Origin of the sequence: Rhodoferax sp. (genome assembly GCF_044236835.1) — a bacterium.
Taxonomy (GTDB): Bacteria; Pseudomonadota; Gammaproteobacteria; order Burkholderiales; family Burkholderiaceae_C; genus Allorhodoferax.
On record NZ_JBIIGC010000010.1, the window covers coordinates 1 to 108,110 of the forward strand.

The following is a 108,110-nucleotide window of genomic DNA, read 5'->3' on the forward strand; positions in this document are numbered from 1 at the left end:
AACCGCCAAACTTGGCCGCCAGCACCGTGGTGATGGCCGCAGTCAGCGTGGTCTTGCCGTGGTCCACGTGGCCAATCGTGCCTACGTTGACGTGCGGCTTGGTGCGTGTGAATTTTTCTTTACCCATAGTCGAACTCCGAGCAGTAGTGAGATAAAAACATCAATAAAGCACCGCAGCCAGAGTTTCCGGGGGCACGGAAAAGCGGCCAAGGAACTGGTGCCCTTTGCGGGAATCGGACCCGCGACCTCTCCCTTACCAAGGGAGTGCTCTACCACTGAGCCAAAAGGGCGATATTCAACACCAACGCGATGTGCATGCTGTGGAGCGGGGTAGGAGAATCGAACTCCTCGCTTTAGCTTGGAAGGCTAAGGTATTACCACTATACGAACCCCGCAATCACGGGTGCGCAATCAAACAGCATCTACATCACTGGTGGAGAGGGCTGGATTCGAACCAGCGTACTCGCAAGAGGGCAGATTTACAGTCTGCTGCCATTAACCACTCGGCCACCTCTCCTTAGGTGAACCCCAAATTATGCCATGAAGTTTTTACGGCGGGCATGCTGCCAGACGAGGGCTTTCGAAAAATGGCGGCTCCCAACGAAAGGAATCGGCGGGCGCAGTGCCGACAGCGGCGACGGGTGGTTGGCCTCCAACACGAGGTGTCGGGATCCGTCCACCAGCGCACGCTTGGATTGCGCATGGGCGCCCCAGAGCATGAACACCACCGGTTGCGCCGAGGCCGATACCGCACGGATCACAGCGTCAGTCAGCACCTCCCAGCCACGGCCGGCATGGCTCGCCGGACGCCCCTCCTCTACCGTGAGGCAGGTGTTGAGCAGCAAAACCCCCTGGGCGGCCCAAGGCAGCAAACTTCCTCGGGTCACCGGAAACTGCGACGAGGCAGGCCCAAGGTCGCGTTCGACCTCTTTGAAGATGTTGCGCAACGACGGCGGCGGCCGAACCCCCGCCGCCACCGAAAACGCGAGACCCTCGGCCTGACCGGCGCCGTGGTAGGGGTCCTGGCCTACGATGACCGTGTGCACGGCACCAGGGGGCGTCAGTTCCAACGCGCGCAAAGGTTGCGGGGGATAGATGCGCGCACCCGCTGCGAGCCTGCACGCAAGAAATTCTTTCAGATCGCGCCCTGCAGATGACTGAAAGAAACCATCCACGATAGACTGCCAACCGGCTGCAACAGGCCCGTTAAGCGCGTCGCCTGGCTGCAAGCAATCGGTGCGCGCGCCAAAAAAATCAGCGGTCTGGTCCACGCCCACTACCTGCACCATGCGCTCGCCCTCAAGCGAACAGCGCGGCCAGCGCCTCGCCTGGCTCCGGGGCGCGCATGAACGCCTCTCCCACCAAGAATGCGTTGACGCCCGCAGCGCCCATACGCAGCACATCCTCGCGGCTGTGGATGCCGCTTTCAGTCACCAGCACCCGGTCAGACGGCACCTGGGCGCGCAATGACAATGTGGTCTCGAGCGAAACATCGAAGGTCTTGAGATTGCGGTTGTTGATGCCGATCAACGGGGTCTTGAGGCGCAATGCGCGCTCCAGTTCCTCAACATCGTGCACCTCCACCAACACTGCCATGTCCAGATCAATGGCAATGGCCTCAAACTCGCTGAGCTGGGCGTCATCTAGGCAGGCGGCGATGAGTAACACGGCGTCGGCCCCCATGCAACGCGACTCGTAAACCTGGTACTCATCGACCATGAAGTCCTTGCGCAGCACCGGCAGCGGGCACGACGCGCGCGCCTGCTTGAGGTAATCCACACTGCCTTGAAAAAACTGCACATCGGTCAGCACCGACAGGCAGGCCGCACCGTACTCCGCGTAGCTTTGGGCGATGTCGGCGGAGACAAAATCTTCGCGCAGCACGCCTTTGGACGGGCTGGCCTTTTTGACCTCGGCAATCACTGCGGGCTTGCCCGCTGCGATCTTGGCGCGCAGTGCGCCCACAAAGTCCCGTGTCAGCACCCGCGAATGCGCATCGGCGCGCACTAGGTCCAAAGCCTTGCGCGACTTAGCTGCTACCACTTCTTGGCGCTTGACCGCCACGATCTTGTCCAAAATGTCGCTCATGAGGGCCTACTGTGTGAGTGTGTTGGACAGCGCCACCAAGGCGTCGAGTTTGGCCTTGGCAGCGCCCGAAGCGATGGCCGCTTGCGCCAGCGCCACACCGGCTTGCATGGTTGGCGCCACATTGGCGGCGTAGAGCGCCACACCCGCATTGAGTGCCACGATGTCTTTGGCGGGTCCGCTTTGGTTGTTCAAGACACCCAACAGCATCGCCATCGACTCTTGCGCGTTCTCCACCTTGAGCGCGCGGCTGCTGGCCATGGTCATGCCGAAGTCTTCGGGGTGAACTTCGTACTCCTGTACTTCGCCGTCTTTCAATTCGCCGACCAAGGTGGCCGCGCCCAGACTGACTTCGTCCATGCCGTCGCGGCCGTACACCACCACCGCGTGCTGGGCGCCCAAGCGCTGCAAAGCACGCACCTGAATACCCACCAGGTCAGCATGAAACACGCCCATCAGGATGTTGGGCGCACCTGCGGGGTTGGTCAGTGGGCCAAGCAAATTGAATATCGTTTTGATGCCCATTTCCCGGCGCACCGGCGCCACGTTCTTCATGGCCGGGTGGTGGTTGGGCGCGAACATAAAGCCCACGCCTTGCTCAGAGATGCAGCGAGCGATCTGAGCTGGCGACAGGTTGATGTTGAGCCCCAAGGCTTCGAGCACATCGGCGCTGCCACTTTTGCTGCTGACACTGCGCCCCCCGTGCTTACTGACCTTGGCACCTGCTGCTGCTGCCACAAACATGGAGCACGTGGAGATGTTGAAGGTGTGCGAACCGTCGCCGCCGGTGCCCACAATATCGACCAGCGCCGATGTGTCAACCACCTCCACCTTGGTGGAAAACTCACGCATGATCTGCGCCGCTGCGGTGATCTCGCCAATGGTTTCCTTCTTCACCCGCAGCCCAACGGTGATGGCTGCCACCATCACTGGCGAGACCTCGCCCGACATGATCTGGCGCATCAGGTGCAGCATCTCATCGTGAAAGATTTCGCGGTGTTCTATGGTGCGCTGCAAGGCAGCTTGCGGGGTGATTTTCAAGGTGGAGTCAGGCATCACGAATTCCTCAAGAAGTAGGTGCGTGGGTCAGGGCCAGTCTGGCGCCAAACGCGATGAACAAGGTACCCGCAATGCGGTCCATCCAATGCATGCCACGCTGCACCGCATCCACGCGCTTGGCGACCCACGCAGACAGCAGCGCATAAGCACAATTGATGGGCAGGGCGTTGAGATTGAACAACACGCCCAGCGCAATAAAAGCCAGGGTGGCGTTGGGCGCGCCGGGTACGATGAACTGCGGCACAAAGGCCAAAAAGAAAATCGCCACTTTGGGGTTGAGCACGTTGGTCCAAAACCCGGTCAAAAACACCTTGCGGTACACCAGGCCCGCAGGTTCAACCAGCGCAGCTGTTGCCGGCGCATCCAAATGCCAGGCTTTGGGCGCGCCCGAGCGCCACAGCCGCACACCCATCCAGACCAGGTAGGCAGCGCCAGCCCACTTCAACACCGTGAACGCGGTAGCCGACACTGCCAGCAACGCGCCCACGCCCAGCGCCGCAGCAAACACATGGACAAAGCAACCTGCGGTGATGCCCAGCGCTGCCACTAAACCTGCGCGCGCGCCCTGGCGCAAGCCGTTGGTGACGATGTACAGCACATCGGGGCCCGGGGTGAGATTGAGCAGCCAACCGGCCAACACAAACCATCCGAGATGGTGAACTTGGTCCATGGGAGTGTCTTTCGGTGCCCGCTTTACGCGCCAAAAAAGCTGCGCACCGCAGCTACCGCGTGGGCCACACCATCAGCATCCACATCCAGGTGGGTGACCATGCGCAAGCGGTACAAGCCCGTTGCCAGCACACCCTGGCTCTTCAGGTGATCGAGCAACTGCGCCGAGCGCGCACGCGCTGCGCCCTCCAGATCGACGAACACGATGTTGGTCTGCGGCGGCTCTACCACCAGGCCTTCGATACCCGCGAGCCCATCAGCCAGCGTCTGCGCCAGTGCGTGGTCCTGGGCCAGCCGCATCACATGGTGGTCTAGCGCATGTGAGGCGCCGGCCGCCAGCAAGCCGGCTTGCCGCATGCCACCGCCCGCCATTTTCCGGATGCGGTGCGCGCGCGCCATCAGCGCCTTGCTGCCACACAGCGCAGAGCCCACGGGCGCACCCAGGCCTTTGCTGAAGCACACCGACACGCTGTCAAAACACTGCGCGATCTCGCGTGCTTCGGCATACGGGTCACTACCTCGCTGAGCCGACTGCGCCACCGCCGCGTTGAACAAGCGGGCCCCATCCAAGTGACGGCCCAGCCCTCTGGATTGGGCCAGCGCGGTGGCGGCCTGCACATAGGCAAGGGGCAGCAACTTGCCGCCCCAGGTGTTCTCCAAGGTGAGCAAGCGGGTGCGGGCAAAGTGCGCGTCGTCGGGCTTGATGGCGGCTTCAATGTCGGCCAAGGCCAGGGTGCCATCGCCCTGGTGCGTCAATGGCTGCGGCTGCACGCTACCCAGCACCGCAGCGCCACCACCCTCCCAGCGGTAGGTGTGGGCAAACTGGCCCACGATGTACTCGTCGCCACGCTGGCAATGTGCCAAGATGCCACACAAATTACTCTGCGTCCCCGTAGGCATGAACAGCGCGGCCTCGAAACCCAGCAGCGCTGCAATCTTGTCTTGCAAGGCGTTGACGCTGGGGTCGTCGGCAAACACATCGTCGCCTAAGGGCGCGGCAAACATCGCCGCGCGCATGGCCTCGGTGGGCTGGGTAACGGTGTCGCTGCGCAGATCAACAGTGCGGGCCATGGTGCTCAATCCAAAAAGTTCTTGAGCATGGCGTGGCCGTGCTCGGTGAGGATGCTCTCCGGGTGGAACTGCACGCCTTCCATGCGCACCGCAAATGGCAAGCCAGTGTGGCGTACACCCATGATTTCGCCGTCGTCTGTCCATGCGGTCACAGCCAATTCAGGTGGGCAGCTGCTGCGCTCAATCGCCAGCGAGTGGTAACGGTTGACGGTGAATTGCCTTGGCAAGTCAGTAAACACACCTTCCTGCGTGGTAGTGATGACACTGGTTTTCCCATGCATCAACTCCTTGGCGCGAACGATAGTGCCGCCCAGCGCCGCGCCAATGCTTTGGTGCCCAAGGCACACACCCAGCACCGGCAACTTGCCCATGAAAAACTGGATCGCCTCCACCGAAATGCCCGCCTCTTTGGGCGAGCACGGCCCGGGGGAAACCACCAGCCGGTCAGGACTGCGTGCGACGATGCCTTCGACAGTGATTTCGTCGTTGCGAAACACCTCCACCTCGGCACCCAGTTCGCCAAAGTACTGCACGATGTTGTAGGTGAAGCTGTCGTAGTTGTCGATCATCAAGAGTTTCATAGCATCCCCTCTTCCACCACCTCGCTGGCGCGCAGCAGCGCGCGGGCCTTGGCCTCGGTTTCTCTCCACTCTAGTTCGGGCACGCTGTCGGCCACCACACCTGCCGCGGCCTGCACGTACAGCACCTGGTCTTTGATGATGCCGGTGCGAATTGCGATGGCCACGTCCATGTCACCGGCATAGCTCAGGTAGCCACAGGCGCCGCCGTAAATGCCGCGCTTGGTCGGCTCCAGCTGGTCGATCAACTCCATAGCGTGCACCTTGGGCGCACCAGTCAAGGTGCCTGCGGGGAAGGTGGCCTTGAGCACATCCATGCTCGCCATGCCTCGCTGCAAAGTGCCCTCCACATTGCTGACGATGTGCATCACGTGGCTGTAGCGCTCTACGCAAAACGCGTCGGTGACTTTCACACTACCGGTGGTGGCAATGCGGCCAATGTCGTTGCGCGCCAGGTCGATCAGCATCACATGCTCGGCGCGCTCCTTCGGGTCGTTGATCAGCTCATGCTCGGCCGCTTTGTCCAGCTCCGGGGTGGCGCCCCGCGGGCGTGTGCCGGCCAAGGGGCGAATCGTGACTTTGGTCTGCGCTGCGCCATCCACCACTACCTGCTCTTGGCGCACCAAGATTTCGGGCGATGCGCCCACCACATGGAAGCCGGTAGGCGAACCCTCCATGGCGCCGAAGTGGTAGTAGTACATGTAGGGGCTGGGGTTAAGTGAGCGCAAAGCGCGGTACAAACTCAAGGGCGATTGGGTATACCGCTTGTGGATGCGCTGGCCCACTTGCACCTGCATGAAATCGCCACCCGCAATCAGCGCTTTGGCGCGCTCGACGGCGGCAAGGTAATCGGCTTTATCAAAGCTGCGCTGGGCGGCGTGGGCTTGCGTGGGTCGCACCTCGGGCACCGCAACCGCGCTGGATAGCAGGCCCTTGAGTTGCGCCAGCCGCTCGAGCGCGCCAGCGTAAGCGCGTGGCTTGGCAGGGTCGGCGTACACAATCAGGTACAGCTTGCCAGACAGGTTGTCGATGACGGCCAACTCCTCGCACTGCAGCAGCAAGATGTCGGGGCAACCCAGGCTGTCGGGTGAGCAACTGAATTCGAGTTTCTTCTCGATGTAGCGCACCGCGTCGTAGCCAAAGTAGCCGGCCAGCCCGCCACAAAAACGCGGCAGGCCGCTTTGGAGCGCCACTTTGAAGCGCTGCTGGTACGCAGCGATGAAGTCCAAGGGGTTGTCGCTTGAGGTTTCCACCACCTGGCCATCGGTCACCACCTCAGTGCGCGCCGCTACGCCAAACCCACTGGCGCGCAAGTAGGTGCGGGCGGGCAACCCGATAAAGCTGTAACGCCCAAAGCGCTCACCGCCCACGACCGACTCCAACAAGAAGCTGTTGGCTGCCGGTTCGGCATTCGCGTCGCCGCTGGGGCGGGTCAGCTTGAGGTACAGGGACAAGGGAGTTTCCAGGTCAGCGAAGGCCTGGGCTGACAAGGCGATGCGGTTATAGCCTTGGTCAGCGAGGGATTGGAATTCAGACTCTGTCATCACGCGCAAGCGCCTTATGAAAATGAGAACAAGGCGGCACAAACGAGGGGGTGGTTGCGGACGAACCGCGTTGCATCACCGTGCGCTTGGCCAGACCAGCCTGAGAACCACCAGCGCACACCGCACGCGCGGCGCGACCAGCGAAGGGTCAGGCAAACATAAGGCAGTGACGCCAGGGCCAGGCTCCCCGGTCACTGCGACCTGTCACGCTGATGCGGTGAATGAACATCGGAACAGTGTAGCAAACCGCAGGGCGTGCACCGCAGCACGTATTTCGCCAAATTATTCGGCGCGCAGCGTGGGCACGGGCTCGAAGTTCGTCTATAACCTAGGCTGTCACAAGCGCACGCACTGGGATAACAGGTTGGGGCCGAGGCCAACCTGCTCGTTGCGGCCAACACGAAAAGAAAGAAGGTTTCAAGATGAAGCTTCGTAGCCAGGTTTTGGGTTTGGGTTTGGTCGGCATTGTTGCTGCCGTTTTGGTCGGCGGTGCCGCCTTCTTCAGCGAATCGCAGTTGGTCGATACCTTCGACAAGTCGGTGGCAACAGGCCAAGCACTGCAAAAAAGCCAAGATGCCGACATGATGCACGACGCCATCCGGGGTGATGTGCTGCTGGCTTTGTTAAGTGCGCAAACCAACCAGCCCGAAGGTCTGGCCGAAGCGCAGAAAGACTTGGCTGCACACGCCGACACTTTCACCAAGGCGCTGGCCGAAATGCAAGCCCTGCCAATTTCCGCGGATGCCAAAGCCAGCATGGCCAGCATCGACAGCGCGCTCAAAGCGTATGTAACTTCGGCCAAGCAAACCCAGGCGCTGGCCGCCACTGACCCAGTCGCTGCCATCGTCGCCTACCCCGAGTTCCAAAAAGCGTTTGAGGTGCTGGAAGTCGCCCTGGAAAAGCAAAGCGACATCATCGCCAGCGATGTCGCGTCTTACGCGAAGGCGGTTGAAAAAACAGAGGCAAACTCTCGCCTCACAGTCGGGTTGATCTTGGCTTTTGCGGTGGCACTGGCCATGGGCTCGGCGCTGTGGCTGGCACGGCATGTGTCGCACGCCATGGCCCACGCGGTCGAGGTGGCGGACCACCTGGCCCAGGGTGATTTGACCAACACCATCCGCCCCGCAGGCAATGACGAAACGGTGCAGCTCCTCAACGCCATGGCACGTATGCAGTCCAGCTTCGTGGGCATTGTGCGTGGCGTCAAGAGCGGGGCGGAAAGTGTGGCCATGTCCAGCAGCGAAATTGCCCAGGGCAACCACGACCTTTCCAGCCGCACCGAAGGCCAAGCCAGCGCGCTGGAGCAAACCGCAGCATCGATGGAAGAGCTGGGCTCCCAGGTCAAGCAAAACGCCGACTCGGCCCGCCAGGCCAACCAGTTGGCCATGAGCGCCTCTACTGTGGCCATCCAGGGCGGCGAGGTGGTGGGCCAGGTGGTGCAGACCATGAAGGGCATCAACGATTCCTCGCGCAAGATTGCCGACATCATCAGCGTGATCGACGGCATTGCCTTCCAAACCAACATCCTCGCACTCAACGCTGCGGTCGAAGCGGCCCGCGCCGGTGAACAGGGCCGCGGCTTTGCGGTGGTGGCCTCCGAGGTGCGCTCGCTGGCGGGACGCAGCGCCGACGCTGCCAAGGAGATCAAGAGCCTGATCAGCGCCAGCGTCGAGCGGGTCGAACAAGGCACGGCACTGGTGGACAAGGCCGGCGAAACCATGACCGAAGTGGTGGGCGCGATCCGGCGCGTGACCGATTTGGTGGGCGAAATCAGCGCCGCCAGCAACGAGCAAGCCGCTGGGGTTGCCCAGGTAGGCGAGGCCGTCACTCAGATGGACCAGTCCACCCAGCAGAATGCGGCGCTGGTCGAGCAGATGGCTGCGGCGGCCAGCGGCCTCAAGAGCCAGGCGAGCGAGTTGGTGCAGGCCGTGGCGGTATTCAAACTTGGCGCCATGGAGTTGGCGCACCAAGCCCCCAAACCCACCTTGCGGGCTGCACAACCCAAAGGGGTGGCTTTCCAAGGCACCGAGCGCAGGGCCGACGCGCCCAAGATCAGCGCGCCCGCTGCCAAGAAACCCGCTGCGCCCAAAGCCGCCCCGCCCAAACTCAGCGCCCGCGCACCCTCGCTGCCGCAACCAGCAGCACCGGCGCCTGCCAAGACCGCCAAGGCCCCCGTCAGCGCGGGGCGGGACGACGAGTGGGAGACCTTCTAATCGCGCCAGCGCAGATCGGCCAGGCTGTGGGTGAAGGCGTCGGCGTCCACCGCAAAAATGTCTTGGCCGTGGTTGTAGCCGTAGGTCACTAAGAGCACCGGGCAAGCCGCAGCCCGGGCCGCTTGGGCGTCGTTGCTGGAGTCACCCACCATCAGGCTGCGTTGCGGTGCCACGCCCAAATGGGCGCATGCCATGTGCAGCGGCATCGGGTCGGGCTTCTTGCGCTCGGTGGCGTCTCCGCCCACGACCAACGCGAAGAATCCATCCAACCCAAAGTGCGCCAGCAAGTCCTGGGCAGGCGCCGTGGGCTTGTTGGTGACGCAAGCCAAGCGCCAACCCAAGTTATGCAGTTGCGCCAGCCCCTCGCGGGCCCCGGGGTACAGCTGTGCGCGCTTGCCGTTGACATCGCGATAGTGCGCCAGGTAACGCTCCAACGCATGGGCGCGAAGGGCCTCGGTGGCGCTGCTGTGCTGGGTAGCGTCAATCAGCGCGAGTAAGCGCCGTACCAGGTTGTCCGCGCCCTTGCCCACCAAAAGCTCCAGGGCGTGACGGTGGGTGCGGTGGTGGCAGTAGGGTGCAGGCAGGTCCTGCAGCATGCGTTGCACCGCCTCCACAAAATCGTCCAGGGTGTCCACCAGCGTGCCGTCCAGGTCGACCAAGGCGGCGTCCAGGTCCTGCCGAGCCCAGGGCAAGGCAATGGCGGGGTTTGCAGGCAACGGTGGTGACATCGGTGCGCGCATTACCCTAGAAGGCAGCGTGCTTGGGACCGCACGGCAACGCGGTAGCGAGATGAAGTGGCTGGCACCGCGCCTAGGCCGCCAAAGCCGAGCGCATCGCATCCACCACCGCCTTGTAGTCGCGCTGGCCAAAGATGGCGCTGCCCGCAACAAAGGTATCGGCACCCGCGTCGGCTACGCGGCGGATGTTGTCGATCTTGATACCGCCATCCACCTCCAGGCGGATGTCTTTGCCGCACGCGGTGATGCGGCGGCGCACGTCTTCGATTTTGCGCAGCGCGGAGTCAATAAAACTCTGGCCGCCAAAACCGGGGTTGACGCTCATGATGAGCACCAGGTCGATGTCGTCAATCACCCAGTCCAGCACATCCAGCGGCTCCGCTGGGTTGAACACCAAACCCACCTGAACCCCGGTGCTTTTGATGGCCTGGATGCTGCGGTGCACATGGGTGGACGCGTCCGGGTGAAAGCTGATCAGGTCGGCGCCAGCCTGCGCAAAATGCGCCGCCAACGCATCGACGGGCGAGACCATCAGGTGCACATCGATCGGCACCGCCACCCCGGCGGCGGTTTTGGCGTGGGGCTTGAGGGCGCTGCAGACCATGGGGCCGAAGGTCAGGTTGGGCACATAGTGGTTGTCCATCACATCGAAGTGAATCCAATCCGCACCCGCGGCCACCACGTTCGTGATCTCCTCGCCCAGGCGGGCGAAGTCAGCAGAAAGAATCGAGGGGGCGATGCGGTAGGTCATATCAGCGGGGGATCGAGGGTGGTTTTATGTGGCCGCCATTTTCGCAGTTAGCATCGGCCCCATGGCAAAGTACGAATTCACGGTGGAAGTATCCCCGCAATACCTGCACGACCAGTCGAACCCCGACGAAGGCCTGTATGTATTCGCCTATACCATCACCATCACCAACACCGGTGAGGCGGTGGCGCAGCTGATTTCGCGCACCTGGAATGTGAACGATGCCAACGGCCACACCGAAAAGGTCAAGGGCCTGGGCGTGGTCGGGCAGCAGCCATTGCTCAAACCGGGGCAGGCTTTTGAGTACACCAGCGGCACCCGCCTGCGCACGCCCACCGGCACCATGCACGGCAGCTTCTTTTGCGTGGCCGAGGACGGCGAAAAGTTCGACGCCCTGGTGCCCATGTTTGTGCTGGACGCCCTCAGCGGCGACCACGGACTGGGCAACACGCGCACCCTTCACTAACGCGCGCTGCCCCACCCCGCGCGCGCAAGCAGACCCCACGATCAACCGCAGCATTTAGGCCAACGTGGGTGAGTTTGAACTGATCCAACGCTATTTCAATCGGCCCCTTGTTGCAGAAGCTGGGGGTGCGGTGGGTTGGCCCGGCACGGCAGATACCAGCGGCATCAGCTTGGGCGTGGGCGACGACTGCGCTTTGATCAGCCCCGCAGCCGGCATGCATTTGGCGGTGTCCAGCGACATGCTGGTCTGTGGTCGGCATTTCTTTGCCGATGCCGACCCGCGCTTGCTGGGCCACAAGGCGCTGGCGGTCAACCTCAGCGACCTCGCAGCCTGCGGCGCCAAGCCCCTGGCCTTCACCCTGGCGCTGGCACTGCCACATGCAGACGACGCCTGGCTTGCCCCGTTTTCTGAAGGCCTGTGGGCGCTGGCCGATGCGCACGGCTGCCACCTGGTGGGTGGCGACACCACGCAGGGACCCTTGAACCTCTGCATCACTGTCTGGGGCGAGGTACCACCCGGACAAGCCCTGCTGCGCAGCGGCGCGCAAGCGGGCGACGACATTTTTGTGAGCGGCAACTTGGGTGAAGCGCGCTTGGCGCTGGAGGCGCGCCGACACAACTTGGCGCTGCCGCCCGACCTGCTGGCGCGCGCCTGCCAACGCATGGATGCACCCACACCGCGCGTTGCGCTGGGACTGGCTTTGCGCGGCATCGCCAGCGCGGCAGCCGACGTCAGCGACGGCCTGATGGGCGACCTGGGCCACATCCTGAAGCGCTCCGGCGTGGGCGCCACGGTGTACACCGGGCTGGCCGAAACCTTGCTGCCCGCTCCGTACTACAGCAGCCTCCAGCCTGACGCACTACCCGGAGAACGCACCCACGCACGACCCGAAGCGCCACCCGGCGAGCTGCCCAGCGCACTGCCCGATGTTCTGCCCTACGTACTCGCTGGTGGCGACGACTACGAGCTGGTGTTTACCGTGCCCCCCGCCCTGCGCGCTGCGGCCCACGCGGCTGCGCGCGCCAGTGACACACCCATCACCCGCATTGGCCAGATTGAGGCCACCCCCGGTCTGCGCTTGGTCGATGCCCATGGCAACGCGGTGGCCAACCGCTTTGCATCGTTCGATCACTTCAAAGGCGGCGAGAGCGCTTCGAAAGCACCGTTGGCCGACAGGTAAACCCCGCCGGACAGCGCGCTCCACAGCGGCGTGCCCTGCAGCCGGTCTTGCACCGGGCCTTTGAGTTCGGCCAGGTGCAGCCGAATCTGGCGCAGGCCCAGGTCGCGGTGCATGTCGGTGAGGGCTTCGAGGGCGGTCACATCGATGCGGTTGACCGCGCTCATGATCAACACCAGATCGTGCACCGCCGGTGCTGCCTCCAGCTCGGCGCCCAGCCGCTCTTCGATGGCGCGCAGGTTGCCAAAAAACATGCTCTCGTCCACCCGCACAAACAAGGCGCTTGGCAGCGTCTGCACGCCGTGGCGCGCAACATTGCGAAAGTGCTCGGTGCCCGGTATGCGCCCCACCACGGCAATGTGCGGTTGGCTGGCCCGAAACAAGAGCGTGGCCAAGGACAGGCCGATGCCAATGCCTATGCCCGCCTCCAGCCCCACCACCAACACGCCGGTGGCCGTACCTAACAGGGCCAAGGCATCCGCGCGGTCGTAGCGCCAGGCGCGACGCAGGGCAGCCACATCGATCATGCTCAAAGCCGCCACCACAATGCTGGCCGCGAGCACCGCCAAGGGCAAGCGGGTGAAGGCCTCGGTGCCAAACAGCACCACCAGCAGCATTGCCGACGCAGCGACCAGGCTCGCCAGCGGCGTCTGCGCACCCGCCGCCACATAAACCGCCGTGCGCGACACCCCGCCGCCCACTGGCATGCCACCTGAAAACGCCGCCACCACGTTGGAGGCCCCCAGGCCGATCAGCTCTTGGTTGGCATCGATGCGCTCGCGCCGCTTGACCGCCAGCGCTTGCGCCATGGCAATGTTTTGCACCGTGCCCACAAAGGCGATGATGAGCGCGGGCAAGGCCAGCAAGCCCAGGTCGGAAGCGCTGGGCACAAAGCCCTGCAACGGCGGCAGCCCAGGAACAATGGCGCCCACCACCGCCACGCCGTGCGCGGTGTCCAGGTCCCAGGCCACCACAGCCAAGGTGGCCACCACCACCACCACCAAGGGCATCACCCGCACCACCGCCTGTGCCCGCGCGGGCTTCACGCCCAGGCCTTGCAGCGTGGGTGCCAACGCGTGGCGGCACAGCAGCAACACCACCAAGCCCGCCAACCCCATCACTGCAGTGGCCGGCTTGAGCTGCGGCAGTTGGGCCACCGTGGCCGCCAGCAGATGCCAACTGTCGGCGCCTTGCGCCTCCACGCCCACCAGCAAGCGCAACTGGCTGATCACAATCAGCACCGCCGAGCCTGAGATAAAGCCGCTGACCACCGGGCGGCTGAGCAAGTCCGACAAAAAGCCCAGCTTGAGCACGCCAAACGCCACCACCAGCAGGCCCGACATCAGCGCCAGGCTGGCCGCCAGCGCGACGTACTCTGCAGTGCCCGGAGTGGCCAGCGGACTGAGCACCGAAAACGTCATGATGGCCGTCACCGCCACCGGGCCGACCGCCTGCGTCATGCTGCTACCCAAGAGCGCATACGCCACCACCGGGAAGATGCTGACCACCAACCCAGCCTGTGGCGGCAGGCCCGCCAAGAGCGCATAGGCCAGGCTTTGCGGCAGCACCAGCACCGTGGTCACCACGCCGGCCAGCACATCGGTGCCCAAGTGGTGGCGCGGGTAGTTGCGCATCCACGCGGGCAGGAATCGGGCGAGTTGCAGCATGGCCGCAACGATATCGCATTGTGTTGCCGCCGCCGATAATCCGCCCATGCAAGACCCCCAGCAGCTGCAGCCGGATGGGACCACCCACCACCCTGCCCTTTTTGACCGCGCGACTCCGCCGAGCGATGCCCCACCCCATGATGCGCTGCAGTACCTTGCACCCATGGCGCGTCCCACGGTGCGCTTCATGCGCTCGCACCCGGCGCACTGGATCGCGCTGGGCTTTGGCTCCGGCCTGTCGCGCATCGCGCCGGGCACCGTAGGCACGCTGTGGGCTTGGGTCACGTTTGCGGTGCTGTCGCAGTGGCTGGGCGAGTTCGGCTGGGGCGTGGTGATTGCACTTTCGCTGCCGCTGGGCTGGTGGGCCTGCACCGTCACGGCGCGCAATATGCGCGTGGTGGACCCTGGCCACATCGTGTGGGACGAAATTGTGGCCTTCTGGTTGGTGCTCTGGCTGGTGACGCCGGCCGGGCTGCTGGAGCAGGCGGTGGCATTTGGCTTGTTCCGGTTTTTTGACGCGGTCAAACCCGGCCCGGTAGGCTGGGCCGATCGACTGTTCCACCACGCGCCGCCCAGCACATCACCCTTGGCCTCGCCCTCCACCTCTCCGAGCTCCACCGCCGCGACTGACGCCGCTGCTTGGCGCAAAGCGGGCTTCGCCATCCTGTTCGACGACCTGGTCGCGGCGTTCTGCACCCTGCTAGTGATTGCGGTGTGGAGGTTTGCCTGATGCCCTCCCACAGCCTGCACGCGGTTTGCGTGGCGCTGGCAGACCTCCTACAGCAAAAGCGCTGGATGCTGGCCACGGCAGAGAGTTGCACCGGCGGCATGGTGGCCGCTGCTTGCACCGACCTGGCTGGCTCCAGCGCATGGTTCGAGCGCGGCCTGGTGTGCTACTCCAACGCAGCCAAAACCGAGCTGCTGGGCGTGGACCCCGCGCTCATCGCACAGCACGGCGCGGTGAGCGAGGCCGTGGCCCGCGCCATGGCGCAGGGCGTGCTGCAGCGAACGCCAGCCCAGGTGGCGCTAGCAGTTACCGGCGTTGCCGGACCCGGCGGCGGCAGCGAGGCCAAGCCGGTGGGCACCGTCTGGTTTGGCTGGGCGCTGCCAGGCCACACCTGGACAGAGCAACACCACTTCCCAGGCGACCGCGCGGCGGTGCGCCACGCGGCCACCTTGCACGCACTCACCCTCCTTGAACAGCGCTTGCGCGCCTTGCTATGAGTCTTGATTTCTTTACCGGCATGGCCACCGGCCTGGCCTTGATCGTCGCCATCGGATCGCAAAACGCGTTTGTGCTGCGCCAGGGCGTGCGGCGTGAACATGTGCTGCCCATCGTGGCCTTTTGCGCTATTTCAGACGCACTGCTCATCCTGGCCGGTGTGGCGGGTGCAGGGGCATTCATTCGGGGCAACCAGGTGCTGCTGGACATCACCCGCTTTGGAGGCGCGGCGTTTTTGGGCGCCTACGGCTTGCTGGCTGCGCGCCGCGCCTGGATGGGCGGCCAGATGCGCATTGAGCGCTCGCAAGGCAGCACACTGGGCGCGGCCATGGCGGCGTGCTTTGGCTTTACCTTTCTCAACCCGCATGTGTACCTGGACACGGTGGTGCTGCTGGGTTCGGTGGCCGCGCAGCGCGGCGACCCGGGGCGCTGGGTGTTTGGCAGCGGCGCGGCGGTGGGCAGCTTGCTGTGGTTTAGCGCGCTGGGATTTGGTGCACGGCTCTTGGCGCCGTGGTTTGAGAAAGACATCTCGTGGCGCGTGCTCGACAGCGTGATCGCGCTGGTGATGGGCGCGCTGTGTGTGGGTTTGTTGCTGGGCTGAGCGGCGTCAGCTCAGGACCACCACGGCGCGAACGCGCGCGGCGCCTTAACCAAAATACTTTTTGGTAAACCGATTGACCACTTTTTCGACGATGTCTGGATTGACATGGCGCGAATAGCCATCGGCCAGACCAAACGTCGGGAAATGCGTGTGCATCGCCAACTGCCGGAAGGCCTCGAACGAGGGGAAGTAAATCACCAAGCTGTCGGACGCGCAGATTTCGTCAATCGCCGCGCGCAACTTGGCTTTGGACGCAGCGTCCGAAACATAGGGGTTACCGCCATGCAGCAAGGTCCCTGCCAGCGGCACCGGTGAAACCGTCACAAATATCTTTCTAAAACCAGATGCTTTGACGATGCCGAAGATCTCGGCCAACTGCGCCTTGATCTCTTCGACCGTCGGGTTATCAAACGCTGCACCTTTTTGCAACTTGTCGATGGGCGCGCCAGTAGCAGCGTCAATCAGCGAGAACGCGCAGCCAAGCGTGAGGACCAAGACGTCTGATTGAAGAAAGTTCTCTCGGATGCTTGCAATCTCGTTGTTCTTGAGAAGCTTTTGGGAGGTCAGCAAACCGGAGGCTTGCTGGGTTGCAAAGTACCTGAACAGGTCCACGTTGTTGCGCGGCGAGTTGATGTTTTCGGCAATCACCGCGGTGCTGACGGTCGCACCAATTTTTTGCAAGTAGTAAGCGACATTGGTAGCAAAACAGGAGCCGATGCAAAAGATCTTCGCATCCTGAATCGATAGGAGTTCGCCCGTGTTTTCCGGCCCAAAGACGGCATCCAGCGCCGCGTCCATTTCGTCGGGCGTTTGAATCGACAAATTCTCCGGATACCTGCCCAAGGGAAAACTGTGCTCTTCTGCGACGATGTTGATCGTTGCTGCACGGACCACCTCTTGCCACTCCGCATCGGTGATGGTGAGCCCAAAACGGTTAGTCACCTCAACCCGAAAAGGCGCTGAGTCCTTGACCAGCAATCCAAACTGAACGTTCTTGAATGAGAACTGAATCAGCGCATCCATTAACTCTTTGCGCGTGCAGGTTCCGCTGGGGAACTGCGCCTTGAACATCTCGATGAACCGGTCAATGATTTCCATATGGGCCGAGTGTATTCGGGAAGCTTGTGGACCTCAGCTTTGCAGGCAGCGTGATCGGTCTGGTGATGGGCGCGCTGTGTATAGGTTTGTTGCTGGGCTAAGCAGCGTTACCTCAATCCAGCCGCGAACCAAAGTGGAAGGTCGCACTTTGGATGTGGCCCTGGTCCACTAGGTAAACGCATACCAACTCCACCGTCCCTGGCCCGTCGGCAAAAGTACGCGTCAGCGCTTCGTGGTCCACAACGACCTGGCCCATGACCACCCGCTGCAACAACCGGGCATGCAAATCGGGTTCGGCAAACCGTTGCTGCGCGCGTGCGGCAATCGCCTCGCGGCCCTCGGCTAGCACAGTGCCCCCCAACGCAAACTGCTTGGCATCTGGTGCATAGGTCGCGACCCATGCTGGTAGGTCCTTCGCGTTGTAGGCGTCGAGTTGGCGCTGTACGACGGCTTCGGGTGGTTGAAAGTTGGACATAGAAGAATTGGTTAACGGTGTATGCAAGTCATCGCGCCATGGTGTGCGGCGCTTGGCTATCGAGCTCGCGCCGAAGAAGCGCACGCAGCGCGGCTATCGGTTGGCATCAGGGCAAGGATTTGAGCGGCAACCAGCTGCGCCCATGCGCGGTACTGGAGTTTGCCCGGGTGGAACTTGTCTGCCGCCATGTCTCTGGCTTGGGCCCAGGCCAGTGACACGAACTTGGTGTTGCTGGTTTGGAAAACCAAGTCGCTCAGCGCATGGTTCAGGCGCTGAGCGCACTGCCCCAAGTACCAGCGCAAAGGCTGTGGGGCGGCGGGAAGCACGTGCAAGGGGGGCAGACCCGACACCACGGCCGCCCTGGCACCGGTGCGTTGCGCGACCATTTCCAGCAGGGCGCGGTAGTCGGCAACAAAGCGCTTGGCACTGTGTTGCGCGGTCACATCGTTGACGCCGAGTGCGGCAACCACTACGTCCGCTGGGCCTGGGGCATGCGCCGTCACCAGCCCCAGCGCCTCGCAGGTGGTAACGCCCGATTTGGCAATCAACTCCCACTCCACGGAGCGCATTGACGCGCTCGCGACCATCTCCGCCGTCTGGTACGCGAGCGCCTCGTGCTGCCAATCGACCCCCACGCCTGCCGCCGATGAATCGCCGACGAAAAGAAGGCGCAAGGCGGGTTCATTGACGCCGGCAAACCGACCACGCCTGGGGCCCGCAGCTTCGGGCAAACGCAGTGCGGTTTTGCGCAGTTGCCGGGCTTGAAACAATAGTGCGGGGGCGAGGATAGTCTTGTAGACGGGGAGCATGGGTGGAGGCGGCGGGGGGCGTGCGGTGGTGGGGGATGATGCGGTGAGATAGCCCCCGTACTTCCGGTTACCAAGTGGCAGGCGTTGCACATCAAACTTGAATCCACCCTGATATTTGCGGCAAACTATGGGCATGATCAGTATTCACCTATTTCAGAATAGGTGCCATTGTACGGGCTTGTGTCGGTCGTCTTTTTTTAATCACGTTAGAAACTCCGAGTAACCGCCACTTTCAATATTACACAAACTAAACATGACTGATACTCAGCACATACTAAAGGGCGAAATCCTAGAAAACGACAAGGTCATCGAAAGTGGGCAGTTGTCAATCTTCACGACGGAGCATGGTATCTCAGCGAGGAAATATACCGATCGAATGTTTTGTGGAAACGAACTTCACTTATCACCATTTTCCCCTAGAATGTTTTGGGGAACAGCCGTTAATGAAGGCTTTCAAATCGCCATGGAAGGCAACAAACTGGGAATGTACTCAAATGGCCCACTTGGCCACCCAGGTGATGGAGAGTACGAAATTTATTTGATACTCCAAGCATCCATCCTCGGAAAGTACTGTAAGGACGGATTGGAAATACATATAAAGGTGAAAACTGGCAGAGGAAAAGATGTATGTTATTTCGCGAATCAGGAATCAGCAGAAAAGCATGAAGCACGTTCAGTGACCGTGAAGTTCCATGTTCCCAAGGAAAAGCTAATCGCCTTTCTCGGGTTTCCAGACGATAGTCCAATTTTTTGGGAAATGTTTAATGCTGCCGTTTAATAGCCCAACTTTAGGTGCAAGCCACAGGCCCAAAGTGCTTCAGGAGCATGCACAATACGTAAACGCAATGTTTTCGCGCTTCAACGCCACAGCGAACGATTGGCTCGCCGAAATCAACATATTGGCCTCTTTTCTGCTTGCAAATCGGAGGGGGTTCCAGCTTAGTTGGGCGCCGCCGATAGCATGTCTTGCGTCACGCTCATCTTCACTGTGCATGAGGAGCTTGGACTCGCCAATGCGAATGAACTAGTCGCCATCCTGCATATATTGCAGCCGGAGGTGATCTTCTTGGAGGTTCCAGTCTCGGCGTTTGACGACTACTATGTCAGCCACACGCGACGCAACCTTGAGTCAGAAGCAGTGTGCCTCTTCCTTGAATCACATCCATGCACCAAGCTGGTACCAGTAGACATGCCAACCCCGGCCCGAGAGTTCTTCGAAGATCATGAACAGCTCTTCATGCGGGTTCGACAGACGAGTCGGGTATACCGTCAACTGGCGCGGGTGGACCGGGAACGCCAGAGGATGTATGGGTTTGCCTATCTGAATAGTAGCTACTGCGAACAGCACTGGGCCGAGATGCGTAAGGAGGAACTGCGTGTGCTAGCGCAAGTTGGCGATCCTGGGTTGACCGGAATTCAAGCAGTTTGGGAGAGAACTAACGAGCTTCGCGAGTTGGAGATGCTGACAAACATCAGGCAATGGTGCCTGGAGCACCGCTTCGAGAGAGGGGCACTCCTGGTAGGTGCCGCGCATCGGCACAGTCTCACGGAGAAGTTACAAGCCCAAACCCTGATCAACTGGTCGCTGTTGGAGTGACGCGGTGATAAACCAATCCAAATGATTGAACGACCTTCAATCACAAGCAGGGAACGTTCCCTCACCACCCCCATGCCCTGGTTCCCCCACTTCGACACCCGCAACTTTGACCTGCCCCAACCGCACGGCGAAACCATTCGCATCCACGCGCGGGTATCGCAAGGCTTGCCGGATGGGCGACCTGCACTGTTATTGCTGCACGGCTTTCCGCAAAGCCATGTGATGTGGAACCGCGTCGCGGCGCTGCTGGAGCGGGACTTTTTTCTGGTGATGCCCGACCTGCGCGGCTATGGGGATTCGTCCAAGCCTGCGGGGCTGGCCGACCACAGCAACTACAGCAAGCGCAGCCTTGCCAACGACATGGTGGCGGTCATGGATGCGCTGGGCATTGCGCACTTTGGTGTCTGCGGCCACGACCGTGGCGGCCGGGTCGCGCACCGCCTTGCTGTGGACCACGCGCCACGGGTGCAGGGGCTGTGCGTGATCGACATTGCGCCTACGCTGGACATGTACGCAGCCACCGACTTCGCGTTTGCCAAAGCCTACTACCACTGGTTCCATCTGATTCAACCCGCGCCGCTGCCTGAGACGATGATTGGCGGCAACCCGCTGGCCTACCTGCACGCCAAGTTGGGCGGATGGGGTGCGGGTGGCTTGGGCCACATCGAGCCGGCGGCGCTGGCCGAGTACGAGCGCTGTTTTGCGCAGGCCGACACTATCCACGCCATGTGCGAGGACTACCGGGCCAGCGCCAGCATCGACTTGGAGCACGACCGCAGCAGCCGCGCGCTGGGTGAAAAAGTTGCCTGCGACCTGCTGGTGCTGTGGGGCGCGCGCGGCGTGGTGCAGCGGCTGTTTGATCCGATGGCGCTGTGGCAGGCGCAGTGCGCTGGCACGGTGTCGGGCCAGGCACTGGACGCCGGCCACTTCATCCCCGAGGAGTTGCCCGCCGATACCGCTGCGCACCTGTGCACCTTTTTTGCGGCGCAAGCGCTACTGCCTACGCCATCGACCGACATCAGCAACGCGCGGAACGTGCAATGAGCAGCAGCTTTCCAGTCGGAGGCCTCGCCGTGGTGGTGGGTGCCAGCGGCGGTATTGGCGCGGCGCTCTTGGCACAACTGCAAAGCGATGCGGGCTTTGCGCAGGTGCTGGCCCTGTCACGCCGCAGCCAGCCCGCGTTAAATTTGCAAGACGAGGCCAGCATTGCCGCCTGCGCGCACGCCGTGGCGCAAATGCAGATGCCCTTGCGTTTGCTGATGGACGCCACGGGCAGCTTGCATGGCGAGAACATGCAGCCCGAAAAAAGCTGGCAGCAGATCGACGCCGCCGCCATGGCGCAGTCCTTTGCCATCAACGCGATCGGCCCGGCGCTCTTGATGAAGCATTTTTTGCCGCTGCTGCCGCGCGAAGGCAAGTCGGTGTTTGCCACGCTGTCAGCCAAGGTAGGCAGCATTGGCGACAACCGCCTGGGCGGCTGGTACAGCTACCGCGCCAGCAAAGCAGCACTCAACCAGTTGGTGCGCACCGCATCTATCGAGCTGCGCCGCCGCCATCCGCATGCGCTGTGCGTGGCGCTGCACCCGGGCACGGTGGCCACCGCGCTGTCCGCGCCATTTGCCAAAGCGGGGCTGGACGTGCGCTCGCCGCAAGAGGCAGCGCAGCGCTTGCTGGCGGTGTTAGAACAGCTAGACGCTGCAGACTCAGGCGGGTTCTTTAACCACGACGGAACCGCGTTGCCTTGGTGACGCCACGTGGTGTGGCGCGGCGTTGGTCCTCGTCAGCGCGCCTCACGCCCCGTGGCACTTTTTGAACTTCTTGCCGCTACCGCAAAAGCATGCGTCGTTGCGGCCAAGTGGTGACTCGGTACGCAGCTGCTCCACCCGCGGGCCGATGCTGCGCCAGAGTTCGCGCAAGTCGTACACCGCCCAGACGGCAGTTGCGAAGGCTTGCAGGCGCGGCTCGCTCACGCTGGGTGGGCCGTCTTCTTCAAACACAGCGATGGTCGGCGGGTCGGTGTCGTCTTCGCTGAGGGCGACGATGGCGTCCAGCGCTTCGTCGAGCCACTGGTGCGCCTCTTTCTCACCGCGCGGGGCGACCCACTCTTGCGGCCAGCTCTCCACCGCGTACATAAAGCCCACGGCCCACACCTGCGCGAACGAAGGCAGGTTCTGGCTTGCCATGGCCTCGCGCTCGGTCTCAGGCAAGGCCGCCACCGCGCCGCGCAGGTCCAGCACCTCGGGGTGGAAGGCGCGCGGGTCGTCCAGGCTTTCGATGTCGGCATCCAGGCTGTGTGCGATGGCATTCCAGCGGCGCATCCACAAGGTCATGAACTGCGCGGCCTGCGCGGGGCTGGAAAACGCGGCGTGGCTTTGCAAAGCGCCACCAGGCACTTGCGCCCCCCCGACATCTTGCGCGCCGTCACCACCAAAAGTATCCAGCAAGACCGGCAGGTACTCGGACGGCGCAATGGGGCGGCGGCACACGATGAGCGCGGCCATGAAGCCCTCGCAAAACTCCCACTGCGGGGTTTCATCTGAGCGGCTGCGCAGGTCGTCAAGAATGGCTTCGAGGGCGTCAAAGTCGTCGGCTGACAGTGCGTCTGTGGCCGGCATGGCGGCATCGGTGGGAGGCTGTGGCGTCTGCATAGTTTGGGTCCCGGTCTGGGCAAAGCGGTGCGTGGCTGGTATTGTCGCGCCCCAGGAGCGTGCACATGTTTGATTACCTCGACAAGATTTTCCCCATCCGTTACACCGTGTTTGGCCTGAGCTGCTTTGGTTTACTCCTGAGCCTGTTTAGCCTGCTGGTATTTGGCGAGGGCTTTGCGGGGCTGCTGCTGTGCGGCACGCTGGTGGCCATCGGCGTGTCCGACATGCGCCAGGCCAAGCGCTCTATTCTGCGCAACTACCCCATCATCGGCCACCTGCGTTTTGCGCTCGAATTCATACGCCCCGAGATTCGCCAGTACTTCATTGAAGACGACAACGAGGCCACACCCTTCTCGCGCGCGCAGCGCTCACTGGTGTACCAGCGCGCCAAGGGCGACCCGGACAAGCGCCCCTTTGGCACGCAAATGGATGTGCACGCCGAGGGCTACGAGTGGATGAACCATTCGGTGTCGCCCTCCAAGATTACGTCGCACGATTTTCGGGTGCTCATTGGCGCGCACCGCGCCCAGCCCTACAGCTGCAGCGTGTTCAACATCTCGGCCATGAGCTTTGGCGCGCTCAGCGCCAATGCCATCCTGGCACTCAACGCCGGTGCCAAGCGCGGCGGCTTTGCGCACGACACCGGCGAAGGCAGCATCTCGGTGCACCACCGGGTGCATGGTGGTGACCTGATTTGGGAAATTGCCTCGGGCTACTTTGGCTGCCGCAACGACGACGGCAGTTTCAACGCCGAGAAGTTTGCCGCCAACGCTGCCGACCCGCAGGTCAAGATGATCGAGCTCAAGCTCAGCCAAGGCGCCAAGCCCGGCCACGGCGGCATGCTGCCCGGCGCCAAAGTAACCTCAGAAATCGCCGCAGCACGCGGCGTGCCGGTGGGCGTGGACTGTGTTTCGCCGGCCTCGCACAGCGCGTTTTCCACGCCGGTGGAGATGATGCAGTTCATCGAAACCCTGCGCACTTTGTCGGGCGGAAAACCCACCGGCTTCAAGCTGTGCATCGGTCACCCGTGGGAGTGGTTTGCCATGGTCAAGGCCATGCTGGCCACCGGCATCACGCCAGACTTCATCGTGGTTGATGGCGCCGAGGGCGGCACCGGCGCGGCACCGGTGGAGTTCACCGACCATGTGGGCTCGCCCCTGCAGGAAGGTTTAATGCTGGTACACAACACCCTGCGTGGCGTGGGCCTGCGCGACAAAGTCAAGATAGGCGCAGCAGGCAAAGTGGTAAGCGCGTTTGACATTGCGCGCCTGATGGCGCTGGGTGCCGATTGGTGCAACAGCGCGCGCGGCTTCATGTTTGCGCTGGGCTGCCTGCAAGCACAGACCTGCCACACCGGCAACTGCCCCACCGGCGTCACCACCCAAGACCCGATCCGACAAAAATCGCTGGTGGTGGGCGACAAGGCCACGCGGGTGTACAACTTCCACCAACAGACCCTGCACGCACTGCAAGAGCTGGTGCAAGCCGCTGGCATCGATCACCCCAACCAAATCACTGCGCACCACATCGTGCGCCGCGCCACCGACCAAAAGGTGCGCTCGCTGGCGCAGCTGATCTTGACGCAACTGCCCGACCGCGCCCTGCTGGAGAGCGACCTGCAGGCCCTGCCCAGGATTTACCGCCAAACCTGGCCCCGCGCCGTGGCCGACAGCTTTTTGCTGCAGGCCGACGACGCACGCACCATCAGCGTCTGAAAGTCGCCGCTACCGAGCGCGCGGGCTTACTTGCCTGCCTCACACTTCTTCATAAAGGCGGTCTTGGCCGCGCCAGCGAGCGCCTTGCCGTTCTTGTCAATGGCTTTGTCTGCGCAGCTTGGGGCAGCACCCGACTCGGACTCACACTTTTTGACAAACGCCGCCTTGGCAGCGCCGTACAAAGGCTTGCCATCTTTGCTGAGCGCCTTGGCTTCGCAGTCGGAAGCGGCGTGCGCGGCGGGTGCGAGCAGGCACAGCACCGTGAAAAGGCTAGCGAATACGAGGGAAGGCTTGATTTGCATGTTGTTTCCTTGATGAGGTGATGGTTGTCAGTGGGATGGTTAAGCATCCTGACGGCGATTCTGCCAGTGGTCAGAACACGTTCCTGCACTACCTTGAGCTGCCTACGCGGCAGCCTACGCTCGACCAAGCGCCCGGGTGAGTCGGTCAAGGTTTTGCTCATTGGCACTGCCCACGATGGCCTTTACCGCATGGGCGGTTTCAGCATCGTCGAAGGCCTGCTCCCAGGTCAACAGCGTTCCACCCTCTACCGGGCTGAGGCCAACCGTGAGGGTGAAGTACGGCGCACAGTCGTGCCGAATGACGATGCGCACCGCTGGCTCCAGGGCGGCGAAGTAACTCGTGTTCGCGTAGTTCTTCCCGTCGGGCCCGTGCATGGTGAAGAGCCACTTTCCGCCCGGCACGAAGTCAAAGGTGTCGAAGCTGTTGGTGAAGCCATCAGGACCCCACCAAGACGCAAGTACTGAACCCGATGCGAACGCCGCGTAAATGGCCTCGGGCGAGAAGGGCAGCGTTCTGGCGGTGCTTAGGGTGCGGTCGTCTTGCATGGTGCGGCAGGTGTGTGTTGAATGACCCAGCTGTGCGGCTGGTGTGAATCGTGGGGCAAGTTTGGGCTCAACTGCCTCGTGGTTTGGGACCTATCCCCCAAATGACTGGAACACGACCAGCGCCCCAGACTTCGGGCGCACGTGCGACGGTGAGCAATGCATAGACAAAAGCGGTGAGGCCGACATGCGCGGCCATGGTCAAGAGCAAAGCGTTGTCTGAAAGTCCCATCACACCTGCGGCGCAGCCAGCAGCGTAACGACCCGATTGCGGCCCAGCGACTTGGCCTGGTACATCGCGCGGTCGGCGCGTTCGACCAGGGCGTCGACGGATTCGGGTGACACGTGCTCGGTCAGGCCAACGGATACTGTAAACGTCAGTGCTTGGCCAGAGGGTGTGGCCACCACCGCTGCAGCCACGGCGTGGCGCAAGCGCTCCACGCCCTGCGTCGCCTCGTTGGCGGTGCTGCTGGCGAACAGGACGAGAAACTCCTCCCCGCCCCAGCGTCCCAAAGTGTCGGTGCCGCGCATCGCCGCGCCGACGTGCTCGGCAAAGGCACGCAGTACGTTGTCGCCTGTGGCGTGACCGTGGGTGTCGTTGATGTGCTTGAAGTGATCCAGGTCGATGAGCGCCAACGCAAAGCGGTCGCCAGAGCGCTGGCAGGCCAAGCGCTGCTGCGTGAGTAACTCCTGCATATGGCGCCGGTTGAAAAGCCCGGTGAGGTCGTCGCGCAAGGCCGCTTCGGACAAGGCGCGGGTGTTGGCGAGGTTGGCTTCATCGGCCCGGCGCTTTTCCAGAAGGAGTTCTCCCGTGCGCTGGCTCAGCTGGACCGACAAGCGGTGCATCACCAGCCCCATCACCAGCGGGTAGCTCAGGAGAAAGGGCACACACAGCAGCACGGTCAGGAAGTTGGATTCCGGTTGGAACTCTAGCCCCAGAAACACGATGGCAAGGCCTGCGCCCGCAATGTGCGCAACCACGCCCTTGAGAAAAAGTCTGGCTCCGCCAATCGAATAGTTGTTCATCGCCAGCGCGGCGACCAAGAGCACGCTGGGCAGGAGGTTGAAGGCCATGGCCACCGGCCAGATACCGCCAGCGAAGGAATCCACCAGCACGTTTCTGCGTTCGGCCTCAAACGGCGAGGACGCGTTGATACTGATTTGAAATGCGATGTGTGGCCAAGCAGCACAGTAGACCAGCATGAGGCACCAAACCCACAGCGGTGCGTCGGCTTGGTACATACCGGCCCCAGCACACAGCGAACCCAGGGCCAAGCCAACGATGCGCGGCGGGTAGGTCCGGCGGGCCAGCCTGATGCCGCGACGCACACTGTCTGCTCCAGGCGGTGCTGGATCAGCCGCTTCCAAGGTGCCGCTCCAGGAGACGCTCTGCAGCGGGGCGCGCCCCGCCAGGGTTGCGGTTTTCGGCGGCAACGTTCCACGGTGGAGAGGCAGTTTTCTTCATCAACTCAACGCTTGTGTGAAGTGGGACAGCGTGGCTATCGTACCGGTTGGAGTTGACCTTGCAAATAAGGGCTTTGCTCCGCGGGGCTTGGTTGCGCTAGGCAGCCGCCGGTCCCCACTGCCGCCGCACGATCACACCGAGCACCGCCAAGCGCTTGGCCATGCACAACACCGCTTTGTCTTTGCTCAGCAGCACCGCGCGGTGGACCACCGCAAGGTCAATGAACTTTTGGTCGTCAGGGTCTTTGCAGGTCACTTGCGCTTTGCTGGCCACCGGTTGCAGCGCAGCCAAGGCGTCGAACTGCGCCAGCACCGCGGGCGCACTGCGTTGGTGGTGGGCCAAGCGCGCGGCGATGTGGGGATAGGCCAGCACGCGCACCAACTCTTCGCGCATGTCCGCGGTGGCAATCCATTGCAAGGCAGCGCTGTGCAATGCAGCATGCAATTCCTGCGTGGCGGCGTCGGAGAACACCCACAGGTCGAGCACGATGTTGGTGTCCAGCACGGCGGTCGCTTGGGTCATGGCGTGTTGGTTTAGCGCTGGCCGCCCTGAACGTTGATGCTGCTGCTAGCGCCAGCCGGGTTGGGCAGCGCGGCCTTGTCTTTGTCCATGCGCCCGGCGACCAGGTCGAATTTGAAGAGGCGACATTCCAGCGGACCGTTCCACATGGGCACGCGGCGCGATTCTTTGAGGCGCATCTTGCCGGGCAGCTTCAGGTCGGGGGTGAGCATCCATGCGCTCCAGCCGCTGAAGTGCTTTTTCCAGTGGCTGGCCAGCTGGGTGAAGAACGCGCCGCCGTCGTCGGTGTGCGCCAGCTCTCGCGCGCCAAAGCGAGTCTGCGCTGCCGGACCCTGTGCCCCGCTGCGGCCATCGCCGGCCACACCGCCAATGCCGATGCGCTCGCCATACGGCGGGTTGAGCAGCATGACGCCCGCGAGCGCAATCGGCGGCATGCGCTGCAGCGCGTCGCCGCCGCGAAACTCGATGACGTCGGCCACGCCGGCGCGCTGTGCATTGCGCTGGGCAAAGTCGACCATGCGGTGCGACACGTCGCTGCCGTAAATCAGGGCGGTCTGGCCTGGCTCAGGCTTGACGATTTGCGCTGCCGCCTGCGCCTGCATGTCGGACCAAACCTGGCGCTGAAAAAGCACATATTTTTCGAACGCGAAGCGGCGCAGCGAACCGGCGGCGATGTTGCAAGCAATCTGCGCGGCTTCGATGGCGATGGTGCCGCTGCCGCAACAGGGGTCGTACAAGGGCAACAGGTCTTCATCGCCTGCTGCCCAGCCGCTGGCGGCGATCATGGCTGCTGCCAGGGTTTCCTTGAGGGGCGCATCGCCCGTGTCCTCGCGCCAACCGCGTTTGAAAAGCGGCTCGCCCGAGGTGTCGATGTACAGCGCGCAGGTGTCGGTAGTCAGGTGGACGTAGATGCGCACATCGGGGCGCTGGGTGTCCACATTGGGCCGCACGCCGCCTGCGGTGTCACGAAAGCGGTCGCACACCGCGTCCTTGACTTTGAGCGCGGCAAAGTTCAGCGAGGTCAGCGGGCTGTGCTGTGCGGTGACTTCTACTTTGATGCTCTCGCGCGGGGTAAACCAGCGCTCCCACGGCACGGCCAGGGCCGCGCGGTACAAGTCGGCCTCGCTGCGGTACTCGGTGGTGGAGAGCAGCACCAGCACCCGCTGCGCGAGGCGGCAGTGCAAGTTCAGGCGCATTGCATGATCAAACGAACCGCGCACCGCCACGCCGCCGCGTTGCTTGGTGATGCAGCCCGGTGGTAGCGCGGTGATTTGCAAGACTTCGGGCGCGAGATAGTCCTCAACACCCGCGGCGCAGGGCAGGAAAAGGTGCAGTGGGTTCATAGCGCTTTGCGTAAGGTGGCGGGGGCAATCTTGAGGCCCTCGCGGTATTTGGCCACGGTGCGCCGCGCGCATTCGATACCCTGCTCTTTGAGCATGTCGGAGATCTGGCTGTCGCTCAAGGGGCGCTTAGGATTTTCGGCTTGGACGAACTGCTTGATGAGCGCGCGCACCGCGGTACTGGATGCGTTACCACCCGACTCGGTGCCCAGGCCGGAGCCAAAAAAGTACTTCAGCTCGTAGGTACCCAAGGGTGTGGACATGTACTTGGCGGTGGTGACGCGGCTGATGGTGGACTCGTGCAGGCCCAACTCGTCGGCAATCTCTCGCAGCACCAGCGGGCGCATGGCCAGTTCGCCGTGGACGAAAAAACTTTTCTGCCGCTCCACGATGGCAGTACTCACCCGCAAAATGGTGTCAAAGCGCTGCTGGATGTTTTTGATAAACCAGCGCGCCTCCTGCAGGCGCTGCTGCAAGGCGGCATGGCTGGCGCTGTCTTTACCGCCGCGGTGGTTGCGCAGCACGTTGGCGTAAATGTCGTGCACCTTCAGGCGCGGCATGACATCGGGGTTGAGCACCACGCGAAACCGGGGCTGCACTGACTTGGCGCTGGCAGGCAACTGCAGCACCAGCACATCAGGAACCACAATGTTGCGCTCCACATCGACAAAGCGCCGCCCCGGTTTGGGCTCCAAGCGGGCGATGCGGGCGATGGCTTCGCGCACCTGCGCATCGCTTCCCAAGCCTAGTTGTACCAGCCGCTTGATGTCGCGCCGCGCCAGCATCTCCATAGGCTGCTCGCACACGCGCAAGGCCACTTGCAAGACCTCGCACTCGGCAGGGACGGCCTCGACCAGCAGGGCCTTGATTTGCAGGCGCAAGCACTCGCCCAGGTCACGGGCACCCACACCCACGGGCTCCATGCTGTGCAGCAGACCCAAAGCCACCGCAAGATGGTGCAGCAATTGGTCGCGCTGCGCCTCGTCTGGCGGGTTCAGGCTGCGCGCCAAGTCCTCCAAGGACTCTTCCAAATAGCCTTCGTGGTTGAGCGACCCAATCAGGAACAGCAGCGCCGCGCGGTCTTCTGCGCACAGGCGCAGACCCGAGGTCTGCCGCTGCAGATGCGACTGCAAGCTGGTGTGGGCGCGGGCCAACTCGGCAGGATCGGTGTCGTCGTCCGATGTGGCATGGTGGGTGCGCGCGCTGGCCTCGGTGCCCCACTCGCTGTCGTCATGGTGCAACTCGGTGCTGCCGTCGCCATCCCAGTTGGGTGCCTCGTCGACCTCGCGCGCGGTCGGTTCGGCTTCATCGGCGCTGGTCGAGGCGGTGCTGGTATAGGCGGCTTGCTCGAAGGCGAGGTCGGCTGCGTGTACCGGCGTATCACTCTGGGCGATGCCAAACTCCTCGCGCACTGCCTGCTCTTCGCTACGTTCCAGAAACGGGTTTTCGTCGAGCATTTGCTCGATTTCCTGGCCGAGCTCCAACGTGGATATTTGCAAAAGGCGGATCGACTGTTGCAGCTGCGGCGTGAGCGCCAGGTGCTGCGACACCCGCAATGAAAGGCCCTGCTTCATCCCCCCGGCCTACATGCGGAAATGCTCGCCCAGGTACACACGCCGTACCTCGGCGTTGTTGACGATCTCGGTGGGCGTGCCCTGCGCCAGCACCCGGCCCTCGCTGATGATGTAAGCGTGGTCGCAAATGCCTAAGGTCTCGCGCACATTGTGGTCGGTGATCAGCACGCCGATACCCCGGCCTTTAAGAAAGTTGATGATGCGCTGGATCTCAATCACTGCAATCGGGTCGATGCCGGCAAAGGGTTCGTCCAGCAAGATGAAGCGGGGGTTGGTGGCCAAGGCCCGGGCAATCTCCACCCGTCGGCGTTCGCCGCCCGACAGCGCCAGTGCCGACGACCCGCGCAAGTGCTCGACGCGCAGGTCCTGCAAGAGCGCGGTCAAGCGCGACTCAATTTCGGGGCCCGACAGCGGGGCGCCGTTGGCGTCGCGCTGCAACTCCAGCACAGCGCGCACGTTGTCTTGCACATTGAGTTTGCGAAAGATCGATGCCTCTTGCGGCAGGTAACCCAGCCCCAAGCGTGCGCGCCGGTGGATGGGCATGTGCTCGATGGACTTGCCATCCACCGTGATGTCGCCAGCGCTGGCGCGCACCAGGCCCACGATCATGTAGAACGAGGTGGTTTTCCCCGCGCCGTTGGGCCCGAGGAGCCCTACCACTTCGCCGGTGCGCACCGCCAGCGAAACGTCTTTGACGACCTGGCGCTTGCCGTAGGACTTTTGGAGATGGTGTGCTTCGAGGCTGCCGGCGGTTGACTCACTCACTTGGTCGCACCCCCCAGGGTGTCTGACGGTCGCAGGGTGACTGGTGGCACCGACGGGCTGCTGCTGACGGGCTCGGACTTGGGGATGAGGATGGCGCGCACCCGACCGGTGCTTGGCGCAGCAGTACCGCCGACTGCCGGGCTCAGGCTGCCATTGACGGTGAAGCGGTCGCGCAGGTTGTCGTACACGATGATGGCCCCACTCACCTCGTCGCCCAGCGCAGTGCCACGGTAACGGCGCAGCTGCGCCCGCTTGGTGAAGGTCACCGTGTCGGCTTTACCGTCGTAAACGATGGTGTCGGCCTCGCCCTCAATGAACTCGTCAAGCCCTTCGCGTTTTTGGCGAAAGAAGGCCAGTGCATCCGAGCTTCCGGTGATCGTGCCGTACTGGTAGCCTTGGGCGTCTTGCCGAACCTCCAAACGCGCACCGCGCAAGATCAGGCTGCCCTTGGTCAGCACCACGCGGCCGGTGAACACGCTGGTTTGCTTCAGGTCGTCATAACGCAGCGCGTCGGCCTCAATCGACATAGGCCGGTCGCGGTCGGCGTTTTCTGCCCACGCGGACGCGCCTAACACCGCTGCGGCAAGCGCAAAGATGATGGGGCGGGGGTCAAAAATCATAAGGGCACAAAACTTGCTTTGGATGCGCAGGCCATTGTAGCCAGCGCTGCTAGCGCAGTGCCCGCGCGCTTCAACTCGCGGCGTTGATCTTGGCGATCAGCTCCCGCAACACACCGGGTGCGCTGGCGTTGGGAATTTGGCAGGTGCCTGCGTTGTCATGCCCGCCGCCACCGTACTCCAACAACATCGCACCGATGTTGATGGGCGACGAGCGGTTGGTAATCGACTTGCCCACCGCAAAAACGGTGTTCTGTTTTTGCACACCCCACAGCGCATGGATGGAGATGTTGGTGGTGGGAAACAAGGCGTAAATCATGAAGCGGTTGACGGCGTAGATCGTGTCTTCGTCCCGCAGATCGAGCACTGCCACGTTGTGGTGGACAGTGGTGCACAGTTGCAATTGCGCCTTGGCCTTGGCAGCGTGCTCGAAGTACAGTTCGACCCGCTCGATGACATCGGGCAGCTTGAGGATGTCTTCAATTCCGTGGCTTCGGCAGTAGTCGATCAGATCCATCATCAACTGGTAGTTGCTGACGCGGAAATCCCGAAACCGACCCAGACCAGTGCGTGAATCCATCAGGTAGTTGAGCAGCACCCAGCCGTCGGGGTCGAGAATCTCTTCGCGGCTGAATTGGGCTGAGTCGCTCTTGTCCACAGCCGCGAGCATGGCGTCAAAGCGGTTGCCGAAAGTGCGCGCGCCGCCGTAGTGGTTGAACACCACGCGCGCAGCAGAGGGTGCGTCGGGCTGGATGACGTGGTTGGGTTGCGAGTCGTTGCGGATGGACTCAGACACATGGTGGTCAAATGACATGTGAACGCCCGGCACATAAGGCAGGTTGGTGGTGATATCACCGGCGCTGACCTCGATCTTGCCGTCTTGCATGTCCTTGGGGTGGACAAACTTGATATGGTCGATTAGCTCTAATTCCTTGAGCAGCACGGCGCATACCAAGCCATCGAAATCGCTGCGTGTAATTAGTCTGTATTTTGTTTTCGACATAGCTTTCACTCCGCTGACAGATTAGCAAGGATTCTAGACGCCAAGATGGGTCCGAAGAAAGACGGCGCCCGCACCGCAGCGCCGCACTGTCATATTACTTTGCAGTCCGGACCATTCGGAGCAAACCGTCCACCACCTGCAAGGACCGTCCCACGTTGCCGGCCAACGAACCATCGGTATAGAAGCGCCCGTCAACACCCAAGGCCGGCACACCTTCGACCTTGTACGCGTTTTGCAATTGGGCACTGCGGCTGGCTTTGGTGGCCACTGCAAACGAGTTGTAGTGCTCAGTGAACTTGGCCATGTCCACGCCCTGCTTGGCGACCCACTGCGCGATCGCATCACTTCGCGCAAGGGTTTGTTTTTCGTCATGGATGGCGGCAAACACTTTGGAGTGCAGTTTGTCTACCAAGCGCATGGCCTCCAGAGCAAAGTACAGCCGCTGCTGCGGCACGAAATCGTCCCGGAAGGCCACCGGCACCCGCCGCAGAACCACGTCAGCGGGGGCCTTGGCGGCCCAGGTTTTGAGCAGCGGCTCGAACGCGTTGCAATGCGGGCAGCTGTACCAGAAAAACTCGACCACCTCGATCTTGCCCACAGCCGCTTCGACCGGCGCGCGGGGCTTTACCTCCAAATAGTCGGCCCCCTCGCGCAGCCCTTGCGCGAAAGACGCGCCACCCCAGCCTGCAGCTGCGGCGGCAACACTACCAACAGCAACTTGGGAAAACTCTCGTCGTTTCATATGCGCCTCCACATGCACTTGTGTATCTGCAAATCAACTTCAGGACGGCACCGCCCAATGCCCGCTAGCGCTGCACCCGAACCAGCGCAGTCTCCAGCCCCGCCTGGGCGAGCTTTTCTTTGCTGCGCTCACCGTCTTCCTTCTTATCGAACGGGCCGACACGCACCCGGTAGACGGTGCGGCCAGACTGCTCGCGCTCGCTGATCTTTGCCTCAATACCGGAGAGTGAGAGCTTGGCGCGCTGACTCTCAGCGTCCTCAGCGTTGCTGTATGCGCCCAGCTGCACGAAATACACAAAGGGCTCTTGCCCTGGCGCAGGGGGCTGGCTTGGCGCGGTCTTGGCCTTGGCCAAATCACCCAGCGGGTCGGCGGAAGGCGCCGGTTTGGGGTCGGTTTTTTTGTCGGCCGAAGGCGCGCTGGCTGAAGCTGCGGAAGCCACCGCAGCAGGCGCCGAGGCAGCCGCTTGCGGCCCCCCCGGTGTTGCCGCTGCGGCAGGAGGCTTGCCGTACAGCGGTGCGTTGGGGTCCCAATCTTTGTTCTTCTTGGCCTCGGCCTCGTTTTGGTCGGCGTTGCGGGTTTGACCCTTGTTCATGAAAGGCACTGGCACTTTGGTCACGTAGATGGCTACCGCCAAAGCACTGGCCAGCCCGACTACGACGCCGATCACAAAGCCCAGAAAGGCTCCACCGCGCTGCTGCATCATGCAATTGCTCTCACTTAGGGTTTACATTTTGTCCGGGGCACTGACCCCCAGCACACCCAGGCCATTGTGCAGCACCTGCGCAGTGGCCGCGACCAAGGCCAGGCGGGCCATCCGCTGCGCGCTGTCGTCCACCAGGATGCGTTCGGCATCGTAGTAGCTGTGGTAGGAGGCCGCCAACTCGCGCAAGTAGAAGGTGACGTCGTGGGGCGCAAAGTCCAACGCCGCCGCACGCAGCATGTCGGGGTACTTGGCCAGCAGCAGCATCAGCGCCTGCGCTGGCGTGCTGGTAAGGGACGACAGGTCGGCCGCTTGCAATTCGCTGCGGTCGCCACCCCAGGCCGCCAACACCGAGCAGATGCGCGCATGGGCGTACTGCACGTAATACACCGGGTTGTCATTGTTCTTGGCAATCGCCAGGTCGATATCGAAGGTGTACTCGGTGTCGGGCTTGCGCGAGAGCAGAAAGAACCGCACCGCGTCCTTGCTGGTCCACTCAATCAGGTCGCGCAGCGTCACATAGCTGCCGGCGCGCTTGGAAATTTTCACCTCCTGCCCACCGCGCACCACCCGCACCATGGTGTGCAGCACATAGTCGGGATAGCCCACTGGGATGCCGACACCTGCGGCTTGCAGTCCGGCACGCACCCGGGCGATGGTGCCGTGGTGGTCGGTACCTTGGATGTTGACGACCTTGTGGAAGCCACGCTCCCATTTGGCAATGTGGTAGGCCACGTCCGGCACAAAGTAGGTGTAGCTGCCGTCGCCTTTGCGCATCACGCGGTCTTTGTCGTCACCGTAGTCGGTCGACTGGAGCCACAGTGCGCCGTCTTTCTCGTAGGTCTTGCCTGCGGCCTGCAAGCGGGCTACGGTGTCAGCCACCTTGCCGCTGGTGTACAGGCTGCTCTCCAGGTAGTAGTTGTCGAACTTGACCGCGAAGGCCTGCAAGTCGAGGTCTTGCTCGTGGCGCAAGTAGGCGACGGCGAACTGCCGCATGCCGTCAAGGTCGCTCGCATCGCCGCTGGCGGAGAAGGTGCGGTCATCCGCCTGGACGGTCTTGCGCGCCAAAAAATCGTTGGCGATGTCGGCGATGTAGTCACCGTTGTACGCGGCTGCGTTGTCGCCGCTGGGCCATTGCGCATCGCCCGGTTTGAAGCCCTGGGCCCGCAGCTGGGTGCTGTGCGCCAGCGTGGCGATTTGCACACCGGCATCGTTGTAGTAGAACTCGCGGTACACCTCCCAGCCTTGGGTCTGCAGCAACTTGCAGATGGCGTCGCCCAAAGCCGCCTGGCGACCATGCCCCACATGCAACGGCCCGGTGGGATTGGCCGACACAAACTCCACCAGCACGCGCTGCCCGATGGCGGGCTGTACGCCAAATGCCGCGCCCTGGGCCAGCACGTCGCGCACCACCGTCTGCTTGGCAGCGCTTGCCAATCGGATGTTGATAAATCCGGGGCCAGCCACTTCCACCGCTTCCACCCAACGCACAAAGGCAGGTTGTGCGCGCAAAGCAGCGCAGAGGTCTTCCGCCAGTTGGCGCGGATTTTTCTTCAGCGGCTTGGCCAACTGCATGGCTGCGGTGGTGGCCAGATCGCCGTGAGAAGCAACCTTGGGGGACTCAAAAACCGCTTTGGCGGCAGCCCCACTCTGGATCTGTTCAAGGCAAAACGCAAGTGCGTCCAGGAGTTCGGTTTTGACAGAGTGCATCGGTCGATTTTACGGTTCGACCTTGGTGCGCAATTGTTCTAAGCCAGAACAAGCCCCGCTGCGGCACCCTGGGGACATGCTGCAATCGCGGCCCGCTTGTGTTTCACCCGCAGCACCGCTGCTCTAACCCCCAAGGACCGCTATGAAAAAATGGACCGCACTTTTGGCACTGGGCGCATGTTTGGCGTGGGCCCCCGCCCAGGCCGCAACCGAAAAAGAACCCGCCCAGAAAGAACCCACCAAGCAACAGCAAAAAATGAAGACCTGCAACGCCGACGCCAAAGCCAAATCGCTCTCTGGCGACGCACGCAAGCAGTTCATGAAAACCTGCCTGAGCGCCAAGTAAGCACGCAAACGCTACCCACCCGGCATCGGGTCCGCAACATGCTTGCATCGTTGCTGCAAAGTGCCTGCAACGTGCCCCTCACCGGGCCGTTGCACAGACTCAACGCATTCCTAAAGCCACCCCCAAGAACACGGTAAAGCCGAGCCAGTGGTTCAGGCGAAAGGCCTTGAAGCACCCCTCGCGCGAGCGCTGCCAAATCAAGTTGCCGTGCCACGCCACCTGGACGACTGCGCACAGCATGGCCACCGCCCAAATCCATGGGTCCACCAGAGGCAGCAGCAGCGCCGACCAGGCAGCCAGGTACACCGCATAAAAGCCCAGCACCGCTGGTACGTCCCAGCGCCCGAGGGTGATGGCCGAAGTTTTGATACCGATGCGCAGGTCGTCATCGCGGTCCACCATGGCGTACTCGGTGTCGTAGGCCAGCACCCAAAACAGGTTGCCCGCCAACAGCAACCAAGCCAGCAATGACACCGTGCCCTGCACCGCCGCGTAGGCCATGGGCACGCCAAAACTGAAGGCCACACCGAGCACCGCCTGCGGCATCGAAACAAAGCGCTTCGCATAGGGGTACGCCACGGCCACCGCCACGGCGGCGAAAGACCAGGCCACCGCCTCCACCCGGGTGGTCAGCACCAAGCCGAACGCCAGCAACGCAAGCCCCGCACCCAGCCCCAAAGCCTCGCGCACCGAGACCGCACCGCTGGTGACTGGGCGATTGGCGGTGCGCTTGACGTGCTTGTCAAACTCGCGGTCGGCCACATCATTGATGCAGCAGCCCGCGCTGCGCATTAGCACCGTCCCCAAGGTAAACACCAGCAACAAGTGCCAACCCGGAAAACCGCCGGAGGCAATCCAAAGTGCAGACAGGCTGGGCCACAGCAGGAGCAGCCAGCCGGCGGGCCGGTTCCAGCGAATCAAATCGAGGTAGCGCGCCAGACGGGACGCGGCAGGGTAGGTCATGACAGGCGGGTCACGCCTGGCAGCTCGCAGGCGTAAATCGCATTGCGCAGCGCGGCAATCGCTTCGTAGCGGGTGAAGCTGCGCCGCCATGCCAGCACCACGCGGCGCGTTGGCGGTGCGGCACCGGCTTCGGCGTGCACTGGCAGGTAGCGCACCAGCGCGTCGTCTTGGCGTCGCTTCTTTTGCTCCAGCGCCGCACGCGGAACGCTTAGGCGCGGCACTAGCGTGACGCCCATGCCAGCTGCCACCATGTACTTGATGGTCTCCAAGGACGAGCCTTCAAAGCTCTTTCGGATTCCCGCCGCATTGCTGGAAAACCGCGCGAACTCCGGGCACACCTCCAGCACATGGTCACGAAAACAGTGACCGTTGCCAAGCAAAAGCATGGTTTCGCGCTGCAGCTGCTCTGCCGTCACCTGGGTCTGCGCGGCCAATGGGTGGCCCATGGGCACGGCGGCAAAAAATGGCTCGTCATACAGCGGTGCTACCGCCAAGCCCGCGTCAGCAAAGGGTTCGGCCAGCACCGCGCAATCGATCTCGCCGCTGCGAAGTTGCTCCAGCAATTTGGCGGTGAGGTTCTCCTGCACGATCAGAGGCATCTGGGGCGACATGGCAATCGCCTGGCGCATCAGGTCCGGTAGCAGATAGGGCGCGATGGTGTAAATCACCCCCAGCGTGAGTGGCCCGGCCAGCGGGTCTTTGCCGCGCTTGGCAATGTCTTTGATGTGGGCAGCGCGCTCCAAAACGCTTTGGGCCTGGCGCACGATTTCTTCACCCAAGGCGGTCACCGTTACCTCGTTGGCGCTGCGCTCGAACAGCTTGGTGTCCAACTCCTCTTCAAGCTTTTTCACCGCCACCGACAGCGTCGGTTGCGACACAAAACAGGCCTCGGCGGCCTTGCCAAAGTGGCGCTCCTGGGCCACCGCCACAATGTATTTGAGTTCGGTCAGGGTCATGGCCGTATTGTGGCGCGCGCGCTGCGCTTGGGCTCCAACACGACCAGCGCAATACCCAGCACCAGCAGCAGCGCGCCGAACCAAAAGTGAAGTGGCGGCACCTCGGCAAAAAACACCCGACCCAACGCGGGGCTGAACAGCAGCAAGGAAAAGCTGCCCGCCTCGACCGCCGAGGCCTCACCATTGCGGTAGGCGTAGAAATAGGCCAGGTAGATACCAGCGGCGGTCAGGCCAATCACTGGCAACAGCACCCAGCCCGCCTGCGGCACCACCGGCATGGCGAACCCGGTAAACGCGCCAAAAGTGCACCAGCAGGCCAGCTGGCTCCAGGTGAGCACCGCGATCGGATGCTCCCCTTGCGAGTACTTTTTGAGTACCACCCCGAGCATCGCCTCCATGAACGCACCCAGCAAAGCGACCAACGCGGCTGGGTGCAACGTTGCAGCGCCCGGCTGCAAAACAATGAGCACGCCCGAAAAGCCCACCACCACCCCCACCCAGCGCAGCGCATGGGGCGTCTCACCCAGCAGCCACACGCCCAGGGGCAGCATGAAGAGCGCGCCGGCCATCAGGTAGGCACTGGCCTCGGCCAGCGGCAGGTGCGCCACGGCGTAGGCGGCGCACCAAGCCGAGGTCGCAATCAGCCCGGCGCGCAGTAAATGAAAGCGCGGCTGGCGCGTGGCCACCACCCGGCCCCGGGTCCACACCACCAGCGGCAGCAGCATCACCAGCACCACCGTGGCCTGGAGGTACAGCACCTCTTTGGGGGCCATGCCACCCAGCATCAGATGCTTGTTGCAAGCGTCCAGCACCGACCAGCACAACATGGCCAGCACCACCAGCGCAATACCACGGGCGTTGCCCGAGCGCCGCAGCCAAGCACCTCGCAACCTCAGCTGAAAAGGTAGCCGCACCACTAGGCCTTCAAAAATTCTGCTTTGCCGCCCAGCCAGCGCTGCACATGCTGTTGCGCCAGGTGCGGGTGGCGGTCCAGCAGCATGGGTGCCTCCTGGCGGGCCCACTCCAGCAACGCAGCGTCGCGGACCAGGTCGGCAAAGCGCAGCAGGGCCTCGCCGCTTTGGCGCGCGCCCAAGAACTCGCCGGGGCCACGGATCTCCAAATCGCGCCGGGCGATCTCGAAGCCGTCGTTGGTCTCGGCCATGGCGCGCAGGCGCTCGCGCGCGGCCTCGCCCAAACGCGGCCCGTCGCCCGTGGAATACAGCAGCACGCAGGCCGAAGCCGCTGCGCCACGCCCCACGCGGCCACGCAATTGGTGCAGTTGACTCAGGCCAAAGCGCTCGGCGTGCTCGATCACCATCAGCGAGGCGTTGGGCACATCCACACCCACTTCGATCACGGTGGTGCTCACCAGCACCGACACCAGGCCAGCGACGAAGGCTGCCATCACCGCCTTTTTGTCCTCGGGCGCCATGCGCGAATGCAGCAGGCCCACCAGCACCGGTGCGCCGTCAGCGCGCACCGTGCCCTGCAGCGCCTGCGCCAAGTCGGCGTGGGTCTGGGTGGCGTTGCGCAAATCCAGCGCCTCGCTTTCTTCAATCAGTGGGCAGACCCAGTAAATCTGGCGGCCTTGCGCGATCTGCCCGCGGATGCGCTCGACCACCTCGTCGCGCCGCGCATCCACCACCAGCTTGGTCACCACCGGCGTGCGTCCGGGAGGCAGCTCGTCGAGCGTAGAGACATCCAAGTCGGCGTAGTAGCTCATGGCCAGGGTGCGCGGGATGGGGGTCGCCGTCATCATCAGCAGGTGCGGCTCCATCGCGTCGTGCTGCAGCTTGCCGCGCAAGGCCAGGCGCTGCGCCACGCCAAAGCGGTGCTGCTCATCGATGATGGCCAGCGCCAACTTGTTGAACTTAACCTTCTCCTGAATCACTGCGTGCGTGCCCACCACCAGCTGCGCAGCGCCGCTTTCTATCAGCGCCAGCATGGTGCGCCGGTCTTTGGCTTTTTGGGTGCCGGTGAGCCAGGCGGTGGTGATGCCCAGAGGCTCGAGCCATCCAATGAGTTTGCGAAAGTGTTGCTCGGCCAGCAGCTCGGTGGGTGCCATCAGCGCGCATTGCCAGCCCGCGGCTATGCAGTGCGCCGCAGCCAGCGCGGCGACCACCGTCTTGCCCGCGCCCACATCGCCCTGCAGGAGGCGGTGCATGGGCACACTGCGCGCCATGTCGGCGGCAATCTCGGTGCCCACACGCTGCTGCGCAGCCGTCAGGCCAAAGGGCAAGGCGGCCAACAAGCGCTGGTGCAGCGTGCCGCCCGGCACCGCCGCCAGCACCGGCGCGCGCAGCGCAGCGCGTGCCCGGCGCGACTGCAACTGCGAGAGCTGCTGCGCCAGCAACTCCTCAGCTTTGAGGCGCTGCCACGCGGGGTGGCTGTGGTCTTGCAAGGTGTCCAGCGACACATCGGGCGTGGGATGGTGCAAAAACTGCAGGGCTTGGCGCAGTGTCCACAGCGCATGCGGGTTGAACTGGCTTAGATCCCCTGGCGCAAAGGTGTCCGAAAGTTCGGCCCGGGCCAGACCCGCCAGCACTGCCTTGCGCAAATAGGGCTGCGGCAAACCGGCCACAGTGGGGTAAATCGGGGTGAGTGCGGTAGGCAGGTCGCCACCGGCGGCGCGAAAACTGGGGTGCAGCATGGTCCAGCCCAGAAACCCGCCCTTGACTTCCCCGCGTGCCCGGATGCGGTTACCTACCGCCAGCGCCTTTTGCTGCGAAGGGTAAAAGTTGAAGAAGCGCAGCGTGCAGGTGCCTGAGCCATCGTCCACCGTCACCACCAACTGGCGGCGCGGGCGGTAGCTGACTTCGCAGTGGGTGACCACAGCCTCTATTTGCAGCGTGTCGCCCTCGCGGGCGTCGCGCAAACGGGTGATGCGGGTTTCGTCTTCGTAGCGCAGCGGCAGGTGCAGGGCCAAGTCGATATCGCGCTGGAGACCCAGCTTGTGCAGCGCTTTTTGCATGGCAGTGGGCGCAGACACCGCCACCTTGGTTGGGGCGCCAGGACTGGAAGCCTCGGCAGGGGTGGGGACGCGCTCGGCCATGGGACAATTCTGCCTTGATCCACCTTGGTACGGGCCGGTACAGCCCCCACACACCATGCCTGAGTCCCAGCCCCCGCGCACCACACCACACGCCGCACCAGCCGAATCACTTGCCGCACCCGTGTTGGCATCACCTCGACCGGCGTCTGCGCTTGCTGCTCGATCCGAACGTAGCTACACCCTGAGTGACTTCGATTTCCCATTGCCCCCCGAGCTCATTGCCCAGCACCCCGCTGCAGAGCGCAGCGGCTCGCGCTTGCTCGACGGCACAGGCACAGCTGCAGTGGACCGGGTGTTCAGTGACCTGCCCTCCCTGCTGCGCGCAGGCGACCTGTTGGTACTCAACGACACCCGGGTAATGAAGGCGCGCCTCTTTGGCGAGAAGGCCACCGGCGGCAAACTGGAATTGCTGGTGGAGCGTGTGCTGGGCGGCAACCAAGTGGTGGCACATATGCGTGTCAGCAAAAAACCCGAAGTGGGTGCCAGCCTCAAGCTGGTCTGCGCGCCGGGCCACGAAGACGGGCTGCGCGCCACGCTGCTGGGGCGCTGGCCTGACGCCAATGGTTCGTTGTTTCGCTTCGTCTTGTCCAACGATGCAGGCGACGACCCCCACACCCTGATGGAGCGCCACGGCCATGTGCCGCTGCCACCCTACATCACCCACACCGACTCGGCGCAGGACGCAGAGCGCTACCAAACCGTGTTTGCCAAACACCCCGGCGCGGTGGCCGCGCCCACCGCAGCGCTGCACTTTGACGAGGCATTGTTTGCGCGCCTGGACGCCATGGGCGTGCAGCGCGCCTATGTGACATTGCATGTGGGAGCGGGCACCTTCTTGCCGGTCAAAACCGAGAACATTGCAGAGCACCACATGCACAGCGAGTGGTACGCAGTGCCGCAAGCCACCCAAGACGCGATTGCCGCCTGCACCACGCGCGGTGGCCGGGTGGTGGCCGTGGGGACCACCACGGTGCGCACCCTGGAGAGCTGGGCCCACACCGGGGTGGCCAGCGGCGACACCAGCATCTTCATCACGCCGGGCTTCAACTTCAAACTGATCGACCTGCTGATCACCAACTTCCACCTGCCCAAGTCAACCTTGATGATGCTGGTGAGCGCCTTTGCCGGTTACGGGCACACCATGGCGCTGTACCGCGCGGCGGTGGAGCGCCAGTACCGGTTCTTCAGCTACGGCGACGCCATGCTGCTAGCGCGTCAGGACTTGGCGAAGTAGCGCACGCCCGCCAACAAGTAAACCGCACCATGCTGAAATTTGACATCCTCCAAACCGACCCCGCCAACGCCGAAGGCAGCTACTTGGGTAGCCACGCCCGCCGGGGCCGGCTGACGCTCAACCATGGTGTGGTCGAAACGCCGATCTTCATGCCCGTGGGCACCTACGGCACGGTCAAAGGCGTCACGCCGCAAAGCCTGCAGGACATGCATGCGCAAATCATTCTGGGCAACACCTTCCATTTGTGGATGCGCCCCGGTCTGGACGTGGTCAAGCAGTTTGGCGGGCTGCATGCGTTTGAGAAATGGGACAAGCCGATCCTCACCGACTCGGGTGGCTTTCAGGTCTGGAGCCTGGGTGAGATGCGCAAAATCACCGAGGAGGGTGTGCACTTCGCCTCCCCCGTCAACGGCGACAAGCTGTTTCTCACGCCCGAAATCAGCATGCAGATCCAGACCGTGCTCAACAGCGACATCGTGATGCAGTTTGACGAATGCACACCCTACCTGTCGGTAGAGCCCAAAACCAAAGGCCAGATCACCACCGAGCGCGAGGCCCGCAGCTCCATGGAACTCAGCCTGCGTTGGGCGGCGCGCTGCCAGGCCGAATTTGCCCGGCTGGGCAACCCCAACGCACTGTTTGGCATCGTGCAGGGCGGCATGTTTGAGCACCTGCGCGACGAGTCGCTGGCCGGCCTGGAAGCACTGGACTTTCCCGGCATCGCCATCGGCGGCCTGTCGGTGGGCGAACCCAAGGCCGACATGCTGCGCCTGCTCAAGCACGTGGGCCCGCAGCTGCCTGCCCACAAGCCGCATTACCTGATGGGCGTGGGCACCCCCGAAGACCTGGTGGCGGGCGTGCAAAACGGCATCGACATGTTTGACTGCGTCATGCCCACCCGCAACGCGCGCAACGGCACCTTGTTTAGCCGGTTTGGCGACCTCAAAATCCGCAACGCGCGGCACAAGTCCGACGAGCGTCCGCTGGACGTCACTTGCAGCTGCTACACCTGCGCCGGTACCGCCGGTGTGTCCTGGGAGCACGGCGGGCGCGGTGGCTTCAGCCGGGCCTACCTGCACCACCTGGACCGTTGCGGCGAAATGCTGGGCCCCATGCTGGCGTCCATCCACAACCTGCACTACTACCTCCAGCTAATGCAAGACATCCGCGACGCGCTGGACGCGGGCCGCTTTGGCGCGTTTGTTGTTCAGTTCCACACCGACCGCGCACGCGGCATCTGAACGTCGCCAGCAGCAGATATGCGCGGCATACGAGGGACCTTCAGCCCAAGCCTTCTGAGGGTAGTTCGGCGGGCGGATCGCCCACGAACACAGTGAGCACGCCGGTGTAGCCGTAGAGCTGGTTGAACGCGATCTCGCCGCCAGCAAAAAACCCCACCAGTGGCACGTCGCCCAAGGCACGCCTGAGCACCTGCATTTCCGCGCTGGGTCCGCCAAAGTAGGCGCCACCGCGACCGACACAGCTCACATAAATCGCGCCGGCAATGCGGCGTTGCGGATGGGGGGCGGCATCGGCGAGGAAGTCCGCCAGCGCAGTGGCCGTCTGCAAGCCCATAGATTGCGGCTCCAACTCTTCGCGAATTTCTGCGCCTACGCGCATCAAATCGGCCCGTGCCGCCTGCACATTGCGCTGGCAAAAGGCCACTTGCATCCCCGCCATGACCGTATCGCCCACCGCCACCGCTTGGCGCGCCGGGTCCAGGCCCACGATGTGGCGCACCCGCACCTCGCTGCCAAAGTTACCTGTTTGGTGGACCGGCGCGCTGCCCGCGTGCGACAGCCCCACCAGCGTGGCGCGCACCGCCTCCAGCGCCTGCTGGGGCCGGCCCAGGGATACGCCCAAATCCGCCAGCAGCACATCGAGCGCGGGCGCACCATCGAGTGTGAGCAACAGGTTGCGGTCGGCTGCGGTGACAGTGCGCACCTTGGACACCGGTTTGCAGCCCTGGGTCACCCGCGACACCAATGCCACCCCAGGTCCAAAAGCCACGCCGCTGAGGCCACCGCTGAGCACCGCACTATCAGCCCCATGGCCCGCCCGGTTGCCGTCGGCGGCCATGGCGAATTGCACGCTGCGGGTGCGCCCCGAGGTCAGCCCGCCAAACAGGTAGCGCGCGGTGGTGCGCTGCGCCATCTCATCCATGAGTTCGCCCAAGTCGGGGGTCGCGCCGTCGGCATGCACCAGGGCAGTGTGGGCTGGAAAGCCCGATGCCAGTGGCGAGATGCCGGAGAACACCCGGTACTGGTCGCTGGGGAGTTCCAGCAGCATCACGGCCAGGGCGGGCTCGTCGAAGTACTCCACTTGGTTGGAAACAATCCCCATGCCCACCGCACCCGACCAGTCGGTGATCCAAGGCAGCTCGGCCGCCAAGAGTTTGAGCAAATCGTCGGCATGCGCGGCGTAGTGGTCGGTGGTGTAGAGCAAGGCCAGCGTCGGTTGGGACGCGTAGCCGTGCAAGGCCATTTGCGCGCGCAACTGGGCCAGCACCAGCCCTGCGGCCATGGTCCACTGCGGATGCGATGCGTGGGCGTACGGAAACAGTTTCATGGGACCGCCAGTATTGCGAACCGCTACCTGCGCCGAATCAACCGCTGTTGCGCGCCGCGCTGGCTAGCGACTGCTTTGCTTGCGTGGAGCAGCGCCACGTGGGGCCGCTTTGCGCGGCGCAGCGGGCCGAGCTGTCGCAGGCTTGGACACCATTTTCTTGCCCGCGGCGGTGGCGCTTTTGAAGGCCTCTTTGGCCAAGCCCGTGGCCATGTTGCGGGTCAAATCGACCGCGCTCTTGGTGGTCGCCTCCTTGATGGCACCGGCTGCGATCTGCTGAAACTGTTGGGCCAACGATCCCCAAAGTTGCAAGGGATCCACCATGCCGGCACTGGGTGCGGCGGCGGGCTTCTTGGTTTTGGCGGGCGAGGCGGGCTTGTCGGCCACGGCTTGGGTGGCTTTGTCGGCCACGCGCTGCATGCCAGATGCGATCGAATCGGCGGCTTTGAGTTTGAAGGCATTGGCCACATCGCCGATGTTGAAGTTCATGCCTTTGAGGGTGGCCAGCGTCATCTTTTGCACTTCGAGTGCCTGGATGGTGGCGGCCAGCGCACGCGAGTTTTGCTCCAACCAGAACTGCACGTTTTTGAGTTCTTCGATGCGCTTTTCCAGTTCTTCGACATTCAGGGTGGGTGCCACCCAATGGCCCAGGTTGGGCAACTGCGGCATGCCGTTGGAGGCACCTTTGGCCAGGCTTTGCAAAAAGTCAAAGCCCGGCACGAACTTTCCGAATCCAGAACTGTCTGCGTCGCCCATGGCGTCTCCTTGAGGTGGCCTGTGTTGGGTCACTGTAACGCATACGAACTCTCTGGCTGCGCTCGCGCACTGCGGGCGTGTCAGCGCAGAAGCTCGAAGCGCACCGGCACCTGGTACCAACCTTCCTGCACCGTGTTAGCGCGCTGGGCGGGCCGGAAGCGGGCCGCCCGCACGCTGGCCAATGCGGCCTGATCCAAGCGCGGATAACCACTGGAGGTCAGCACCTCGGCTTGCTGCGCCCGACCATCGGCGCTGATCAGCACCTTGACCACCACCCTACCCTGCTCCCGAAGTCGCGCGCTAAGCGGCGGGTAGGTAGGGGACAGTGGTTCCAGGTAGTCGGCTTCCTGCAATGGGCCAGGTGCCTGAGAAACTACGGATGCATTGGTGGGTGCAGGAACCACAGCAGCGACGGGGCTGCGCGTGGTTGCGGCTGAGGTATCGCCAGTTGACCCAGCCGTCGTAGCCTCTATTGCGCTAGTGCCCGTGCTGGCACTTGCTGCCGACGCCTCAGCAAGAGAATCGTCGGCTTGCGCTGGGCTCGATGTCACTAGGTTGGACGTGCTGTGGCTGGACCTTGCAGGAGGCTGTGCCGTGTGGCTCGACTCCAATGGGGCCATTGACGATTGCGCAAGGGCGGCCGCCGGTTGCGGCAGGTGGCTTGGTGCCGCAGGCCGATGCGTCACCTGGACCGGTGCCGGCATCACTGTCACCGCTGCGCTTGCGACCTCAATCCAACCCACTGAAAGAACGGATGTGCCCGATAGCTGTACTGGAGGCAACGGCACCACCGGCCGTTGGTTCAACGCACGGTAAACCGCCCCTATCACCAAACAATGTAACGACGCGACCAGTGCGGTAACGAATAGCAGTCTGCGGGGCGAAAAAGCAGTCGGAATCATGGAATGGGCGGGTGGCCGAGCGCAGTATCGCTCGGCCACCCTGTGCTACGCGCGCCGATGACGCAGGCGCGCAAAGCCGCAATGTACCTTCACCACTTTGCCCTGGCGCGTCGCGCCACCGAAAACGCGGCTTTGCGCATCCCAGCAAACATCTCGTTCAAAAAGTTGACAACCACCCTGGGGGCCTTCTCAGGCGCGCCAGCATCAAAAGGTGGTGCGGGGTCGTACTCTAGATACAACTGAATCGCCTTGGCATACGTTTCACTGCGCAAGTTGGCCGCAATCGCGAGACCAAAGTCGATGCCCGCAGTAACCCCGCCACCAGTGATTCGGTTGCGATCCACCACGATGCGCCCTTTGGTCGGGATGGCTCCCAGCTCGCCAAGCACATCGGCGGTGGCCCAATGGGATGTCGCCCGATAGCCGTCAAGCAAGCCTGCCGCCCCCAAGATGAGTGACCCAGTGCAAACGCTGCAGACAAAGCGCGCACTTTTCCCGCGGGAGGCCAGAAAGGTGAGCACCTCTGGGTCCTCCATCATGGTCAAGGTCCCCGGCACGCCACCAGGTACAAACAGCACGTCTAACTGTTGCGGACAGTTTGCAAAAGTGGTTGTGGGGCGCACAGGAATGAGCGCAGCTGGTGCAGGCTCTTCGTTGCCAACCGGCTCCAAGTTCTTCCATAAAAGGTGGATGTCGCGGTGCATCAATGCTTCAAACACCGTCAGGGGTCCGACCAGATCTTGCAAGAACATGCCGGGATACACCAGCAAACCTATCGTGACCTTGTCGCCGCCGGTGAGGTGCGCATACTCGGCAAGGGCTGCGTGGTGGTGTGCATCGGCAGTTTCTTTGGTGGGCTGTGCGGCGGTGCCAGCATCAGTGGGCGCAGCAGTTGCTGCGCGCAGTGGCTTTAGAAAGTGGGCGGCGCCAAGCGCCGCCGCCATTTGGGTGAAGTAGCGACGGTCCATGGCAGCTCAGAAGTTCACCACTGCGCTGGCAACCACTGTGCGCGGAGCTGCGGGCAGAACCTGCCCACCGCCAAAATAATTCGACGGCACAAAGTGCTTGGAATCCCACAAATTAGCGATTTGCACACCGTACCGCACAGACTTCCTTTGATAGGAAACCTGGGCGTCCCACACGGTCGAAGATGGTGTGAAAAAGCTGTTGTTGGAGTCTCCGGCCAGTGGCGATTGGTAGGTCACGCCCACACCCACCCCGAACCCAGCCCATGGGCCAGCTTGCGCGTCATAACGTGTTGCCAACCGCAACTGCTCTTTGGGAACGTTGAACAACTGCTTGCCAACATAGGAAGCCACCTGTGCATAGGCGGTACCAGTGGTTCTCGGGTTTTGGTTGGCGTAGGCCGCCATCCATTGCCACGACGGGTTGACGGTGTAGCGCACGTCGATATCCAGACCTTGGGTGCCTTGGTTGGTCAGGTAATTGGAGAACCCTGCGGCGGTAGCCACGTTGTTGCGCCGCAAATCAAACAAGGCAAAGCTTGCGCTGAGCCCGGCAAAATCCTTTAAACGAAATCCGATCTCCGCCTGCTTGACATCTTCCGGCTCGGGCGTCACCGATGGCGCATAGGTCGTCAGGTAGGGCGTCTGTACGGCCCGGCTGTAGCCGGCAAAGGTGGATAGCCGGTCCGACAGTGCGTACACCAAACCGATACGCGGGGTCACACTATCGGCGGTCCTGGTGCGCGTCTGGCCAGCGCTGGTATCTTGCATCTCCAAGCGGTTCATTCGCACCGAGCCCAACACGCTCCACGCACCCCACTTCACTTGGTCTTGCAAGTAGGTCGTGGTCGCGTTGAACTTGCGGCCATAGGCGGAATCAAACCCCGAGTTGCCCGCGGGCGTCACCCACACAGCACTGGCGGGACCGCGCAAGTCCACGTTGGTTGCCAGCGCAGAGATGTACGGTGCTCCGAAGAACGTGGCATTGGCCGGGTTGGAGAAATACAGGTACGCATCCTCCCGCGATACCTCGTGGTCGATTCCAGCACGCACTAGGTGCTGCGAACCACCCAGGGTGAGTTTCCCCGTGAAACTCGGCGAAACCACGGTGGAATCAAACCGCTGACTGAGCTGGTAGCCGTAAATGTCTTGTACCGGGTTGCCGAATTGGGCCGTACCCAGAAACGCATCAATGACTGCGCCGTTAAAGGCTCCGTTTTGCAACAAAGTCATCTTGTTGTTTGCAACCGTCAGACCGAAGTCCCACCGCGCGCTCAAGGTTTGTGACCACTGCAGGTTCACGCCGGTCATGTCGTTGGTGGTCGGGGGTAAGCCGGTGGCGCCAATGAACTTACTACGTCCCACGCCGCTGATTACCTCGGGAGAGTCTGCTTGCGCCCTCGGCAAACCGGGGTAGTCGAGTGTCTCGTTGCGCAAGTCGCGCAAGCGCAATACCAGTTTGGTCTGCGCGTTGGGAGTCAAGACCACGCTCGATAACACCGACCTGCGCTTGTGAAAAACCCCATCCGTTTCGCTGTCCACCTTGGCATATTCGCCGGTCACTCGGGCCGCCAAAGTCGGGCTGATGGCTTGGTTCAGGTCAAACGATGCGGCATGGTGACCCAGACCACCGACACTCACCGCCCCTTGACGCGAGGACACAGACTCGGCCTGTGCCGTGTCGATGACCACGACACCACCTGCAGTGGAGTAGTTCATGCCCTGCGAGCCACCAAACAAGCCACCCGATGGACCCTTGATGACGCTAACCCGATCCACACCGACAAGGCCCTCTTGGTTTTGAAAAATACCGGGGGTGGGCACGCCGTCCACCACAGTTGCCGCGCCAAAGCCGCGTACCTTGAATCCTGCGAGGTTGGAATCGCGCTGGTCGATGGCGGTGACGCCAGAGACATTGCGCAAAACGTCTGACAAGGTCTGTGCCCCTTGGTCGTCCGCCACTTTTCGGGGAATCACGACCACCGACTGGGGTACCTCCTCAAGCGGCGTGGCCGTGCGGGTCCCCGCCGACGTGGTCTCGACGGCGTAGGGGTTGGCGCTACCGGTCACCGTAACTTCTTTGAGCGACGGAATCTGGGCATAGGCCGTTTGGCCACCGGCCAAGGCGGCAAACAAAGCCACGCTGCGCACAGGCGAGCTGCGCAGCCCTTTTAGAGATGTATTCATGTTGAGTTTTCTTTCAAATTTGGGCGTGACAAGGCCCGCGCCAGCAAAGGCACGCCAACCCGCCACAGATCAACTGGTTCAGTGCGCGTGCGCCATCGGCGCGGCGGTCGACACGGGCACCTTGAGTTCCTGGGTGGTCAGCACACCCTTGGCGTCACGAAAGGTCAGCGTCACCGGGATGGTGGTGTCCTTGCGCAGCGGCATCTTCAAGTCCATCAGCATCAGGTGGTAGCCACCGGGCTTGAGCTCGAAGGTCTGGCCGGGCGCAAGCTTGAAGCCGCCCTGCACCGCGCGCATCTTCATCACGCCGCCATCCATGCTCATTTCGTGCAGCTCGGCAACGCCTGCAACCGGCGACGACACGGCCACCAAGGTGGTCTCGGTTTTGGCGGTCAGGCTCAGAAAGGCCCCACTGGCCATTTGCCCCGGTACGGTGGCCCGCGCCCAGGGGTTCTTGATGTCAACGGTCTGCGCTTGGGCTGAGACACCCAAGGCGGCTGCGCACAAGGCAGCGGATGCGATGGTTTTGATTGCGATGGTTTTCATGGTGAGCCCTTGGATTGATGGGTTGGCGCGCACCTCAGTGCGCGTGGTCGTTGGCGGCCCGAACGTCTAGCACTTCCAGCAGGGCCGCCGGGGATTTGATGCCTTTGGTACTGCTGCCTTTGGCGGGCACTTCCACCCACTCGTTGGCGCCTTTTTCACAGGTTTGCACCACCTTGAACCACAAGGGTCCAGGCTGGCTGGGCGTGGTGCCGCGCAGAATAAACTCATCGTAGAAGGCAGCAGGCAAGGCGTTCTCAGCACCTTGGGCGGTCCAAGTGATTTCCAGCACGCCATCGGTGTAGGTTTTGCCGTGGGCGACATAAGGTTGTGCGAGCTTGCCCACGCGGGTGCTGACCTTCCAGCCCGGCTTGGGCATGGGCTGCGCGCCCACGAAGCCCGCTGGCATCGTGACCGTCAAACCGGTGGTGGGCGAGCCGTCGCAACCGTGGCCCACCCGCAACGCAGCGCGGTAACTGGTGGCAGCAGCGGCCACGGGTTCCAACAACACCACATGCGCCCAAGCGGGCGCCGCGCTCAAGGCTGACAGGCAAGCGAGGGCGGCTGCGCCCATCGAAGGTGAAAGAGAAAAAGACATGCATAACTCCTGATTCAAAAAATGATCGCTGCGCAAGCGCCAAGGCGCCATGCAGCACAGTGCGCGCTAGCAGCACGCCAAACTATTCTTTTGGGAGGCAAGGGCGCTGAGTGCGCCCCGCGCTTCAGGAGACTTGCGGAGGACCGCGGGCAGGCGGACTGGCGTAACCAGGGCTGGAAACAAAGGCGAACAGCTGCAGCACAGGCAGTTGCGCGCCAGCGTGGAGGGATGCGGCCTGTGCCAGTGGCGCAGGTGGTGGCGCCAGCCAGGGCAGGCATAGCACGCAATCCAGGGTGTGTTGACCCGGCAACATGCCCAGATCAGCGCCGGCGTCGAAACCGCTATGGGACTGCGGTGCGGACTCTGCCGCACCCACCGGCACCCACTTGACCTCACCGGCTGCGCTGCACACCAATATGCTGCTTTGCGGAGCCACGATGGGGGCAGCCACCGCCACCATGCAGGCACTGGCAAACCACGCCAACACCCAGCGGGCGATGTGGCGGTTGGACCTGAAAACCTGCAGCGCAAACATGGCGGCATTATCAACCAGGCTGCTATCCTCACGGCCATGCGCAGCCTCTTTCACCTTGCCTTTCATGTCACCGACCTGGACACCGCGCGCCAGTTTTACGCAGGCGTGTTGGGCTGCACCGAAGGTCGCAGTACGGCCACTTGGGTGGACTTCGATTTCTTTGGCCACCAGCTCTCGCTGCACCTGGGCGAGCCATTCCAAACCACCCGCACCGGCCAGGTCGGTGCGCATTTGGTGCACATGCCGCACTTTGGCGTGGTGCTGGGGCTGCCCGATTGGCAGGCGCTGGCCCAGCGGCTGACCAACGCGGGCGTGACCTTTGTACTGCCGCCCCAGGTGCGCTTTGAGGGCGAGCCGGGCGAGCAGTGGACGCTGTTTGTGCTGGACCCGTTTGGTAATCCGATCGAAGCCAAAGGCTTTCGCTCACTCGACACTGTGTACGCCGCGCCATGAACTACACCTTTTGGTCCGCCACGATTTTGCTGATCCTCATCACTGACCCGGTGGGCAACATCCCGATTTTTGCCAACGCCTTGCGCCATGTCCCACCCCAGCGCCGACCCTGGGTGATCCTGCGCGAAATCCTGATCGCCTTCGTGCTGTTGCTGGCCTTCATGTTCGTGGGCGAAGGCTTTTTGCGTGTGATGAACCTCAGCGAGCTGGCCCTGCAAATCGGCGGCGGCGTGATTCTGTTTCTGATCGCATTGCGGATGGTGTTCCCGCCCCCCGAGTCGGCGGACGCCGAGCAGATGACCGAGCCATTGATCGTGCCGCTGGCTGTGCCTGCGGTGGCTGGCCCCAGCGCGCTGGCGACCGTCTTGCTACTGGTGTCTCAGCAGCCTGCGCAACGCATCGAGTGGATTGCGGCGCTGTGCGTCACCATGCTGGTCAGCGCGGTGGTGCTGGTCTCAGCGGAGCGCATCGAGCGCGTGATCGGGCGGCGCCCGCTGGTGGCGGTGGAGCGGCTGATGGGGCTGGTGCTGGTATCGGTGGCCATCGAGATGCTGCTGCGTGGCATCAAGACGTTTGCGATTCAGGTCGCCAACGCCTGAACGCCGACGCGCCGCCTGCCTACGGCCGCCGCTGGCGCGGCCACCAACACATGGTCGATCGCTCCAAACACGCTGCCACCCTGCTCGGTTTTCATGTCGACGCTGATACGGTCTGCAACACGCAGAAAAGGCGTACTCGGTTGGCCGTCTAGCAAGGTCTCCATGGCGCGCTTGTCGGCAATACAGCTATAGCCCTTTGGCCAGTGCAGCCGACCGTTTTTTTCTTGACCGCGGTTGCGCACCGGGCCAGTGCCCACGATGCTGCCCGCCTGCACTGGTCGGACGCTGGCCAGGTGCGCCAGCAGTTGCCCGAAGTGAAACTCCATGTCCGAGCCGGCATCGCAACGGCCCACCGTGCGTCCGTTCCATGCGCACTCCAAGGCAAGTTGCACGCGCCCCCGGTTCCAGGCAACGCCCAGCTCGTCGGGCGTGACCGCCACCGGACCGAAGGCCACCGCCAGCATATCGGGCACCGTTCGCGGCACTGCATTCGGCGCCACACCGGCACTCGCCGCATCTGGGTCGGCTGGGGTGTCAGACAAACTGAGTTCGTTGCTCAGCAGCAGCAGGCGCACGCCTTGGAGCGCATGGTCCGCGCTGCAGCCCGCTGCGATGTCGCCAGTGACCACTGCCAGCCCGGCACCAAAGTCCACTCCCGCTACCTCGCTGGTGCACACGATGGGGTCCTGCGGCCCCAAAAAAGCGTCGCCAGAATGGTGGACGATCCGCGGCACTGGCTCGGACGCGCCACCAAGTGACAAGCCGTCACTGGTAGGTGTGCCGTCCTGTGTGCCAGCCCCAATGCCCGCAGTGTGTGGCGCGTAAGCCGCAGCCTGCACCCGCTGGTAGGCGCGCGGCAGCGGCGCCATGCACTGGGCTGGATCAAAGGGAAACGCGTGGCGGCCGCGTCCGGCATTGAGGGCGTCATACACATCTTGCAGTTGCGGCGCCAGGTAGTTCCAGTCGTCAAGCACCTGCTGGAGGCGGTTGGCAATGTGTGTGGCGTACTGCGCAAGCGCCAGGTCGCGCGACACCACCACCAGCTGGCCGTCGCGTGAACCGTCTTTGTAGGTGGCAAGTTTCATGGCGGCATTTTCTCCGAAAGCCCGCCGCGCCCGTGGCTCGGCATGCGCCAGAGGGTGCTCGGACATAATCAGCACGAGGTGACTCCCCCATGCCGAATGCGCCCAAGTCCATGCCATTGACCGACGGCACCGGCCGCCCCCGGCCGGGCCGCTTGCTCTGGCTGACTGCGCTTGTAGGTCTAGGCCATTGGCTGCTCCTCACCGGGCTGCCTGCAGCCAAGACCTTGGGCGATACACCCTTGGCGAGCGAAGCGCTGTTCGTCACGTTGCAACCGGTGGATGCGCCACAGCAGGCCCCGATCCCTGCGGCGCCCCAGACGGTGCGCACTACCGATCCAACCGAACCCGGCTCCAAGCCGCCCGCCCAACTGGCAACAGCAGCGGGCATCCCCATTGGCGCCGGCACGGGCCCATCCCGTGACGCCGCCGAACCGGCTCTGGATGCAAGCGTGCTCAGTGACGCGGCGGGCATGGCCGGCGATACCGAGGTCGTGGACCGCCAAGCGGCAGGCATGGGCAAGGAGGCCGATCTATTGCTGGCCCTGGCGAACACAGAAGGTCAGGATGGGCCCAGCGCCACCAACCCGGCGCCGTACCGGTTTAGCTTTCCCGAGCCGGTGCGCATCGTCTACGAGGCGCAGGGCCGCTCCGGATTTGCTTACACCGCCAGTGCCGAGATCCTCTGGCAGCGCGATAGCAACAGCTACCAAGCCGCACTGCGGGTGAGCAAACTGGGCATCCCTTTGAGCGTGTGGACCAGCAAAGGCAGTCTGGGTGCGCAAGGCGTTGCACCGCTGCGCTTTGGTGAAAAAAAGGGCCGCAGCAGCGAGATCGCTGCCCACTTCCAGCGCGACAAAGGCATCATTTCCTTCAGCCGCAACGCCCCCAACGTCGCGCTGCAAGTTGCAGCCCAAGACCATCTGAGCACGTTTTTTCAGCTCTCGAGCATGGTGGCTGCCGAACCTGCACGCTTCACTCCAGGCAGCGCCATTGCGTTCCAGTCGGCCAATGCCTACGGCGCGCAGGATTGGACCTTCAAGGTGGGTTCCTTGGACAATCTGGGCCTGCCTGCTCCTGCGGCCAGCGGCCTGCGCCTCACCCGGGATCACAGCGCCGATTACGACATCAAGGTGGAGGTGTGGCTTGCTCCCACGCTGGGCTACCTGCCGGTGCGCATCCGCCTGAGCCAAACCAATGGCGATTTTCTGGAATTGGTCGCACGCACCACGGAAATTCCCCAGTGATGCGTTCGGGCTGACAAAACCCTGTTAGGCTTGATCTCGGAGAGTGAAAGCCCCATTGCCCAGCAAACCAGGACGATTACCACCCATGCACACACTGTACGACTCTGAAACGTTCTCGGTCACCCACATGCTGGCCAACACGGAGTCCGACGCGCAGCACCCCTCGGGCGCGAGCCGGACAGAACATGGTGCCCGGCGCCGCCCGGTGCTTGCGCGCCACGGCTTCGAGATCGTGGACAAGCGCTCGGGCAAAGAGGTCTACCTAGACGGCTCGTGGGCAGAGTTGTTCCAGCAGCACATTGCCGCGTGGCAGGTCAACACACCCACCCAGGAAGAAGTCGAAGACACCTTGGAGCAGTACGCCGGGCTCGCACAGAACCCGGTGGTAATGCACTAAGCACCATCAAGCTGTGCGCGCCACAGCACGGGGTGCGCGCCGAGCCAGCGCAGGGTGCTACTGGCCCATAACTTCGCCCATGCGAATCGCACGACCCGCATGCCAGTCAGGGTTGAACTGCAACACGCCCTGAGGGAACAGCATCACGACGGTGGAGCCGAGCAAAAAGCGGCCCATTTCTTGGCCCTTGTGCAGCACCACCTGCCCGGCTTCGTAGTGCCACTCGCAAATTTGCGCACTGCGTGGCGGGTTCACCACCCCGTGCCACACCGTGGCCATGCTACCCACCACCGTGGCGCCCACCAGCGTCAGCACGAACGGCCCGCGCGCCGAGTCAAACACACACACCACCCGCTCGTTGCGGGCAAACAAACCCGGCACCCCCCGCGCGGTGGTCGGGTTGACCGAAAACAAATCGCCAGGCACGTACACCATGCGGCGCAAGACACCGTCGCAGGGCATGTGGATGCGGTGGTAGTCGCGCGGGCTCAAGTACAAGGTCGCAAAGCTGCCATTCTCAAATGCGGCGGCAGTGGTTGCGTCGCCACCTAGCAAAGCGGCTGCGCTGTAGTGGTGGCCTTTGGCCTGGAAGATCTGGTCGCGCTCGATCGCACCAAACTGGCTGATGGCGCCGTCCACCGGGCATACGAAATCGGACGCCGCCAGGGGCCGCACTCCCTCCTTGAGGGCGCGGGTAAAGAACGCATTGAAGGTGGGGTAACTGGCGATGGCGGGGTCCAGCGCCTCGTCCATATTGACCTGGTAGCGCTTGACGAACCAACGTACCAAGGCCGTTGTTGCCCGCCCGCCTTGGGCACCGGCGACCCAGCCGGCAAACACAGTGAGTGCGCGCTTGGGCAAAAAATACTGCGGCAGCACCGCTAGAACGTCAGACATGGCGGCAGGCCTTGGGAGGGTGGGGTGACACATGCGTGGGCTGGTGCCAAAGCAGATGGCCAGCCGCGCGGGGCCGCGAATTATAGTGAGCGCATGAGCGCCGCCCGCATCCCACCCGTCCAGTGCCTGTTGACCTTTGAGACGCTGGCTCGGCTGCGCAGCGTGACGCTGGCATCCGAGGAGCTGTGCGTGACGCCCAGCGCGGTGAGCCACCGGGTACGCCAGTTGGAACAGACGCTAGGCACCAAGCTGTTTGGCCGCTCTGATTTTTCGCTGACCGTGGAGGGCATCGAGTACCTGGCGCATGTGCGCGAGGGCCTCGCGATTCTGCAAAAGTTCCCCACCTCGGCAGCGGCACCAGGCAAGCGCAAGCTGCGGCTGGCGGTGACGCCAACATTTGCGCGCTCCATCCTGATCCCGCGGCTGCGCCAGTTCACCGAGGCCTACCCCGAGATCGACCTCACGCTGCAGGTGTCCATTCCGCTGTTGGATGTGGTCGCCGAAGACGCCGACCTGCTGGTGCGCTTTGGCGCTGGCCGGTACTCGGACCTAGAGTATGTCTGCCTGGCCAAAGACGAGGTCGCCCCCCTGGCCTCGCCCGCCTATGTGCGCGAGCACGGCCCGTTTGAGACCCCCGCCGACCTGGAACGCGCATCCCTGCTGCGCAGCCCCCTGGAGCCGTGGCGCACCTGGTTTGCCGCCAACGGTCTGGACTGGCCCGAGCCGATCGATGGCTCGCAGTTCAACGACATCGGCCTGATGTGCGACGCCGCTGCTGCTGGCATGGGCGTTGCGCTGGTGCGCCTGAAACTGGGCGCGCCCTGGCTGGACACCGGCGCCCTGGTGCGCCTGGGCAGCAGCGAAGCCATGCGCCGCAGCGTGCCCAGCCCGCATGCGCACTACCTGTGCTGGCGCACGGGCGCGATGGACCGCTGGGAAGTCGGCGCCTTCGCCGACTGGCTCAAGAAAGCCATAGGCTAACCAGCCAGCGCTTACGGCAAGCACTACTGACACCACGCTGTCAGTGGCGCGCGCCACCATAGGGGCCTCATCAACTCCGAAGGAATGCGCCATGCACAACGCGATCAGCTGGTTCGAAATACCCACCACCCAACTCGACCGGGCGCAGGCCTTTTACGAGGCGGTGCTGGGCCAACCCATGCGCAAGGAAGACATGGGCCCGTCCAAAGGCGCCGTGTTCGCCTACGACATGGAAGCCGACGGTGTCGGTGGTGCGCTGATGATGGGCCCCACCGCGCCCACACCCTCCAACGCCGGGGTGCTGGTGTACCTGGACGCAACGCCCTCGCTGGACGCCGCCCTGGAGCGCGCGGTCGCCCATGGCGGGCAGGTCGCATTGCCGCGCCAGGCCTTGCCACCGGGCATGGGATTTTTTGCCCACATCCGCGACCTGGACGGCAACCGGGTGGGATTGCACGCCCTGGCTTGACCAGCCCGCGTGCGTGGGCGATCGCAGGGTGGCCCTGGCGCATCTGCAGCGTCTATGTGGCGTGTTTGCGGCAGATGGGCACAGCCTGCTGTGCGCAAGCGCGCCGCCTGCGCTGGAGGTGTGGCCGACGGCCTTACCATGGCGGGACCACCCACTTAACACGCTTTGCCCCTGACCCTGCATGCGCCGTGCGGACCGCTTGTTTCAAATCGTGCAGCTCATCCGTGGGCGGCGCCGGACCACCGCCGCTTTTTTGGCGCAGCGTCTTGAGGTATCCGAGCGCACGGTGTACCGCGCGGTGGCCGATTTGCAGCATCAGGGTGTGCCCATTGAAGGCGAGGCAGGCGTTGGTTACCGGCTGGGCCGGGGCTTCGAGATGCCGCCGCTGATGTTCACGGCAGAGGAAGCACAGGCGCTGGTGGCCTCGGTGCGCATGGCACAGGTATGGCAAGACCCGGCCATGGCACAGGCCTCGCAAGACGCACTGGGGAAGATTTTGTCGGCCTTGCCCGCCGCGTCGCGCGCAGCCGCACTCAGCATGGCCGTCTACGCGCCGCCCGTCGGGCTCGACCCCCAAGCACAGGCCACGCTACACACCCTGCGTCAGGCCACCCAGGCGCACCAGAGAATCTGCGCGCAGTACACCGACGCGTCGGGTGGCACAACCCAGCGCACCCTGCGGCCACTGGGCTGCTTTTACTGGGGCAAGGTGTGGACCTTGGCCGCTTGGTGCGAGCTGCGCGACGGTTTTCGCAGTTTTCGCCTGGACCGCTTGTCCGAGGTGCGTCTGGTCGACGGTGCGCTGGGACGATTCAAAGACGAGGCGGGAAAAACCCTCTCCGACTACCTGCGCTATGCCGCACCGGCGGGCGTGCAAGAAAAGCTTGATGGCACGTCCTAAGCCCAGGCGTTGGCATCACCCGGTCACCACAGTGCCAGCCACAGCAGGCGCCACCAGAGAACACACACGCGGCAGCGCCCCGGCGCATTTCACGTGGGCCTGCAAGTTAATTCACGCAGCGGTCAAGCGGCCTGCCGTACAGTGGGCACCATCCAAAGACGGAGCACTGCAATGAACGCCACCGCCGCCCCCGAAGCCACCGCCCAGCTGGCGCGCGCTGAATTGCAAGCGCGCGTCGTGCGCGAGTTAGCGAAACACCTGCCCGCACACGCCCTGCTCTACCAAACCGAAGACACCACGCCCTACGAATGCGATGGCCTGACCGCCTACCGCGAACGCCCCTTGGTGGTGGCCTTGCCGGAGACCGAGGCGCAGGTGCAGGCGGTGCTGAAGACCTGCTATGCGCTCAAAGTGCCGGTGGTCGCGCGCGGTGCCGGCACCGGCCTGTCGGGTGGTGCCATGCCGCACGCCATGGGCGTGACCTTGTCGCTGGCCAAGTTCAACAAGATCCTTGCGGTGGACCCCAACAGCCGCACGGCGGTGGTGCAGTGCGGTGTGCGCAACCTGGCCATCAGCGAAGCGGCCGCGCCCTACGGCCTGTACTACGCGCCCGACCCCAGCAGCCAGATTGCCTGCACCATCGGCGGCAACGTGGCCGAGAACTCGGGCGGCGTGCACTGCCTCAAGTACGGCCTCACCTTGCACAACATCCAAAAGGTCCGCGGCTTCACCATGGACGGCGAGCCCATCACCTTTGGCAGCGACGCACTCGACAGCCCCGGCTACGACCTGCTCAGCGTGGTGGTGGGCAGCGAAGGCATGCTGGCGGTTACGCTGGAAGTGACGGTCAAGCTGGTACCCAAGCCGCAACTTGCGCGTTGCATCATGGCCAGCTTTGACGACATCCGCAAAGCCGGTGCGGCGGTGGCAGAGGTGATTGCCGCAGGCATCATTCCCGCCGGGCTGGAAATGATGGACAAGCCCATGACCGCCGCCGTCGAAGACTTTGTGCATGCGGGCTACGACCTCAACGCCGAGGCCATTTTGCTGTGCGAGAGCGACGGCACCCCGGAAGAGGTGGAAGAAGAAATTGGCCGCATGGGCGCGGTGCTGACTGCCGCCGGCGCCACCCAGATCGCGGTGAGCAACTCCGAGGCCGAGCGGCTGCGCTTTTGGAGCGGTCGCAAAAACGCCTTCCCCGCGTCAGGCCGCATCAGCCCCGACTACATGTGCATGGACTCCACCATTCCGCGCAAGCGCCTGGCCGACATCCTTCTGGCGATTGCCGAGATGGAAAAAAAGTACCAGTTGCGCTGCGCCAATGTGTTCCACGCAGGCGACGGCAATTTGCACCCGCTCATCTTGTTCGATGCCAACGACCCCGACCAGCTGCGCCGCTGTGAGCTGTTCGGTGCCGAGATTTTGGAAACCAGCGTCGCCATGGGAGGCACCGTCACCGGTGAGCACGGCGTCGGCGTAGAAAAGCTCAACAGCATGTGCGTGCAGTTCAGCGCCGAAGAAAACGCCCAGATGTTTGCCTTGAAGGCCGCCTTCGATACCGAAGGCCTGCTCAACCCCGGCAAGGTCATTCCCACCCTGCAACGCTGCGCCGAGTACGGCAAAGAGCTGGTGCGCGGCGGCAAACTCAAGCACCCGGATTTGCCGCGCTTTTAAGCGCCACCGCCATGCAAGCGCTGCGCGGCATCACGGTCTTGCTGGTGTTGCAATCGCTGGGCGAGCTGGCCTCGCGCGGATTGCATCTGCCCCTGCCGGGGCCGGTGGTGGGCATGCTGCTTTTGCTGATGGCACTGCGCGTGCCGTGGGTGCAGCAGTGTGTGGGCGCAGTGGCCGAATTTTTACTGGCGCACCTCTCCTTGCTGTTTGTGCCGGTGGGTGTGGGCGTCATGACCCACCTTGGATTGATCGGCCAGTACGGTGTGCGCATTGGGGTTGTGCTGGTCGTATCCACGTGGGTCAGCCTCGCAGTCACCGTCTGGGTGCTGCGCGCCTTGGTGCGCGACCAGGACAGCGCGCCGCCATGAGCGAGTTTGTGCAACTGTGGGTGTACCTGTCGTCCACGCCTTTGTTTGGGCTGACGGCCACGCTGGTGGTGTACCTGCTAGCGCAGGCGGTGTACACGCGCGTGCAGCAAGCGCCCTGGGCCAACCCGGTGCTGTGGTCGGTGCTGGTGCTGGCACTGGGCCTCACCGTGACCGGCACCGCCTACCCCAGCTACTTTTCTGGTGCGCAGTTCATCCATTTTTTGCTGGGGCCTGCGGTGGTGGCGCTGGCCTGGCCCCTGTGGCTGCGCCGGGCGCAACTGCGCAAGCGTTGGGGGCGCTTTGCGATTGCATCGCTGGCCGGCGGCACCGCAGCCGTGGCGAGTGCCACCGCGCTCGCTTGGGCACTGGGCCTGCCCCACGATGTGCTGCTGTCGCTGGTCCCCAAATCGGTCACTGCGCCGGTGGCCATGGGCGTGGCAGATCAGATCGGCGGCATCCCCGCGCTGGCGGCGGTGTTTGCGGTGGTCACCGGCATGGTGGGGGCGCTCTCGGGCAAGTACCTGTTCGATGCCATGGGCATCGGACGCGACGCCACCGGCTGGATGGCGCGTGGCTTCGCACTGGGCACCGCGGCGCACGGTATCGGCGCTGCGCGGGCCCTGCAAGTACACCCCGACGCCGGGGCCTGGGCGGCTCTGGCCCTGGGCCTGCAGGTGCTGTTTGCTTCGGTGTTGATTCCGCTGCTGGTGCGCTGGCTCTAGGTCGCAGCCAACACCACTGCACTGCGCCCACTGAATGGCCCCCGGCTGCCCAGTTATAAACCTAGCTTCTTGTCTGGATTAACCTGTTATGCGCCACACCATCTTGAACCTCGAAGAATCCAAAATCCGCGAAGTCGCCAACGCGGGCATCGGGCGCAGTGACGTGCTGGCCTTCTGGTTTGGCGAGAGCGACGAGGTCACGCCCGACTTCATCCGCCAAGCCGCCATCGATTCGCTGAACCGGGGCGAAACCTTTTACGCCCATAACCTGGGCCTGCCCGAGTTACGCCAAGCGATTGCGCTGGAGATGTCGCGCAAACACCCGGCCCACGGGGGCGGGCACGCTGCACAGCCGATTGGCATGGACCGCATCGCGGTCACCGCGGGCGGCGTCAACGCGCTGATGCTGGCGGTGCAGGCGCTGGTGGATGCTGGCGACGAGGTGGTGGCCGTCACCCCGGTGTGGCCCAACCTCACCGCGCAGGCCCAGATCATGGGCGGCACGCTGCGCACCGTGGCACTGGTGCCCAAGGACGGCGCCTGGACACTGGACCTGCAAGCGCTGCTCGACGCCATCACCCCACGCACCAAGCTGCTCATCGTCAACGCGCCCAACAACCCCACCGGCTGGACGCTCACATCCGAAGAACAGGCCGCCATCCTGGCGCACTGCCGCTCCACCGGCACCTGGATACTGGCCGACGAGGTGTACGAGAACCTGTACTTCGAGGCCAGCCCCACCGGATGCGCACCCAGCTTATTGGACAGGGCCAGCCCTGAGGACCGCTTGGTGGTGGTGCACAGCTTTTCCAAAAGCTACCTGATGACGGGCTGGCGTCTGGGCTGGGTGGTGATGCCACCGTCCATGACGGCGGCCATGGGCAAACTCATTGAGTTCAACACCTCGTGCGCCAGCGTGTTTGTGCAACGCGCTGGCCTGGTGGCACTGGAGCGCGCATCCGAAGTGACACCGCGCGTGGTAGCGCACCTCAAGGCCTGCCGCGATGCTTTGTTGCCCGCGCTGCGCGACGTGCCGGGCATATCAGTGGCCACGCCGCGCGGCGGCATGTACGCGTTCTTTCAGTTACCCGCTGTCGACGGTGCGCCGCAAGATGCACTGGTGGTGGCCAAGCAGCTGGTGGTGGAAGCCGGGCTGGGCCTGGCACCGGGCAATGCCTTCGCGCCCGAGGCCCAGGGCTGGCTGCGCTGGTGCTTTGCATCGAAAGACATGGCCCGCCTGCACCAAGGGGTGGCGCGGCTGCGTACCTGGATGGAGCGCAACGGAGGGCGCTGAGGAATGAAAGGGGCTTAGCCGTTGCAACGACTGGCGCTTCGGTAACGCAGATTCCATGTCGGTGCGGACCACACCAGAGTCCACTTTAGATACCGGATATAGGACTGCAGGCGCATCCGCAACAGCCAAACTATCGGTCAGTCCCTTGCGGTTGCGGGGAGTGCATATGCGCCCAGTTAGGTCCACCACACTCCCATAACACATCGGGGGCCTTTCACTTACTTGCTGCTGGAGTTACTGGCTTGCTGGGAAAAGCCTGAGCAGACTTCGTTTCGTCGCCTTTTGCTCCTGCTTTCACGTCGCTTATATTGCCCTCTGACAGCACGTAAACGCTTGAAAATGCTCCCATAGCAAAGGTCACGATAGACAGAAAAACTAGCAAAACAGTTGCCCAAGCGCAAACCATGTGTCGCGGGCCTTTGTATGCGTGATTGAGCCTTTCGTTGAAAAGCGCGAGCTGAGTTGCATACGAACCCACAAAAGCAAGAACGCAAAGTGTCAGTCCGGCGATGAAAAAACCGAGCGGCCACCAAAAATGAGTTGAAAGCTCGGGGCCCAGAGATGATTGGCCCAAGAAGGCTACTACCGCTACCACTGCGCCACCGTTGACTAGAAGCAGACTCTTAAGTCCCTCCATTGATACGGAGATGAGGGACCTATAAGTTTCAAGCGCATGCTCTTCCTTGAACGACATATTCATTGGACCCAACAAATGAGAGGTACTTCCTCACCCCAAGCAAACCCCATTCCGCTGGAGTTGCGGTTAATGGCAGCGAAGTGCCACGAAGAACAGGCACGAATTTTCATCAATTCATTTGATTCTCTGGAAGGTTAAGTCATGGCAATCGTACCGGTTGGAATCGACCTAGGAAAGAACTTCTTTGCGATGCACAGCGTGGATGAGTTGGTTCAGACAAATACCTTGACGCGCGCCGTGACGGAGTTTACATTGAGGCCAACCGCACTCCGCTCGGTCACTTGGCGCTACACGATACAACTACGTGGTGTACGATATTTCAAAGTATAGTAACTGTGACAGGTAATAGATTTTTCTGTTTTGCATTCAATTATGAAACTCCACTTTTTCAATCTAGCTGCATTTTCTCTAACGGTAGTTATGATATCTGCATGCTCCACTCCTCAACCCCAAACGCTTGACTTAGCCTCGCCGAAGGTCACGTCCCCAGTGGTCTCGCTGCCGGTCAATGCTTGTTACATGGTGCCGGGAGGTGGCAGCAAAGATGAGGAGGTTTGCGTTGTGGCTGGGGACTATAAACTTGAGAAACAAAATGCATTAGGACAGTTCTATGTTGGCGCTGTTTACTTCAAGGTTAGAAATGACTTTTTGTTATGCCGCGGAGGGGTTTGGATGCCCTCGAATGCTGCTGTCTTGCCTCGTGCATATGGCTATCCTAACGGGAAATGTCTAGCGGGCCCTACACTCGCAGATGTACAGCGTCAACTTAATCAGATCGCTCTCCAGAACTCTAAAGAAGAGCCCTCAAGTAAAGGAGATAAATCTTTTGATATGGCAGTTCAATATACGTTTTTTCATGGGCTTTCCGCCGGTGTTGTCGCAGCAGTAGTGGGCCAAATATTTGGTGGCGAGCCTGGAGCGCCTATTGTTTATGCCGAGCCAAAGAGCGGAGAGTTCCCCGCGACGATTCGAAAGTACTTCAGGTTCGAAAACTAACCGAACAAAAGTCAGCTTTGATTGACCGCAGGACCAAATCGCTTATTCAATAGGCGGAAAAACCGGCATGCAAACACGGGGGCAAGTATGAGAAATACGAAGGCGGCGGCAGAGAACATCAACATGCCTAAACCGAAGTTGGTTTCGCCTGCCTCATAGGTGTTCCCGTAATCAAGGCAGAAGGCGATAAGGAAACTGATCGCTATGGCAACGACAGCCGCCCCCGCCGCGCCAAGCATGGCGGCAAGAATACCAATCGATATCATTGAGATAGGCCGAAAGATTGGTGCATCCATCATGAGTTTTAAAGTCGACGCTCAACAATACAAGCAAGCATTCTACTGGGGCAATCAATTAAAGCAGAATGCAAAGTTTTCAAGTTCGTCCTGTACAACATCTCTATTGGCCTAGCTGCTTTAGCCTTAATATTCTCTGTTGAATATGGCCAATTCTGCAGTCTGACATGATCCCAGCACTTGAATTTCCTGTCCCGAGCAAGCTATCTTCTAAGTCGCAATCTGCGTCAGCAAGCTGGCGCCACGCAGACTGTGACTTTATCAGCGATGCGCGTGCTTGATCGAAGTTCTCGCCGTTCTCTGATTTCCCTTCGACATATAACTTGAGCAGTCTTTGATAACGCAGGTTCATCTCGGTTTCAAGACGTTTTTGCTTCTGCTCGCCACATGCGACATAGCCCATTAACCCCTGCGGCGACCGGCAATCATAGATTTTTCTGTCAAAGCAGGTGAAATTTGTCGGCAACTTTGTTGAAGACGAGCAAGAATCTCCGTCTTCAATGGCATATGCTGTTGGCACCGCCATAAATAAAATCGCAAGAATTTTCCACATCTCTTTGAACCTTAACTTTTGAATTCAGTGGCTGCCGCAGGCTGCCCACTGGAATGATTTGTTATGAGGACTAGAGTACAACATCTCGCTTATGCGCTTTACCCCAGACGAGTAAATCATAGCTACGCAGTTCTGGAGAATAGTAAGGATCATTCTTGATGATTTCTTCCGCTCGTTCGAAAGACTCAACCTCCATCACCCAGAGCCCTCCAACAAACACTCCACCGGGTTCTGGTCGTAAGCCTCCAGCAATTCGAATCTCACCTTGGTGCTTTTCAAGGTAATCCAAATGATCTTGCTCGTACTTGGCACGACGTGCCATCATTCCGGGCTTGTCTTTGAAGTAAGCAACAAGTCTCATATGTGCAATTCATCCTGATAACGATAGAAATCAGCGGACTGCAAAAGGCGCATCCGCTGCATTGATTGGTTAGCGCCCACCGGCCCACACTTCCGACCTGGGGTTTCCCTCCGTCTCAGCATAAAACTTCGTTGCCGACATGTCGATGATCAGAAGACCACCACCTAGGCCAGTCTGTTTGTATGCCTCTCGCCAAGTCGTTTCTTGAAGCCCTCGCCTCAATCCCAGCACAAGGCAATGCGCCATTTCGTCAAATTGCACTGATTGATTCTTGTATTGCTGCGGGAACAATTCTTCAATTCGATGGCATACCCGCTCATGTAGCTTTTCAGGCTTCTTCATGGCTTCGTGTACGAAGCGTTCACGGAACTCCAAATTTACGAAGGCGGCTGCAAAGGCTTGGATCGTTTCGGCTGGCGTCATGGGTGCTAACGAGGCTGTAAAAAAACCCCACAGCTCCAAGCCCGTACAACGCCCATCGCATCGCACGGCTTCTGAAAAGGGTTGGTGTTGCTCATGCCCACAGTTTGCCGCAAATTGCAGCGATTGAGCGCATGCTGGCACCTCATATACCGCTACTGCGCATACCCCGTCTGTGCCAACTTCTCAATGTTGTGCACCATGCAGTACAGGTTCCACTGCGTGTTGACCTTCTCGCGCCCTCGGTGGTTGAAGCGGGTCAAGCGCTTGTTGTGCCGGATGTTGGCAAACACCGGCTCCACGGTGCCAATGCGCTGGCTGCAAAGCTTCCTGCCTCTGGGGGAGTCGATGGCTCAGCTAGAGATCAAGCCTTGGCTATAGGCCAGCAGCACGATCTTCAGCATCACGCGCGGGTCATAGGCACTGGCGCCGACTTCGTCGTTCTTGAACCGGGCAATCCAGGGGTGCAAGGTCGAGTTCGTGATCGACCAGGTAGTTCAGTGCAAAGGCAAAGCTGCCGGGGATGATTTGTTCTGACAACACGACCGGTAGCAGCAGGCTGTTGTGGTCTTGGGGCTTGTAGCGGGCCATGGTGATCTCCTTGCCAAAGGGGATCGCAAAGGGCGTGCCAGAAAAGGTTTTTTTTACAGCCTCAACGTGAAGATGACGCGACCACCAACATGAGCGGCGGAGCCGCAGCATGCTGTTGTGGGTCCGCGTCGATTGTCATGTTAAACCTCTATCCGTGGCCAGTTGTCGCTGGCCAGGCTTCTTGAGTTTGCGCACCGAGTTGTCTGACTTGATGATTGCCGCGCACTCCTCAGGCGTCGGAGTTGTGCGATCCGTTTCGATCGTGTGCCATCCACCGCAATTGGGATCCGGACAACCACATACGGTGAACCTTACCGGATGATCAGTGCCATTGCGCTTTTGAATTGCATTCGTGCGCTCTTCGCTTTTGATCACATCCACGATGGCGGATCGGCTGAGAAAGGGTCCTGACATGATCGTTTGCTTAGTGCGGTTTAACGTTGGCGTTGTCCGACAGGCAGCACACGCCGCGTAGCGGCCTTTTGCTGCTGCATGTCCGCGACGAACAACTTGTTATGCATGGTATTCCAACAATTTGGCTTTCGACACATGTCGACAGTTCTCGACTTCCAGATGTTTAATGGAACTCTTTGCGCGAGCATCCGCGATGCTGAGCAAATTTGGACAGTTATACAGATCAAGATGCTCTAGCATTTCCAATTTTCCAATTCCATCGAGACATTTGAGCTTCCCTGAAGTCAATGCAAGACGACGCAGGGACTGCAGGAGTTCTAATGAATTAAGGTCCTGGCAGGGATAGTTCTGAATATTCAGATACTCGACCATATCCCTTCCAAATACGAAGGAAAGGTTCTTACACCACGTCAGAAGCGCGATCCGCAATGGTGGGCGCCAATCACTTAGACCCCTTACAGACTTCACTTTCAATCCTAGGACTTCGAGGTTTTCAAGGTATTGAATTGGGGATACGTCCTGAACGTCAGTCGAGTAGATCTCCAAGCTCGTCAGAAACGGGAGTTCTCTTACAAACTCAATGAAATCACCACGAAAGCCCGCTCCATGGCTCAGCCTCAGCGCCGAAATATTCTCGGAATGCATCACGGCGGCAAGGTCATTTGTCCAGGGCGAGCGAGGTATTAGGACTCTGCCGCAGCCATGCTCGCTGTCGCGAATCCAGGGTGCTGTATCAGTGGGCATAACGCCGCCGCTCAGCCGGCACCGCAGGCGATCGGAAGGAGCGGCATGTTAAAGCTCACTCCCACCCTGCGGAGTAAAAACAAAAAGGCGAGAGCTGTCCGCAGTCAACCGCGCGCCGTTTACAACAAGCCATTTACCTTCCTGACCGAGTGCATAGAACTCCCCTTGACCACTCCCATACAGCGCTTCGCACATAAGCGCTTTGCCGAATTCATACAACGCCTCGCGGCTGGAGCATTCAAGGTAGACATCTTGATTCCCGCCATCGACTCGAACTCGAACGTTGTGGGCCTCTGAATCAGCCACCTCGCTAGATACTTCGGTGTCCGGCAGGAGATTGACGCTTGTTTTCATCGTGCGCTTTAACGTTGGCGCCGCCCGGAACGCAACCTGTGCCGCGAAGCGGCGGCCTTTGGTTGCGTGTCCGCGCCGAGCGAAGTGTTAAACACCATAACTTTCGTTGCGGCACTTTACCAACTTTGACTGTGCCTTAACGAAGGATTTGGCGTTTTCATCAGGGATCCAGACTCCGCGAAGATCGCTCGACCACTCCTTTTGTGAAGAGTGGCGCACTATTGCAATGGTGTCATACCGAAGGACACCGCTAACTTTGCATTCACCATAGTTAAGGGTGTAGCCAGAAGGCACCATAGGCTGCTTCATTTCAGCCAAAATCGTGCCACTCGATGAAACAAGCCGCCAAAAAGATTGCTTTTCACCGCTTGTTTCAGGCCATACCTCAACGGCTGCGCTCTTTGTTTCGCCGGGCGATATAAGCCACGATGCAAATGGTTTAGCCTGCGCAAAGCAGGTCCCGGCCATCAGTGCAAATATGAGTGTGTTTGTGAGGCGGCGCATGATGTTTAACGAATGAAAGGGACTTCCCCGTCCCAAGCGAGCCGCGACCCGTAGGGGTTGCGGTTGTCGACAACACAGTGCCACGATGGAGATGCGAATCTTTTCATCAACTCAACTGTTGAGTGGAAGGGTAAGTCATGGCAATCGTAACGGTTGGAATCGACCTTGCAAAGAACGTCTTTGCGGTGCACGGCGTGGATGAATTGGGCAAACCCGCGCTGGTGCGACCTGAAGTACCACGCGCCAAGATGCTCGAACTTATCGGCAACTTGCTGCCCTGTCTCTGGACTTCAACTTCAAGAAGATCCACAGGGCTGCGCAAGCAGCTTTGAGTCTCGACTAACGAGTGGAGTCCCCGGCGCACGTCTTTCATCAGGGTCCGCAAGATTGAACTTGCACCAATGACCGTTTGTAGCCTCGCGGTCCACATGCCTTGCACACCACAGGCAACGACTCAGAGCACGGGTGATATTGGGTGAAAGTGAATCTGGGTTTCGTGGTCAATCGCTGTGCGGTTCAACCACGATGGGTTTGTGTTTGACAAAGATGGGGAAGCCCTTGTAGTAGAAGTGAAGGGCGGCCGGAGCGAACAGAACCACAAGCGCAGCTTGTGTCCATCCCTCTCGACTGGCGGGTTAGGGCGCAACTGCATCGCTGATGCGCAATGGAAAATTATGGGGTTGCAAAGCACACATACAGATTCTGGGCACGTGCCGGGCCTGGAAGATGACCTGTCATTATGTTTCCCGGTAGGGTAGAAATGTGGTTAAGCAAAGTACTGATCTGTTGTTGATTTGAAATAATTCCAATGTTGCGGATCGCCTTTATTGCGTAGCAGTCTGCATTGACCTCCGAGTTTTGCATTGGATGAAGGGCATGGTGCGCGCACTCGTGGGCGTACCAAAACTGACGCACATAATCTGGCAAAGGGCCGACTACATTTGGATTCATCACAATAATCGGCTGGCCATTTTGCATAGTGTGGGCGACTCCAACATTATTTAGCGTCGGATCTGAAATGTAGGGCACGGGGATCCCTGAGAATGATGTACACGGTAACGGCTGAGCGAAGGTTGAAGTTGTAACAAAAAGCAATAAAGCAGCAAGCACTACATTTTTCATCTTCACCCCTTAATTATTTGCTAGTTTTTGATAATTGCGTTCTAACGATAAAGCTCAGCGGACGCCGCAAGCGGCCCGATACAGCGGCCTGTTAAGCATTGCGCTATTTGAGAACACGATAGCCAAATAGGCAAAATGCCGCTCCATTTGCAGACGACAGGAAACCACCTACAAATCTTCCTGCAAGTTCTCCGAACACTTCCCGAAAGAGCAAGGCCAAGCCGCGTCCCATAGGAGTTGCGATTTTCGGCAACGCAGTGCCACGATGAACAGGCAAATCTTTTCATCAACTCCCTTTTTGTTCTGGAACGGGAAATCAAGGCAATCGTAACGGCTGAAATCAACCTTGCAAAGAAAGTCTTCCAGGTGCACCGCGTGGATGCGTCGCGGCAAAACAGGACGCCTTATGTTCGGTAGCGCACTGACCCGAAGGGCTGCGCCATTTACCTTGGCGTATGCCGCAACCACGTCCAACACCACCTGGGCCCAGACCCTGCACCCTGCATGAGGCGCTGCGATGGATTTGCTGATGCGCGTGGGCTTCGAGATGCGCTATCTGTGCCAGCAGCCCAACCCCATGGTTTTGTGCTTGAACGTGCACCACTCACGCTTTGCTTCCCTGCGCGAGCCCGACCGCATCGTGAGCTACCCTGAGGTGGCCCAACATGGCTACCACGACCTGTTTGGCAACTGGTGCACCCGGCTGGTCGCCCCGGCGGGGCTGTTCACGCTGACCACCGATGCCTGGGTGCGTGACAGCGGCGCGCCAGATGCGTACGAACCCTGGGCACAGCAAGTCCCGGTAGAGCACTTGCCCGACGACGCGCTGCTGTACCTGCTGGGCAGCCGCTACTGCGAGACCGATTTGCTCTATGAAACCGCATGGCAGCACTTTGGCAACGGCCCCACGGGTTGGGGCCGGGTGCAGGCGATTTGCGACTTTGTGCACCGGCACATCACCTTTGGGTACGCGCACGCGCGGCGCACCCGCACCGCGTGGGAGGCCTACCGCGAGCAGCGTGGTGTGTGCCGGGATTACGCGCACTTGGCCATTGCCTTGTGTCGGTGCCTCAACATCCCCGCGCGCTACTGCACCGGTTACCTGGGTGACATCCGGATCGCGGCTGCGCCCGGGCCGATGGACTTTGCCGGCTGGTTTGAGGCCTACCTGGGTGAACGCTGGTACACCTTCGATGCGCGCAACAACAGCCCCCGCATGGGCCGCGTGCTGATGGCGCGGGGACGCGACGCCTGCGATGTGGCACTGGCTAACACCTTTGGCCCCAACACACTGGAGCACTTTCGGGTGTGGGCCGACGAAGTGGTACCCAGCACCACCTAGAGCCGGCACGCGCCGGGCCCAATCCGCGCATGCGCAACCATTGCGGTGCACGGTCTCTTCCCACAGCTCGGCCCGCAACAAGCAAGACCACCAGCGTGGCGCAGGCATCAACCTGTGCCACGCTGGCAGCGCGCTTTCGCTGGGGCTTAGGTGGACTGCTTGGGCTTGGCTGCGTCGGTAGGAGCTACCGCTTTTTCCACCTGGGACACATGCTGGGCCGCTTGGGCGGTGTGCTCGCTGGCGGTCTTGGCGTGCTGGTCGGCAGCCTTGGTGTCGCCCGAGCCGTGCATCTTTGCTGCGGCCAGATGGCTGGTGGCAGCGGATTGCAGATGTTTGCCGGCTTCTTGGTGGTGCTGTGCCGGGGTTTGTGTGCCTACGGGGTCGGTCGATTTGCTGGTGGTCAAGGTCATGGTGTGCTTTCAAAGTGAGGGTTGCATATGCGTGGGTGTTTGCATACCCACCGGGCCATCGTGCGCCCCAACAGCCTGCGGGTCTGTGCGGCACAACACCCTGCGGTGGCATTCATTTGCGCCAGCCCAAGAAGACTCAACGCCCACGTGCGCCAGCGCACCGACACCACCACCCGTGCGCCCGACAGTGGCAGCTTGTTTGTCACCTTCGTTTGGAGAACCCCATGCTTGAAACCATTGCCGTCGTTCTGGTATTCCTTTGGCTACTGGGTCTGGTGTCGTCCTACACCATGGGGGGTTTTGTGCATTTGCTGCTGGTGCTGGCGGTCATCGTCATTGCGGTTCGGCTGATACAGGGACGCCGCGTTTAGCGCGTTCGCTAGCGCACAGACCCAGCGGCCAACCAACGCAACACTGCGCGCCTTCACCCCACCAGGAGTTGCCATGCCCGCTGAACCTTCCGCCCCCTCCCCTGCTGTTGCACTGAAGGTCCCGCAGGCCCCCAATACACCAGCGCGCCTGGGCTTGGGCTTGCTGGTGGCGCTGGTGGTGGGCTCGGTACTGGGCAGTGGCATCTTCGGCTTGCCACAAAACATGGCGCGTGGTGCCGGTGCCGGTGCGGTACTGATTGCGTGGTGCATCAGCGGTTTTGGCATGCTGATGCTCGCGCTCACCTACCAGATGCTGGCGCTGCGCCAGCCCCTGCTCAACAACGGTGTGTTCGCCTACGCCCGCGCGCTCTCAGGCGACTACGTGGGCTTCAACTCCGCCTGGGGTTATTGGGTCAGCGCCTGGATTGGCAATGTGGGCTATTTGGTTGCGGCCTTCAGTGCGCTGGGCTACTTTTTTCCTGCGTTTGGCGATGGCAATACGCCAGCGGCCACCGTGGGCGCGTCGGTGGTGCTGTGGCTGGTGCACTTCATGGTGCTGCGCGGCATCAAGGGCGCGGCGGTGCTCAACGGCATGGTGACTGTGGCCAAGGTGGTGCCGCTGCTGGTCTTTATTGCGGTGCTGGTGGTGGCCTTCCAAGCCAGCACCTTCAGCCTGGACTTTTGGGGCAATGCAGCCCTGCCACCGGTGCTGGAGCAGGTCAAAAGCACGATGCTGGTGACTGTGTGGGTGTTCATTGGCATCGAAGGCGCCAGCGTCTACTCCTCGCGCGCCAAACGCCGCGCCGATGTGGGCCGGGCCACGGTGATCGGCTACGGCATCTGCCTGGCGCTGCTGATGGCGGTCTCGCTGCTGTCCATGGGCGTGCTGTCGCAGCCGCAGCTTGCTGGTTTGAAAAATCCGTCGATGGCACCGGTGCTGGAGCAGGTGGTAGGCCACTGGGGCGCGGTGCTGGTGTATGTGGGCCTGATTCTGTCGGTGGGTGGGGGCTTGCTGGCCTGGACGCTGCTGGCGGCAGAGTCGCTGTTCTCGCCAGCCAACGAGGGTGTGATGCCGCGCTGGCTGACCCGCCAGAACCCGCACGGTGTGCCGGCCAACGCACTGTGGTTGACCAATGGCATGGTGCAGGTCTTTTTGCTCATCACGCTGTTCTCCAATGCGTCCTACCTGGCGCTGATTTCGCTGTCGACCGCCATGATTTTGCTGCCCTACCTGTGGAGCGCCGCGTTCGCGCTGCGCACCGCCTGGCGGGGTGAAGGCAGCTTACCGGCGGGCTCGTCCCAACACCGGGCCGCAGACCTGCCGGTGGCCGCGCTGGCGTGCGTGTACTGCGTGTGGTTGCTGTACGCCGCCGGACTCCAGTATGTGCTGCTCAGTGCGGTGCTGTACGCGCCCGGAGCGGCGCTGTATTACGGGGCGCGCCGGGGGCTGACAAAGCCTGCCTTTACCAGCGCTGAAAAGATTGCTCTGGCCGCATTGGTGTTATTGGCCGTGGTTGCTGTTGCCATGCTGGGCAACGGCAGCCTGGCACTTTAGGGTTGCACGCTATGGAACACGGAATTTTTTCTGAAGTCGGCCGCTTGCGCCGTGTGATGGTGTGCCGCCCCGGCCTGGCGCAGCGGCGCCTGACGCCGGCCAACTGCCACCGCCTGCTGTTTGACGATGTCATCTGGGTCAAGCAGGCCGCGCAAGAGCACCACGCCTTCACCTCTGCCATGACCGAGCGCGGCATCGAGGTACTGGAACTGCACGATCTGCTGGCCACCACCGTGGCCGACCCAGTGGCCCTGGCCTGGTTGCTGGAGCGCATGCTGGGCTCGGACTTTGTGGACCAGGAGGCTGCCACCGTGTTGCGCCCTTGGCTCACCGGCTTGCCGCCCATGGCCTTGGCCGAGGTGCTGGTGGGCGGAGTCTCCCGCGCCGATGTGGCGCAACACACCCAGGGCCTGCAAATCGCCGTCAGTGCCCCGTCCGACATGCTGCTGGAGCCCCTGCCGAATTCGCTGTTCACGCGGGACAGCTCCTGCTGGATTGGCAAGGGCGTGGTGCTGTGCCCCATGTACTGGCCAGCGCGGCAGCAAGAGACGCTGCTGGTGGCAGCGATTTACCGGTTCCACCCGCTGTTTTCCGGAGCGCTGGTCGAGCCCCTGACGCACTGGTGGGGCGAGCCCGACCGCAGCCACGGCTGGGCCAGCCTGGAGGGCGGCGATGTCTTGCCCATTGGCAACGGGGTGGTGCTCATCGGCATGGGCGAGCGCACCGCGCCGCAGGCGGTGGCCCAGCTGGCGCGCACACTGTTCGCGCAGGGCGGGGCCACGCAGGTGCTGGCCGCGCAACTGCCCAAGTCCCGCGGTGCGATGCACCTGGACACGGTGCTGACCTTCTGCGATGCCGACCTGGTGACCTACTTCCCACCGGTGGTGGACGCTATCCGGGTGCACAGCATCCGGCCGGGCAAGGTGGCGGGAGCGCTGGACGTTCGCACCGCCACCAAGCCGTTTCTGGAGGTGGTGGCTGCGTCGTTGGGTCTCAAAACCCTGCGCTCCGTGGCCACGGGCGGCGACGCCTTTGAGCTCGAACGCGAGCAGTGGGACGATGGCAACAACCTGCTGTGCATCGCGCCCGGCGTGGTCATGGCCTACGACCGCAATGTGTACACCAACACCTTGCTGCGCAAGGCCGGGGTGGAAGTCATCACCCTGCCCAGCAGCGAGCTGGGACGCGGGCGCGGTGGCAGCCATTGCATGAGCTGCCCCATCGACCGGGAGCCGCTGTGAGCCCCAACCTGCACCACCGCAGCCTGTTGGACCTGCAAGACCTCAGCTCCGCCGAGATCCGCTACCTGATCGACCTGGCGGTGGAGCTCAAAGCGGCCAAGGCGCAGGGCACCGAGCGCAAGCAACTCCTAGGCCGCAACATTGCGCTGATTTTTGAGAAAGCATCCACCCGCACCCGATGCGCTTTTGAGGTGGCGGTGCACGACCAAGGTGGCCATGTGACCTACATCGACCCGGTGAGTTCCCAAATGGGCCACAAGGAGTCGCTCAAAGACACCGCCCGGGTGCTGGGACGCATGTTCGATGGCATCGAGTACCGGGGCTTTCACCAAAGCGTGGTGCAAGAGCTGGCCGCCCATGCAAAGGTTCCGGTGTGGAACGGCCTGACCGACGAGGCCCATCCCACGCAGGTGCTGGCCGACCTGATGACCATGGAAGAGTTCGCTGACCGCCCGCTGCATGCGCTGTCGTTTTGCTACCTGGGCGATGCGCGCTTCAACATGGGCTGCTCACTGCTGGTGGGTGGGGTGCAAATGGGCATGGATGTGCGCATCGCCTGCCCGCCAAATCTGCAGCCACCGGCGTCCTTGGTGGCAGACATGGTGGTGCTGGCCCGCAGCACCGGTGCGCAGGTGCGCTTTTTCACCGACCCGGTGGCCGCAGTGCAGGGTGCCGACTTTGTGTACACCGATGTGTGGGTTTCCATGGGCGAGCCCAGCGGTGTGTGGGCCGAGCGCATCGCCGCGCTTTCGCCCTACGCCGTCACCGAGGCGCTGATGCGCGCCACCGGGCGGCGCAGTTTTTTTATGCACTGTCTGCCGGCGTTTCACACCGCAGACACCGAAGTGGGCAAGGACATCCTGGCGCGCTTCGGCCTGGACCACATGGAAGTGAGCGACGCGGTGTTCGAGTCGCAGGATTCCATTGTTTTCACCCAGGCGGAGAACCGACTGCACACCATCAAGGCGCTGCTGGTCGCCGCCCTGGGCTAGCGTGGTGCAGCGCATGCGGGTGGTAGTCGCTTTGGGTGGCAACGCGCTGCTGCAACGCCACCAGCCGCCCACGGCAGAACACCAACTCACCAACGTACGCACCGCAGCCGCGCAACTGGCCCGTTTGGCGGTGGACCACACGCTGGTGCTGGTCCACGGTAACGGCCCCCAGGTGGGCCTGCTTGCGCTGCAGGGCGCGGCCTACAGCGACCTGCACCCTGAGGTGCCCTGCTATCCCATGGATGTGCTGGGCGCGCAAACCCAAGGCATGGTGGGCTACCTGCTGGAACAGGCCTTGGGCAACCTGCTGGGTGCTGGGCGCCAAGTGGTCACCCTGGTGACGCGGGTGGAGGTCGATGCAGCGGACCCTGCCTTTGCGCACCCCACCAAACCCATCGGCCCGGTCTATGACGCCGCCACCGCCGCTGCGCTGGTCGCCCAGCACGGCTGGACCATGGCCGCCGATGGTGTGGGCCTGCGCCGGGTGGTGCCCTCGCCCCAGCCCCAGCGCATTCTGGGCCTGGCCGCCATCGACACCCTGCTGGCGCAAGGCTCCTTGGTCATCGCTGCCGGTGGTGGCGGTGTGCCAGTGGTGCGCAGCACGCAAGGCGATGTGGCGCAGCTGGCGGGTGTGGAAGCGGTGATTGACAAGGACATGAGTGCGGCCTTGCTGGCGCGCCTGCTGCACGCCGATGTGCTTCTGATTGCCACCGACGTGGACGCGGTTTACCTGCACTGGGGTGAGCCCGACCAGACCGCGTTGGGCCGGGTCACGCCGCTTCAGCTGGCACAGCACCAATTCGCTGCAGGCTCCATGGCGCCCAAGGTGCTGGCCGCATGCGACTTTGTGCAGCGCACCGGCAAGCCCTGCCATATTGGATCTTTGCAGCACATTGAAGCGATGCTGCAAGGTGACAGCGGCACCACCGTCAGCCCCAGCGCTTGACGCCGGGCTGCGGCCACACGCGCCGCACTGAGACCCAGGCACGCTCAGTCGCGCTCACCCCGGTTGCCTTCACTGCGGCCTTCACCCTCTCTGTCGCCTCCACGGTGGCATTTGACGCAGTTGTCCAGATTGCCGCTGACCTCGCCCTCGTGGTCTTTGCGCACTTTGGCGGGGGTATGTTCGTGGCAGCCAAAGCAGGTGTAGCTGCGATAGACGTTGTTGATGTGACACGTAGCGCAAGCGGCACGGTGCTCACCCTCCAGGGGGAAATACTTGGCATGGTCAAACGTCGTGGGCTGCCAGGCTGTGGTGGTGTGGCACTGCGCGCACTGCGGGCCAAAGTGCTGATGCGCGGGCAGCGTAGGGGCCGCATGGCACGACGCGCAGGCCTCGCGCGTTGGCGCTCGCAACAGCGCGTGTGAAAACGGTTTGGTGCTGCGCGGGGCAAGGCGGGGGTTGGCATGCTCGCTGTGGCAAGCGGTGCAGTCGCTCTGGATCAGCTGCTGGTGAAAGGCGACCTTGGTTGCGCTTGCATTCGCGGCAGGTACCGGTTGGATAGCCACGCCAGCGCTGGTGCGCACACCAATGTCGGCCACCGCATGGCACGCCACGCAACGGGCCGCGTTGGCTCCTTGCAAGGGCGCATGGCAGGCAAAGCAATCGGTGCTGAGCTGGGCATGGCCTGCGCTGAGTGGGCCTGGCCCGACCATCAGGTGCGGGTAAGCCAACACCAGCCCACCGATCACCAGCAAGTTGGCAACAATGACAAGCCAAAGCCAACGGCCCTTCATCGCCAACTCCAAAACAGCATGACGGCAAGGATGTGTCCCACGGCCAACACCGCAAACGCCAGCGTGATGGGAAAGTGCACCGAACGCCACTGCGTGACCGCATCGAACGTGAGGCTGTCCCAGTAGGTGCGCTCGGCGAGTTGTTCGGGTGTCAGGCCTTGTGCACGCAGCTGCGCGCGGGCGGCCTCCAAACGGCGTCTGGCGCGCTCCAGCAGAAACTTGCCGGTCAGGCCACTGGCCACGTTGACCAGCATGGCCCACACCGCCAGCCAGCCCAGAATCGCATTGAAGTGGATGCCCGCATGCACCAGCACCAAAAGCGAGCCGGCCCAGGCCAGGTACTCATGCCAGCGCAGCAGCGTCGCAGGCTTGCCCCAGGCAATGCGCTTGCGCTTGCGCGCCGAGTACACCAAAGACAGCACGATCAACACCACCCCTGGAATGCCCAGCCAGCGCCCCACCCACACCGCACCGAGCAGGTGCAGCGCCGCATCGCACAGCAGCGCGGCCACTGCGAGCGCCAGCAACGAGAGGTAGAACGGCAACACTTCGCGGCTGAACAGGTGGGCTTTCAAGGTGGCCATGGTGGGTGACTCAAGCGTCCAGCAACAGCGCCGAGGCGGGTGTGCCGATACAAGGCAGGCAGCAGCCCGCGGGAATGGTGTGCTGGGGCGGATCGGGGTAGCGCACACCGCCCGACATCAGCCGCGTCTGGCAGGCGCCACAGCTGCCGACGCGGCAGCCCGACTCCAGGGGCACGCCGTTGCGCTCGGCAAAATCGAGCAAGTTGGCGTCCCGCCCGTCCCACACGAGGGTACGGCCTGTACGGGCCAGACGCACCTCCCAGGCCACCGGCGGTGGTGCGGATCGCGTGGATGGATCGGCGGGTACCGAAGCTGGTCCGAAGGCCTCCAGATGAATGTCGCGCGGATCGCTCACCCATGCGCGAAGTGCCGGCACCAGACTGGCCAGCATAGGCGGGGGGGCCACACAGATACCACTGGTGCCGCCCCAGCGGCAACGTACTGCGCAGCAAGTCCACATCGATGAAGCCGATGTGGTGGTAGTCACGGCCTTGCACATCGTGCGAACCAGCGGCGCTGTACACCACCTGCAGCGTCAATGCGGGGTGGGACGCCGCCAGCGTTTCCAGGGTGGTTTTGAATGCATGGTCGGCGCTGCTGCGAACGCCGTAGTACAGGTACAGCGCCCTGCCAGCTTGCTCGATCAGGCACCACTGCAGCATGCTCATCAGCGGTGTGATGCCAATGCCGCCAGCAACAAAAACCGCAGGCACGCTGGCATCTGCCTCGAGCACGAACTGGCCCGCTGGTGCGCGCGCCTTGAGCACGCTGCCTACATGCACCATGTCGAGCAAGTAGCCCGACGCCAGGCCCGCAGGCAGGGCGAGGGCTCCAAGCGGTGCCAAAGCGCGCTTGACCGTGATTCGCCAGCCCGATGGGTGCGGTCGCTCAGAAAGCGAGTAGCAGCGTGTGATGGGCACCGCGCCGCTGGGGCTCTGCGCCGACACCGGTGCCACGTCCAGCTGCAGCACCACATACTGACCCGGCTGAAAATCTGCGAGCGTCTGGCCGTCGACCGGCGCAAGGTGGAAGGAGCACTGGCTGTGCTCGGCATCTTCGTAGGTGCGCGCGGTGACTCGAAAGTCGCGCCAGCCCGACCAGGCGGCCACCGGCAGTGCCGATGGGTCGGCCGCACTGGGCGCTGCGCGCAGGGCGAGGCCGTCCTTGCGCTTGCGCAAGATCCAAAGCGCCGCACCTGAGGCCACCTGCACCAGCAAGGCCGACACGATGGTGAGCAGCAGCGCGAGTGCGCTCATTGCGGACTCCGCCAGCGCATCAGCATCCGGGGCTGCTCTTTGACGCGATGGACAAGTGCCACACCGCAATGAACATGGCCGCAATGGTGGGTCCAATCACAAAGCCGTTGGCACCAAACACGGCCATGCCGCCCAGCGTTGCAACCATCACCACATAGTCGGGAATGCGGGCCTGGCGCCCGACCAGAATCGGACGCAGCAGGTTGTCCACCAAGCCGATGACCAGCACCCCCCACACCACAATGACCAGCCCCTGCCAGGCTCTGCCGGTGGCCAGGAAATACAGCGCCACCGGAAACCACACCAAGGCCGCGCCCACCACCGGGAGCAGGGACGCCAGCGCCATCACTACTGCCCATAACAGCGCACCGCGTACCTCAAACAGCCAAAAGGCCAAGCCACCCAGCGCGCCCTGGACGGCGGCAACCAGCAAACTGCCTTTCACGGTGGCACCCACCACCGCCATGAACTTGGAGAGCAGCTCTTTCTGGTAGCGCGGTGCCAGTGGAAGTGCGCGCTCCAGCAGCGGCACCAGATCGCTGCCATCGCGCACCAGAAAAAATGCCAGGTAGAGCGTGACGCCCAGGCTGGCAAACAAGGTGAAGGTGTCCATCCCGAATCCCAAGGCCTGCGTGGCCGTCCAGCGGGCGGCGCGCACCAAGCCTGCTGTGAGCTGCTGCTGCACGGCATCGAAGTCGGCCAGCCCGACATGCTGCAAGAGCGCCGTGCTCCAGGTGGGCAAGGCCTCAAACGCGGTGCGCAGCGAGCGCACCGGGTTCCACGTGCCAGTCTCGATCAGGGCATACAACACTGCAGCCTCGCGCGCCAGCGACGCAGCAATGGCGACCAGCGGCAAGACCACCAGCACCAACACCAACACGATGACCAGTGCGGCTGCGGCATTGCGCTGCAGGCCCAAGCGCGTTTGCAACTTGCGGTAGACCGGCGCAAACAACATGGCGATGATGACCGCCCACAAAATCGCGCCGTAAAACGGCAACAGCACCCAGCACAGCGCCAGCGTGACCGCAGCCAGCAGCAGCGCGGGCACGGTGTTGGGTTGCCGCGGCAATCGAACCGCCGTTGTTACTTCTTCGCTGGGTCGGACCACTTGGCCTGGGACTTGAAGTAGCGGTATGAATTGCCAAACACGTCGCGCAGCCGGTCCATTTCGGCAACCATCGTGTCCCAGGTTTCCACCCCCGCAGCCTTGAGTTCTTCAAACTTGGTGCTGGCCAGCGTGAACTCGTGGCGCAGCTTCTCGGCGTTCTCTTGGTAGAGGTGGCGCGCGTCCTCCTTGTACTCATGTGCCCGCGCTTCCAGCACGTCCAGGTTGGCGCGCATGGTGTCGAGTTCTTGCTTCATCTTTTCGGTGTAGTCGTCGCGGTGTGACATAGAAGTTTCCTTGTGGAGTGGTGCGTTGTGCCAGACCAGCATAGGGGCCACCCACGCACGCATCTGTGCGCTTGCCAACACACGCGATGGCCTGCCTGCGGTGTGCGATTGCGCACAGACCCCGGCCTGGCAAGCGCCCAAAAATGGCCCGTCATCTAAGCACTCACAACTATCCGAAAGGCCTCCATGAAAACCACTCCCTCCCTGCGTCTTGTCTGCTTGGCCACGCTGTCCGTTTGCGCCGGCGCATCGGCCCAAGCGCAGCCCGACCCGAGCTATTACTACTTTGGCCTGGGCGCGGGGCAATCCCAATCCCAATTGGACGAGAACGCCACCACCCGCAGCGCCACCGGCACGAGCAGCAGCATCAGTCTCACCAGCCAAGACCAACGGGGCGCCCCTTACAAGGTGTTTGGTGGCTACCAGTTCAGCCGCATGTTTGCGCTGGAGGCTGGTTACTTCAACCTTGGCAAATTTGGCTACTCCGCGACCGCCCCCGGCGGTGCGTTGAGCGGGCAGTACGAGGTCGAAGGTGTCAACGTCGACCTGATAGGCACCGCGCCCCTGAGTGACAAGTGGTCGCTGATTGGCCGCGTCGGTGCGCAATACGCCAGCACCGATAACAACTTCGCTGGCAGCGGCACCCTGTCGCCCCTGGTGACCAGCTCCAACCGACGCGACACCAACTGGAAGCTGGGCATCGGGCTGCAGTACGACATCAGCCCGGGCATGCAGATCCGCGGCGAAGCCGAGCGCTACCGGATCAATGACGGGCTGGACAACCACGGCGACGTCAACACGTTCTCCATGTCCCTGGTCTTCCCGTTGGGTCGCTCTTCGCGCGTGCGCAGCACACCTGCAGCCTACCTGGCACCCGCGCCCGTGGCCGCTGCCGTGCCGATGGCGCCTGTTGCCCCGGTAGCAAGTGCGGTGGTGCCCCCACCTGTGGCGGTGATCCAACCCTTGTCGGCTCCGATTGCACCGGCCAAACGCCGGGTGCAGCTGTCGGCGGATTCGCACTTTGGCTTTGGCAAGCCCGACCTCAGTGCGGCTGGCAAAGGCGAGCTTGATGCGTTCGCTAAAGAAGCCAGCACCGTCACCTTCAGCACCGTCACCGTGGAAGGCAACACCGACCGCCTGGGCACACAAGCCTTCAACCAAAAGCTGTCCGAAGAACGCGCCACCGCCGTCAAGGTCTACCTGGAAGGCGCGCCCGAGATGGCCGGCATGGCCATCAACGTCAGCGGCAAGGGCGAAAGCAATCCGGTGACCCTGGCCGGTGACTGTGTGGGCACCAAAGCCACCAAGGCCTTGGTGGCCTGCCTGGCGCCCGACCGCCGCGTAGACGTTGAAGTGGTGGGTGTGCAATGAAACGACACCACCGCATCCTGCTTGAATGGGCCGCAGTGACCTGTGGTCTGGGCAAAACCAGCTGCCATGCCATCGCGGGGGAGTTCAAGCAAAACTGCCGCACTAAGGCCGACGCCAAAGTGCAACGCACCGCCACCTACGGCAAGTAATCAACTTTTTAAGGACACCAACATGACCCACCTTACTCGCTCCCTCCTGCTGCCGCTGGCAGCCACCTCCGCCTTGCTGCTGGGCGCTTGCGCCAACATGTCGGAGCGTGAGAAGAGCACCGCCATCGGCGCGGGCATTGGCGCCGTCACCGGCTCGGTGCTCAGCGGCGGCAGCCCTATCGGTACCGTAGGCGGTGCGGTGGTAGGCGGTGTGATCGGCAACGAAATCAAGAAGTAGGAGGGAACCAGCCATGCCCACATTGCAGACCACATTGGCCGATCCCCTGGCCCACAACACCACGCCCCGCCCCCACGAGGTTGCCGACCAGGCCGAGGCACTTTTACAGCGTGGCATCGACGCGGTACTGGATGGCACCCACAGCCTGCAACAACGTACGCAGTACGCGCAGACCGTAAGCCTGGACTACATCCGCCGCGAACCTGTGAAGTCGGTGCTGCTGGCGCTGGCACTGGGCGCAGGCGCGATGGCCTTGGTGGCGCTGTTGTCGCGCCGCCGCTAACCCCACTCCACCGCACCAGGAGTTGCACCATGCAAAGCGCACTGCTTGGGCTTGTTGCCCAACACCCCGAACTGCTGGCCACCCACGTTCAAAGCTACTTTGCGCTGGCCAAGGAAGCCTTGGGGCAACAAGCACGCCTCTACCAGCGCAAGCTGGTGTGGTTGGTGCTGGCCGGGGCCTGCTTTGTAGTGGCTGCGGTACACGCAGGCATGCTGGTGATGCTGTACTTTGTGCTGGAGCCAGCGCTGCAAAGCTCGCTGTGGCTGGCCAGCGCTGTGCCCCTTGCCTCGGTGCTGCTGGGCGCGGTGTGCCTGGGGCTGTGCATGCGCCGCGCAAGCAGCGACCCGTTTGACGCGTGGAACGAACAAGTCGCCACCGACTTGGCCTTGCTGCGCCCAGCGGTGGCCTTGGTATGACGCCGGCTGAACAGGTCGCCGCCTCGCGGATTGCGATGTACGCGGCCCTGCGCGCGCAGGCACACGATGGCATCCACGCGCCGCTGCAGGTGGCGGACACGGTGCTGACCTTGGTCAAGCACATGGGCGATGCCGAGCTCGCCCCCACCGCCCGGCGCCACCCCATTGCGCTGGTCGTAGGCTGCGCGGTGCTGGGCGCAATCCTGGTCCAAACCCGCCCCTGGCGGCTGCTGACGCGGCCGTGGGTGGTGCAAAGCTTGCTGGCAGCCTATGCGGTGCTGACCCAACCTAAATCGCCCTAGCGGCGCCAAACGCGTCCGCATACACGTCTTGTGACTTTTGGTAGCAGCTGCAGGCAGCCTGCTCCAGCCCCACGCGGTCCAGAATTTCGATGGCACCGCGGTGGTAGCGGATCAAGCAGTCAACCTGCAAGTGGCTTGCAGCCTGGGTGATGCTCACACGGCGCACGCCCAGCATGTAGGCCAAGAACTCATGCGTCATCGAGAAGTGGTTGCTGTGCGCACGGTCCTGGCTCATCAGCAGCCAGCGCGCCAGGCGCTGCTGCACCGAGTGAAACCGGTTGCAGGCGCACAGCGTGGCAGTTTGCGCCAGCAGTACATGGGCGTAGCGGTCCATGCGCTGGCGCAAGGTGGGGCACTGCGCCAGCAACTGAGCAAACACCAGCGCCGAGTAACCGAGGGCGTCGCCCTCACCCTGAACCACGATGTGCCAAGGCACGGACTTGCCGCCCAGCGCGAATGCAACGCCGACCATGCCCTCGTTGCCCACCATGCCCACTTCCAGGCCAGGCGCGTCGTCGAGCTTGACCACCAGCGACACAAAGCCGCTCAAGGGAAACAGCACGCTGCTGAGCTGGCTGGCAGGACCGCTGGCCACCGCATGCAGGGTCAGCGCTTGTGCAGTTGCACTTTGCGCTAGCAGCAAGCGCTCGCGCGCGGGCAGGGATTTGACGAGGGAGTTGAAGTGGTGTGCCAAAGCGTGGGGCCCGGTGGACTGGGAACTGCATCATCGGCAACCGTTGCAGATGTGACCGTCTGCCATCCCACATAGGGCTGCGATGTCGGTTCAGGTACAGCGGTCCTTCGTACCGCTTTGGCCCTGAGCGTCCTCACGCAGCGCTCAAACCGCCTTGATGTCGGGCAGGAGCCTTTGGTATTCCTTGCGCACCACGTCGTAGCACTCACAAGCGCGCTGCTCCAAACCCGGGCGGTCGAGCACCGTGATGTGGCCGCGGGCGTAGCGAATCAGCCCGGCGCGCTGCAACTTGATGGCTGCCTCGGTGACGCCTTCGCGGCGCACCCCCAGCATGTTGGCAATCAGCTCCTGCGTCATCATCAGCTCGCTGTCTTCAAGGCGGTCCAGGCTGAGCAGCAACCACCTGCACAGCTGCTGGTCCAGGGAGTGGTGGCGGTTGCAGACCGCGGTTTGCGACATCTGGGTGATCAGGGCCTGGGTGTAGCGCAGCAGCAAGTGCAACACCGGCCCGGCGCGCTCGAACTCCTCTTTCATGAGGTGTGCGCTCAAACGGTAGCCCAGGCCAGCGCTTTGGACCACCGCGCGGCTGGGCGTGGAGCCGCCGCCCATGAAGATGGACACGCCCACCACACCCTCCTTGCCCACCACTGCGATCTCGGCAGACGAACCATCCTCCAGCACATACAGCAGCGAGACGATGGAGGTAGTCGGAAAGTACACATACTGCTGTTGCCGACCCGACTCGTAGACCACCATGCCCAAGTCGAGCTGCACCGGCTTGAGGCCGTCGAGCCAACGCGCAGCCTCTGCCGCTGGCAGCGCCGCAAGCAGGTGGTTCTTCATCATCGCAAGCGGCAGGGTCAAGGGGTGGGTGGCTACAGGGTTGGGGGCTCGTGGAGCGTACGAAGCGCATTCCGATCTGTATGTTCGGTAACGAACATAACCGCTTTTCGTGCTGGCGTACGCGCTGCCACCAAGCGGCGCCAGCACCCCAAGGTCATCGCGGTGGGATCATGCCGGCTTCGTCAGACAAGACCACCTCGACGCGGCGGTTGGCCATGCGGCCTTCGGCATCGCCGTTGCTGGCCGCCGGGTAGGTTTCACCATAGCCCACCACCGACAACCGGCCACCCTGCACGCCCATGCGCAGCAGCGCAGCACGCACGGTGGCAGCTCGGCGCTCTGACAGCTCTTGGTTGCTTTGGGTGGAGCCCACGCTGTCGGTGTAGCCTTCGATCGCGGCCGTGCGCGTGGGATAGGCCAGCAGAAACTCGCCCAAGCGCTCCACGCTGTTGCCGGTGCTGCTTTTCAGGCCAGCGCTGGCGGTCTCAAACAGGATGTCGCCGATGGTGACCACCATGCCGCGCTCAGTGCGCTTGGCATTGAGTGCCGCCAGCCGCTGCTCGAGCTGCGCGGTGCGCTGGCGCGCCGCGTCGGTCTGCATCTGTGCGTTGGCCGCGTTCAGGTTGGCCAAACTGGCCTCGCGCTTGGCTTGTTCAGACTGCTGCCAGGCCAGGCGTGCCTGCTGCTCGGCGCCCTCGGCACTGCGCTGCGCTGCCTCGGCCTCATGGGTGCGTGCAGCCAGCAAAATCTGGTTGCGCCCGGAAGCGGCCTGCGCGACCGCATTCTCGGCTTGGCGCTGCGATGCAGCCTCTTGGGCGATGGCGGTTTTCTGGCGCGTCAGGTAGGCCAGATGGTCCACCTCGGCGACCGGGCCATTGTTGGTCCATGCCTGAGTGGCCTTGGCCAGCGATAGCTCGGCGTCCTTGAGTTCGGCGGGTGCCAGTGCTGCCACGGTGGGGCTGCGCTGGGCCGCCTGAAAGTTCTGGGTGGCGGCGTCAAGACCCGCGTTGCTGGTGGGCATGCCACCGCAGGCCTGCAGCAGGCCCAAGGACAGCAGGGACAGGCGCAGTAGAGATTGGGTTTTCATGGTGGTGTCCTAGTTTTGCTTGCGTTGCACTTCGGCTTCGAGAACACGGCGAGAGTCGCGCAGCGCCTCGGCGGCGGCTTGCGCTTTGGCGTTGCGCACCTTGGCTTCGGCCAGCTGTGCGTCGACCACGGCCTGCTCGGTCTGGTTGCGAGCGATGCCCTGCTCACCCTTTTGCAGCGCCGCCTGGGCGCGGTCCAGGCCACTGCGGGCCGACAACATTTCTGTGGGGGCGTAGGTGTCGCCGCCGGCCAAGGCAGCGCGGCCAATGGCCTCGCGGGCGGAGGCCAGCTTGTCGGCTGCGGGCGGGCTGGTGACGCAGCCAGCAGCGAGCGCCGCCGCCAGCAAACCGGGCACGAGAAGGCAGGAAAGCGCGCGTGGCGTGGCCACGGTTTCGGTACGGATCATGGCGGCTCCAATCAATGGTTGTGGCATGGCGTGTGGCCTAGCGCTTGTTGATCGGCGAGATCTTGGTGCCCTCGATGCTCAGGCTGGCCATGAGGCCTTGCTGGTCAAAGATGTAGGCATAGGCGTCGTCCTGGAGGGTGGAGGTGGAAATGTTTTTTGCCACACCCTCGTTAACCACCACCACATTGGGTCCGACGCCAAACTCCCAGCCCTTGCTTTTCTCCAGGTAGTCCACCGCTTTGTCGTTCATCAGAAAGACCACATAGCCGTAGGACTCAGCCCCGGCCTGCCAGCCCCAAGAGGCGGAAACGGAGTTGTAGTAACCCACGAGCTTGCCGTTGCGCGTCATGACGCCCTCCCCGTAGCTGCCCCCAAACACCAAGCCGGCTTTGATGATTTTGGGAAACACCAGCACCGCGCGGGCGCTCTGGGCCAGGCGCTGCGCCTCTGGGTGGGTGACATACAGCGTCTTGAGCGCTTGGGTAGCGTCAGCGCTCAGGTCCTCAGCGGTGGCAGCATGCGCGCTCAGGCCCACGCTGCCCACTGCGAACGCGATGGCAGTGACCGCCAAGATTTTGTGAAAGCTGCGTCGGGTGTTGTTCATCAACATGGTGAGGTCCTTGGGTTGGTTGCGGTCTGGAGTTCCAGCACCCAGGCGACCTTACGCACTAGCCCAGAGTCTGGCGGTGCGCTGACGTACACAACAGCAAGCACCGCAGCGCTGGGCCGCCGCGCTGGCTCCTCGCACCGGCCCACCAGGCGCTGTGCCAAGGCTCAGATGAACTTCAAGCAGCGAACGCGTGAACCGGCAAGCCTGGTGTGTCCACACGCAGGTAGAACACCGCGCCCGAATCCGGGAAGGCCGCCAGCTCCGAGGCGCTGCGGCCGTGGCGGGCGGTGGTGACAAACAAAGTTTGCAAGTCCTCACCGCCAAAGCAGGGCATGGTGGGGCATTGCGCGGGCGTGGGAATCTCGCGCAAGAGGGTGCCATCGCTCGCGTAGCAGGCGATGCGTTGGCCCTCAAACAAACTCACCCAGTAATTGCCCTGCACATCCACCGCCGCGCCGTCGGGACGACCCCGGTAGCCGCCGGCATCGAAAGTCCAAGCTGCTGGCTTGGCATCAAAACGCAGGTGGATACGGTGTGCATCCAAGGTGTTGGTGTCGAGCTGGTAGTCCCAGGCGTGCACCACATGGTTGGGCGTGTCGGCCCAATACAGGGTGCGGTTGTCCGGACTCCAGGCCAGGCCGTTGGCGGTGAGCGCGCCACCGGCCTGGCGCTGCACCAGGGCCGAGCCTGCGCGGCAGTCAACGGAAAACAGTTCGGCAGCGTGGCTGGCTTTGGGCTCGTCGATGGTGCCCACCCAGAACCGGCCCAGCGCGTCGCATTTGCCGTCGTTGGCGCGCACGCTGGCGGTGTCGTAGGGCAGCGTGGCGATGGGCTCCAGCGCACCGTCCCAGGTGCGGGCGCGGAATACGCCGTGGCGCAAGGCAATCACCCAACCGCCACCGCTGGCAGGCGCTATGCAGCCGGGCTCGCTGGGCATGTCCCAGGCCTGCACCGGTGCCGCGACGCCACCGGCAAAGCCCGCGCGCAGCAGCTGTTTGCCCGGGATGTCCACCCAGTACAGCCGCTGTTCCTGCGGATGCCAAAAAGGCGACTCACCCAAGGCGTGGCGTGCGCTGCCCAGCGTCTGCCAGCCCAGGCTGCGCCAGTCGGGCAGGGCGTGGGGCGTTGTGGTGTGTTCCATCGGAGTGGCTTGGGGCATGGTGCGGGGCAGAGCGCTGAGACGCTTGGAGAAGCTGTGACAGAAGTCGCCAAGTTTAGGCGCGGACACGCACACGCCTTGGCTGGGGCGATCAGGTCGGCATGCGACGCACCGCGATACGCATGCGCACACCCAAGCTCTGGTGCGGCTGCAGCACCCGCACACCCAAATCGTCGGCGCTGGCCACGCCCCGTGCCAGCAGGTTCAGGGCGTTGTTGGTGTGGCTGACCGGCTCGATGGCGATGTTGTCGCGCGCCGGCGTGGTGAACACCACCAGCTGCGTCAAGTCCGAACTGATGCGGGTGTCGAGCAAATCGTCTTGCAAATGCACCTCGCCGCTCCATCCATCAAAACAGTGGTCGACGCTCAGGCTGGCGCAGTCGGTTTTCAGCCCGGCGTTGGGCAGTCGCTGCGTGGGCAGTTTGTCGGCGTCCATCTCCCAGCGGTTGTGGGCGGCAAACGCGATGCGCGCGCCGCTGTGTTTGGCGAAGTACGGGTGCCAGCCCAGGCCCGCCGGGAAGGGTTCAGTCCCGTTGTTGGTGATGCGCATGGTCAGCACCAGCGCTTCGCCGTACTGCGCGTCGCTCTCCAGCAGGATGTGCTGAGTGCAATCAAATGCAAACGGCCAACTGGCGTCGGGGGCGTGCTGGTAATGCAGCGTGACCGACTGGGCATCGCCACCAATCACCGCCCACACGCGCTCCCAGCCCACGCCGTGGATGGCATGCGGCTCGGGCGCAAAGTTGGGTGTGAGCGGATAGTCCGCGCCGGCCCAGTGCATCTGCGCAAAGGCCTGCCGGTTGGAGTACGGCACCAGCGGGTAGCTGCCAGAGAGCCGCACCGATTGCAGTTGCGCCGCCGGTGTGGAGCGCAACACCGGCACATCGGCACACCACAGACCGGCAATGCAACCACCCAAGGCGGGGCTGACTTCGCAGCGCAGTGCGCCTTGGCTTAGGACGATGGGGGGTGGGGAGGACATGCGGCAAACCCAAGTGGAAGCAAGGTTGCGATCAGCGCTCAGCCAAACGCTTCAAACCGCCATTGTGCAGGCTCTTAATCCACCGGCGCTTTATTCCGCGTCAGCCGCCACCCGGTGGTTGCCCATGATCTCCAGCGCTTTGACGAGTGCCGAGTGGTCCTCGTTTTGCAGGCCGTGGCCGCTGCACACCTGCATGAGCTGCGCAGCACCGGCGGTTTGCGGCAGGGCCAGGCCCATGGACTTGGCGCCTTGCAGGGCCAGGCCCAGGTCTTTTTGGTGCAAGCCGATGCGAAAGCCGGGCTTGAAGGTGCGCTTGATCATGCGCTCGCCATGCACCTCCAGAATGCGCGAGGCAGCAAATCCGCCCATCAGCGCCTCGCGCACCTTGGCGGGGTCGGCACCGGCTTTGCTGGCAAACAGCAGGGCCTCGCCCACGGCGGCGATGTTGAGTGCCACGATCATCTGGTTGGCCACCTTGCAGGTCTGGCCGTCGCCATTGCCGCCGACCAAAGTGATGTTTTTGCCCATCTTTTGCAAAAGCGGCAGCACCCGGTCGAACGCGGCCTGGGGCGCGCCCACCATGATGGTCAGGCTGGCGGCCTTGGCACCCACCTCGCCGCCAGACACCGGCGCGTCCACATAGTCGCAGCCCAGCGCGTGGATGCGCGCCGCAAAGTCCTTGGTGGCCACCGGCGAAATGGAACTCATGTCCACCACCGTCTTGCCCGGCGATAGTCCGGCTGCTACGCCGTGGGCACCGAACAGCACGGCCTCCACATCGGGCGTGTCGGGCAGCATCAAAAAGACGATGTCGGCGCGCTGTGCCACTTGCTGCGCACTGTCGCAGGCCAAGCCACCGGCCTCCAGCAGCGCGGCTGGCACGCGGCTGCGGGTGTGCAGGTGCAGCGTGTGGCCGGCAGCCAGCAAGTGGCCGGCCATGGGTGCGCCCATGATGCCCAGGCCGATGAATCCAAGAACGGGCGGTGTGTTGGCGGTGTGCATGGGTGGGTGGCTTCTTTTTTCGTGGTGGAGTGGTGCAGGTGTGGTCGCGTGGTGGGGGCGATGGCTTGCAATGCCTTCAGCTTTTGAACTTGTCGCACAGGGCCTGCGTGGCTGAGCGCAGTGCGCCCAGGTCGCTGCCCACGGCCACAAAGCTGGCGCCCATCTCCATGTAGCGCCGCGCGTCGGCCTCGACGGTGGCCAGGATGCCGCTGGGTTTGCCCTGCGCTTTGGCAGCAGCAAACACGCGGGCGATGGCGTCTTGCACCTCGGGGTGCGCGGCCTGTCCCAAGTGGCCGTAGCCCGCCGCCAAGTCGGACGGACCCACAAACAGGCAGTCCACGCCTTCGACCGCCGCAATGGCTGCAGCGGCCGCAACGCCGGCTGGGCTTTCGATTTGCACGCCCACGGAGATATGGTCGTTCACCTCTTCAAAGTACCTGGGCACCGTGCCGTAACGGTTGCTGCGCTGCGAGACCGACACGCCGCGGATGCCCATCGGCGGGTAGCGGGTGGCAGCCACGGCGGCGCGGGCCTCGTCGGCGCTTTGCACAAAGGGGATGAGGAAGTTGTAGAAACCCGCATCGAGCAGGCGCTTGATTTCCACCGCGTTGTTCCACGACGGGCGCACCACCGGCGCGCTGCGGCTGTCTTTGAGCGCCATGAGCTGGGGCACGAAGGTGGACACATCATTGGGCGCATGCTCGCCGTCGAGCAAGATCCAGTCAAAACCCGCCACACCCAGCACCTCGGTGGTGATGGCATTGGACAAGGAGGACCAGCAGCCAATCAGGCGCTTGCCGGCCAACAGGTCTTTTTTGAACTGGTTGGGAAACGCCTGGTAGGGCGCGGGGTGGGCGCTGGCCGGGGCGGCAGCCGACGGGGTGTTTGGGTTTGCCATGGGGTGCGTCTTTCAGGTAATGGGGGCGGGGTTGAACAGCACCAGCGCGTTGTGCAGCTTCCAGTGCTCGGCCCAGGTTTTTTTGCGTCCGCTGGCAACTTCCAGCAGCAGGTGGAACAGCTCCCAACCGACGTCGGCGATGGTTGCTTCGCCGTCGGCAATGCGCCCGGCGTTCAGGTCCATCAGGTCGTGCCAGCGGGTGGCCAGTTCGGTGCGGGTCGCCACCTTGACGACCGGCACCTCAGCCAGACCATAGGGCGTGCCGCGGCCGGTGGTGAAGACATGCAGGTTCATGCCGGCCGCGAGTTGCAGCGTGCCGCAGATGAAATCGCTGGCCGGTGTGGCGGCGTAAATCAAGCCTTTGGTGGCGGCCTTCTCGCCGGGTGAGAGCACGCCGCTGATGGGCGCGCTGCCGGACTTGATGATGGAGCCCATCGCTTTTTCCACGATGTTGGACAAGCCCCCGGCCTTGTTGCCCGGCGTGGTGTTGGCACTGCGGTCGGCGCTGCCACGGCCCAGGTAAGCGTCGTACCAGGCCATCTCGCGCACCATGGCCCGCGCCACCTCCGACGTGGTGGCGCGGGCGGTCATCTGGTCGATGGCGTCGCGCACTTCCGTCGTTTCAGAGAACAGCACCGTGGCGCCTGCACGTACCAGCAGGTCGGTGGCAAAGCCCACCGCCGGGTTGGCCGTCACGCCACTGAAGGCATCGCTGCCGCCGCACTGCACGCCCACCACCAATTCACTGGCGGGCACCGTCTCGCGGCGGCGGGCATTGAGGCGCTCGAGATGCGGCAGCGCACTGGCCAGAATGGAGTCGACCATGCTCATGAAGCCGACATGTTTTTCCGCTTGCAGGCAGACCACGTCCAGCACTTCGTCCGCTTGCAGGGCAATGCTGCCCGGCGGCAAAAGTCGCTCGGGCTGCAGCTTTTCGCAGCCCAGGCTGACCACCATCACCTCGCCACCAAAGTTGGGGTTGCGGCTGATGTTGCGCAGGGTACGGATGGGAATGATGGCGTCGGGCGCGTCGATGGCCACGCCGCAGCCGTAGGCGTGCTCCAGACCGACGACGTCATCGACGTTAGGAAAGCGCGGCAGCAACTCGGCTTTGATGCGCTTGACCGCAAAGTCCACCACGCCGGCCACGCACTGCACCGTGGTGGTGATGGCCAAAATGTTGCGCGTGCCCACCGAGCCGTCGGCATTGCGGTAGCCCTCGAAGGTGTAGCCAGCGAGCTGCTCCATGGGTGGCGGCTTGACCGTGGCCTGCGGCAGGTTGTCGAGGCTGCGCGCACCGGGCATGTGCAGCAAGCGCTCGTGCACCCAGGCACCGGCGGGAATGTCTTTGAGCGCGTGGCCAATGGGCACGTTGTAGCGGCGCACCGCCTCGTCTTTGGCGATGGCGCAGAGCGCCACCTTGTGGCCTTGCGGTACCCGGTCCACCAACGTGAGGCCACTGGCCAGCACCGTGCCCGCAGGCAGGCCGCCATCGTTAGCCACGATGGCCACGTTGTCGGCCGCGTGCATGCGGATGGTGAGCGGCGCGCGCATCGGCGTAGCCATGGGCCTTACTTCATCAGCACCAGGTTGGGCAGCCACAGCGAGAACGCGGGCACATAGGTGACAAGCATGAGGGTGCCCACGAGCGCGCCGTAGAACGGCCAGATGGAGCGCATCACCTGGCCCACCGAAATGCCACCGATGGCGCAGCCCACAAACTGGGTGGTGCCCACCGGCGGGGTGTTCAGGCCCAGCGCGCAGTTAAGCAAGATGACCACACCAAACTGCGTGGGGTCCATGCCGAACTTCTGCGCGATGGGCAAGAAGATCGGGGTGCAGATCAGCAGTGCCGGTGCCATGTCCAGAAAGGTGCCCAGCAGGAACAACACCAGGTTGATCATCAGAAAAATCATCCACGGGTTTTCGGTCACGGTGGCCATCAGCTGACCGGTGAGTTCGGGCACCGAGTACATCGCCAAAAAGTAGCCAAACGCGTTGGAGATGCCGATCAAAAACAGCACCACCCCGGTGGTCTTGCAGGCCTTGGCACAGGACTTGATGAAGTCCTCCCACGACAGCGAGCGGTACACCACGGCGGTGACGATCAGCGCCCACAACACGGCGGTTGCCGCCGACTCAGTGGCGGTGAACACACCCGACAAGATCCCCGCAAGAATGATGCCGACGATCAACATGCCCGGCAGGGCACCAACAAAACTGGCGCCTATTTCGCCCCATCCCGCAAACGCGCCACGCGTGGGGTAGCCGCGCTTGATGGCTACGCCGTAAGCGGCCAGCAGGTTCATGACGGTAAGCAACAGAGCCGGAACGATGCAAGCCAAAATCATCCCCAGCACGCTCACCGAGGCGATGCCCGCGGTGGCCAGGGTGTACAGAATCAGGTTGTGGCTGGTGGGCATCAAAGCGCCGACCAGCGACGCGTGGGTGGTGACGTTGACGGCGTAGTCGGTGTCGTAGCCCTCCTTCTTCATCAACGGAATCATCACCGAGCCCATGGCCGATACGTCGGCGACCGGCGAGCCCGCCACGCCACCAAAGATGGTGCAACCCAGCACGTTGGACATGCCCAACCCGCCACGCACATGGCCCACCATGCTGTTGGCAAAGCGCACGATGCGCTGGGCGATGCCGCCATGGAGCATCAGCTCGCCCGCAAAGATGAAAAACGGAATGGCCAGGAAGGAAAACACCTGCATGCCACCGACCATCTTCTGAAACACCACCGCCACCGGCAAACCGGCGGCAATGATGGTGGCCACCGACGACAGGCCCACGGCAAAGCCAACGGGCACCCCAATCAACAGCAGCAAGCCAAAGCTCACCCCCAATACGGTCAGTTCCATGCGGGCACCACTTCCTTGCCTTGCACCAGGGCAATGACATGTTCAATCGTAAAAAGCACCACCAGCACACCCGCAATCACCAGCGGAAAGTAGTCCATGCCCGAGGGCACAGGCAGCATGGGTTTGCGGTCGTTCCATTTGAGGACCGTCCAGATGTAACCGTTGTAAGCCATCAGCGCGCCAAAGGTTCCTACCAGCACATGGATCAAGATTTCGAGCTTGAGCCGCAGCCGCTCGGGCAGCAGGCTGATGATGGAGTCCATGCCGATGTGGCCGGCGTCGCGCACGCCAACAGCCACGCCAAGGGAGGTGATGTAGAGCACCAGGAGCAACGCCAGTGCCTCGGCCCAGGTGGGCGTGTCGTTGAACACATAGCGGCCAATCACCTGGTACTGCACGCAGGCGATCAGCACGATCAGGCCCGCCACGGCCAGCATGAGGCTGATCTTGGACAGGGTGGCACAAAAGCGGGTGTACATAGCGGGCTCCGGTGGGGTTCGGCGCAATCGTCAAAGCGCCCCTGCGGTGGGCAGGGGCGCGGGGGCCTTACTTGGTGTCTTGCACCGCTTTGACCATGCGCTTGAGGTCGGGCGTGTTGGCAAACTTGTCGTACACAGGAACCATCACGTCCTGGAAAGACTTCTTGTCCACTTCGATGATTTCGGTTCCGGCGGCCTTCACCATGTCGAACTCTTTCTTCTCATAGGCGGCCCAAGCTTGGCGATTGAATGGCACCGACGCCTTTGCTGCAGCGCGGATCATGTCCTGGTCGGCCTTGGGCAGCTTGTCCCAGACGATCTTGGAGAACAGCAGCACCTCGGGCGCCATGGAGTGCTCGGTCTTGTTGTAGAACTTCGCCACCTCGAAATGGCGGAAGCCCGAGCCGTAGGACGGATAGTTGTTCTCGGCCGCATCGACCAGGCCGGTCCGCAGCGCGGTCAGCACTTCACCCGCGGGCATGGGCGTGGGGTTGGCGCCCATGGCACCGGCCACCGCCACCCACAGGTCGGACTGCTGCACACGGATCTTCATGCCCTTGGTGTCGGCCACGGTGCGCACCGGCTTCTTGCTGTAGATCGAGCGCGAGCCGGAGTCGTAATAGGCCAACACGATGAAGCCCTGGGCTTCGCAGTCCTTGGCGATTTCTTCACCAATCGGGCCGTCCAGCACTTTGTGCAGGTGCTCCACCGAGCGGAACAAGAAGGGCAGCACCGGAATGTTGGTCTTGGCGCAGACCGAGTTCATCGGGCTGATGTTCACCCGGGTCATGTCCAGCGCGCCGATCTTGACCTGGTCGATGGTTTCTTTTTCGGTGCCCAGGGCGCCCTTGTTGAACACCTTGATGCTGTGCTTGCCGCCCGAGGCTTGCTTGAGCTGTTCGCTCATGAACCGCACTGCGGTGACGGTGGGGTAGTCGTCGGAGTTGTGCACATCCGAGGATTTGAACTCGGTGGCATGGACTGCAAAGCTTGCAGCGGCTGCGGCCAAGGCCACAAGGGTGGGTACGAATTTCATGGTGGTCTCCAGTTGAAAAAAGTTATTGCACTGACAAGGGAAAACGCGAAAAAAGAGGCTCAGCCAAGCCGCGTACACCGGGCTGAAGCACGAAAACTGCACCATCCAGGCTGGCATCGAAACCGTCCGCCGGTTTGCCGGGAATGATGGAAGTGACAAAGAGATGCTCCAGCTGCGGCCCGCCAAAGGCGCACATCGCGGGTTTGGATACGGGCACCGCCAGCGAGCGCAGCAGCACGCCCGCCGGGGAAAAGCGGTGCACCACGCCTGCGTCGTTGCCACAAATCCAGTAGCAGCCGTCGGCATCCACCGCGGCGCCATCGGGGCGACCAGGCAAGGGCTTCATGTCCACCCAGGGCTGTTGGTTGCTGAGGGTGGCGCTGGCAACATCGAAATCGAAAGTCCAGATGGTTTGGCGCGAGGGGTGTGAGTCCGACAGGTACATGCGCCGCCCGTCGGGGCTGAAGGCCGAGCCGTTGGGCGTGATCAGCCCCGGCAGCTTGGGCGCGCTCAAACCGTTTTCGTCCAGGCAGTACAGCGCGCCGTCGGTGGCGGCCAGTGACATGTCCATTTGCATGCTGCCCACCCACAGGCGCCCGCTGGCATCACAGCGCCCGTCGTTGAAGCGCATGTTGGATGTGGCGTGCTGCACGCTGGCGAGCAAGTTCAGCACCGGCGTTTGCGCTAGCGCCACCTCAAAAATGCCGCTCTCCATGGCCGCGATGACGGTGTTGCGCGTGCTCAAGGCAATGCAGCCCACCCGCTCGGGCAGCGTCCAGGATTGCTGCGTCTGGCTGGCCCAGTCCAAGCGGCGGATGCTGCGGCCTTCGATGTCCACCCAGTACAGCGCCTGCTCGGCCACCGACCACACCGGCGACTCCCCGACGCGGTCGCGGCTGGTGGACAACACCGTTGCTGCGGCCACGGCTTAGCTGCCCTTCTTGTGCGCGGTCATCGGAATGCCGCTGAACAAAAAGCCGCCGCCCTGGTACTGCACTGCGGGGTCGTTCAGGTCGGGCTCGGGCGTGCGGGCGTAGACCGCTTCTTTGAACACGTCGGAGCTGTCTTGCGGCACAAAGCCGACGTGGCGCGCGCCGCTGTTGTCGTACCAGCGCACCGCGTTGTCGGACACACCAAACACAATGCTGTGGCCCAGCACCGGCGTGCTGAGGCAGGCGACGATGAGGCGGTGCAGGTCGTCGTAACTGAGCCAGCTGGCCAGCATGCGCCGGTCTTTGGGCTCGGGGAAGGAGGAGCCAATGCGCACGCAGGCGGTCTCGATACCGTAGCGGTCGAAGTACATGCGCGAAAGGTCTTCGCCAAAAGCTTTGCTCACGCCGTACAGGCTGTCGGGGCGCGGCGGGTGGCTGGTGGTGATGGTTTCGCTTTGGCGGTAGAAGCCAGTCACATGGTTGGAGCTGGCAAACACGATGCGGCGCACGCCGTGTTTGCGCGCCGCTTCGTACAGGTTGTACATGCCCAGGATGTTGGCCTGCAGGATTGGCTCGAACGGGCCTTCCACCGAGATGCCGCCAAAGTGCACCACCGCCTGGCAGCCCTGCACTGCCGCCTCCACCTCGTGGGCCTGCGCCAGGTCGGCCAACACAATTTCCTCGCCCGGCTTTGCGCTGCCCAGCGTGTCGCGGGTGGCGGCGCGGTCGGACAGGCGCAGCACATCGCAGTTCTGCTTGAGGCGGCTGCGCATGGCTGCGCCCAGGCCACCGGCGGCGCCGGTCATGAGCAAGGTGGAATGGGTTTTGATCGCCATGGAAGTGGGAATGTGCTTGCGTGCTGGGGTCGGTGGAGGGGTCCGTGGGCCGGTTGACTTGTCAGTTGTATGTTGTCTGATGAGTTAAATTGTGGTTTACTCGAATTTCTACGTCAAGGCATTTTTCATGGACCCCTGGCAAACCCCTAGAAGCACCCCCGCCATGCCACCCAGCACCCCGCCTGGGGTGCAAGCGCCTTTGCCAACAGCGCTTGCGCGCCCGCGCCGGGTGCGTGGCTTGGTCAATGAAGTGATGGAAAGCCTGGCCGGCCAGATCCGCGACGGGCTGATTCAGCCGGGCGCCAAACTGCCCAGCGAATCGGAAATCATGGCGCGCTTTGATGTCAGCCGCACCGTGGTGCGCGAGGCCATCTCCCAATTGCAGGCCAACAAATTGGTGGAAACCCACCACGGCGTGGGCACCTTTGCGCTGGCGCCGCAACCTACCGAGAACTTTCAGATTGCGCAGGTGGACCTGGCCACCGTGTCCGACGTAATTCAGGTGCTGGAGCTGCGCATCAGCCTGGAAACCGAGGCCGCCGGGCTGGCCGCGCAACGCCGAACCGCGCACAACCTGGAGGCCATGCAGGCCATGCTGGACGCCTTTGCCCAGGCCCTGGCCAGCGACTCGGACGCAGTGCCCTCGGACTTTCAGTTCCATATGGAAGTGGCGCGCGCCACCGGCAACCGCCACTTTGCCGACCTGATGACCTACCTGGGCACCATGATCATTCCGCGCACCCGCGTCAACACCGCCAGCAGCGCGCCCGAGGGCCGCAGCGTGTACCTGCAGCGGGTGCACGGCGAGCACGAAAACATCTTCAACGCCATCCGCAACCAAGACGCCGAAGCCGCCCGCGCCGCGATGCGCACCCACCTGTCCAACAGCAAAGAGCGCCTCAAAAAATCCCAAACCCAGAGCAACTGACGCACCAACTGACGCACCGCCAGTTGTACGATGACTGCCCGCCACGGAGCCCCGCCATGCACCCCACCCCCGCGCCGCATACCCAGGCGGCCCAGCCAGCAGCCCACACCCACCGCGACACACCGCGCATCACCCGTGTAGAGGTGGTGCCGGTGGCCGGGCACGACGGCATGCTGCTCAACCTGAGTGGAGCACATGCGCCCTTCTTCACCCGCAACCTGCTCATCTTGACCGACAGCGCCGGTAACACCGGCGTGGGCGAGGTGCCCGGCGGCGAAAAAATCCGCCAGACGCTGGAAGACGCGCGGCCGCTGCTCATGGGCCAGCCGCTGGGCCACTGGAATGCGGTGCTCAACGCCATGCGCAACCAGTTTGCCGCGCGCGACGCGGGCGGGCGCGGTTTGCAAACCTTTGATTTGCGCGTGGCCATCCACGCCGTGACCGCTGCCGAAAGTGCGCTGCTCGATTTGCTGGGCCAGTTTCTGGGCGTGCCGGTGGCAGCCCTGCTGGGCGACGGCATGCAGCGCGACAAGGTGGCGGTGCTGGGCTACCTGTTTTTTGTGGGCGACCGCACGCGCACCGACCTGCCGTACATCAGCGAGCCCGAGCAAGCCGACGACTGGAAGCGCCTGCGCCACGAACCCGCCATGGACGCCGACAGCGTGGTGCGCCTGGCGCGGGCCGCGCACGCGCGCTACGGCTTTGCGGACTTCAAACTCAAAGGCGGCGTGCTGCGCGGCGAGGAAGAAATGGAAGTGGTAGGCGCCCTGCACGCAGCGTTTCCGCACGCCCGCATCACCATCGACCCCAACGGCGGCTGGCTGTTGCAAGACGCAGTGCGCCTGTGCCGCGACCAGCACAACGTGCTGGCCTACGCCGAAGACCCGTGTGGTGCCGAGGGCGTGTTTTCTGGGCGCGAGGTGATGGCGGAGTTTCGCCGCGCCACCGGCCTGCGCACCGCCACCAACATGGTGGCCACCGACTGGCGCGAAATGGTGCACTCGCTGGCCTTGCAGTCGGTGGACATCCCGCTGGCCGACCCGCATTTCTGGACCATGCAAGGCTCGGTGCGGGTGGCGCAGCAATGCCAGCACTGGGGCCTGACCTGGGGCTCGCACTCCAACAACCACTTCGATGTGTCGCTGGCCATGTTCACCCACGTGGCCGCCGCCGCACCGGGTCGGGTCACGGCTATCGATACCCACTGGATCTGGCAAGACGGCCAGCGCCTGACCAAAAATCCGCTGCAGATTGTGAGCGGTGAAATCTCAGTGCCCACGGCGCCTGGTCTGGGCTTAGAGCTGGACCGTGCTGAGGTTGAGAAGGCTCACCAGCTGTATTTGCAACACGGCTTGGGCGCGCGCAATGACGCTATGGCTATGCAGTACCTGATAGCTGGCTGGAGTTTTAACCCCAAGGCACCTTGTATGGTTAGGTGAGGGGGATGCGGGGTATTGGTGGGTTGGTGTGCGGTGGCTGAAAACCAGTTGCGGGATTTTTTTGGCTGCTGGGGTGGCTGCAAGAAGATCTGCAGCGTGCTGACGTTATATTGCGCGTACAGGGCGCACTGCGGCGCGGGGGTTCTGGGTTTCACCGCACTGTTGTATCCAGACGGCAAGCCACTTTAAGTAGAAACACATGACCAACTTATGGAGCAGCGCCCAACTTTTGGAGCAGGTTTTGCTCTTGATATCACGTTAGCCACACTATGAACCGTCGCAATTTTGTAGCTCTGGCCGCTCTATCTGCATTCATACCGTTTGCGAAGGCTGGCGCATGGGAGTCCGGAAGTTTTGATAATGATGATGCTCTTGATTGGGCTGGTCAGTGCGTAAGGTCTAAGGGAACTTCACTGATATCGGCAACTCTTTCGGCTGCACTGGTTGATGGATATCTTGAAGCTCAAGAATGCTCAGCCGCAGTTGCCGCAGCGGAAGTAGTTGCGGCTTCGAGGGGCAAAGCAAGTAAGTCACTCCCCAAAGAGCTATCTTCTTGGCTGGAGAAACAGAAAAAAGAAGAAATTGCAAAGCTTGCGCCAGTAGCGATCAAAGCTGTTTCGCGCATCTTGAATGGCCCCAAGTCGGAGCTTCAAGAGCTATGGCAGGAAAACAAGAAAGATTTCCCTGTTTGGAAGAGCGAAATGCAAAGCCTCATCGCGAGGCTGAAGTAGTGGCTAACCATTCCGTCGAGAGGGACCGCCCACAAGCTGCGCTTGTGGGTTCCCTTCGCGGCTTCGCCGCTACGGCGACCCTTCACGTCAAACGTTAGCTTTCTTGGAAAATTTCATGGCCGACGAAAACCAGATCAGAGATGTTGTTGATGCGGTAACTGGCGTAGCGAAAGCCGTGCCTGTTTATCAAGATGTTGTTCAACCGGCTGCACAAGAGATTGGCAAGGCTCTACAAACGGTCGCAAAAACAGTCCATGTTGTGCTGGCCCCGGTAAGTGCCCTAGTCTGGGGTTACGACCAAGTAAAAGAATTCGTTTCGACGAAAGTTGCCGAAAGGCTGAAGAACGTCCCCCCTGAAAACCTAGTCACACCGAAGCCGAACGTCGCTGGCCCTGCCCTAGAGGCACTCCGTTATACAGGGCACGAATCGTCCCTTAGCGATCTCTATGCAAATCTTCTGGCAGCCGCAATGGACAAAAGTACCGCTCAAGGCGCGCACCCTGCGTTTGTTGAGATCATCAAACAGCTAACACCAGACGAAGCAAAACTTGTCTCTCTATTCGTCAATGATATTTCGTTGCCGCTGGTCAATCTTCGTTGGGAGTTCAAGCCGAACCAAGAGGGAAAAACAGGCGGCAAAGAGGTGCTCGTGCATTACTCGCACCTTGGAGTTCAGGCAGGTTGTGAATATCCGCATATGACCCCGACTTACATAGACAATCTATGTCGTTTGGGCTTGGCAGAAGTACCAACCTTTTGGGAGTACACGACAAAGGGGGTTTACGATCCACTTGAAAATGACGTACAGGTCAAGGCGCATAAAGCCGCCATTGAAGCCAACCCAGAAATTCAGCCGGTTCTGGAGAAAAAAGGGTTGCGAGTTTCCGAGCTTGGGAAGCAGTTTGCGCGGATCTGCGTCGTTCCAAAGCAATGACGATCAAAAGTGTCCGTATCTACTACTACCCGAAGGGAGTTCGGCGAGAGAAGTGGCTAACTGCGAACTACTGGGGTTGGGCTGAGTGGTTTGAACTTAGGCTCAAATCCATTCGCGAGCAGCTTAGCGGAATAGAAGTTAAAGGTGTGGATATTGTCAATCTGATGCTGAGGGAAGACAGTTCGCAGGCTTGGCGCCCAAACATCTGGACGCAACGAGCCAATTCCTTGGTGTATGAATTTGTCTGTGATCTCGAGCCTTTGGAGACTGGCGACAAAATGGAGAATATGCAGCATTTGATGAACTTCTATGGATCTGTCGCGGAAGCAGCGCCTTGGCCTCAAGTGAGAAGCGTCGCAGTCGCCCTGAAGGTTCCACTTAGCGCGTCAGACAAATGCTCTTTAGATCCCTTTCTCCAATGGCCACGCAAAGTTGGTCGAATTGCGAGGTATTTTGCGTGAAGCCGTCTAGCAGGTCGGTCCACTCGGACACACAGCAGCAGGTTGACGCTGCGCGACACATGCTGCGTGCCGTGGCCTGAAACGTTGGGCGTCATGAATTCGCAGCTTGGTCAATCCTGGATTGAAGCCGGCGCAGATCTCGGCTTACGGGTTGCCACGCCATTCATGCTCACGACGGAGGCGGGGCAATCGCTTCCCTTCGACGCTGTCATCTACGACTTCGGTTCAACTCGAGGCATGCTTCTCATGGAGCATTGGGACGAAACGAAGGCTAAGGCCGCTACGGAGAATGGCTACGGGTATTCGTGCATGGATGCCTTCCGGTACGAACGAGGGAGCGCAATCGAAATTCTTCGAGACTGGGGCTGGTCCGGAGCGGAGGCGCCGCCGGCATGGCTATGACGTCCAACCCTTCGTTCCAGCGGACCGCCTTCGACGGTCGCTGAACACAAACCCATCGTGGATGAATCTCGCAGCGGTTGACCACGAAACCTAGATTCACTTTTACCCAATATCACCCGTGCTCTGAGTCGTTGCCTGTGGTGTGCAAGGCATGTGGACGGCGAAACTACAAACGGTCATTGGTGCAAGTCAATCTTGCGGACCCTGATGAAAGACGCGCGCCGGGGGCTCCACTCGTTAGTCGAGACTCAAAGCTGCTTGCGCAGCCCTGAGGATTACCTTGAAGTTGAGGCCCAGAGGCAGGGCGGCAAGTTGCCGATAAGTTCGCGCAGCTTGGCGCGTGGTACTTCAGGTCGCACCAGCACGGGTTTGCCCAATTCATCCACGCCGTGTACTGCAAAGACGTTCTTTGCAAGGTCGATTCCAACCGTTACGATTGCCCCGATTTCCCCTTTCAGAACAACAAGTGAGTTGATGAAAAGATTCGCCTCTCCATCGTGGCACTGTGCTGCCGTAAACCTCAACCCCTACGGGTCGCGGCCCGCTTGGGACGGGGAAGTCTCATTTGCTCGTTAGGCGTCATGAATCCACATCGCGTTGCCGAAGCGCAAACACTGCTTGCACATTGGCGTGCAAGGCCAGTTCTAAATCAGCGCTTCCCGTTATACGGCGAATATCTGCAGTCTCTCGCGAATGCAGAGCGACTAAATGCGGTCCACAAGTACCTTCGTCCGTTGCTAGTGGAACTCGCTTCCGCTTCACACGAGAAGAGGCTTGAGTTCATATCTGAACTGTGCTTTGCCGTCGACTTCTCCGGTAAAGCCCCCGGGACGTCACCGGTCCCAGGGATGCCACACGAACTGTTGGAGCAGATTGCACTACCAACGCTACTGGCTCAACGCTTAGCACAGCAAAACGATCCCTACGTGCATGTCTGGCTAGCTATGCTCCCGTACCGGAGATTCATACCGAACCTGCCGGAACGCCGAAAATTGCTGGAGGCGGCGCACCAGCTCGCGCCAAACGATACCTTTATCGCCGAGCGATTAGCCGACGAGGGACTGAACTCAATAGCTTTCTCGTGCCACCACTTACCGGAAGGCTTACTGTCAAGTGAGCACGTGGTGCGTGAAGAAATCGACCATGTTCGCCGCCTGCTGCACCTTCTGCCGCAAAAGCGTGGGGATGCTTTCGCCAAACAAATCGACATGTACGAACAGCAGGTAAATGACTTCACGCGTACGAACCGTGACAAAAATGAAGCCTAACCCAGCGTTGCAGCCGAAGGCCAACGGCTTGCCGCCTTTGGGTCTCCATTTCATTCTGGTTCAAATTCGTCAACCCGTTGCCTTTGGCTGAACTTTACGATAGGCGTCACATTGGAAACGATACTGGTCATCGCCGCACTCTCGATCCCGCTGGCCTTGAATCTCTGGGCTACGCGCCTCGTAGTTGCTGACGACCTCTCGTCAGGATCACAGAAGTACAGTCAATTGGCTCTGGTTTGGCTGCTACCGCTGCTAGGAGCCGTTGTCGTGCTGGCTGTGCACCGCAAAGCGGAGCCGCCCTCGCGAAAGCACCGAACTCAACCGGACCTAGGAGATGACTTCACCATGTCTGGCAAGAGCGTCAACGCGACGAAAGAGGCCCTTGATGGGGACTGAGCGCCTTGGCAAGCAGCGCACTGTCGCCGCGCGCTTCACGTCAGTGGCGTGGCTTTCTTCCAGGAGCCTCAGTCACTGCTCCTTCCAGACGCCCTTTCGTACAGCAACGCGGGTGAAGCCCAACCCCTCTAGTGGGACTTCCCGTTTCATCAAGTAGCCGTGGTCATGTTTTTCTTTCTTGCGCCCTGCTCACGACCTTGAAGATGAACCGATGCCCGGGCTCTGACCGCTGCCGCCCATAGGGGCCGCGGCTCGCTGGGGACGGGGAAATGCCATTCATTCGTCAGGCCACATCCAGAATACGGGCACCAACCAGGCTTCAGTAACGATGCAACAAAAAGAAGACGCGTTCCCCAATATTCAGCAATCCGCGTTGTTACTGCTGGCCGGTTTTCTACTCCAGTACGTCATCGCCATTGCTTTATACGACTACCGCCGTTCTATTGGCCTGGGCGAGCATGAGCTCGCAGCGTTGAGCATGCTTCTCGGAAACGGCCTGGTGCTTGCCACTGTGCTGCACTTTCAGCGCCGCAGCTACCGGGATCTTCTCCATTCTTCTGCCACTTCTGCCCTTGCTACCACCACGCTGCTTGTCCCGCCCGTGCTCCTTCTTGTTCCTTTGATTACGCTGCTGGACTACGCCCTGGTTTCCTTTCTCCAAAACGTTTTCCCTCTCTCGCGTTGGGAGGAGCAAGCCTTCGCGAACATGGTCGCCGGAAGTGTTGGCTCCGTGGTTGCAGCATGCATTCTTGCGCCTGTGCTTGAAGAAATGCTGTTCCGGGGTGTTTTGCTCCGTTCCTTTTTGCAACAACAGCCGCGCTGGCAAGCCATTTCCGTGTCCGCGCTGTTCTTCGGCTTTGCTCACCTGAACATCTACCAGTTCGTGCTGGCTTTCTGGCTTGGGCTTGTTCTGGGTTGGCTTTACGAGCGATCCCGTTCACTCATCCCTTGCATTGCGCTACACGGTGCACTGAACTCTTGGGTTGTTGTCTCGGCACAGGGCGTACAGGCGCAGAACAGCACAAGCACCGAGTTCTCCGCAGTGGGATGGGCGGCATCACTGCTCGCGGCATTAATTGGTGTATGGCTACTTCGCAGATTCCTTATTGGTTCGTCTGCTGCAACGCCTAAAAATGTGGCCTAACTCTACATTTGGTCTTTATCATGGCCGACGTCAAGACGGAGAACATAATGACTTTCAAAAACGAAATTCCTAGTGCAGAAGATATTCAAAGATTTGACTTGCCTTACGGGCTCGACTTGGAAAAGCCCATTGAACACCGTCGCACTTGGCTTGCTGACAGAGAAAGAGATATCTACTTGACTGGTCCTGGTGCAACAGGCAATCAAGCTCACGACGACAATGTTAAGACTTGTTTTGATGTTTATTTGGGGAAATCTAAGTTGAAAGTCATTGTAGAGCCCAGTCGTACTCTCGGCGACTTCAGGGCTGATCCGTACTTTATTCACTGGCCTGCACTGCTCGAAATCTGGGTGGGCACGATAGAGGTAATCAAGTTAACCAGCTCAACGCCAGATGTACCCCACCCCCTCCTTCAGGGTCGTTCGCTCAACGAGTTCGTGGTGATTTTGAAAGAGGCAGTTTCTGAAAACAAGGCGGGATATTACACCAGGTTTATATCCGCCCCTATCACAGTCAGCTTCGGCTTCTGATGCTTACCTATCCTCATAAACCGTGTCGATGCTATTTCCTAAATGTCTATATTCACTCAGGCAAATCGATTGTGCGCAACAGCAGGACTCTGCAGGTATTGATGTTGCTCTGAATTTATTGTTTATAGAAATCTGTTCTTTGTGATTTCAGCTACGTCGGTGGTTGTTTCAGTATTGGAGCTAGCCAGTGGCCTACCGGGGGTACCAAGTAACGACCATCTTTGCAAGGTCGATTCCAACCGTTACGATTGCCACGATTCCTACTTCTGTCCAGCAGTTGCGTTGATGAAAAATCTGGTCCCGATGGCGTGGCAATTCAGTGGCGTCAACCGCAACCCCCACAGGGTGTCCTTCGCCGACGAGGCGAGAATCTCTTTCATTCTTTAGGCATGCCATGAACCGTCGTCACGCAATCATCCTCGCCATCGCCAGCACCGGACTTGGTGCCTGTATGTCTACGATGGACACAAAGTCAGCTGAGGCCGCTGTCAGCGCGTTTCACGACGCCCTCAACAAAGGCAACTTCTTGCAGATGTATCTTGAGTCATCGCAGGAACTGAAGCAGTCCACGCCCGAAAAGGACTTCGTTGATTTCCTCTCCGCAGTGCACCGAAAGCTCGGGCCTACCAAAGACGCCGTGAAGCAGGGATGGAAGGTCAACATGCGCCCATCAGGATCGACGGTTGAACTCACGTACAAAACCACCTTCGAGAAAGGCGACGCCATCGAGTCATTTGTCTTTCTACTCCAAGACGATAAAGCCAGTCTTGTTTCATATAGCGTGAACTCACTCGCACTCGTCACCAACTAGAGAAGCCTGACCACTCGCTCCAGTGGACCTCCACCAGCGCTGCGTATTCCGGTTGACTTGACCATCGGTTCCGGAAATTGCTGACCACCAACAGCGGTTTTCTTGTGTTGATCAGAGTGAGTTGCTCTGGAGGCGATCAATGACATCTGTGGGCCATCTACGGTCATTTGCCAATGTCTGCTTACGGGAAGCGGAACACGTGCAGTTATGACATGAGTGAAAGCCGATCGAGCGTCGGAGTTGGGCTGGTTCCGGTCGTTCACTTGGGAAGTTCGTACGTCGCGATTGCAGTCATCCCCGAACGGCAGCTCTCTGGCAGTGCAGTTTGGATCATAGGCCGCCTCGTCCCGAGGTGATTCAAGCTGCGCATTTCGATGGAGATAACTATTTGCTCGTTTTCATTGCAGCCTCAAGAAACTCAAACATTCTTTGTTCAGAGTCCTGTGTGATTTTGCTGCTGTAGACATAGGTCACGCTGTTGCCACGCCAATCTGACTTACTGTAGTTGTTCAAGTTCTTGCAATCCCAGCAGTGTGTCGCCTCGGGATACACGTGCCACTGCACCTGACCGCCCGCTGATTTGACAGCATCAAGCTTTGGCACGCATTCTGAAGGAGGCGTTTCAACATCCAGACCTCCCATCAGCACCAGCAACGGCTTATCAATGTCTGGGTTGATCAATTCATAAGCAGGGCCAGACTGCGGTCGAATTGAAAAGCACCCGGGATAAAACGACACGGCAGCTGCAAAACGGGTTCCGTCGCCTAGCGCCTCACCCCAAGTCTTGCCACTCAATGCCATCGACAACATTGCACCCCAAGAATAACCAGCATGGGCAATCCGTTCCTTGTCCACAAAATCAAACTTCTTCAGGTGAGCGGCTGCCATCAAAGCATCTCTCGCACCGCGCATAAAATTGACACCTCCTTTGGGACTAAAGCACAAAGAGTCAACACCTCTAGGTCCCATGCTGTCAATGATCAAGGCCACATAACCGCGCTGCACAGCAGTCTTGGCCCACTCCAGCATGGACTGATTCTGCCAACTGCCAGTGGCGTTTCGCAGGCCACCGCATTGGTGCTGCAAAACCAAGGCTGGAAATGGTCCATTTCCAGCGGGTTTGTACATCGCCATAGACGGAGAACTGAAAAAACCAAATTCGCTGAGCTTGTCCGGGTATTGCAAATCCTGCGCCAAACTGGCTGCATTACGCAGACGCTGGGAACCATTGACTTGCGCCACCCCCCCATGCGAATACAACACCATGAAGGAGATCAGTGGTAAACTTTTCCAGAGTTGAAAAAGAAAGATAAACGAGTTTGGTTTAGACTTTGGCACCATAGCGTAACTCTCAAGAAGGAAAGCTCATGCACTTCAATTTGATGAATACTTTACCAAGAGCCATTGTAGTTTTTTTGTTATCGATAACATCAACGATGGTTACCGCTCAAGACGGGGCTGTTTCTCCCCAAACCATTCAAGCAACCTGGGTTGGAAAAACCTTGGTGGGTACTATCGGCAACGGCCCATTGAAGGGCAAACAAATCAATGTCAATTTAAACGCTGATGGCAGCGCCAAAGTAGATGGCGCTATCGTTGATTCTGGTACTTGGCGATTGTCTGAACAAGGTTACTGTGCTGTCTGGAAGACTATCCGTAACGGACAAGAGCGCTGCTTTACTGTCGTTCGCAAGGGAAGCGAACATCTCGTTATCAATCCGGACGGGTCGATCAACAACACAATCACAGAGATTCGCTAACTTGTAAGAACATCTAGTTGATGTGCCTTCACCCACAGATTAACCAGAGTCAGCTTTTTTGGCGGCATGATTAGTGAATCTCTGCACCCACTTTGTGCCTCTTGGAGTCAACCCTTGTCAAATTGCGAATGACTCCAATCGCGGTAATCCAGTCAGCCAGAAAAACCTTTGATCATCAAAATACTATGACTGCTTTGTGGCGGTGAGTTCGAGGGTTTGTACTTCCGCTATGGGTCGGTAGCAGCCGGTGGTCATGACCAGCTTACTGGTCACCAATTACCGTAATGATGGTCAGTGAATTCTGGCCTACGCAAGCGCCTCACATCCGACATCCAGCACAGCTTACGAGTCTATGATCAGTGGCACAGAGTTGATGAAAAAATTCGCATCTCCATCGTGGCACTGCTTTGTCGACAACTGCAGCCCCTACGGGTCGCGGCTCGCTTGGGACGGGGAAGTCCCTTTCATTCGTTAACCCCTTACTCCTGGCCGATGCAATGAATCCAGTCACCCTTGCCGCCTTGCGTGCCTTTCCGCAGCAACTTGAAGAACACTACGCTGCGTTTCCGGCGGAGTTCAAGAATTGGGCGCCTCCATCATGGGAGGGGGTGCCAAGCGAGGCGCTCACAGCCATCGA

At 62.0% G+C, this 108,110-nt stretch carries 122 protein-coding genes, 3 tRNA genes and 4 pseudogenes (1 of these 129 running past the window's edge); 50 read left to right on the plus strand and 79 right to left on the minus strand.

The window, feature by feature from the left end:
• The 11 genes from ACILRC_RS08335 to ACILRC_RS08385 all read right to left on the minus strand — a co-directional run.
• Positions 1-127, minus strand: a 127-nt coding sequence (locus ACILRC_RS08335) for a GTP-binding protein (RefSeq protein WP_236635368.1), incomplete at its 3' end; no start/stop codon positions are given.
• An 88-nt stretch (positions 128-215) separates the two neighbouring features.
• Positions 216-290, minus strand: a tRNA-Thr gene (locus tag ACILRC_RS08340).
• A gap of 31 nt (positions 291-321) precedes the next feature.
• Positions 322-395: transfer RNA gene (locus ACILRC_RS08345), tRNA-Gly, on the minus strand.
• 36 nt (positions 396-431) lie between these two features.
• A tRNA-Tyr gene (locus tag ACILRC_RS08350) sits at positions 432-517 on the minus strand.
• Positions 518-533: 16 nt separating this feature from the next.
• A complete protein-coding gene (locus ACILRC_RS08355; protein WP_395668902.1) occupies positions 534-1,289 on the minus strand; it encodes a uracil-DNA glycosylase in 756 nt (251 codons plus the stop codon).
• Between the two features lie 10 nt (positions 1,290-1,299).
• Positions 1,300-2,088, minus strand: a complete 789-nt coding sequence (gene trpC / locus ACILRC_RS08360; RefSeq protein ID WP_395668903.1) for an indole-3-glycerol phosphate synthase TrpC — start codon at positions 2,086-2,088, stop codon at positions 1,300-1,302.
• Positions 2,089-2,094: 6 nt separating this feature from the next.
• Positions 2,095-3,141, minus strand: coding sequence for an anthranilate phosphoribosyltransferase (trpD, locus tag ACILRC_RS08365; protein WP_395668904.1), 1,047 nt, complete (start codon positions 3,139-3,141; stop codon positions 2,095-2,097).
• 10 nt (positions 3,142-3,151) lie between these two features.
• Positions 3,152-3,814: a LysE family translocator gene (locus ACILRC_RS08370; protein ID WP_395668905.1), complete on the minus strand. Its 663-nt coding sequence runs from the start codon at positions 3,812-3,814 to the stop codon at positions 3,152-3,154.
• 23 nt (positions 3,815-3,837) lie between these two features.
• The gene (gene ltaE, locus ACILRC_RS08375; protein ID WP_395668906.1) at positions 3,838-4,884 is read right to left on the minus strand and encodes a low-specificity L-threonine aldolase; all 1,047 of its coding nucleotides are present in this window, start codon (positions 4,882-4,884) and stop codon (positions 3,838-3,840) included.
• A 5-nt stretch (positions 4,885-4,889) separates the two neighbouring features.
• Positions 4,890-5,465, minus strand: coding sequence for an aminodeoxychorismate/anthranilate synthase component II (locus tag ACILRC_RS08380; RefSeq protein WP_395668907.1), 576 nt, complete (start codon positions 5,463-5,465; stop codon positions 4,890-4,892).
• A complete protein-coding gene (locus ACILRC_RS08385; RefSeq protein ID WP_395668908.1) occupies positions 5,462-7,009 on the minus strand; it encodes an anthranilate synthase component I family protein in 1,548 nt (515 codons plus the stop codon). The genes ACILRC_RS08380 and ACILRC_RS08385 overlap by 4 nt, the downstream gene beginning before the upstream one ends.
• A 419-nt stretch (positions 7,010-7,428) precedes the next feature.
• Between ACILRC_RS08385 and ACILRC_RS08390 the strand changes: the two genes are divergently transcribed.
• Complete coding sequence (locus ACILRC_RS08390) at positions 7,429-9,219, plus strand: methyl-accepting chemotaxis protein (RefSeq protein WP_395668909.1); 1,791 nt, start codon at positions 7,429-7,431, stop codon at positions 9,217-9,219.
• Here ACILRC_RS08390 and gph read toward each other — a convergent pair.
• Both gph and rpe read right to left on the minus strand, forming a co-directional pair.
• Entirely contained in the window at positions 9,216-9,947 is a 732-nt protein-coding gene (gene gph / locus ACILRC_RS08395; protein WP_395668910.1) for a phosphoglycolate phosphatase, read from the minus strand. The two genes, ACILRC_RS08390 and gph, sit on opposite strands and share 4 nt — an antisense overlap.
• An 82-nt stretch (positions 9,948-10,029) precedes the next feature.
• Positions 10,030-10,707, minus strand: coding sequence for a ribulose-phosphate 3-epimerase (rpe, locus tag ACILRC_RS08400; protein ID WP_395668911.1), 678 nt, complete (start codon positions 10,705-10,707; stop codon positions 10,030-10,032).
• 61 nt (positions 10,708-10,768) lie between these two features.
• On the opposite strand from rpe, the gene apaG reads away from it, so the two are divergent.
• Positions 10,769-11,170, plus strand: coding sequence for a Co2+/Mg2+ efflux protein ApaG (apaG, locus tag ACILRC_RS08405; RefSeq protein WP_395668912.1), 402 nt, complete (start codon positions 10,769-10,771; stop codon positions 11,168-11,170).
• A 64-nt stretch (positions 11,171-11,234) separates the two neighbouring features.
• Positions 11,235-12,350: a thiamine-phosphate kinase gene (gene thiL / locus ACILRC_RS08410; protein WP_395668913.1), complete on the plus strand. Its 1,116-nt coding sequence runs from the start codon at positions 11,235-11,237 to the stop codon at positions 12,348-12,350.
• Here the strand turns inward: thiL and ACILRC_RS08415 are convergent.
• Positions 12,299-14,014 (minus strand): SulP family inorganic anion transporter, encoded by a 1,716-nt coding sequence (locus ACILRC_RS08415; protein ID WP_395668914.1) that lies wholly within the window; start codon positions 14,012-14,014, stop codon positions 12,299-12,301. The two genes, thiL and ACILRC_RS08415, sit on opposite strands and share 52 nt — an antisense overlap.
• A 163-nt stretch (positions 14,015-14,177) precedes the next feature.
• On the opposite strand from ACILRC_RS08415, the gene ACILRC_RS08420 reads away from it, so the two are divergent.
• From ACILRC_RS08420 to ACILRC_RS08430, 3 genes are read left to right on the plus strand one after another with little or no spacing between them, the layout of a single operon-like run.
• Positions 14,178-14,744: a phosphatidylglycerophosphatase A gene (locus ACILRC_RS08420; protein ID WP_395669029.1), complete on the plus strand. Its 567-nt coding sequence runs from the start codon at positions 14,178-14,180 to the stop codon at positions 14,742-14,744.
• A complete protein-coding gene (locus tag ACILRC_RS08425; RefSeq protein WP_395668915.1) occupies positions 14,744-15,238 on the plus strand; it encodes a CinA family protein in 495 nt (164 codons plus the stop codon). Before ACILRC_RS08420 ends, ACILRC_RS08425 begins: the two co-directional genes overlap by 1 nt.
• Positions 15,235-15,837, plus strand: a complete 603-nt coding sequence (locus ACILRC_RS08430) for a LysE/ArgO family amino acid transporter (RefSeq protein ID WP_395668916.1) — start codon at positions 15,235-15,237, stop codon at positions 15,835-15,837. The genes ACILRC_RS08425 and ACILRC_RS08430 overlap by 4 nt, the downstream gene beginning before the upstream one ends.
• Positions 15,838-15,882: 45 nt before the next feature.
• Here the strand turns inward: ACILRC_RS08430 and ACILRC_RS08435 are convergent, their stop codons facing one another.
• The 3 genes from ACILRC_RS08435 to ACILRC_RS08445 all read right to left on the minus strand — a co-directional run bounded on the left by ACILRC_RS08435 (position 15,883) and on the right by ACILRC_RS08445 (position 18,219).
• A complete protein-coding gene (locus ACILRC_RS08435; RefSeq protein ID WP_395668917.1) occupies positions 15,883-16,935 on the minus strand; it encodes a GSCFA domain-containing protein in 1,053 nt (350 codons plus the stop codon).
• 112 nt (positions 16,936-17,047) lie between these two features.
• Positions 17,048-17,410, minus strand: a complete 363-nt coding sequence (locus tag ACILRC_RS08440; protein ID WP_395668918.1) for a nuclear transport factor 2 family protein — start codon at positions 17,408-17,410, stop codon at positions 17,048-17,050.
• A gap of 56 nt (positions 17,411-17,466) precedes the next feature.
• Positions 17,467-18,219 (minus strand): SGNH/GDSL hydrolase family protein, encoded by a 753-nt coding sequence (locus ACILRC_RS08445; protein ID WP_395668919.1) that lies wholly within the window; start codon positions 18,217-18,219, stop codon positions 17,467-17,469.
• A gap of 253 nt (positions 18,220-18,472) precedes the next feature.
• Here ACILRC_RS08445 and ACILRC_RS08450 point away from each other — a divergent pair, with 253 nt between their 5' ends.
• The 4 genes from ACILRC_RS08450 (at position 18,473) to ACILRC_RS08465 (ending at position 21,564) form a co-directional block, all read left to right on the plus strand.
• Entirely contained in the window at positions 18,473-18,997 is a 525-nt protein-coding gene (locus ACILRC_RS08450) for a hypothetical protein (protein WP_395668920.1), read from the plus strand.
• A gap of 183 nt (positions 18,998-19,180) precedes the next feature.
• A complete protein-coding gene (locus ACILRC_RS08455) occupies positions 19,181-19,816 on the plus strand; it encodes a hypothetical protein (protein ID WP_395668921.1) in 636 nt (211 codons plus the stop codon).
• A 72-nt stretch (positions 19,817-19,888) separates the two neighbouring features.
• Positions 19,889-20,860, plus strand: coding sequence for an alpha/beta fold hydrolase (locus ACILRC_RS08460; RefSeq protein WP_395668922.1), 972 nt, complete (start codon positions 19,889-19,891; stop codon positions 20,858-20,860).
• A complete protein-coding gene (locus ACILRC_RS08465; RefSeq protein ID WP_395668923.1) occupies positions 20,857-21,564 on the plus strand; it encodes an SDR family NAD(P)-dependent oxidoreductase in 708 nt (235 codons plus the stop codon). Before ACILRC_RS08460 ends, ACILRC_RS08465 begins: the two co-directional genes overlap by 4 nt.
• 42 nt (positions 21,565-21,606) lie before the next feature.
• Here ACILRC_RS08465 and ACILRC_RS08470 read toward each other — a convergent pair whose 3' ends face one another.
• Positions 21,607-22,464 (minus strand): UPF0149 family protein, encoded by an 858-nt coding sequence (locus ACILRC_RS08470; RefSeq protein ID WP_395668924.1) that lies wholly within the window; start codon positions 22,462-22,464, stop codon positions 21,607-21,609.
• A gap of 65 nt (positions 22,465-22,529) precedes the next feature.
• Here ACILRC_RS08470 and ACILRC_RS08475 point away from each other — a divergent pair, with 65 nt between their 5' ends.
• Complete coding sequence (locus tag ACILRC_RS08475) at positions 22,530-24,179, plus strand: FMN-binding glutamate synthase family protein (protein WP_395668925.1); 1,650 nt, start codon at positions 22,530-22,532, stop codon at positions 24,177-24,179.
• Between the two features lie 26 nt (positions 24,180-24,205).
• Here ACILRC_RS08475 and ACILRC_RS08480 read toward each other — a convergent pair whose 3' ends face one another.
• The 12 genes from ACILRC_RS08480 to argS form a co-directional block, all read right to left on the minus strand.
• Positions 24,206-24,481, minus strand: coding sequence for a hypothetical protein (locus ACILRC_RS08480; RefSeq protein WP_395668926.1), 276 nt, complete (start codon positions 24,479-24,481; stop codon positions 24,206-24,208).
• Positions 24,482-24,595: 114 nt separating this feature from the next.
• The gene (locus tag ACILRC_RS08485; RefSeq protein ID WP_395668927.1) at positions 24,596-25,027 is read right to left on the minus strand and encodes an SRPBCC domain-containing protein; all 432 of its coding nucleotides are present in this window, start codon (positions 25,025-25,027) and stop codon (positions 24,596-24,598) included.
• A 228-nt stretch (positions 25,028-25,255) separates the two neighbouring features.
• Complete coding sequence (locus tag ACILRC_RS08490) at positions 25,256-26,392, minus strand: diguanylate cyclase (protein WP_395668928.1); 1,137 nt, start codon at positions 26,390-26,392, stop codon at positions 25,256-25,258.
• A 193-nt stretch (positions 26,393-26,585) separates the two neighbouring features.
• Positions 26,586-27,011: a putative toxin-antitoxin system toxin component, PIN family gene (locus ACILRC_RS08495; RefSeq protein ID WP_395668929.1), complete on the minus strand. Its 426-nt coding sequence runs from the start codon at positions 27,009-27,011 to the stop codon at positions 26,586-26,588.
• 11 nt (positions 27,012-27,022) lie between these two features.
• The gene (locus tag ACILRC_RS08500; RefSeq protein WP_395668930.1) at positions 27,023-28,351 is read right to left on the minus strand and encodes a class I SAM-dependent RNA methyltransferase; all 1,329 of its coding nucleotides are present in this window, start codon (positions 28,349-28,351) and stop codon (positions 27,023-27,025) included.
• The gene (gene rpoN / locus ACILRC_RS08505; protein ID WP_395668931.1) at positions 28,348-29,922 is read right to left on the minus strand and encodes an RNA polymerase factor sigma-54; all 1,575 of its coding nucleotides are present in this window, start codon (positions 29,920-29,922) and stop codon (positions 28,348-28,350) included. Before rpoN ends, ACILRC_RS08500 begins: the two co-directional genes overlap by 4 nt.
• A 9-nt stretch (positions 29,923-29,931) precedes the next feature.
• Positions 29,932-30,687, minus strand: coding sequence for an LPS export ABC transporter ATP-binding protein (lptB, locus tag ACILRC_RS08510; RefSeq protein ID WP_395668932.1), 756 nt, complete (start codon positions 30,685-30,687; stop codon positions 29,932-29,934).
• Positions 30,684-31,307, minus strand: a complete 624-nt coding sequence (lptA, locus tag ACILRC_RS08515) for a lipopolysaccharide transport periplasmic protein LptA (RefSeq protein WP_395668933.1) — start codon at positions 31,305-31,307, stop codon at positions 30,684-30,686. Before lptA ends, lptB begins: the two co-directional genes overlap by 4 nt.
• A gap of 70 nt (positions 31,308-31,377) precedes the next feature.
• Positions 31,378-32,307 carry an exopolyphosphatase gene (locus tag ACILRC_RS08520; protein ID WP_395668934.1) on the minus strand — a complete coding sequence of 310 codons (930 nt, stop codon included), beginning with the start codon at positions 32,305-32,307 and terminating at the stop codon, positions 31,378-31,380.
• 94 nt (positions 32,308-32,401) lie between these two features.
• A complete protein-coding gene (locus ACILRC_RS08525; RefSeq protein WP_395668935.1) occupies positions 32,402-33,049 on the minus strand; it encodes a thiol:disulfide interchange protein DsbA/DsbL in 648 nt (215 codons plus the stop codon).
• A gap of 64 nt (positions 33,050-33,113) precedes the next feature.
• A complete protein-coding gene (locus ACILRC_RS08530; RefSeq protein ID WP_395668936.1) occupies positions 33,114-33,752 on the minus strand; it encodes an SPOR domain-containing protein in 639 nt (212 codons plus the stop codon).
• 21 nt (positions 33,753-33,773) lie between these two features.
• A complete protein-coding gene (gene argS / locus ACILRC_RS08535) occupies positions 33,774-35,459 on the minus strand; it encodes an arginine--tRNA ligase (protein WP_395668937.1) in 1,686 nt (561 codons plus the stop codon).
• Positions 35,460-35,691: 232 nt separating this feature from the next.
• Between argS and ACILRC_RS08540 the strand changes: the two are divergent.
• Positions 35,692-35,805 (plus strand): annotated as a pseudogene (locus ACILRC_RS08540) (PsiF family protein); the annotation flags it as partial.
• 99 nt (positions 35,806-35,904) lie between these two features.
• Here the strand turns inward: ACILRC_RS08540 and ubiA are convergent.
• The 4 genes from ubiA to recG are packed head-to-tail and all read right to left on the minus strand — an operon-like array spanning position 35,905 to position 40,695.
• On the minus strand, positions 35,905-36,768 hold the full coding sequence (gene ubiA / locus ACILRC_RS08545; protein ID WP_395668938.1) for a 4-hydroxybenzoate octaprenyltransferase: 864 nt from the start codon (positions 36,766-36,768) through the stop codon (positions 35,905-35,907).
• A complete protein-coding gene (locus ACILRC_RS08550) occupies positions 36,765-37,724 on the minus strand; it encodes a LysR substrate-binding domain-containing protein (protein WP_395668939.1) in 960 nt (319 codons plus the stop codon). The genes ubiA and ACILRC_RS08550 overlap by 4 nt, the downstream gene beginning before the upstream one ends.
• A complete protein-coding gene (locus tag ACILRC_RS08555; RefSeq protein ID WP_395668940.1) occupies positions 37,721-38,638 on the minus strand; it encodes a DMT family transporter in 918 nt (305 codons plus the stop codon). Before ACILRC_RS08555 ends, ACILRC_RS08550 begins: the two co-directional genes overlap by 4 nt.
• A gap of 2 nt (positions 38,639-38,640) precedes the next feature.
• A complete protein-coding gene (gene recG / locus ACILRC_RS08560; protein WP_395669030.1) occupies positions 38,641-40,695 on the minus strand; it encodes an ATP-dependent DNA helicase RecG in 2,055 nt (684 codons plus the stop codon).
• Positions 40,696-40,831: 136 nt separating this feature from the next.
• On the opposite strand from recG, the gene queA reads away from it, so the two are divergent.
• Together queA and tgt are read left to right on the plus strand one after the other, a co-directional pair.
• Entirely contained in the window at positions 40,832-42,010 is a 1,179-nt protein-coding gene (gene queA / locus ACILRC_RS08565; RefSeq protein WP_395668941.1) for a tRNA preQ1(34) S-adenosylmethionine ribosyltransferase-isomerase QueA, read from the plus strand.
• 29 nt (positions 42,011-42,039) lie between these two features.
• On the plus strand, positions 42,040-43,251 hold the full coding sequence (tgt, locus tag ACILRC_RS08570; protein ID WP_395668942.1) for a tRNA guanosine(34) transglycosylase Tgt: 1,212 nt from the start codon (positions 42,040-42,042) through the stop codon (positions 43,249-43,251).
• Positions 43,252-43,291: 40 nt separating this feature from the next.
• Here the strand turns inward: tgt and ACILRC_RS08575 are convergent, their stop codons facing one another.
• The 8 genes from ACILRC_RS08575 to ACILRC_RS08610 all read right to left on the minus strand — a co-directional run bounded on the left by ACILRC_RS08575 (position 43,292) and on the right by ACILRC_RS08610 (position 51,061).
• Positions 43,292-44,578 (minus strand): FIST N-terminal domain-containing protein, encoded by a 1,287-nt coding sequence (locus tag ACILRC_RS08575; protein ID WP_395668943.1) that lies wholly within the window; start codon positions 44,576-44,578, stop codon positions 43,292-43,294.
• A gap of 63 nt (positions 44,579-44,641) precedes the next feature.
• Positions 44,642-45,331 carry a PhaM family polyhydroxyalkanoate granule multifunctional regulatory protein gene (locus ACILRC_RS08580; RefSeq protein WP_395668944.1) on the minus strand — a complete coding sequence of 230 codons (690 nt, stop codon included), beginning with the start codon at positions 45,329-45,331 and terminating at the stop codon, positions 44,642-44,644.
• An 80-nt stretch (positions 45,332-45,411) separates the two neighbouring features.
• The gene (locus tag ACILRC_RS08585) at positions 45,412-45,735 is read right to left on the minus strand and encodes an energy transducer TonB (protein ID WP_395668945.1); all 324 of its coding nucleotides are present in this window, start codon (positions 45,733-45,735) and stop codon (positions 45,412-45,414) included.
• Positions 45,736-46,322: 587 nt separating this feature from the next.
• Positions 46,323-47,201, minus strand: a complete 879-nt coding sequence (locus ACILRC_RS08590) for a DJ-1/PfpI family protein (RefSeq protein WP_395668946.1) — start codon at positions 47,199-47,201, stop codon at positions 46,323-46,325.
• 6 nt (positions 47,202-47,207) lie between these two features.
• Positions 47,208-49,385, minus strand: coding sequence for a TonB-dependent siderophore receptor (locus ACILRC_RS08595; protein ID WP_395668947.1), 2,178 nt, complete (start codon positions 49,383-49,385; stop codon positions 47,208-47,210).
• Positions 49,386-49,463: 78 nt separating this feature from the next.
• A complete protein-coding gene (locus ACILRC_RS08600; RefSeq protein WP_395668948.1) occupies positions 49,464-49,931 on the minus strand; it encodes a copper chaperone PCu(A)C in 468 nt (155 codons plus the stop codon).
• Positions 49,932-49,965: 34 nt separating this feature from the next.
• Positions 49,966-50,526 (minus strand): YcnI family protein, encoded by a 561-nt coding sequence (locus ACILRC_RS08605; RefSeq protein ID WP_395668949.1) that lies wholly within the window; start codon positions 50,524-50,526, stop codon positions 49,966-49,968.
• 124 nt (positions 50,527-50,650) lie between these two features.
• Positions 50,651-51,061, minus strand: a complete 411-nt coding sequence (locus tag ACILRC_RS08610) for a hypothetical protein (protein WP_395668950.1) — start codon at positions 51,059-51,061, stop codon at positions 50,651-50,653.
• Positions 51,062-51,097: 36 nt separating this feature from the next.
• Here ACILRC_RS08610 and ACILRC_RS08615 point away from each other — a divergent pair, with 36 nt between their 5' ends.
• Both ACILRC_RS08615 and ACILRC_RS08620 read left to right on the plus strand, forming a co-directional pair.
• Positions 51,098-51,514 carry a VOC family protein gene (locus ACILRC_RS08615; RefSeq protein WP_395668951.1) on the plus strand — a complete coding sequence of 139 codons (417 nt, stop codon included), beginning with the start codon at positions 51,098-51,100 and terminating at the stop codon, positions 51,512-51,514.
• Positions 51,511-52,113, plus strand: a complete 603-nt coding sequence (locus ACILRC_RS08620) for a MarC family protein (RefSeq protein WP_395668952.1) — start codon at positions 51,511-51,513, stop codon at positions 52,111-52,113. Before ACILRC_RS08615 ends, ACILRC_RS08620 begins: the two co-directional genes overlap by 4 nt.
• Here ACILRC_RS08620 and ACILRC_RS08625 read toward each other — a convergent pair.
• On the minus strand, positions 52,095-53,198 hold the full coding sequence (locus ACILRC_RS08625; RefSeq protein ID WP_395668953.1) for a fumarylacetoacetate hydrolase family protein: 1,104 nt from the start codon (positions 53,196-53,198) through the stop codon (positions 52,095-52,097). The two genes, ACILRC_RS08620 and ACILRC_RS08625, sit on opposite strands and share 19 nt — an antisense overlap.
• Before the next feature lie 89 nt (positions 53,199-53,287).
• Here ACILRC_RS08625 and ACILRC_RS08630 point away from each other — a divergent pair, with 89 nt between their 5' ends.
• Both ACILRC_RS08630 and ACILRC_RS08635 read left to right on the plus strand, forming a co-directional pair.
• A complete protein-coding gene (locus ACILRC_RS08630; protein ID WP_395668954.1) occupies positions 53,288-54,442 on the plus strand; it encodes a DUF3108 domain-containing protein in 1,155 nt (384 codons plus the stop codon).
• Positions 54,443-54,527: 85 nt separating this feature from the next.
• On the plus strand, positions 54,528-54,839 hold the full coding sequence (locus ACILRC_RS08635) for a DUF3567 domain-containing protein (RefSeq protein WP_395668955.1): 312 nt from the start codon (positions 54,528-54,530) through the stop codon (positions 54,837-54,839).
• A gap of 57 nt (positions 54,840-54,896) precedes the next feature.
• On the opposite strand, the gene asd is transcribed toward ACILRC_RS08635, so the two are convergent.
• The gene (gene asd, locus ACILRC_RS08640) at positions 54,897-55,736 is read right to left on the minus strand and encodes an archaetidylserine decarboxylase (RefSeq protein WP_395668956.1); all 840 of its coding nucleotides are present in this window, start codon (positions 55,734-55,736) and stop codon (positions 54,897-54,899) included.
• Positions 55,737-55,829: 93 nt separating this feature from the next.
• Here asd and ACILRC_RS08645 point away from each other — a divergent pair, with 93 nt between their 5' ends.
• The 7 genes from ACILRC_RS08645 (at position 55,830) to ACILRC_RS08675 (ending at position 62,145) form a co-directional block, all read left to right on the plus strand.
• On the plus strand, positions 55,830-56,717 hold the full coding sequence (locus ACILRC_RS08645; protein ID WP_395668957.1) for a LysR substrate-binding domain-containing protein: 888 nt from the start codon (positions 55,830-55,832) through the stop codon (positions 56,715-56,717).
• A 91-nt stretch (positions 56,718-56,808) separates the two neighbouring features.
• Positions 56,809-57,186, plus strand: a complete 378-nt coding sequence (locus tag ACILRC_RS08650) for a VOC family protein (protein WP_395668958.1) — start codon at positions 56,809-56,811, stop codon at positions 57,184-57,186.
• A gap of 181 nt (positions 57,187-57,367) precedes the next feature.
• Positions 57,368-58,087, plus strand: a complete 720-nt coding sequence (locus ACILRC_RS08655) for a helix-turn-helix transcriptional regulator (RefSeq protein WP_395668959.1) — start codon at positions 57,368-57,370, stop codon at positions 58,085-58,087.
• A 171-nt stretch (positions 58,088-58,258) separates the two neighbouring features.
• Positions 58,259-59,761: an FAD-linked oxidase C-terminal domain-containing protein gene (locus ACILRC_RS08660; RefSeq protein ID WP_395668960.1), complete on the plus strand. Its 1,503-nt coding sequence runs from the start codon at positions 58,259-58,261 to the stop codon at positions 59,759-59,761.
• Between the two features lie 11 nt (positions 59,762-59,772).
• The gene (locus ACILRC_RS08665; RefSeq protein ID WP_395668961.1) at positions 59,773-60,129 is read left to right on the plus strand and encodes a CidA/LrgA family protein; all 357 of its coding nucleotides are present in this window, start codon (positions 59,773-59,775) and stop codon (positions 60,127-60,129) included.
• On the plus strand, positions 60,126-60,851 hold the full coding sequence (locus tag ACILRC_RS08670; RefSeq protein ID WP_395668962.1) for an LrgB family protein: 726 nt from the start codon (positions 60,126-60,128) through the stop codon (positions 60,849-60,851). The genes ACILRC_RS08665 and ACILRC_RS08670 overlap by 4 nt, the downstream gene beginning before the upstream one ends.
• Before the next feature lie 88 nt (positions 60,852-60,939).
• Positions 60,940-62,145 (plus strand): pyridoxal phosphate-dependent aminotransferase, encoded by a 1,206-nt coding sequence (locus tag ACILRC_RS08675; RefSeq protein WP_395668963.1) that lies wholly within the window; start codon positions 60,940-60,942, stop codon positions 62,143-62,145.
• Between the two features lie 214 nt (positions 62,146-62,359).
• Here ACILRC_RS08675 and ACILRC_RS08680 read toward each other — a convergent pair whose 3' ends face one another.
• Positions 62,360-62,845, minus strand: coding sequence for a hypothetical protein (locus ACILRC_RS08680; protein ID WP_395668964.1), 486 nt, complete (start codon positions 62,843-62,845; stop codon positions 62,360-62,362).
• 369 nt (positions 62,846-63,214) lie between these two features.
• On the opposite strand from ACILRC_RS08680, the gene ACILRC_RS08685 reads away from it, so the two are divergent.
• On the plus strand, positions 63,215-63,838 hold the full coding sequence (locus ACILRC_RS08685) for a hypothetical protein (RefSeq protein ID WP_395668965.1): 624 nt from the start codon (positions 63,215-63,217) through the stop codon (positions 63,836-63,838).
• An 11-nt stretch (positions 63,839-63,849) separates the two neighbouring features.
• Here ACILRC_RS08685 and ACILRC_RS08690 read toward each other — a convergent pair whose 3' ends face one another.
• The 9 genes from ACILRC_RS08690 to ACILRC_RS08730 all read right to left on the minus strand — a co-directional run bounded on the left by ACILRC_RS08690 (position 63,850) and on the right by ACILRC_RS08730 (position 68,075).
• On the minus strand, positions 63,850-64,134 hold the full coding sequence (locus ACILRC_RS08690; RefSeq protein ID WP_395668966.1) for a hypothetical protein: 285 nt from the start codon (positions 64,132-64,134) through the stop codon (positions 63,850-63,852).
• A 103-nt stretch (positions 64,135-64,237) separates the two neighbouring features.
• The gene (locus tag ACILRC_RS08695; RefSeq protein WP_395668967.1) at positions 64,238-64,687 is read right to left on the minus strand and encodes a lysozyme inhibitor LprI family protein; all 450 of its coding nucleotides are present in this window, start codon (positions 64,685-64,687) and stop codon (positions 64,238-64,240) included.
• A gap of 70 nt (positions 64,688-64,757) precedes the next feature.
• Positions 64,758-65,048 carry a YciI family protein gene (locus ACILRC_RS08700; protein WP_395668968.1) on the minus strand — a complete coding sequence of 97 codons (291 nt, stop codon included), beginning with the start codon at positions 65,046-65,048 and terminating at the stop codon, positions 64,758-64,760.
• A gap of 69 nt (positions 65,049-65,117) precedes the next feature.
• Positions 65,118-65,471 carry a hypothetical protein gene (locus ACILRC_RS08705; protein WP_395668969.1) on the minus strand — a complete coding sequence of 118 codons (354 nt, stop codon included), beginning with the start codon at positions 65,469-65,471 and terminating at the stop codon, positions 65,118-65,120.
• 152 nt (positions 65,472-65,623) lie between these two features.
• Complete coding sequence (locus tag ACILRC_RS08710; protein ID WP_395669031.1) at positions 65,624-65,818, minus strand: transposase; 195 nt, start codon at positions 65,816-65,818, stop codon at positions 65,624-65,626.
• Between the two features lie 64 nt (positions 65,819-65,882).
• Positions 65,883-66,059: a hypothetical protein gene (locus ACILRC_RS08715; RefSeq protein ID WP_395668970.1), complete on the minus strand. Its 177-nt coding sequence runs from the start codon at positions 66,057-66,059 to the stop codon at positions 65,883-65,885.
• A gap of 513 nt (positions 66,060-66,572) precedes the next feature.
• Entirely contained in the window at positions 66,573-67,217 is a 645-nt protein-coding gene (locus ACILRC_RS08720; protein ID WP_395668971.1) for a hypothetical protein, read from the minus strand.
• A gap of 48 nt (positions 67,218-67,265) precedes the next feature.
• Entirely contained in the window at positions 67,266-67,571 is a 306-nt protein-coding gene (locus ACILRC_RS08725) for a hypothetical protein (protein WP_395668972.1), read from the minus strand.
• A gap of 87 nt (positions 67,572-67,658) precedes the next feature.
• A complete protein-coding gene (locus ACILRC_RS08730) occupies positions 67,659-68,075 on the minus strand; it encodes a hypothetical protein (protein WP_395668973.1) in 417 nt (138 codons plus the stop codon).
• Between the two features lie 137 nt (positions 68,076-68,212).
• On the opposite strand from ACILRC_RS08730, the pseudogene ACILRC_RS08735 reads away from it, so the two are divergent.
• Positions 68,213-68,359: pseudogene (locus ACILRC_RS08735) on the plus strand (IS110 family transposase); the annotation flags it as partial.
• A 388-nt stretch (positions 68,360-68,747) separates the two neighbouring features.
• On the opposite strand, the gene ACILRC_RS08740 reads toward ACILRC_RS08735, so the two are convergent.
• Entirely contained in the window at positions 68,748-69,197 is a 450-nt protein-coding gene (locus ACILRC_RS08740) for a hypothetical protein (protein ID WP_395668974.1), read from the minus strand.
• Between the two features lie 517 nt (positions 69,198-69,714).
• Here ACILRC_RS08740 and ACILRC_RS08745 point away from each other — a divergent pair.
• Positions 69,715-70,539 carry a transglutaminase family protein gene (locus ACILRC_RS08745; RefSeq protein WP_395668975.1) on the plus strand — a complete coding sequence of 275 codons (825 nt, stop codon included), beginning with the start codon at positions 69,715-69,717 and terminating at the stop codon, positions 70,537-70,539.
• 146 nt (positions 70,540-70,685) lie between these two features.
• Here ACILRC_RS08745 and ACILRC_RS08750 read toward each other — a convergent pair whose 3' ends face one another.
• Positions 70,686-70,949: a hypothetical protein gene (locus tag ACILRC_RS08750; protein WP_395668976.1), complete on the minus strand. Its 264-nt coding sequence runs from the start codon at positions 70,947-70,949 to the stop codon at positions 70,686-70,688.
• Positions 70,950-71,173: 224 nt separating this feature from the next.
• Here ACILRC_RS08750 and ACILRC_RS08755 point away from each other — a divergent pair, with 224 nt between their 5' ends.
• The 5 genes from ACILRC_RS08755 (at position 71,174) to arcC (ending at position 76,054) form a co-directional block, all read left to right on the plus strand.
• Entirely contained in the window at positions 71,174-71,320 is a 147-nt protein-coding gene (locus tag ACILRC_RS08755) for a lmo0937 family membrane protein (RefSeq protein ID WP_395668977.1), read from the plus strand.
• A gap of 73 nt (positions 71,321-71,393) precedes the next feature.
• Entirely contained in the window at positions 71,394-72,875 is a 1,482-nt protein-coding gene (gene arcD / locus ACILRC_RS08760) for an arginine-ornithine antiporter (RefSeq protein ID WP_395668978.1), read from the plus strand.
• Positions 72,876-72,886: 11 nt separating this feature from the next.
• A complete protein-coding gene (locus tag ACILRC_RS08765; protein ID WP_395668979.1) occupies positions 72,887-74,116 on the plus strand; it encodes an arginine deiminase in 1,230 nt (409 codons plus the stop codon).
• Positions 74,113-75,108 carry an ornithine carbamoyltransferase gene (gene argF / locus ACILRC_RS08770; RefSeq protein ID WP_395668980.1) on the plus strand — a complete coding sequence of 332 codons (996 nt, stop codon included), beginning with the start codon at positions 74,113-74,115 and terminating at the stop codon, positions 75,106-75,108. The genes ACILRC_RS08765 and argF overlap by 4 nt, the downstream gene beginning before the upstream one ends.
• A 13-nt stretch (positions 75,109-75,121) precedes the next feature.
• Entirely contained in the window at positions 75,122-76,054 is a 933-nt protein-coding gene (gene arcC, locus ACILRC_RS08775) for a carbamate kinase (protein ID WP_395668981.1), read from the plus strand.
• Between the two features lie 44 nt (positions 76,055-76,098).
• Here the strand turns inward: arcC and ACILRC_RS08780 are convergent, their stop codons facing one another.
• The 6 genes and pseudogenes from ACILRC_RS08780 to ACILRC_RS08805 all read right to left on the minus strand — a co-directional run bounded on the left by ACILRC_RS08780 (position 76,099) and on the right by ACILRC_RS08805 (position 80,080).
• On the minus strand, positions 76,099-76,845 hold the full coding sequence (locus ACILRC_RS08780) for a class III cytochrome C family protein (RefSeq protein WP_395668982.1): 747 nt from the start codon (positions 76,843-76,845) through the stop codon (positions 76,099-76,101).
• On the minus strand, positions 76,842-77,429 hold the full coding sequence (locus tag ACILRC_RS08785) for a hypothetical protein (protein ID WP_395668983.1): 588 nt from the start codon (positions 77,427-77,429) through the stop codon (positions 76,842-76,844). The genes ACILRC_RS08780 and ACILRC_RS08785 overlap by 4 nt, the downstream gene beginning before the upstream one ends.
• A 10-nt stretch (positions 77,430-77,439) precedes the next feature.
• Positions 77,440-77,928 (minus strand): flavin reductase family protein, encoded by a 489-nt coding sequence (locus ACILRC_RS08790; RefSeq protein WP_395669032.1) that lies wholly within the window; start codon positions 77,926-77,928, stop codon positions 77,440-77,442.
• A pseudogene (locus ACILRC_RS08795) lies at positions 77,879-78,685 on the minus strand (FAD/NAD(P)-binding oxidoreductase); the annotation flags it as partial. The pseudogene ACILRC_RS08795 and the gene ACILRC_RS08790, both read right to left, overlap by 50 nt.
• Before the next feature lie 19 nt (positions 78,686-78,704).
• On the minus strand, positions 78,705-79,736 hold the full coding sequence (locus ACILRC_RS08800; RefSeq protein ID WP_395668984.1) for an AI-2E family transporter: 1,032 nt from the start codon (positions 79,734-79,736) through the stop codon (positions 78,705-78,707).
• A 35-nt stretch (positions 79,737-79,771) separates the two neighbouring features.
• Positions 79,772-80,080: a hypothetical protein gene (locus ACILRC_RS08805; RefSeq protein WP_395668985.1), complete on the minus strand. Its 309-nt coding sequence runs from the start codon at positions 80,078-80,080 to the stop codon at positions 79,772-79,774.
• A gap of 186 nt (positions 80,081-80,266) precedes the next feature.
• Between ACILRC_RS08805 and ACILRC_RS08810 the strand changes: the two genes are divergently transcribed.
• Genes ACILRC_RS08810 through ACILRC_RS08835 form a run of 6 tightly spaced genes read left to right on the plus strand, consistent with a single transcriptional unit; the run spans position 80,267 to position 82,839 of the window.
• Complete coding sequence (locus tag ACILRC_RS08810) at positions 80,267-81,451, plus strand: outer membrane beta-barrel protein (protein ID WP_395668986.1); 1,185 nt, start codon at positions 80,267-80,269, stop codon at positions 81,449-81,451.
• The gene (locus ACILRC_RS08815) at positions 81,448-81,600 is read left to right on the plus strand and encodes a hypothetical protein (protein ID WP_395668987.1); all 153 of its coding nucleotides are present in this window, start codon (positions 81,448-81,450) and stop codon (positions 81,598-81,600) included. The genes ACILRC_RS08810 and ACILRC_RS08815 overlap by 4 nt, the downstream gene beginning before the upstream one ends.
• Positions 81,601-81,622: 22 nt before the next feature.
• Positions 81,623-81,838, plus strand: a complete 216-nt coding sequence (locus ACILRC_RS08820; protein WP_395668988.1) for a glycine zipper 2TM domain-containing protein — start codon at positions 81,623-81,625, stop codon at positions 81,836-81,838.
• Positions 81,839-81,851: 13 nt separating this feature from the next.
• Complete coding sequence (locus ACILRC_RS08825; protein WP_395668989.1) at positions 81,852-82,121, plus strand: hypothetical protein; 270 nt, start codon at positions 81,852-81,854, stop codon at positions 82,119-82,121.
• 29 nt (positions 82,122-82,150) lie between these two features.
• Complete coding sequence (locus ACILRC_RS08830) at positions 82,151-82,537, plus strand: hypothetical protein (protein WP_395668990.1); 387 nt, start codon at positions 82,151-82,153, stop codon at positions 82,535-82,537.
• Positions 82,534-82,839 (plus strand): hypothetical protein, encoded by a 306-nt coding sequence (locus tag ACILRC_RS08835; protein ID WP_395668991.1) that lies wholly within the window; start codon positions 82,534-82,536, stop codon positions 82,837-82,839. Before ACILRC_RS08830 ends, ACILRC_RS08835 begins: the two co-directional genes overlap by 4 nt.
• Here ACILRC_RS08835 and ACILRC_RS08840 read toward each other — a convergent pair.
• The 15 genes from ACILRC_RS08840 to ACILRC_RS08910 form a co-directional block, all read right to left on the minus strand.
• Positions 82,826-83,533 (minus strand): Crp/Fnr family transcriptional regulator, encoded by a 708-nt coding sequence (locus tag ACILRC_RS08840; protein WP_395668992.1) that lies wholly within the window; start codon positions 83,531-83,533, stop codon positions 82,826-82,828. The two genes, ACILRC_RS08835 and ACILRC_RS08840, sit on opposite strands and share 14 nt — an antisense overlap.
• Before the next feature lie 144 nt (positions 83,534-83,677).
• Positions 83,678-84,379, minus strand: coding sequence for a Crp/Fnr family transcriptional regulator (locus ACILRC_RS08845; RefSeq protein WP_395669033.1), 702 nt, complete (start codon positions 84,377-84,379; stop codon positions 83,678-83,680).
• A gap of 151 nt (positions 84,380-84,530) precedes the next feature.
• Positions 84,531-85,463: an OmpA family protein gene (locus ACILRC_RS08850; protein WP_395668993.1), complete on the minus strand. Its 933-nt coding sequence runs from the start codon at positions 85,461-85,463 to the stop codon at positions 84,531-84,533.
• Positions 85,464-85,472: 9 nt separating this feature from the next.
• Positions 85,473-85,868, minus strand: coding sequence for a DUF4398 domain-containing protein (locus ACILRC_RS08855; RefSeq protein WP_395668994.1), 396 nt, complete (start codon positions 85,866-85,868; stop codon positions 85,473-85,475).
• Between the two features lie 37 nt (positions 85,869-85,905).
• Complete coding sequence (locus ACILRC_RS08860) at positions 85,906-86,478, minus strand: YSC84-related protein (protein ID WP_395668995.1); 573 nt, start codon at positions 86,476-86,478, stop codon at positions 85,906-85,908.
• Positions 86,479-86,653: 175 nt separating this feature from the next.
• A complete protein-coding gene (locus ACILRC_RS08865) occupies positions 86,654-87,619 on the minus strand; it encodes an SMP-30/gluconolactonase/LRE family protein (RefSeq protein WP_395668996.1) in 966 nt (321 codons plus the stop codon).
• A gap of 109 nt (positions 87,620-87,728) precedes the next feature.
• Positions 87,729-88,619: an aldose 1-epimerase gene (locus tag ACILRC_RS08870; RefSeq protein WP_395668997.1), complete on the minus strand. Its 891-nt coding sequence runs from the start codon at positions 88,617-88,619 to the stop codon at positions 87,729-87,731.
• Between the two features lie 90 nt (positions 88,620-88,709).
• Positions 88,710-89,621, minus strand: coding sequence for a 2-hydroxy-3-oxopropionate reductase (locus ACILRC_RS08875; protein ID WP_395668998.1), 912 nt, complete (start codon positions 89,619-89,621; stop codon positions 88,710-88,712).
• A gap of 76 nt (positions 89,622-89,697) precedes the next feature.
• Complete coding sequence (gene garL / locus ACILRC_RS08880) at positions 89,698-90,519, minus strand: 2-dehydro-3-deoxyglucarate aldolase (RefSeq protein WP_395668999.1); 822 nt, start codon at positions 90,517-90,519, stop codon at positions 89,698-89,700.
• Between the two features lie 12 nt (positions 90,520-90,531).
• On the minus strand, positions 90,532-92,073 hold the full coding sequence (gene garD, locus ACILRC_RS08885) for a galactarate dehydratase (RefSeq protein ID WP_395669034.1): 1,542 nt from the start codon (positions 92,071-92,073) through the stop codon (positions 90,532-90,534).
• Positions 92,074-92,090: 17 nt separating this feature from the next.
• Positions 92,091-93,386, minus strand: coding sequence for a TRAP transporter large permease (locus ACILRC_RS08890; RefSeq protein ID WP_395669000.1), 1,296 nt, complete (start codon positions 93,384-93,386; stop codon positions 92,091-92,093).
• Complete coding sequence (locus ACILRC_RS08895; protein WP_395669001.1) at positions 93,377-93,865, minus strand: TRAP transporter small permease; 489 nt, start codon at positions 93,863-93,865, stop codon at positions 93,377-93,379. Before ACILRC_RS08895 ends, ACILRC_RS08890 begins: the two co-directional genes overlap by 10 nt.
• Before the next feature lie 67 nt (positions 93,866-93,932).
• Entirely contained in the window at positions 93,933-94,901 is a 969-nt protein-coding gene (locus ACILRC_RS08900) for a TRAP transporter substrate-binding protein (protein WP_395669002.1), read from the minus strand.
• Between the two features lie 22 nt (positions 94,902-94,923).
• Complete coding sequence (locus tag ACILRC_RS08905) at positions 94,924-95,826, minus strand: SMP-30/gluconolactonase/LRE family protein (protein WP_395669003.1); 903 nt, start codon at positions 95,824-95,826, stop codon at positions 94,924-94,926.
• A 3-nt stretch (positions 95,827-95,829) separates the two neighbouring features.
• Positions 95,830-96,669: an NAD-dependent epimerase/dehydratase family protein gene (locus ACILRC_RS08910; RefSeq protein ID WP_395669004.1), complete on the minus strand. Its 840-nt coding sequence runs from the start codon at positions 96,667-96,669 to the stop codon at positions 95,830-95,832.
• A gap of 163 nt (positions 96,670-96,832) precedes the next feature.
• Between ACILRC_RS08910 and ACILRC_RS08915 the strand changes: the two genes are divergently transcribed.
• The 5 genes from ACILRC_RS08915 (at position 96,833) to ACILRC_RS08935 (ending at position 101,564) form a co-directional block, all read left to right on the plus strand.
• Positions 96,833-97,597 carry a FadR/GntR family transcriptional regulator gene (locus ACILRC_RS08915; protein WP_395669005.1) on the plus strand — a complete coding sequence of 255 codons (765 nt, stop codon included), beginning with the start codon at positions 96,833-96,835 and terminating at the stop codon, positions 97,595-97,597.
• Between the two features lie 56 nt (positions 97,598-97,653).
• A complete protein-coding gene (locus ACILRC_RS08920) occupies positions 97,654-99,036 on the plus strand; it encodes an enolase C-terminal domain-like protein (protein ID WP_395669006.1) in 1,383 nt (460 codons plus the stop codon).
• 269 nt (positions 99,037-99,305) lie between these two features.
• Positions 99,306-99,767, plus strand: coding sequence for a DUF4259 domain-containing protein (locus tag ACILRC_RS08925; protein ID WP_395669007.1), 462 nt, complete (start codon positions 99,306-99,308; stop codon positions 99,765-99,767).
• Between the two features lie 115 nt (positions 99,768-99,882).
• Entirely contained in the window at positions 99,883-100,701 is an 819-nt protein-coding gene (locus tag ACILRC_RS08930) for a DUF4393 domain-containing protein (protein ID WP_395669008.1), read from the plus strand.
• Between the two features lie 554 nt (positions 100,702-101,255).
• Positions 101,256-101,564 (plus strand): hypothetical protein, encoded by a 309-nt coding sequence (locus ACILRC_RS08935; protein WP_395669009.1) that lies wholly within the window; start codon positions 101,256-101,258, stop codon positions 101,562-101,564.
• Positions 101,565-101,860: 296 nt separating this feature from the next.
• Here ACILRC_RS08935 and ACILRC_RS08940 read toward each other — a convergent pair.
• Positions 101,861-102,001, minus strand: a pseudogene (locus tag ACILRC_RS08940) (IS110 family transposase); the annotation flags it as partial.
• A gap of 144 nt (positions 102,002-102,145) precedes the next feature.
• On the opposite strand from ACILRC_RS08940, the gene ACILRC_RS08945 reads away from it, so the two are divergent.
• The 4 genes from ACILRC_RS08945 to ACILRC_RS08960 all read left to right on the plus strand — a co-directional run bounded on the left by ACILRC_RS08945 (position 102,146) and on the right by ACILRC_RS08960 (position 105,713).
• A complete protein-coding gene (locus ACILRC_RS08945; RefSeq protein WP_395669010.1) occupies positions 102,146-102,832 on the plus strand; it encodes a hypothetical protein in 687 nt (228 codons plus the stop codon).
• 724 nt (positions 102,833-103,556) lie between these two features.
• Entirely contained in the window at positions 103,557-104,372 is an 816-nt protein-coding gene (locus ACILRC_RS08950) for a lysostaphin resistance A-like protein (protein ID WP_395669011.1), read from the plus strand.
• Positions 104,373-104,419: 47 nt separating this feature from the next.
• The gene (locus tag ACILRC_RS08955; protein ID WP_395669012.1) at positions 104,420-104,902 is read left to right on the plus strand and encodes a hypothetical protein; all 483 of its coding nucleotides are present in this window, start codon (positions 104,420-104,422) and stop codon (positions 104,900-104,902) included.
• Positions 104,903-105,296: 394 nt separating this feature from the next.
• Positions 105,297-105,713 carry an NTF2-like N-terminal transpeptidase domain-containing protein gene (locus ACILRC_RS08960; protein ID WP_395669013.1) on the plus strand — a complete coding sequence of 139 codons (417 nt, stop codon included), beginning with the start codon at positions 105,297-105,299 and terminating at the stop codon, positions 105,711-105,713.
• 384 nt (positions 105,714-106,097) lie between these two features.
• Here ACILRC_RS08960 and ACILRC_RS08965 read toward each other — a convergent pair whose 3' ends face one another.
• Complete coding sequence (locus ACILRC_RS08965; RefSeq protein ID WP_395669014.1) at positions 106,098-107,054, minus strand: dienelactone hydrolase family protein; 957 nt, start codon at positions 107,052-107,054, stop codon at positions 106,098-106,100.
• A 26-nt stretch (positions 107,055-107,080) separates the two neighbouring features.
• On the opposite strand from ACILRC_RS08965, the gene ACILRC_RS08970 reads away from it, so the two are divergent.
• Both ACILRC_RS08970 and ACILRC_RS08975 read left to right on the plus strand, forming a co-directional pair.
• Complete coding sequence (locus ACILRC_RS08970) at positions 107,081-107,473, plus strand: hypothetical protein (RefSeq protein WP_395669015.1); 393 nt, start codon at positions 107,081-107,083, stop codon at positions 107,471-107,473.
• A gap of 497 nt (positions 107,474-107,970) precedes the next feature.
• A protein-coding gene (locus ACILRC_RS08975; RefSeq protein ID WP_395669016.1) for a DinB family protein crosses the window boundary here: on the plus strand, positions 107,971-108,110 show its 5' end (the start). The gene runs 367 nt beyond the window's last position; only the first 140 of its 507 coding nucleotides appear in the window; the start codon lies at positions 107,971-107,973; its stop codon lies off the right edge, out of view.

Excerpts from the sequence above, each read along its gene's own strand:
- ACILRC_RS08730 (WP_395668973.1), bottom strand. The coding sequence starts at position 68,075 with ATGCGCCGCCTCACAAACACACTCATATTTGCACTGATGGCCGGGACC.
- ACILRC_RS08835 (WP_395668991.1), top strand. The coding sequence starts at position 82,534 with ATGACGCCGGCTGAACAGGTCGCCGCCTCGCGGATTGCGATGTACGCG.
- ACILRC_RS08900 (WP_395669002.1), bottom strand. The coding sequence starts at position 94,901 with ATGAAATTCGTACCCACCCTTGTGGCCTTGGCCGCAGCCGCTGCAAGC.
- ACILRC_RS08960 (WP_395669013.1), top strand. The coding sequence starts at position 105,297 with ATGAACCGTCGTCACGCAATCATCCTCGCCATCGCCAGCACCGGACTT.
- ACILRC_RS08630 (WP_395668954.1), top strand. The coding sequence starts at position 53,288 with ATGCCGAATGCGCCCAAGTCCATGCCATTGACCGACGGCACCGGCCGC.
- ACILRC_RS08470 (WP_395668924.1), bottom strand. The coding sequence starts at position 22,464 with ATGCAGACGCCACAGCCTCCCACCGATGCCGCCATGCCGGCCACAGAC.
- ACILRC_RS08700 (WP_395668968.1), bottom strand. The coding sequence starts at position 65,048 with ATGAGACTTGTTGCTTACTTCAAAGACAAGCCCGGAATGATGGCACGT.
- ACILRC_RS08690 (WP_395668966.1), bottom strand. The coding sequence starts at position 64,134 with ATGGATGCACCAATCTTTCGGCCTATCTCAATGATATCGATTGGTATT.
- ACILRC_RS08850 (WP_395668993.1), bottom strand. The coding sequence starts at position 85,463 with ATGAAAACCCAATCTCTACTGCGCCTGTCCCTGCTGTCCTTGGGCCTG.
- ACILRC_RS08455 (WP_395668921.1), top strand. The coding sequence starts at position 19,181 with ATGTCTTGCGTCACGCTCATCTTCACTGTGCATGAGGAGCTTGGACTC.
- ACILRC_RS08765 (WP_395668979.1), top strand. The coding sequence starts at position 72,887 with ATGGAACACGGAATTTTTTCTGAAGTCGGCCGCTTGCGCCGTGTGATG.
- ACILRC_RS08450 (WP_395668920.1), top strand. The coding sequence starts at position 18,473 with ATGACTGATACTCAGCACATACTAAAGGGCGAAATCCTAGAAAACGAC.
- ACILRC_RS08875 (WP_395668998.1), bottom strand. The coding sequence starts at position 89,621 with ATGCACACCGCCAACACACCGCCCGTTCTTGGATTCATCGGCCTGGGC.
- ACILRC_RS08675 (WP_395668963.1), top strand. The coding sequence starts at position 60,940 with ATGCGCCACACCATCTTGAACCTCGAAGAATCCAAAATCCGCGAAGTC.
- ACILRC_RS08475 (WP_395668925.1), top strand. The coding sequence starts at position 22,530 with ATGTTTGATTACCTCGACAAGATTTTCCCCATCCGTTACACCGTGTTT.
- ACILRC_RS08955 (WP_395669012.1), top strand. The coding sequence starts at position 104,420 with ATGACTTTCAAAAACGAAATTCCTAGTGCAGAAGATATTCAAAGATTT.
- asd (WP_395668956.1), bottom strand. The coding sequence starts at position 55,736 with ATGTCTGACGTTCTAGCGGTGCTGCCGCAGTATTTTTTGCCCAAGCGC.
- ACILRC_RS08435 (WP_395668917.1), bottom strand. The coding sequence starts at position 16,935 with ATGGAAATCATTGACCGGTTCATCGAGATGTTCAAGGCGCAGTTCCCC.
- trpD (WP_395668904.1), bottom strand. The coding sequence starts at position 3,141 with ATGCCTGACTCCACCTTGAAAATCACCCCGCAAGCTGCCTTGCAGCGC.
- ACILRC_RS08635 (WP_395668955.1), top strand. The coding sequence starts at position 54,528 with ATGCACACACTGTACGACTCTGAAACGTTCTCGGTCACCCACATGCTG.
- ACILRC_RS08460 (WP_395668922.1), top strand. The coding sequence starts at position 19,889 with ATGCCCTGGTTCCCCCACTTCGACACCCGCAACTTTGACCTGCCCCAA.
- ACILRC_RS08425 (WP_395668915.1), top strand. The coding sequence starts at position 14,744 with ATGCCCTCCCACAGCCTGCACGCGGTTTGCGTGGCGCTGGCAGACCTC.
- ACILRC_RS08915 (WP_395669005.1), top strand. The coding sequence starts at position 96,833 with ATGCCACCCAGCACCCCGCCTGGGGTGCAAGCGCCTTTGCCAACAGCG.
- ACILRC_RS08500 (WP_395668930.1), bottom strand. The coding sequence starts at position 28,351 with ATGAACCCACTGCACCTTTTCCTGCCCTGCGCCGCGGGTGTTGAGGAC.
- ACILRC_RS08480 (WP_395668926.1), bottom strand. The coding sequence starts at position 24,481 with ATGCAAATCAAGCCTTCCCTCGTATTCGCTAGCCTTTTCACGGTGCTG.
- ACILRC_RS08650 (WP_395668958.1), top strand. The coding sequence starts at position 56,809 with ATGCACAACGCGATCAGCTGGTTCGAAATACCCACCACCCAACTCGAC.
- ACILRC_RS08625 (WP_395668953.1), bottom strand. The coding sequence starts at position 53,198 with ATGAAACTTGCCACCTACAAAGACGGTTCACGCGACGGCCAGCTGGTG.
- ACILRC_RS08445 (WP_395668919.1), bottom strand. The coding sequence starts at position 18,219 with ATGCTCCCCGTCTACAAGACTATCCTCGCCCCCGCACTATTGTTTCAA.
- ACILRC_RS08485 (WP_395668927.1), bottom strand. The coding sequence starts at position 25,027 with ATGCAAGACGACCGCACCCTAAGCACCGCCAGAACGCTGCCCTTCTCG.
- ACILRC_RS08655 (WP_395668959.1), top strand. The coding sequence starts at position 57,368 with ATGCGCCGTGCGGACCGCTTGTTTCAAATCGTGCAGCTCATCCGTGGG.
- ACILRC_RS08825 (WP_395668989.1), top strand. The coding sequence starts at position 81,852 with ATGCCCACATTGCAGACCACATTGGCCGATCCCCTGGCCCACAACACC.
- ACILRC_RS08725 (WP_395668972.1), bottom strand. The coding sequence starts at position 67,571 with ATGAAAACAAGCGTCAATCTCCTGCCGGACACCGAAGTATCTAGCGAG.
- ACILRC_RS08845 (WP_395669033.1), bottom strand. The coding sequence starts at position 84,379 with ATGATGAAGAACCACCTGCTTGCGGCGCTGCCAGCGGCAGAGGCTGCG.
- ACILRC_RS08895 (WP_395669001.1), bottom strand. The coding sequence starts at position 93,865 with ATGTACACCCGCTTTTGTGCCACCCTGTCCAAGATCAGCCTCATGCTG.
- ACILRC_RS08935 (WP_395669009.1), top strand. The coding sequence starts at position 101,256 with ATGAATTCGCAGCTTGGTCAATCCTGGATTGAAGCCGGCGCAGATCTC.
- ACILRC_RS08805 (WP_395668985.1), bottom strand. The coding sequence starts at position 80,080 with ATGTCACACCGCGACGACTACACCGAAAAGATGAAGCAAGAACTCGAC.
- argS (WP_395668937.1), bottom strand. The coding sequence starts at position 35,459 with ATGCACTCTGTCAAAACCGAACTCCTGGACGCACTTGCGTTTTGCCTT.
- ACILRC_RS08780 (WP_395668982.1), bottom strand. The coding sequence starts at position 76,845 with ATGAAGGGCCGTTGGCTTTGGCTTGTCATTGTTGCCAACTTGCTGGTG.
- ACILRC_RS08755 (WP_395668977.1), top strand. The coding sequence starts at position 71,174 with ATGCTTGAAACCATTGCCGTCGTTCTGGTATTCCTTTGGCTACTGGGT.
- arcD (WP_395668978.1), top strand. The coding sequence starts at position 71,394 with ATGCCCGCTGAACCTTCCGCCCCCTCCCCTGCTGTTGCACTGAAGGTC.
- ACILRC_RS08715 (WP_395668970.1), bottom strand. The coding sequence starts at position 66,059 with ATGGCCCGCTACAAGCCCCAAGACCACAACAGCCTGCTGCTACCGGTC.
- trpC (WP_395668903.1), bottom strand. The coding sequence starts at position 2,088 with ATGAGCGACATTTTGGACAAGATCGTGGCGGTCAAGCGCCAAGAAGTG.
- tgt (WP_395668942.1), top strand. The coding sequence starts at position 42,040 with ATGCTGAAATTTGACATCCTCCAAACCGACCCCGCCAACGCCGAAGGC.
- ACILRC_RS08890 (WP_395669000.1), bottom strand. The coding sequence starts at position 93,386 with ATGGAACTGACCGTATTGGGGGTGAGCTTTGGCTTGCTGCTGTTGATT.
- ACILRC_RS08580 (WP_395668944.1), bottom strand. The coding sequence starts at position 45,331 with ATGGGCGACGCAGACAGTTCTGGATTCGGAAAGTTCGTGCCGGGCTTT.
- ACILRC_RS08415 (WP_395668914.1), bottom strand. The coding sequence starts at position 14,014 with ATGCTGCAACTCGCCCGATTCCTGCCCGCGTGGATGCGCAACTACCCG.
- ACILRC_RS08605 (WP_395668949.1), bottom strand. The coding sequence starts at position 50,526 with ATGTCTTTTTCTCTTTCACCTTCGATGGGCGCAGCCGCCCTCGCTTGC.
- ACILRC_RS08695 (WP_395668967.1), bottom strand. The coding sequence starts at position 64,687 with ATGTGGAAAATTCTTGCGATTTTATTTATGGCGGTGCCAACAGCATAT.
- ACILRC_RS08420 (WP_395669029.1), top strand. The coding sequence starts at position 14,178 with ATGGCGCGTCCCACGGTGCGCTTCATGCGCTCGCACCCGGCGCACTGG.
- ACILRC_RS08430 (WP_395668916.1), top strand. The coding sequence starts at position 15,235 with ATGAGTCTTGATTTCTTTACCGGCATGGCCACCGGCCTGGCCTTGATC.
- ACILRC_RS08575 (WP_395668943.1), bottom strand. The coding sequence starts at position 44,578 with ATGAAACTGTTTCCGTACGCCCACGCATCGCATCCGCAGTGGACCATG.
- ACILRC_RS08815 (WP_395668987.1), top strand. The coding sequence starts at position 81,448 with ATGAAACGACACCACCGCATCCTGCTTGAATGGGCCGCAGTGACCTGT.
- ACILRC_RS08705 (WP_395668969.1), bottom strand. The coding sequence starts at position 65,471 with ATGACGCCAGCCGAAACGATCCAAGCCTTTGCAGCCGCCTTCGTAAAT.
- ACILRC_RS08930 (WP_395669008.1), top strand. The coding sequence starts at position 99,883 with ATGGCCGACGAAAACCAGATCAGAGATGTTGTTGATGCGGTAACTGGC.
- ACILRC_RS08720 (WP_395668971.1), bottom strand. The coding sequence starts at position 67,217 with ATGCCCACTGATACAGCACCCTGGATTCGCGACAGCGAGCATGGCTGC.
- ACILRC_RS08870 (WP_395668997.1), bottom strand. The coding sequence starts at position 88,619 with ATGTCCTCCCCACCCCCCATCGTCCTAAGCCAAGGCGCACTGCGCTGC.
- ACILRC_RS08520 (WP_395668934.1), bottom strand. The coding sequence starts at position 32,307 with ATGTCGAAAACAAAATACAGACTAATTACACGCAGCGATTTCGATGGC.
- ACILRC_RS08910 (WP_395669004.1), bottom strand. The coding sequence starts at position 96,669 with ATGGCGATCAAAACCCATTCCACCTTGCTCATGACCGGCGCCGCCGGT.
- ACILRC_RS08750 (WP_395668976.1), bottom strand. The coding sequence starts at position 70,949 with ATGACCTTGACCACCAGCAAATCGACCGACCCCGTAGGCACACAAACC.
- rpoN (WP_395668931.1), bottom strand. The coding sequence starts at position 29,922 with ATGAAGCAGGGCCTTTCATTGCGGGTGTCGCAGCACCTGGCGCTCACG.
- rpe (WP_395668911.1), bottom strand. The coding sequence starts at position 10,707 with ATGACCTACCGCATCGCCCCCTCGATTCTTTCTGCTGACTTCGCCCGC.
- ACILRC_RS08950 (WP_395669011.1), top strand. The coding sequence starts at position 103,557 with ATGCAACAAAAAGAAGACGCGTTCCCCAATATTCAGCAATCCGCGTTG.
- ACILRC_RS08830 (WP_395668990.1), top strand. The coding sequence starts at position 82,151 with ATGCAAAGCGCACTGCTTGGGCTTGTTGCCCAACACCCCGAACTGCTG.
- ACILRC_RS08790 (WP_395669032.1), bottom strand. The coding sequence starts at position 77,928 with ATGTGCAAGGCCGTGACTACCACCACATCGGCTTCATCGATGTGGACT.
- ACILRC_RS08855 (WP_395668994.1), bottom strand. The coding sequence starts at position 85,868 with ATGATCCGTACCGAAACCGTGGCCACGCCACGCGCGCTTTCCTGCCTT.
- ACILRC_RS08465 (WP_395668923.1), top strand. The coding sequence starts at position 20,857 with ATGAGCAGCAGCTTTCCAGTCGGAGGCCTCGCCGTGGTGGTGGGTGCC.
- ltaE (WP_395668906.1), bottom strand. The coding sequence starts at position 4,884 with ATGGCCCGCACTGTTGATCTGCGCAGCGACACCGTTACCCAGCCCACC.
- ACILRC_RS08820 (WP_395668988.1), top strand. The coding sequence starts at position 81,623 with ATGACCCACCTTACTCGCTCCCTCCTGCTGCCGCTGGCAGCCACCTCC.
- ACILRC_RS08685 (WP_395668965.1), top strand. The coding sequence starts at position 63,215 with ATGAAACTCCACTTTTTCAATCTAGCTGCATTTTCTCTAACGGTAGTT.
- ACILRC_RS08865 (WP_395668996.1), bottom strand. The coding sequence starts at position 87,619 with ATGGAACACACCACAACGCCCCACGCCCTGCCCGACTGGCGCAGCCTG.
- ACILRC_RS08600 (WP_395668948.1), bottom strand. The coding sequence starts at position 49,931 with ATGAAAACCATCGCAATCAAAACCATCGCATCCGCTGCCTTGTGCGCA.
- ACILRC_RS08530 (WP_395668936.1), bottom strand. The coding sequence starts at position 33,752 with ATGATGCAGCAGCGCGGTGGAGCCTTTCTGGGCTTTGTGATCGGCGTC.
- ACILRC_RS08680 (WP_395668964.1), bottom strand. The coding sequence starts at position 62,845 with ATGAATATGTCGTTCAAGGAAGAGCATGCGCTTGAAACTTATAGGTCC.
- ACILRC_RS08615 (WP_395668951.1), top strand. The coding sequence starts at position 51,098 with ATGCGCAGCCTCTTTCACCTTGCCTTTCATGTCACCGACCTGGACACC.
- ACILRC_RS08495 (WP_395668929.1), bottom strand. The coding sequence starts at position 27,011 with ATGACCCAAGCGACCGCCGTGCTGGACACCAACATCGTGCTCGACCTG.
- recG (WP_395669030.1), bottom strand. The coding sequence starts at position 40,695 with ATGCAAAAAGCGCTGCACAAGCTGGGTCTCCAGCGCGATATCGACTTG.
- ACILRC_RS08965 (WP_395669014.1), bottom strand. The coding sequence starts at position 107,054 with ATGGTGCCAAAGTCTAAACCAAACTCGTTTATCTTTCTTTTTCAACTC.
- ACILRC_RS08860 (WP_395668995.1), bottom strand. The coding sequence starts at position 86,478 with ATGTTGATGAACAACACCCGACGCAGCTTTCACAAAATCTTGGCGGTC.
- ACILRC_RS08785 (WP_395668983.1), bottom strand. The coding sequence starts at position 77,429 with ATGGCCACCTTGAAAGCCCACCTGTTCAGCCGCGAAGTGTTGCCGTTC.
- gph (WP_395668910.1), bottom strand. The coding sequence starts at position 9,947 with ATGTCACCACCGTTGCCTGCAAACCCCGCCATTGCCTTGCCCTGGGCT.
- ACILRC_RS08525 (WP_395668935.1), bottom strand. The coding sequence starts at position 33,049 with ATGAAACGACGAGAGTTTTCCCAAGTTGCTGTTGGTAGTGTTGCCGCC.
- ACILRC_RS08610 (WP_395668950.1), bottom strand. The coding sequence starts at position 51,061 with ATGTTTGCGCTGCAGGTTTTCAGGTCCAACCGCCACATCGCCCGCTGG.
- ACILRC_RS08390 (WP_395668909.1), top strand. The coding sequence starts at position 7,429 with ATGAAGCTTCGTAGCCAGGTTTTGGGTTTGGGTTTGGTCGGCATTGTT.
- ACILRC_RS08380 (WP_395668907.1), bottom strand. The coding sequence starts at position 5,465 with ATGAAACTCTTGATGATCGACAACTACGACAGCTTCACCTACAACATC.
- garL (WP_395668999.1), bottom strand. The coding sequence starts at position 90,519 with ATGGCAAACCCAAACACCCCGTCGGCTGCCGCCCCGGCCAGCGCCCAC.
- ACILRC_RS08590 (WP_395668946.1), bottom strand. The coding sequence starts at position 47,201 with ATGGACCGTCGCTACTTCACCCAAATGGCGGCGGCGCTTGGCGCCGCC.
- ACILRC_RS08440 (WP_395668918.1), bottom strand. The coding sequence starts at position 17,410 with ATGTCCAACTTTCAACCACCCGAAGCCGTCGTACAGCGCCAACTCGAC.
- ACILRC_RS08665 (WP_395668961.1), top strand. The coding sequence starts at position 59,773 with ATGCAAGCGCTGCGCGGCATCACGGTCTTGCTGGTGTTGCAATCGCTG.
- ACILRC_RS08550 (WP_395668939.1), bottom strand. The coding sequence starts at position 37,724 with ATGACCCTGACCGAACTCAAATACATTGTGGCGGTGGCCCAGGAGCGC.
- ACILRC_RS08620 (WP_395668952.1), top strand. The coding sequence starts at position 51,511 with ATGAACTACACCTTTTGGTCCGCCACGATTTTGCTGATCCTCATCACT.
- lptA (WP_395668933.1), bottom strand. The coding sequence starts at position 31,307 with ATGATTTTTGACCCCCGCCCCATCATCTTTGCGCTTGCCGCAGCGGTG.
- ACILRC_RS08660 (WP_395668960.1), top strand. The coding sequence starts at position 58,259 with ATGAACGCCACCGCCGCCCCCGAAGCCACCGCCCAGCTGGCGCGCGCT.
- ACILRC_RS08595 (WP_395668947.1), bottom strand. The coding sequence starts at position 49,385 with ATGAATACATCTCTAAAAGGGCTGCGCAGCTCGCCTGTGCGCAGCGTG.
- ACILRC_RS08945 (WP_395669010.1), top strand. The coding sequence starts at position 102,146 with ATGAATCCACATCGCGTTGCCGAAGCGCAAACACTGCTTGCACATTGG.
- ACILRC_RS08920 (WP_395669006.1), top strand. The coding sequence starts at position 97,654 with ATGCACCCCACCCCCGCGCCGCATACCCAGGCGGCCCAGCCAGCAGCC.
- ACILRC_RS08970 (WP_395669015.1), top strand. The coding sequence starts at position 107,081 with ATGCACTTCAATTTGATGAATACTTTACCAAGAGCCATTGTAGTTTTT.
- arcC (WP_395668981.1), top strand. The coding sequence starts at position 75,122 with ATGCGGGTGGTAGTCGCTTTGGGTGGCAACGCGCTGCTGCAACGCCAC.
- apaG (WP_395668912.1), top strand. The coding sequence starts at position 10,769 with ATGGCAAAGTACGAATTCACGGTGGAAGTATCCCCGCAATACCTGCAC.
- ubiA (WP_395668938.1), bottom strand. The coding sequence starts at position 36,768 with ATGACCTACCCTGCCGCGTCCCGTCTGGCGCGCTACCTCGATTTGATT.
- ACILRC_RS08745 (WP_395668975.1), top strand. The coding sequence starts at position 69,715 with ATGGATTTGCTGATGCGCGTGGGCTTCGAGATGCGCTATCTGTGCCAG.
- ACILRC_RS08740 (WP_395668974.1), bottom strand. The coding sequence starts at position 69,197 with ATGAAAAATGTAGTGCTTGCTGCTTTATTGCTTTTTGTTACAACTTCA.
- ACILRC_RS08810 (WP_395668986.1), top strand. The coding sequence starts at position 80,267 with ATGAAAACCACTCCCTCCCTGCGTCTTGTCTGCTTGGCCACGCTGTCC.
- ACILRC_RS08925 (WP_395669007.1), top strand. The coding sequence starts at position 99,306 with ATGAACCGTCGCAATTTTGTAGCTCTGGCCGCTCTATCTGCATTCATA.
- garD (WP_395669034.1), bottom strand. The coding sequence starts at position 92,073 with ATGCGCGCGCCGCTCACCATCCGCATGCACGCGGCCGACAACGTGGCC.
- ACILRC_RS08355 (WP_395668902.1), bottom strand. The coding sequence starts at position 1,289 with ATGGTGCAGGTAGTGGGCGTGGACCAGACCGCTGATTTTTTTGGCGCG.
- queA (WP_395668941.1), top strand. The coding sequence starts at position 40,832 with ATGCCTGAGTCCCAGCCCCCGCGCACCACACCACACGCCGCACCAGCC.
- ACILRC_RS08670 (WP_395668962.1), top strand. The coding sequence starts at position 60,126 with ATGAGCGAGTTTGTGCAACTGTGGGTGTACCTGTCGTCCACGCCTTTG.
- ACILRC_RS08370 (WP_395668905.1), bottom strand. The coding sequence starts at position 3,814 with ATGGACCAAGTTCACCATCTCGGATGGTTTGTGTTGGCCGGTTGGCTG.
- ACILRC_RS08645 (WP_395668957.1), top strand. The coding sequence starts at position 55,830 with ATGAGCGCCGCCCGCATCCCACCCGTCCAGTGCCTGTTGACCTTTGAG.